Below are 114,109 nucleotides of genomic sequence, written 5' to 3'. Positions count from 1 at the left end.
GCGGACGAGGGCGGCGAACCGCTCACCGAGGAAGAGGTCATCGGCAACCTCAAGGCCATGGTCGCCGCCGGGCACGAGACCACGATCGGGCTCATCCTCAACGCCGTGCGCGCGCTGCTCTCCCACCCCGGCCAGTTGCGCATGGTCCTCGACGGGGAGGTCTCCTGGGAGACGGTCATCGAGGAGACCCTGCGCTGGGACACCCCGACCACCCACCTGCTCATGCGGTTCGCCACCGAGGACATCCAGGTCGGCGACGCCACCATCGCCAAGGGCGAGGGCGTGGTCATCTCCTACCGGGTCATCGGCCGCGACCCCGAGCAGCACGGCCCCGACGCCGAGGAGTTCGACATCACCCGGGCCACCCCCATCCGGCACATGACGTTCGGCCACGGACCGCACATCTGCCCCGGCGCCGCGCTCTCCCGCGTCGAGGCCGGCATCGCCCTGCCGGCCCTCTTCGCCCGCTTCCCCCGGCTGCGCCTCGCCATCGCGGACGACGAACTGCGCAAGCTCCCCGTGATGACGCAGAACGACATGGAGTCCTTCCCCGTCCTGCTCGGCAACTGACGGAGAACGGGGGAGATCCAGCAGCATCCGGCGTGGTCGAAGGGGCGTTCCGGTGAAGATCCGTTTCGGAGTGGGGCTCGGTGACGGAACGCCCCTGTCGGAGTTCGGCCGGATCGTGGACCGCCTCGAAAGCGGCGGCGTCGACTCGCTCTGGCTCTCCGAACAGATCAGCTCCGACGCCGTCGACCCGTTCGTCGGCATGGCGTACGCCCTGTCCCGGACCCGGCGGCTGAAGGTGGGGACCTCGGTCGCGGTGCTGCCCGGCCGGCACCCCGTCCTGGTCGCCAAGCAACTGGCCTCGCTGGCCGCCCTCGCGCCCCGGCGGGCCCTGCCGGTCTTCGGACTGCGGCCCGCGCGGCCGGGGGAGCGCGAGCTGTTCCCCGCGCCCGAGGGGCGGCGCGGGGAGCTGTTCGACGAGTCGATGGCGCTGCTGCGGGCCGCCCTCGACGGCGGCGGTGCCCCGTTCACGGGGGAGCTGCTGAGCGTCGCCTCGCCCCGCGTCGGGCCCGTGCCCGCCCGCATCCCGGACCTCTGGCTCGGCGGCAGCGCCCCGGCCGGGCTGCGCCGGGTCGGGCGGTACGGGGACGGCTGGCTCGGCTCCTTCCTGACCCCTGCGGCGGCCGGGCGCGCCGTCGAGACGATCCGGGCCGCGGCGGCCGAGGCCGGGCGGGCGATCGACGAGGACCACTACGGGATCAGCCTGGTCGTCGCCGAGGACGGCGTCCCGGACGCGCTCGGCGCGGCCCTGCGCCGGGGCGCGCCCGGGGCCGACCCGCGGGAGCTGGTCGCCACCGACTGGCCCCGGCTGCACCGGCTGATCGACGCCCATCTCGCTGCCGGCATCAGCAAGTTCGTGATCCACCACGCCGGGACCGGGCCGCTGGACGCTTTCCTCGACCGCTTCGAGAGGGAACTGCCGCCCCGGCAGAACTGACCTCGGCCGCCCAGCAGAACCGACCTCGGCGGGGGCGGCGGACCGGGGCACGTTCGAGGCGGTCGGGCGGGCGTTTCCGGGCCCGCCCGACCAGGCCACTCCGAGGCGGCCGACCGGGCCGGTCCGAGGCGCCCGGTCAGGCCACTCCCGGGCCGGTCACACCTCGGGGATCTCCAGACCCTGCTCCTCGGCCAACAGCAGCGCCCGCTCGATCAGCGTCTCCACGATCCTCGACTCCGGCACCGTCGCCACGACCTCGCCCTTCACGAAGATCTGGCCCTTGCCGTTGCCCGAGGCCACACCGAGGTCCGCCTCCCGGGCCTCGCCGGGACCGTTCACCACACAGCCCATCACCGCCACGCGGAGCGGGAGCCGGAGTCCGTCCAGCGCGGCGGTCACCTCGTCGGCCAGCTTGTAGACGTCCACCTGGGCCCGCCCGCAGGACGGGCAGGACACGATCTCCAGACCGCGTTCGCGCAGCCCCAGCGCGCCGAGGATCTGGATGCCGACCTTGACCTCCTCGGCGGGCGGGGCGGACAGCGAGACCCGGATCGTGTCGCCGATGCCCTCGCTGAGCAACGCGCCGAACGCGACGGCGGACTTGATGGTGCCCTGGAACGCGGGACCCGCCTCGGTGACGCCCAGGTGGAGCGGATAATCGCTCCGGGCGGCGAGCAGGCGGTAGGCGTTGACCATGACGACCGGGTCGTTGTGCTTGACCGAGATCTTGATGTCCCGGAACCCGTGCTCCTCGAAGAGCGACGCCTCCCACAGCGCCGACTCCACCAGCGCCTCGGGCGTCGCCCGGCCGTACTTCTTCAGCAGCCGGGCGTCCAGCGATCCGGCGTTCACCCCGATCCGGATCGGCGTCCCGGCGTCCTTCGCCGCCCGCGCGATCTCCTTCACCTTGTCGTCGAACTTCCGGATGTTGCCCGGGTTGACGCGGACGGCCGCGCAGCCGGCGTCGATCGCGGCGAACACGTACTTCGGCTGGAAGTGGATGTCCGCGATCACCGGGATCTGCGACTTGCGCGCGATGGTGGCGAGCGCGTCCGCGTCGTCCTGCGAGGGGCAGGCCACCCGCACGATCTGGCAGCCGGCGGCCGTCAGTTCGGCGATCTGCCGGAGCGTGGCCTCCACATCGGCCGTCACGGTCGTCGTCATCGACTGCACGGACACCGGGGCGTCACCCCCCACCTCGACCGCGCCGACCCGGATCTTCCGGGAGGCGCGGCGGGCGGCCAGCGGGCGGGCGGGCGGCGCGGGCATGTTCAGGGCTACGGCGGTCATCGCGTACGGACTCCTTCGGCCGGCACCGGCGCCGCCGCGCCCACGGGGCGCGAGCACGGGCGCAGATGCGCGAGTTCGGTGGTCACGGAGTCGGCCAGGGCCTCGGCGGTCAGCCCCAGCTCCTCCAGGATGTCGGCGCGGGAGGCGTGCTCCAGGAAACGGGCCGGGATGCCGAAGGACCGCAGCGGTACGTCGGCACGGGCCTCGCGCAGCGCCTGGCCCAGGGCCGAACCGAAGCCCCCGGCCAGGCTGTTGTCCTCCACGGTGACGACGAGCCGGTGCCGGGCCGCGAGCGCGACCAGCTCCGGGTCCACCGGCTTGGCCCAGCGTGGATCGACGACCGTGACCCCCGGCGGCTCCACGCCGAGCGCCAGCCGCTCCGCCGCCCCGACCGCCGTCCTCGCCATCGGCCCCACCCCCACCAGCAGCACCTCGGCCGGGCGGGGCCCCACCCTGGCCAGCACATCCGCGACGCCCACCCGCTCCAGCGCCGGCAGGTCCCCGGGCACCGCGCCCTTCGGGAAGCGGACCACGGTCGGCGCGTCGTCCACCGCCACCGCCTCCCGCAGCTCCTCGCGCAGCGTCGCCCCGTCCCGGGGCGCGGCGATCCGCAGCCCCGGCACCACCTGGAGCACCGACAGGTCCCACATGCCGTGGTGACTGGCCCCGTCCTCGCCCGTCACCCCCGCCCGGTCCAGGACCAGGGTCAGCCCCGTACGGTGCAGCGCCGCGTCCATCAACACCTGGTCGAACGCCCGGTTGAGGAAGGTGGCGTACACCGCGACCACCGGGTGCAGCCCGCCCAGGCTCATCCCCGTCGCCGCCGTCACCGCGTGCTGTTCGGCGATCCCCACGTCGTAGACCCGGTCGGGGAACGCCTCCGCGAAGCCGTCCAGGCCCACCGGACCGCGCATCGCGGCGGTGATCGCCACCAGGTCCGCGCGCTCGTGCCCGAGCGCCACCAGCTCCCGGGCGAAGACCCCGGTCCACGACGGCGGCGAGGGCTTCAGCGGCCGGCCCGTCGCGGGGTCGACCACCCCGATGCCGTGGAAGCGGTCGGCCTCGTGCTCCTCGGCCGGTGGATGGCCCGCCCCCTTGCGGGTGAGGCAGTGCACGATCACCGGACGGTCGTACTCCCGGGCCTGCCGCAGCGCCGCCCGCAGCGCCGGGACGCTGTGCCCGTCCACCGGTCCGAGGTACTTCAGGCCCAGATCACCGAAGAGGGCCTGCGGCACGGTGAGGTCCTTGAGCCCCGACTTCACCCCGTGCAGCCCCCGGTAGACCGCCTCGCCGACCACCGGGATCGCCCGCGCGGCCCGCTTGCCGGTCGCCAGCAGCCGTTCGTACTCCGCCGCCGTCCGCAGCCGCCCCAGATGCTCGGCGAGACCGCCGACCGTCGGGGCGTACGAGCGGCCGTTGTCGTTGACGACCACGACGACGTTGCGCCGGCCGCGCGCCGCGATGTTGTTCAGCGCCTCCCAGGCCATCCCGCCGGTCAGCGCGCCGTCCCCGATCACCGCGACCACCTGGCGGTCCTCCTCACCGGCCAGCGCGTACGACTCCGCCAGCCCGTAGGCGTAACTGAGCGACGTCGAGGCGTGCGAGTTCTCGATCACGTCGTGCGGGGACTCGGCGCGCGACGGATAGCCGGACAGGCCGCCCCGGCGGCGCAGGGTGTCCAGCAGCCCGGCCCGGCCGGTCAGCATCTTGTGGACGTAGGCCTGGTGACCGGTGTCGAACAGGATGCGGTCGCGCGGCGAGTCGAACTCGGCGTGCAGCGCGATCGTCAGCTCCACCACCCCGAGGTTGGGACCCAGATGGCCGCCGGTCCGCGACACCTGGCTGATCAGCCGCTCCCTGATCTCCCCGGCCAGACACCGCAGTCGGGACGCGTCCAGGGCACGGAGATCGGACGGATTGCGCAAGGACTCCAGTACGGACATCGACCGCTCCTTCGGTACGAGGCGTCGCCCCATACAAGGCGCTCGTCCGGGATCCGCCCAGTCGGCCGTTCCGTGCAGCGGAACACGGGGCTGCGCCCGAATCGGGGCCGCTCCTACGGTTGATCCGTTCCCGGGGCGACGAGCCCCCGGCCGGTGGACGCACCCGTCCGTCGCGTGGCACGGCGAGAGGCGGAGCGCATGGTGGAGCAAACCGGTCCGGCGACCCTCACCGTGCCCCTCGCGGCCGCGCCCCTGGTCACCGGGGCGCTGCTGCGGGAGGGCCTGACCGTCCGGGAGGGCGCCCCGCACCGTCCCGGCACCGTCGCCCTGGAGTTGCGCGACGGGGGGAGCGAGGCCCGCTTCACCGCCCTGCCGGACGCCGCCGCCCCGTTCGCCGCCGTCCGCGACGCCTGGCGGGCCGCCCTCGGCCCCCGGACCGTCCTCCTCGCCGAACCCCGCTCCTTCTGCGCGGGCGTCGACCGGGCCGTCGAGATCGTGGAGGAGGCCCTGCGCCGCCACCCGCACCCCGTCTACGTACGCAAGCAGATCGTCCACAACACCCATGTGGTGCGCGACCTCGCCGGGCGGGGCGCCGTCTTCGTCGACGAACTCGACGAGGTCCCGGCCGGGGCCACCGTGGTCTTCTCCGCCCACGGTGTGGCCCCCGCCGTCCGCGCCGACGCCGCCCGGCGCGGGCTGCGCGTCCTGGACGCCACCTGCCCCCTGGTCACCAAGGTGCACAGCGAGGTCCGCCGCTACGCCCGCCGGGGCGACCGGGTCTTCCTCATCGGCCACGCCGGCCACGAGGAGAGCGAGGGCACCCTCGGCGAGGCCCCCGACCGCACCACCCTGGTGCAGAGCGTCGAGGACGTCGCCGCCCTCGGTGACGTGGAGCCCGGCACCCGGGTCTCCTACGCCCTCCAGACCACCCTCGCCGTCGACGAGGCAGCCGAGGTCGTCCGCGCGCTCCAGGAGCGGTTCCCCGGCATCCAGGGCCCCGGTTCCGACGACATCTGCTACGCCACCACCAACCGGCAGGCCGCCGTCCGCGCCGTCGCGGATGCCTGTGCCCTGGTCCTCGTCGTCGGCTCCCGCAACTCCTCGAACTCGGTGCGGCTGGTCGAGGTCGCCGAACGGGCCGGCGCTCGCGCCCGGCTCGTCGAGGACGTCGGAGAGGTCCGGCTCACCGATCTGCGGGACGTCACCGCCATCGGTCTCACCGCGGGCGCCTCCGCCGCCCCCGCGCTCGTGGACGAGATCGTCCGGGCGCTGCGCGGGCTCGGCCCCGTCACCACGTCCGTGCGCCGCGTGGCCCAGGAAACAGTCACCTTCTCGCTGCCCAAGGAGCTCTCCCGATGACGGTCACCGCGCCGCAGCCCACCGCCGTCCCCCCGGCCCCCGGCCGCCTCCCCCTCTTCGGCCACGTCCACCGGCTCCTGACCCGGCCCCGCGAGTTCTTCAACTCCCTGCGCGGCAGCGGCGACATCGTCACCATCGGCCTCGGCCCGGCCCGTGCCTACGTCATCAACGACCCCGCCCTCGTGCACCGCATCCTCACCAAGGACGTCCGCAAGCTCGACAAGGGCGTCGCCTACGAGAAGTCCGCGCCCTTCCTCGGCGACGGGCTGCTGAACTCCTCCGAGCCCACCCACATGGCGCACCGCAGACTCGTGCAGCCCGCCTTCCACCACCACCGCATCTCCGAGTACGCCCACCACATGCGCGAGGCCGCCGACGAGGTCGTCTCCCGCTGGCGGGACGGGCAGCGCCTGGAACTCGACCAGGAGATCCACTCGTTCGCCGTCACCGTCGTCTGCCGGGCGCTGTTCTCCTCCGAACTCGGGGACAAGGTCGCGGACGAGGTCGAGGCATCCCTGCCCGTCCTCCTCAAGGGCGTCACCCGCCGCATCGCCTTCCCCGTCGGCTGGCTGGAGAAGCTCCCCACCCCGTCCAACCGCCGTTTCGAGCAGGCCCGCAAGCGGCTGGGCGACACCCTCGGCGGCGTCATCCGCGAATACCAGCGGCGCGGCGGCGACGACGCCGACCTGATGGCGCTGCTGCTCTCCGCCCGGGGCGAGGAGGGCCGGCCCGGACTCAGCGACCAGCAGATCCACGACGAGGCCATGGCCCTGTTCCTCGGTGGCGTCGAGACCGCCCGCGACGTCCTCAGCTGGACCTGCCACCTGCTCTCCGAACACCCCGACGTCCAGCGGAAACTGGCCGAGGAGGTCGACGGCGTCCTCGGCGGCGGCCGGCTCCTCGACCACGAGGCCGTGACGCTCCTGCCGTACACCCGGCAGATCATCACCGAGGCCATGCGGCTCTACCCGCCGGCCTGGCTGCTCACCCGCCGCACCATCACCGACCTCGATCTCGCCGGCCACCGCATCCCGCCCGGCCGTAACGTCCTGTTCTCCCTGTACGCCATCCAGCGCGACCCCTCCGTGTACACCCGCCCCGACGCCTTCGAACCGGAGCGCTGGGCCGGCCGGGCGGGCGGCGACCTGCCCCGCACCTCCTACCTGCCCTTCGGCGCGGGGAACCGGGGCTGCATCGGGGAGCCCTTCGCCTGGGAGGAGATGGTCATCTTCCTCGCCACCGCGGCCCGGCGCTGGACGCTGGAGGCCGCCCCCGGCGAGCGGATACGTCCCGTCCGCTCGCCCATGCTCCAGCCCAAGAGGCTGCCGATGATCGTGCGGGCCCGAGCCGACCGGCCCTGAGGCCCGCCGTCCCCCGACACACGTACCACTGGAGTTGTGTTGTCCGCTTCCGCTTCCGCCCAGACCAACGCCGAGAAGCCGGCCGCCGCCGGTGACGAACGGAAGGGCCGTCACCTCGGCGTCGTCCTGACGCTCCTGGTGACCTGCTACCTCATGATCACCGTGGACAACACGGTGATGACGATCGCGCTCCCCGACATCCGCGGCGATCTCGACTTCTCGCCCACCGGCCTCGCCTGGGTGCAGAGTTCCTACACCCTCACCTTCGGCGGGCTGCTGCTCCTGGGCGGCCGCACCGGGGACGTGCTCGGGCACCGCCGCACCTTCGTGTGGGGCGTGGCGCTGTTCACGCTCTGCTCGCTCGCCGGCGGTCTTGCCACCGAACCCTGGATGCTCCTGACCGCGCGCACCCTCCAGGGCATCGGTGCCGCGTTCGCCTCGCCCGGGGCCATGTCGCTGCTGATCACCAACTTCGAGGAGGGACCGCGCCGCAACCGGGCGCTGGCCGTCTACTCCACCCTCGCCGGACTCGGCATGGCCACCGGCATGATCCTCGGCGGGGTGCTCACCGAGTACGCCTCCTGGCGCTGGGTCCTCTTCGTCAACGTGCCCTTCGGCATCGCCGTCGCCGTGCTCACCCCGCGCTTCGTCGCCGACTCGAAGCGCCACCCGGGCCGCCTGGACCTCCTCGGCGCGATCACCGCGACCGGCGGCATGGCCGCCCTCGTGTACGGGGTGATCCGGGCCTCGTCCGACGGCTGGGGCGATCCGCTCACCCTGGGCTCGTTCGCCGCGGCCGTGGTGCTGCTCGCCGTGTTCCTCACCGTCCAGGTGCGCGTCGAGACCCCCGTGGTGCCGCTCGGCCTGTTCGCCAGCCGCAACCGGGCCGCCGGCTATGTGACGATCTTCCTGACCATGGCCACGCTGTTCAGCGCGCTGTTCTTCCTCTCCCAGTTCCTCCAGGGCCCGCTGGGCTTCTCCCCGGTCAGGGCCGGACTCGCCTTCCTCCCGATGGCGCTGGGCATGTTCGGCATGTCCCGGCTCACCCCGAAGCTGCTGCCGCGCCTCGGCGCCCGGCCGCTCATCGTCTCCGGGATCACCCTGGTCGTGGCCGGTGCGGTCTGGCTGTCGCGGCTGGAGGCGACCACCGCGTACGCCCCGCATCTGGCCGGCCCCATGGTGCTGCTCGGCATCGGCATCGGCGCCTTCCTGATGCCGCTCAACTCCCTGATCCTGTCCGGGGTCGCCCCGCAGCAGGCCGGAGCCGCCGCGGGCGTCATGCAGACCATGCAGCAGGTCGGCGGCTCGCTCGGGCTCGCGGTGCTGGTCACCGTGTACGGCACGACGCTCGCGCACTCCGGTGCCCCCGCGGAGGAGGCCGTCGCCCACAGCATGGCCAACGCCTTCATCGGCGCGACGGTCTTCTCCGCCCTCGCGCTCGTCCTGGTCTCGGTCGCCATCCGGGTCGCCGCCCCCGCCGCCGTCCCGGCCGCACGGGCCGCCGGCACCCCGAAGGACCGGGACTGACCTCCCGAGAACGAGGAAGACTCCGGTGGGCGGGGCGGCGCCCCGCCCACCGGAGACTTCACCAGACGTGCCCGTCGGGCGCGGAGGCCAGGGCCCGGGAAGCGGCGTGGGCGACATGACGCAGCTGTCGGGTCGCCTCCGCCGGGTCCAGCCGGTGCGCGGGGCCGCTCACCGAGACCGCCGCCGCCAGGGTCCGCCCCCGGCCCCACACCGGTGCCGCCAGGCACATCACCTGCGGCCGGAACTCGCCCCGGTCCACGGCGAAGCCCCGGCTGCGCACCACCTCCAGCTCCCGCTGGAGCGCCGCGCCACCGGTCAGGGTCCGGGCCGTGTGCGCGGTGAGCCGGGTCGTCAGCCACTCCTCGCGCAGCACGTCGTCGGCGAAGGCGAGCAGCACCTTGCCCATCGCGGTGCCGTGCGCGGGCAGGATGCTGCCCACCCGGACGGGCAGCGCGGCGCTGCGCACCCCGTGCAGCCGCTCCAGGCAGAGCACGCCCTGGTCGCGCAGCACCCCGAGGTGGACGGCCTCGTCGGTCTGCCGGTAGAGGTCGCAGAGATAGGGCAGCAGCCGGTCGCGCAGCTGGGTGGTCCGCATGCACGGCGTCTCGCGGACCAGGTCGATGATGCGGCGGCCCAGCCCGTACCCGGCCGGGCGGTGCTCCGCCAGGCCGAGTTCGGTGAGCAGGCCGAGGATCCGGTGGACGGTCGTCTTGGGCAGGCCGATGCGCCGGGCGACCTCGGAGACGCCGATCGCGTTGCCGTCCCCGGGCAGGATGTCCAGGATCAGCAGCGACTTCTCCACCGCCCCGGGCGGTGTACGGCGCTCCTCGGCCGCCGCGCCGACGGCGGTGCGGATGGCGGCGCGCGTCTCGTCGGCCGGGCCGGAACCGGGTCCGGGTCCGGCGGGCACCGGCTCCGGCCGGCCCGCCGCCGTCCCCGGCCGGTGCGCGGCGGGCGCGCGGGTGTCGCAGGCGGTGGTCATGCGAAGGTCCCCGTCATGTCGTCCATGCTCCTGGTTCGGCGTCCGTAGGGCGGCGGGACTCAAGCCCCTTCCGAACGGTGCAGGAAGTGAACGGAAAGAGCCAGCACCGCACGTGACTGTTCATCAACCTGCAAGAAGGGGTGCGGTATTCCCGGGCGTCACCGGACCGCACGGGCCCGGGACGGCAGCGGCAGACCGTAGTGCTCGCGCAGCGTCGTGCCCCGGTACTCCGAGCGGAAGATCCCCCGCCGCCGCAGGATCGGCACCACCTCGTCGACCAGCACCGGCAGCCCGTCCGCGAGGACGTCCGGCATCAGGTTGAACCCGTCCACGGCCCCCGACTCGAACCAGGACTGGATGGTGTCGGCCACCTGCTCCGGCGTCCCCACCGAGAGCAGATACCCGGCCCCCAGCCCCCGGCTCAGCAGCTCCCGGACCGTCAGCCCCTCGGCCGCCAGCCGCCGGGCGTGCGGATCGGTGGACCAGTTGGCCCCCGGGGCGGACGGCGGCGCGTTCAGCAGCTCCACCGGGACCGGACGGTCCAGCGACAGCGCCTCGGCCGGAACGCCCAGCAGCCCCGCCAGGCTCCGGATCGCCGCCGTACGGTCCGTCAGCTCCTCCAGCCGGTCGCGGCGCTCCCACGCCTCCCGCTCGGTGGAGCCGACCGTCGTCCGCAACCCCGGCAGGATCCGCAGCGCCGCCGGGTCCCGGCCGTACGCGGCCGCCCTGCGCCGCAGGTCCTCCGCCAGCTCATGGGCGCCGGCCAGGTCCGCGGGCGCGGAGAACACCGCGTCGGCCACCCGCCCCGCCAGGTCCCGCCCCTCCCCGTGGCCGCCCGCCTGGAAGATCACCGGATGGCCCTGGGGCGAGGACGGCAGCGTCAGCGCGCCGCCCACGGTGAAGTGCGCCCCCTTGTGGTCGACCGGCCGGATCCGCCCGGCGTCCGCGAACTCCCCGGTCTTCTTGTCGGCGATCACCGCGTCCGGGTCCCAGCTGTTCCACAGCGCCCGCACGACGTCGATGAACTCGTTGCCCCGGGCGTACCGCTCCTCGCGCGTGGGCTCGGCGGCGCCGAAGTTCCGCGCCGAGTTGGCGTTGTACGTGGTGACCGCGTTCCACGCGACGCGCCCGCCGCTGATCAGATCGACGCCGAGGAAGCGGCGGGCGATGTTGTACGGCTCGTTGTACGTGGTCGAGGCGGTGCCGATCAGCCCGATCCGCTCGGTGGCGCGGGCGATGGCCGTGAGCAGCAGCGTGGGCTCCAGACCGTTGTACGGCGGGCCGACCGCCAGGTCCTGGACGAGCCCGGGGGAGTCGGCGAGGAACACCGCGTCCAGCAGGCCGCGTTCGGCGGTCCGGGCGGCGTCGACGTACGCGTCGATGTCCAGGAACGACAGCGGGTCGGCGGCGTCCCACCGCCAGGCGGCGGGATGCAGACCGAGACCGCCGAGGAGGTTGACGTTGAGGTGCAGTTCGCGGGTCGGGGGCAGCGGGGTCATGGGAGTCCTCGTCTCGTACGGCGGGGGGCGCGGCGCGGGGGCCGGCGGGGGAGGTGGTTCAGCCGAGCCAGGCGCCGGAGAAGCGCGGCCGCGACAGGGCGTCGAACGTCACCCCGTGGACCTTCGGGGACAGTCCGAGCACGGTGGACGATTCGTAGAGCGGCAGCCCGTAGCCCTCGTCCACGATCAGCTTCTGGGCCGTCGCCACCAGCCGGGCGCGGGCGGCCGGATCGGCCTCGGCGGCCTGGGCGTGCAGCGCGGTCAGCAGCGGCCCGGGGCGCAGCCGCACCGCGTCGAGGCCCTCGGCGGTGTAGTAGTTGCGCAGGATGTCGGGGTCGGCCGTGGAGGCGTTGCCGAGGATCAGGTCGTAGTCGCCCGCCTTGAACGTCGCCAGCGCCTTCGCGATCGGCACCGGCTTCAGGGTGAGTCCCACCCCGACGGCCTTGAACTGCTGCTGGACCAGTTCCAGAGCGGTCTGTACGGTGCCGGGCCCGCCGAACCAGACGGTGACCAGGTTCAGCCGCTCCCCGTCGCGGGTGCGGATGCCGTCCGGGCCGGGCTTCCACCCGGCCCCGTCGAGCAGCTTCCGGGCGCCGGCCGGGTCCGTGGCGAGCCGGGCGGAGAGATCGGTGTACGCGGGCGTGGTGGAGGCCAGCACGCTGCTCGCCGGCCGGTAGCCGGAGCTGAGCACCGTGTCCACGATCTCCTTGCGGTCCAGGGCCTTCTGGAGGGCGCGCCGCACCGCCGCGTCCCGGGTTGCGGGGCGGGAGGCGTTGACGTTGAGGCCGTAGACGAGCCCCGGGCTGGGGCGGGTGTTCAGGCCGAAGCCGGAGGACTTCAGGGTCCGCTCGTCCTGCGGCGACACGGCGCCCGTCGCGTCGAACTCCCCGGAGCGCAGCCCGCCCGCGCGCACCCCCTCCTCCGGGACGATCCGGATCACCAGCCCGGAGAGGTACGGCGCCGCCTTCCCGCCGGAGCGCGCCGAGCCCCAGGCGTACCCCTCGCGGGCCCGCTCGCGCACCTGCTGGTTGCGGGTGAACCGGGTGAGCGTGAACGGGCCGGAGCCCACGACGCCCCGGGTGCAGCGCTCGCCCGGTGACCGGCGCAGGCTGGCCGGGGCGACCACGCCCAGGCTGACCGTCGAGGTTGCCTGGAGGAACTTCACATTGGGCGCGGAGAACTCGATCCGCACGGTGTGCGCGTCCACCACCGTCGCCGAGCGGTACCCCGTCAGATACGTCCCGGCCTGCACGGCCCGCGCGCCCAGCGCGCGGAAGCCGTCGAAGTTGGCCTTCACCGCCGCCGCGTCCAGCGGGGTGCCGTCGCTGAAGGTCACCCCGGGGCGCAGCCGGAAGGTGTAGCGGGTGGCGTCCGGGGAGACCTCCCAGGAGGTGGCGAGCCAGGGGAGGATCTTCCCGGTCTTCGGGTCCTGGTCCGTCAGGGAGTCGACCAGGCCGCGGGCCGCGGTCAGTTCGTCGCCGTTGCCCGCCTGCTGCGGGTCGACGCACAGCACGTCCGTGCCGACGACATAGGTCAGGGTGCCCCCGGCCACGGGGGTCCCGGAGCCGGCCGCGGGCGCGGTGTCCGGGTCGGCGGAGCAGCCGGCGAGCAGCAGGGTGGCGGCGACGGCGGCGGCGGTGGCCGGCGCGAACGCGGTACGCATCGGGGTCTCTCTCTTTCAGGGGATCGTGCGGGTGGAGCCGGCCGGCCGGAGGGGCCGGACCGGGCTCAGTGGGTGCGGTGGACGACGAACTCGCCCAGATCCGCGAGCGCGGCGGCGGCCGGGGCGTCGGCCGACGCGCGGTGGATCAGCTGCCGGGCCCGGCACAGATGGCGTTCGGCGGAGTCGGCGGCCAGGGCCCGGCCGCCCGCCTCCTCGATGAGGTCGGCGGCCCCGCGCAGTGCCTCCTCGCCGCCGGAGCCCGGGTCCGCCAGCAGCGCGGCCAGCCGGCGGGCGGCCGGGGTGTCCTGGGCGAGCACGGAGACGATCGGCAGGGTCTTCTTGCCCTGCCGCAGATCGCTGTGGACCGGCTTCCCGGTGACCCCGGGGTCGCCCCAGATCCCGAGCAGATCGTCCACGGCCTGGAAGGCCAGGCCGAGGTGACGGCCCATCAGGGTCAGATCGGATACGGCGCCGGGCGCCGCCCCGCCCAGCAGCGCGCCCAGACCGGTCGCGCAGCCCAGCAGCGACCCCGTCTTGCGGCCCGCCATCGCGCTGTACTCCGCGACGGTGACGGCCCGGGGCCCGGTCCACGGCCGCAGCTCGAAGGAGACGTCCTCGGCCTGGCCGTTGACCAGCTCCACCAGCGCGCCGGACAGCGCCTTCATCGCCGCCGCCCCGCGCTCACCGCCGGCCGCCCGGGAGAGCACGTCCAGCGCCAGCGCCAGCAGCGCGTCGCCGGCGAGGACCGCCGTGCCGACGCCGTACGCCTTCCACACCGCCTCGCGGTGCCGGCGCTGTTCGTCGCCGTCGATGATGTCGTCGTGCACCAGCGAGAAGGTGTGCACCAGTTCGACGGCGAGGGCGCCCGGGACCGCCGACTCCGGGGCGGCGCCGACCGCCTGGGCGGTCAGCAGGGCGAGCGCCGGGCGCAGCCCCTTGCCGCTGCCGCCGCTGCGCGGGGTGCCGTCGGCGTCCCGCCAGCCGAGCGTGAACTCGACGGTGGTGCCGATCTCCGGCGGGAGCCTGCGCACGGTCTCCCGCAGCGCGGGGGCGACCAGCGCCCGGAAGTGCTCCAGGGTCGCCGGGACGTCCGTGGACCCGGGCGCGCCGGGGGCCGTCCGCACGGGCGCCCGGCCGGTCTGCTGTGTCATCGCAAGCTCTCCTGGCGTGAGGGGTCGGTGCCCGGAAGCGGCCTCGACGGCGGCTTCCGGGAGGGCCCGCCCGGTGGTCACCGGGCGCTCGACAGGGTGAGTCCGGCCGGACCGGCGACCCGGCCCCGCCGTTCGGGCAGCATCGGCAGCGGGCCCGTGCCCAGCGAGGCCCGGGGGACGGCGGTGCCGGCCCGGGTGCCGGGAACGGTCCGCAGCCGCCAGCGGGCCGCGATGCCCGCGAGCGTGATCGTGGTCTCGGCGGCACCCAGCGTGTCGCCGATGCACTTGCGACTGCCGCCGCCGAAGGGCAGGTTGAACCCGCGCGGCAGCCCCTCGGCCCGCTCCGGCAGCCAGCGGTCCGGGTCGAAGGTCTCCGGGTCGGCGTAGACCGCGGGGTTGTGTCCCAGGGCGTACGGGCTGTACAGCACGATGGTCCCCGGCTCCAGCCGGCGCCCCGCCAGTTCCGTCGGGCGGGTCGTGGCGCGGGTCAGCAGCCAGGCCGGCGGGTACATGCGCAGCGTCTCGGTGATGACCCGGCCGGTGTACGGCAGCCGGTGCAGATCGTCGAAGCCCGGGACCCGCCCGGCCAGCACGGTGTCCAGCTCCTCGTGCAGCCGCTCCTCGATGTGCGGATGGGTGGCCAGGGTGTGGAACGCCCAGGCCATCGTGTTGCCCGTGGTCTCGGTGCCGCCGATGAGCAGCGTCATGACCTGGTCGTGGATCTCCTCGTCGCTCAGCCCCTCGCCGGTCTCGTCGTCGCGGGTGTGCACGAGGATGGACATCAGGTCGCCGGTGTCCTCGGAGTCGGCGTTCCGGTACGCCTCGACGGTCTCCCGGATCAGTTGGCGCATCCGGACCCGCACCTGCTCGAAGTCCCGGTTGTGGGCGGTCGGCAGCTTCTCCTGGAGCCCGGTCGGGGCGATCATGCGCTTGTAGACGCCGCGCATGATGACCGGCATGCAGTACGCGACCTCGTCGATCGCCCGCCGGTCCGCGGTGGTGGCGAACATGGTGCGCGCGGTGATCTTGAGGGTGAGCCCGTGCATGGTGTCGCTGACGTCCAGCGGCTCACCGGGCTCCCACGACGCCAGCTCCGCCTCCAGCTCCTCGCCCATCAGCCCGATGTAGCCCGGCACCCGGCTCGGGTGGAACGCGGGCTGGAGCAGCCGCCGCTGGCGGCGGTGCGGCGCCCACTCGGAGCTGACCAGTCCGTTGCCGACGAGCAGCCGGGCCTTCTCGAAGAGCGGCCCGCCCTTGTCGTAGGTCCGCGAGTCGGTGAGGACCTGCTGGGCCAGTTCGGGGCTGTGCGCGAGGTACGCCTTCTTCGGGCCGAGCCGGATCTCGACCAGGTCCGCGTCCGTGGGCAGTCCGGCCAGGAACTCCAGGGGCCTGCGCCACAGCGGCAGGGCGTGCCCGAGCACCGGGACCGAGCCGGGGGCGGTGACCACCTTCCAGGGCCCGGTGCGCGCCTCGCCGCGCGAGCCCTGCGGGGCGCGCCGGGCCGGCCCGTCCGGTTCCTCGCCGGGCGCCGGACGCTCGGAGCCGGGCGAGACGATCGCCCGCAGCCGTGCGATGGCGGCCCGCTCCTCGTCGGTGGGGCGCGCGGAGGGCGCGGCCCCGCTCTCCTCCGGCACCTTCGCGTCGGCGTCGGCGTCGGTGTCGGTGTCGGTGTCGGCGTCGGGAGTGGGGGCGGGGGCGTCGGGGCCGGGGGCGTCGGCGGCGGGGGTGCGCGGCCGGTCGCGGAAGCGCGCGATGTCCGCGTCGAGGTCCACCCACCCCGAGGTGGTGCCGTCCCAGACCGACCCGTCCCCGAAGTAGCGGGGCGTCAGGTACTCGAACTCCTGGCTTCCGCCCATGAGATGGTCGAGCCCGCGCAGATAGCGCCGGACGTCCTCGCGCTCGCCCAGCTCCCCGGCGAGAAGGGCGTCGCGCGCCGCGATGTACGCCTTCTCGTGCTCCTCGACCAGACCGACGAGCCGGTCCACCGCCTGCTGGAGGCTCAGCCCCTCGCCCTCGGTGAGCACCCGGACCACCGTCATCTTGTCGTCCTGGGCGTGCTCCTTCCGCCAGGACAGCAGATCGTTGATGATGATCATCTGGCGGCGGCAGTGCAGATGGACCTCGGAGAGGCGCGGGATCAGCTCGGTCATGTCGACCTCGGCGCCGTACTCCGTCATCAGCTCGATGAAGTCGCAGCCGAAGCTGTCCAGCCGGACGGCGAGGCAGGTTTCGTAGTCGGGCACCCGGTCGTTCAGCTTGGCCTGGATCTCGGTCGCGCAGCCCCGCAGGAATGCCTCCAGGCTCGCCGCGAAGCGCCGGGTCTGCCCGGCGCTGAGCCCGGGACTGATCCGCCGCCAGAGGTCCTGGCCGGCCCGGCCGTACGGGAAGGCGGCGTCGGCGGCGACATCGGTGTCGAAGTCCCCCAGGATCCGGGCGAAGACGGCCCGCGCGGCCTCGGCGCTGGCCCCCAGGTCGCCCCGGTCGGAGACGAAGCTGTCGATCACCGTGACGTACTGGTACCAGTCCGCGATGTCGAGCGCCCGCTGGTCCGATGCCTCCGGAACGGTGAGGGGCCCGTAGATGCCGTTGCGCTGGCGCAGGAAGTACAGCAGCTCCGCCTCGCCGGCGAAGGTGTCGCCCAGGAAGCGGCGCACCCAGCCGTTGGAGGCGATCTCCAGCCGGGCGGCCTGGGGGTGGTAGACGTGAGGGAGGAGGCGGGGGAGTTCCGGCAGGAAGAACTCGGTTATCTCCGGATCGGATGACTCCGGCACAGTGAATCCTTTCTTCGGGTGCGTCGGACCGCACCGGTGGAACCACCGCGGGCAGGCGCCGACGGCGCCCGGGCGCGGGCAGGGCGGAACGGGGAACGGGGTGGGGGATCGCCGGACCTCCCCGGCGGCAACAGCGGCACCGGGGCGGCGGGAACGGCGGACGGGCCCCCGGGCGCGGCGCGGCCCGCGGGGGTGGCGCGCGGACGGACGGCGGGGGTGGCGGAGGCGGCCCCGGCATCGGGCCTTCGGGGTGCGGGGCGGTTCAGCGGTGGGCGCGACAGCGGCGACGGCGCGCGACGGCCGCCCGGCACGGGTTCTGACCGGTCGAGGAACGCGTCAGCATGATCCGAACTCCCCCTTCGCGGAACCTTCCGACGCCCCGGATGCTAGGTGCGGTGCTCGGCGGCTGTACACGCACCCGTACCGCTGTGCGGAACGGCCCGAGCGGAGCCCCTGCCCCCGCTTCCGGCGTCCGGGCGCGGCCGGAGCCGCTCCCGGCGATGTGCCCGGCCGTGCGGCGGGCATATCGTGGGCACAGCCGCGCCGCGGTCCGGGGGACGGATGCCGGACGACGGGCGGGACAGTCTCAATCGAAGCGCTTCGATAGTGGTCTGGACATGTTGTGCGGGGCGGGTCTAGTCTCGGATTTCCTCGCATGTCACAGACGGACGGGACGAAGTCGAAGCGCTTCGCCCCTTCTGACCGCAACCGCCGGAGCAGACCCGGTTTTTCCGTGCCGGGCCCGACGACGTCCCTGATGGAGAGCTGAATGGTCACCCTGGCCGAGGTCGCGCGGCACGCCGGAGTCTCCGCGAGCACGGTGAGCTACGTCCTCAGCGGGAAGCGGTCCATCTCCGTCTCCACCCGGGAGCGGGTCGAGTCGAGCATCAGGCAGCTCGGCTACCACCCGAACGCGGGCGCGCGCGCCCTGGCCAGCAGCCGGTCCAACATCATCGCGCTCATGGTGCCGCTGCGCACCGACATGTACGTCCCCGTGATGATGGAGATCGCCATCGCGGTCGCCACCACCGCCCGCATCCACGGCTACGACGTCCTGCTCCTCACCGGCGAGGAGGGCCCGGCCGCCGTGCGCCGCATCGCCGGCAGTTCGCTGGCCGACGCCATGATCCTGATGGACGTCGAACTCCACGACGAACGGCTGCCGCTGCTGCGCGAGACCGACCGCGCCGCCGTCCTCATCGGACTGCCCGCCGAGACCTCCGGACTGACCTGCGTGGACCTGGACTTCGAGGCCACCGGGGCGCTCTGCGTGGACCATCTGGCCGGGCTCGGCCACCGCGAGATCGCCGTCATCGGCGAGGCCGCCGCCGTCTACGAACGGCACACGGGCTTCGCCGAGCGCACCGTCGACGGGATACGGGCCAAGGCGCAGGAGACCGGGGTGCGCGTGCTGCACCGGCCCTGCGAGGGCGGCTACCCGGCGATGGCCCAGACCCTCTCCCGGATCTTCGACGAGCGCCCCGGCACCACCGGCTTCATCGTGCAGAACGAGTCCGCCGTCGAACCCCTGCTCAACCTCCTGCGCCAGCAGGGCCGGGCCGTTCCCGAGGACGTGTCCGTGGTGGCGATCTGCCCCGAACAGGTGGCGTCCCAGGCGTCGGTGCGGCTCACCTCCGTCGCCATCCCCGCGCAGGAGATGGGCCGCCGGTCCGTCGAGCAGGTGGTGGCCAAGCTCTCCGGCCGGGGGACCGACGAAGTCGAGCTGCTCGCACCGGAAATGACGGTCCGTGAGAGCACCGGTCCGGCGCCCGTGTGACGGACGACGACGCGCCCGTACGCCGAAGGAGCCGCCCCCTGGGAGGGGAGCGGCTCCTTCGGCGTACGGGCGGATCAGCCCCGGGGCTGCCGGGGCCCCAGCTCCAGGACGCGGTCCTCGCCCGCCGTGAGCCGCAGAGGGGCGGCCTCGGGGGATCCGGCGCGGACGAGGGCGAGGTGGCCGCCCGTGCGGACGTCGATCCGGGCGTCCCGGGTGGGGTGCAGCACCGCCGTCGCGGTGCCGTCGGACCGCCACCGCAGATCGACCGCCGCCCCGAACCGCGCGCGCACGCCGCACAGTTCACCGGCCGGGCAGTTCGCGGGCGGGGCCGGCAGCAGCACCAGCCGCTCCGGCGTCGACTGCACCAGCGACTCGATGACCGCCGCCGGCAGCGCGTGGGCGGCGTCCGCGTTGTACACGGTGCGCGCGGGATAGTGCGCGCTCATCAGCGAATCGTGGAAGAAATCGCCCGCCAGCACGGCCCGCAGCGCCGCCGAGACCCGCCCGGCGTCCCGCAGCCGGGCCGCGACCAGGGCCTGGTGCAGATGCCCGTGCGCGGAGTCGTTCTCCGAACCGCGCAGCTCCAGCGCCCGGTGGGCGGCGGCCGCCAGCTCCGGGGTGTCGTACGGATTGATCTCGTCCAGCGGCCACACCGGGTACAGGTGGCTGAGGTGGCGGTGGTCGTACGTCTCCGCCAGCCCCGGCCACGCCCATTCGGCGAGCGCGCCGTCCTCGTTGACCCGGTACTCCGGCAGCCGGCCGGCCAGCTCCCGGCGCCGTTCGGAGTCCGGACGGGTGGGGGAGCGCTCGGCCGAGGAGAGCAGCGCGTGCCGGGCCGCCGCGATGTCCATCGTCGCGTTCACCGTCCCCCAGCTCGCGTTGGCCGGACGGTTCTCCGGCGAGTACGAGGGCACGATCGCCACCCGGCCGTCCGGCCCGGTCCGGGTCAGGAAGTCCTCGTAGAACCGCGCCGCCTCGTGCAGCGCGCCCACCAGCCGGGGATCGGTCGCCCCGCAGGTCTGCGCGTACGCGAGCAGCGGCTCCAGCAGCCAGTCGGCGCCCGCCGTCCACAGATGCAGGGGATACGCCCGCTGGTAGTGGCGGGTGTGGCCGGACTCGCCGTCGGTGTGCGAGGGGGCGACGATGCCGCGCGCGCCGAAGATCGCCCGCGCGTTGTCCCGCCAGTCCGCCAACTGCCCGTACACCAGGGCGGCGTGCGCCTCGGACACCTCGGGGAGCGCGCCGGCCGCCGCCGACGCCACCTGGAGGTTGAGATTGGCGTTCGTGGTGAACGCCCCCGACCACGCCGTGTCCCAGTCGCCCGTCCACAGCCCGGTCAGCCGGGGCGGCAGCATCCCCGAGGAGGACAGCAGATGGTAGCGGCCGGCTGCGAACAGCCGTTCCAGCAGAGCCGGGGAGTCCGGCAGGCGCAGCAACGCGCTCCCGGGCAGCGCCCGTTCGTCCGGATCAGCGTCCAGGACGAACCGGGCCCGTTCGAACGCCGGGCGGTGCAGGGCGACATGGCGCTCCCGCAGCTCCTCGTAGCCGCCCCCGGGCATCGTGGCGCACTCCGCCGCCGGGTCCGCCTCGCCCGCGTGCCGGCGCACCCGGGTGAGCAGCAGCAGACTCCGGGCGCCCTCCACCCGGAGCCCCTCGCCCGCCACCGACACCCGGCCGCCGTCCACCCGGAGCACGCTGACCCCGGTGTAGGACAGGGCGCTGTCCGGATAGGCCGCGCGCAGCGTCAGCCTCCCCCCGCCCGGGGTCAGCACCGCGCCCCGGCCGATGCCCAGCCTCGCCGGCGCCCCCGGCAGCGCCGGGTCCAACCACACGTCCACGGCGAGCCCCGGACCCGAGACGTGCTGCACCACGACGTCGTCGGCGCGCGAGACGAACACCCGGCTGCGCCGGCCCTCGCTCACGGCCGTGATCTCGCCGGTCGCGAAGTCGACGCTCCGGCGGTAGCCCGGCGGCACGTCCTCCCCGTCCGCCCGGGGCGCCGCGCCCGGGGCCGGGGTGATCCGGGTCCGGAACGCCGGGTGGAAGGGCTGCACCCACACCAGCGGCCGTCCCTCGCCGAAGCGTTCGGCCGCCGCCGCGTCCCCCGCGAGCAGCGCGCTCTGCACCCGGCCCAGCCGGTCCGCCAGCTCCGGCGGGCGTACGTTCTCGCTGCCGTTCGGCCGCACCAGCCCGTGGTGGGTGACCACGACCCGGTCGTCCGCCGGATCGCCCAGGACCATCGCCCCGTGCCGGCCGTTCCCGGCGAGGAAGGCGTCCTCCCAGCGCGCGGCCGGGCGCGGCTCCCACGTACCGCCGGCGGGCGCGCGGCCCGTCACGGCGCCGCGCTCCGCAGCACCGCCGCGCCGAACCGCCCCAGCTCGACCCGGTCCTCGACGTCCCGGCCCGTCAGCAGGTCCTCGTGCGCGCCCGGCACCTCGACGGTCACGGTCCCGCGCCCGTGGTGGAGCAGGAACAGCAGCTCCCCGCGCCGCACCGCCTCCACCCCGGCGGGCAGCCCCGCCAGCACCGGCCGCGCCCCGGCCTCCGCCACCACCTCCGCCAGCAGCGCCCGCAGCGCGCCCGGCTCCGGCAGCGTCGACACGTACCGGGCCCGGCCCCTGCGCAGCACCGCCGGCAGCCCGGCCAGCTCGCCCGACCGGTAGGCGGAGACCACCTCGGCGTCCTCGGCCGCCGTCAGCTCCTCCGACCAGAGCGTGCCCCGGAAACCGTCGCACTCCACGGTGTCGTCCGCGTCCAGCGGCCACCAGTCGTGCAGCGTACGGATGCCGAACAGGGCCCGCAGCCGGGCGTCCATGCCCCCCGGCCTGATCCGGTCGTCCCCGTCCGCGACCCCGCTGAAGAAGCCGCAGACCACGGTCCCGCCGCCCTCCGCGTACGCCACGAGATTGTCGATCGCCCCGTCGCCGAGCAGATACAGATGGGGCACGGCCACCACCGCGAACCGGCTCAGGTCCGCGTCCGGACGGGCGAACTCGGTGACGACCCCGCTCTCCCACAGCGCCGCGTGCCACCGCTGCACCACCTCGGTGTAGTCCAGCAGCGAGGAGGGCCGGCCCTCCTGCGCCCCGGCCCACCAGGCGTCCCAGTCGTGCAGGATCGCCACGTCCGCGGGCACCTCGCCGCCGGAGACCGCTGGGCCGAGCGCGGCCAGCTCCCGGCCCAGCCGCTTGACCTCACCGAAGGCGCGGCCCTCCTCGCCCGCGTGCCCGACCATCGCGGAGTGGAACTTCTCCGAGCCCTGCCGGGACTGGCGCCACTGGAAGTAGCAGACCGCGTCCGCTCCGCGCGCCACGGACTGGAGCGACCAGAGCCGGTTCAGCCCTTCCGGCTTGGGCCGGTTGACGTCCCGCCAGTTGACCGCGCCCGTCGCCTGCTCCATCAGCATCCAGGGACCGCCGGCCTGGGAACGCGTCATGTCCGCGATCATCGCGTTGTACTGCCCGCCGCGCGGGTCCCGCGGGTCGGGGTAGACGTCGACGGAGACGATGTCCTCCTGCGCCGCCCACGCCCAGGCGTCCTGCCCCGACCACAGCGGCATGAAGTTCGTCGTGACCGGGACGCGCGGGGTGTGCCGCGCGACGATGTCCCGCTCGGCGATGTAGCACTCCATCAGCGCGTCCGACGTGAACCGCTTGAAGTCCAGCACCTGGGTCGGGTTCTTCATGTACTGCGCGGTGCGCGGCGGCAGGATCTCCGTCCAGGAGTCGTAGCGCTGGCTCCAGAACGCCGTGCCCCACGCCTCGTTGAGCTCCTCCACCGTGCCGTACCGGGCGCGCAGCCAGCGCCGGAAGTGCGCCGCCGTCTCGTCGCACCAGCAGTGCGTGCAGTACTCGTTGTTGATGTGCCACACCGTGAGCGCCGGATGGTCCGCGTACCGCGCCGCCAGGTCCTCGGTCAGCGCGGCCGCATACCGCCGGTAGACCGGCGAACTCGCGCAGAACTGCTGGCGCGAGCCGTACCAGACCACCGAGCCGTCCTCCGTGCGCGGCAGCGTCTCCGGGTGCCGCGCCCCCATCCACGGGGGCGGGGACGCGGTCGGGGTGGCGAGGACGACGCCGATGCCGTGGGCGTGCATCAGGTCCATCAGCCGGTCCAGCCAGTCGAACTCCCTGGCACCTGGACGCGGTTCGATCCGCGCCCAGGAGAAGACACCGAGGGTCACGGAGTTGACCCCGGCCTCCTTCATCAGCCGGACGTCGTCCTCCCAGACCTCCTCGGGCCACTGCTCGGGGTTGTAGTCGCCTCCGAAGAGGATGCGGCCACGGGCTGCGTCGCGCAGGGACGGCATGGCGTCTCTCGTTCCTTACTCGGGTTCCGCGTACTGGATGCCGCGGCCGTTGGTGCCCAGGTAGACACGGCCGTGGACACGGGGGTCGCCGGTGATGACCTGGCCGGTCCATCCCCACTGATGGGCGTCGTCGTTGATCCGGACCCAGGTGGCGCCCGCGTCGTCCGAGCGCAGCACCGCCACGCCGTCGTACGTCGCCGGCACCCGCCCGGTCTGGAAGACGGCCGGATAGCCGGCACCCGGCCGGCCCCGTCCGGCGCGCGGGGCGGCCTTGCCGAAGCCCAGCGCGTGCGAGGCCGTGCAGCCGGGCACCGGGGCGAAGCTGCGCCCGCCGTCGGTGGACCGCAGCAGCCCATTGTCCTTCGCCGAGAGCCAGAGGTCGCCCGTGCGCCCGGGAGCCGCCGCCACCGTGAACTGGACGTCCCCGGACGGCAGTCCGTCCGCGCCCCGGGTGAAGGTCAGCCCGCCGTCGGTGGAGCGCAACAGCGCGCCGGTGTCCGTGTCGTAGACGTAGAAGCGCCTCGGGTCGACCGGGTCGGCCACCGGCGTGCCGCCCTTGGGGAAGCTCGCGACCTCCGCCCAGGTGGCCCCGCCGTCCGTGGAGCGGTGGGCGGGGTACTTGGTGCCGTCCCAGTGGACGAAGGACCACAGCAGCGTCCCGCCGTCGGCCGAGACCGCGACGGGACCCGGGGCGGAGGGTGCGATCTCCGGCTGCGCGGCGAACGGGGCCCAGGTGCGCCCGCCGTCGTGGGAGTGGGCCCCGGCGGCGTCCGAACCGGAGGGCCAGCCGGTGCGCACCACGTACGACGGCTTCAGCGCGGCCTGCGCGAGCCCGGTGGCCGTTCCGAACACCGGCTGCGCGGCCATGCCCCGCGAGGGGGAGGAGGTCAGCGACTCGTGGTACATCACGCCGATGTCGCCGAGCCCGCTCAGCAGCCGGGCGCCCCCGGCGGGCGGGGCGATCAGGAACCGCACCGAGGACTCCTCCAGGCCCCGGATCTCCGGCGCCCAGTGCACCAGGTCGCGCGTCCCGTAGACCGTGGCGCCCGTACCGAACACGATGTGGCGCGAGTCGAACGGGTCGACGGCCACGGCCTGGATCCACCAGCCGAACTTGGCGCCCGCGCCGCCCCAGCGCAGATACGGCGTCTCCGCCACGTCGAGGACCGCGGTGTCCTTGAGCGAGGTCCAGCTCGCCCCCGCGTCCGTGGAGCGGAACACCGTGTCGACCTGCCCCCAGCGGTTGTTGGTGGTGACCACGAGGGTGCCGGCCCGGCGGGCGTCCACCGCGACACCGCCGTAGCCGAAGCCGTCGCCGGCCGCCGCGTCGGGCGCCGCCGGGGTGACCTCGCTCCAGACGCCGCTGACCGTGTCCAGCCGGTGCACCGAGCCGTCCGACTGGCCGTTGGGGCCCGGGGCGTCCGCGTACGTGACGTACAGCGCCCGCCCCCGCGCGTCGTACGCGGCCCTGACCGGCACCTTCACCGACGCTCCGCCGGACGGCTGTCCGGGCACCGCCTCCCAGCCGCCGGAGCCGTCCGTGCGGTAGAGCGCGGTGCCGCCGTCGCCCCAGCCCGCGTACACCGTGCGTCCGGCGGCGGCCAGGAACATCACGCCCTGCCCGCTCGCCGAGGGCGTCGCCGGGAAGGCGGCGGCCGGCGAGAAGGTCCTGCCCCGGTCGGTGGAGCGCAGCAGCCCGTCGTGCCGGGTGCCCAGCCACAGCGTGTCGCTGTCCCGGGGGTCCACGAGCAGCCGCTCGCCGGCCCCGCGACCGTCCTCGTTGGCGCCCAGCCGCACGGTCAGATCGGTGCGCTGCCAGGTGGTGCCCCGGTCCTCGGAGCGCAGCACCGCCCCGGGGCTCGCCCAGGACTGGGCGTAGGTCCCGCAGGCCAGGTACAGCCGGTCGGGGTGGGCCGGGTCGACGGCCATGGCCTCGATCCCGAGGAGGTTCCAGTCGTCCCAGCCGATGTGGTCGGTGAGCGCGGTCCAGCGGGCCCGCCGGTCGTCCCAGCGGTAGGCGCCGCCGATGTCGGTGCGGGCGTAGGCCAGCCCCTTCACGGCCGGGTGGAAGAGCAGCCCGGTGACGAACCCGGTGCCGCCGATCGCCGCCGTGCGCCAGCGGTGCGGTGCGACGGCGGGTCCGGGCCCGTCCTTCGGGGCGGCAGACGCGGTCCGGGCGAGCGGCAGGGCGGTGGCCGCGGCGACGGTGGCGGCGCCGATGACGGTTCTGCGGCTGGGCGTGGGCGCGGACGAAGCGCGCATGGCGAAACACCTTCCGGACGGAGGGAGAGAGGAGGAGGGGCGCGCCGGGCCGGGGGAGCGGCCCGGCGGCCACCGTGCGCGGCTCGGGCGGATCAGCCCTTCACGGCGCCGGTGAGCATGCCCTTCTGGAAGTGCTTCTGGACGAAGGGCGACAGCACCGCGACCGGAATCAGGGCGAGGATCATGACGGCCATCTGCACGGAGAGGCTGTTGATCTGCCCGCTGCTGACGGCCGCGCCCATGGCGCCCGGGGGGACCTGGTGCTGCAGTACCAGCTGACGCAGGATCATCTGGAGTGGGTACTTGTCGCTGTCCTGGATGTAGAGCATCGCGTTGAACCACTGGCTCCAGTAGCCGACCGCGTAGAACAGCGAGATCACGGCGATCACCGCGCGCGACAGCGGCATGATGATCTGGAGCAGGATGCGCCACTCACCGGCACCGTCGATACGGGCCGCGTCGATGAGTTCGGGGGCGGTGTCCATGAAGAACCCGCGCAGGACCAGCACGTTGAAGACGCTGATCGCGCTGGGCAGGATCATCGACCAGTAGCTGTTGCTCAGTCCGATTCCGGTCACCAGCAGATACGTGGGGATGAGGCCGGCGCCGAAGAACATCGTCGCCATCAGCGTCATGAGCAGCGGGCGGTGCGCGTAGGAGTCGCGGCGGCTCAGCCCGTAGGCGCACAGGATCGAGACCACCATGCTCACCGCCGTGCCGACGACGGTGAGGCCCACGCTGACGGCCGCGGCCCGGGTCACCACGCCGCCGCTGAGCAGTTCCTTGTAGGCGACGAAGGTGATGCCCTTGGGCCAGACGACCAGACCGCCGGCGTCGTTGATCGCCTCGGTGCTGGAGAGGCTGGTGACGAGCACCACCCAGATCGGCACGATGATGACCGCGCAGATCGCGACGAGGCCGAAGCCCTTGAAGGCGAGGCCGGCCTTGGTGGGTTCCTCCTCCCATACGGGACGGGGTTCGATGCGCAGGGCCCGCTGGAGCGGGGTCTCGGTGCGCGGAGCCGGGGCGGCCGGGTCCTTGCCGAGGTCCAGGAGAGTTGTCATTTCTTGGAGTACACCCCCTGCTCGCCCAGCATGTGGGCGACCTTGTTGGCACCGAGCACCATGGCGACGCTGAACAGTCCCTTGAAGATGCCGGCGGCGGCCGCGTAGCCGAAGTCACCGGTCTTGATGCCCGTCCACCAGATGTAGGTGTCCAGGATTTCCGAGGCGCCCGGACCGACCTGGTCGCGCTGGAGCAGGATCTGCTCGAAGTCCAGGTTGAGCGCGCTGCCCACGCGCAGCACGAGCAGCAGCGCGATCACCGGCCGGAGCGCCGGCAGGGTGACGTGCCACATGCGGCGCCAGCGCCCGGCCCCGTCCACGGCGGCGGCCTCGTACAGATCGGTGTTGACGGCGGCGAGCGCGGCGAGGAAGACGATCACGCCCCAGCCGGCGTCCTTCCACACCGCCTGGGCGCTGACCAGGAACTTGAAGAAGCCCGGATTGGTCATCAGGTCGAAGCCGCCGTGGCCGTGCTCGCGCATCCACTGGGAGACCAGTCCGGCGCCGCCGAACATCTGCTGGAAGACGGTGACGACGAGGACCCAGGAGAAGAAGTGCGGGAGGTAGACGATCGCCTGCACCCAGGCCCGGACCCGCGTGCTCATGATCGTGTTGAGCAGGAGCGCGATGGCGATGGGAATGGGGAAGAAGAGGACGAGCTGGGTGAGGAAGATGACGAGCGTGTTGATCAGGACTTCCCAGAACCGGTAGTCCTCGAAGATCCGGGTGAAGTTCTCGAAGCCGATGAACGGGCTGCCGGTGATGCCCAGGTCGTAGACGTCGTAGTCCTGGAAGGCGACGACGTTCCCGAGCAGCGGGATGTAGTTGAAGATCAGCAGCAGTGCGATCGCGGGCAGCGTCATCAGGACGAGCGTGCGGTCGCGGCGCAGCCGGTGGCGCCAGGTGATGCCGCCCGGCTGCGGTGGGCCGGTCTTCGCCGCCCTCTTCGTCCTCGTGTTCCGGCCGCCGCCGGACGCCCTGGTCCTGGCGCCCCTGCCGTTGTCCTCGCCGTCACCCTCGCCGCTGCCGCCGGCCGGGGCGCTCGCCCCGTCGGAGGCGCGCTCCGGGTCGGCCGTCACCGTGGCCCGTGGCTTCACCCTGTGCTCCCCATGTCGTTCTCTCGGCCCTGGGCCGCCGGGCGTCGGATGCCCGGCGGCCGTTCTGCTGTGGCGCGTACGCCCGGCGCGTGGTGGACGCGTCAGTTGCCGGAGCCGTTCTTGTCGAGAATGTCCTGGTACCAGGCGCGCAGCTTCTCGCCGCCGCTCTTCTTCCAGGTGTTCACGGCGTCGTCGATGTCGCTGACCTTCTTGCGGCCGCGGCGGATGTCCTTCTGGAGGTCGTCGAACGGCGTGTAGAGGGAGGCGTAGCGCTGGGGCTCGACGACCTGCATGCCGAAGAAGAGGGGCTTCTTGACGTACGGGGCCTGGCGGGCCATCCAGCCGGCGTAGTCCTTGGCCAGCTGCGGCTGGTCCGGGTAGGCGATCGCGGTGGGCGGCGAGGCGACGAAGAGCAGCGTGGAGGGCTGGGCCTCCTCCACACCCTGCGGGGTGTAGGTGGGTGCTCCGTCCTTGATCGTGTAGTGGGTGCCCTTGACGCCGTAGTTGGTGAGCATGAACTCCTCGGTGCCGAACGGCGCCGCCGCGTAGTCGGCGATCGCGAGGAACTCCTCGATCTTCTCCTTGGGGAGCTTCTTGCTGAGGAAGGTGAAGATGCCCGCCGGGTCCGACTGCCACAGGACCGGCTTGCCGCCGTCGTTGTGGAAGAAGTCGAGGGCCTGCATGTCGAACTTCGGGTTGGACGCGGCCTGTTCGGTGACCATGCCCTTCCAGCCGCCGGTGCCGTCGTTGTACATGACGGTGTGGCCGCTGGTGAAGCGGATCTTGGCATCGGCGTCCTTGCCGGCCTCGGCGTCGGGGTGGACGTAGCCGCCGTCGTGGAGCTTGCGGGCGAAGGCGAGCGCCTCGCGGTACTCCTTCGTCTCGATCTTGTGGACCAGCTTGCCGTTCTCCAGCTGCCAGTAGTGCGGGGCGTCGGGCAGCACGCCGAAGATCATCTGGATGCAGACCCAGAGGTCGTCGAAGGCCCAGACCTTCTTCTTCGGGTCGGTGTACTCCTTGCCGAAGGCCAGCAGGTCGTCGGCGCTGGCGGGCATCGCGCCGGAGCCGGTCAGGTCCTTGCGGTAGAAGAGGGCGTTGCCGAGGATCGGGTTGGGCATGGGCAGGCCGCGCAGCTTGCCGCCGAAGACCGAGTACTGCCAGGCGCCGGTGGGGATGTTGGCCAGGTTCGGGTACTTCTTGACCGCGTCACCGGCCAGGTACGGGGTGAGGTCGGCGAACTTGGCGACGATCGCGTTGCGGATCTGGCCCTGCATGTTCCAGCCGGGGATGGTCATGGCGTCCGGGATGTCCGAGCCGGCGAGGACCGCGCCGATCTTCTCCTGGTACGTGGTGCCGTCCTGCGGGTCGAAGTCGAGGGTGGCGCCGACGGCCTTGTTCACGGCCGTGTAGTACGGGTTGTTCTTCTTCGGGACGGTGCCCCACAGCGGGGTCATGACGCGGAACTTCGATCCCTTGCCCGGAACCGACTTCACCGAGACGGCCAGGGGGTCCGGCAGCTTCGTGAAGCCGGGGCTCGATCCGTTGACGCTCGCGATGTCCGGCTCGACCAGGTTCAGCGGGACGTAGCTCGGGACGACCTTCTTGAGCTCCTTGCCCGTCGTCGTCCCGTCCTTCTTCGCGGAGCCGGAACCGCCGCACGCGGCGAGCAGCGGCACCCCGCCGGCCACGGCGACGGCGGCGACCGCGCCCGTGGCGAGGAAGCTTCTCCGGCTCGGAGCCGCGGAGGAGGGGATGGAATTCGGCGTCATTGCGTCAACCCTTCGAAGCGCACCAGGACGACACGTGGCGGGACGGCCGCCGTTCGGTTCCTGTGTCTGAGGTGGGGCGTTGCTGGCTGGACCGGTCCGACCGGGTCCAGGTGAAGCGGTTCAACAGGGAAGCGGCAAATCCTGCTGCCACCCCCGAAAATCATGGGCGCGAGGCGCCCCATCGAGACTCCGTCGAAGCGCTTCGATGTTGCAGCGAGGTTAAGTGAAGGGTTCCGGTCGCACAAGAGTCCGTTTCGAAGTTCCTGACTCCCGTTTCCGAACCGTTTCTTGAGGTGATCCGAGTCGGTGCCACCACCGGGGAGAGAACGGGGCCTTGACACCTGCGGGGTTGGCCGTTGAGCATCGAAGCGCTTCGAAAGATCTTCCGGCGCCTTCTCGGTGTGCGCATGAGCCAACCGACCCGGAACACCACCCACCTCTCCAAGGGGATCCGCACGTGACGGAACAACCGCAGCCCTTCCGCGATCCGCAGCTGCCCTTCGCCAAGCGCATCGACGATCTGCTTCAGCGGCTCACGCTCGACGAGCGGATCGCGATGCTGCACCAGTTCGCACCGGCGGTCGACCGGCTCGGGCTCGCGCCCTTCCGCACCGGCCAGGAGGCCCTGCACGGAGTGGCCTGGATGGGCCCGGCCACGGTGTTCCCGCAGGCCGTCGGCCTCGGCGCCACCTGGAACGACGAACTGGTCCGCCGCGTCGGCGAGGCGGTCGGCAACGAGGTCCGCGCCAAGCGCGCCGCAGACGACCGCGTCGGCCTCAACGTCTGGGCCCCGACCGTCAATCTGCTCCGCCACCCGCTCTGGGGACGCGGCGAGGAAGGCTACTCCGAGGACGCCCGGCTGACCTCCGCCATCGCGGTCGCGTACACCCGGGGACTGCGCGGCGAGCACCCCGTCTACTGGCGCACCGCCCCCGTCCTCAAGCACTGGCTCGCCCACAACAACGAGACCGGACGCGACATCACCTCGTCCTCCGTCCGCCCCCGGGTGCTGCGCGAGTACGACCTCAAGGCGTTCGAGGACGCCGTGCGCGCGGGTGCCGTCGCCGGGGTCATGCCCGCCTACAACCTGGTCAACGGCCGCCCCAACCACGTCTCGCCGCTGCTCTCCGAGCACCTTCGGGCCTGGACCGGCCGCTCCCTGGTGGTCTGCTCCGACGCCGGAGCCCCCTCCAACCTGGTCGACTCCGAGCACTACTTCGACACCCACGAGGAGGCGACGGCCGCCGCCCTGCGGGCCGGCGTCGACAGCTTCACCGACCACGGCCAGGACCCCACGGTCATGACCGGACGGATCAGGGCCGCCCTGGAACGCGGCCTGCTCGACGAGCACGACATCGACACCGCCGTCCGGCGTCTGCTCGAACTGCGCTTCTCGCTCGGTGAGTTCGACCCCGACCGGGACCCGTACGCGGACACCGCCGACTTCGACACCGAGGAGCACCGGGCGCTCGCCTTGGAGGCCGCCGAACAGGCCGTCGTCCTGCTGAAGAACGACGGCATCCTGCCGCTCGACCCCGGTGCCGGGAGGACCGTCGCGGTGGTGGGGCTCCTCGCCGACGCGTGCAAGCTCGACTGGTACAGCGGCACCCTGATTCACCGCTCCACCCCGCTCGACGGCATCCGCGAGCGCTTCGGCGCCGACCGCGTCGTCTTCGCCGAGGGTGCCGACCTGGTCCGGCTGCGGTGCGCGCGGGGCTGGCTGCGGATCCCCGAGGCCGCCTCCGGTGCGGAGGCCACGCGCGGTGCGGAAGGCGCGCTCGACCCGGCCCTGCTCGCCGGACGCACCGACCTGCCCCCGCTCACCTGCGGCGACACCCCGTCCGACCTGGCCCTCATCGACTGGGGCAACGGCGTCCTGACCTTCCGGGAGCCGGCCGGACGCTATCTCTCGGTCGCCGAGGACGGCTTTGTGCGCGCCTCGGCCGACGAGCCGGGCGGCTGGATCGTCCAGGAGACGTTCCGCCTGGAGGCGGTGGAGGGTCACGACGGCGGTCACCGCCTTCTGCACATCGGTACGGGTGGGTACGTCTCTGTCGCCGCCGACGGCGTAAAGGTTGCCGCCCCGGGCGAAGAGGATTCCCGGGCCGCCGCGACGGTCTTCGAGACCGTGACCGTCGAGCGCGGCGAGGACGCCGTCGCCCGCGCGGCCGCCGCCGCCGACACCGTGGTCGTGGTCGTCGGCAACGACCCCCACATCAACGGCCGCGAGACCGAGGACCGCCCGACCCTGGACCTCCCCGCCCAGCAGGAACGCCTCTGGCGCGCCGCCCACGCCGCCAACCCGCGCACGGTCCTGGCGGTCACCTCGCCCTACCCGTACGCCCTCACCGACGCTGCCGCCACCCTCCCCGCGCTGCTGTGGACCGCGCACGGCGGCCAGGCGGCCGGCACGGCGCTCGCCCGGATCCTGTCCGGCGACGTCTCCCCGGCCGGCCGGCTGCCGCAGACCTGGTACACCTCCGACGCCGAACTGCCCGGTCTGCTGGACTACGACATCATCGGCTCCCGGCAGACCTACCTCTATTACGAGGGCACCCCGCTCTACCCCTTCGGCCACGGCCTCTCGTACAGCGCCTTCACCCACAGCGCCCTGACCGCCGAACGCGACGGCGACCTGCTCCGGGTCGCGTGGACGGTCACCAACACGGGCACCGCCGACGCCGACGAGGTCGCCCAGCTCTACGTCCGCGCCGTCGCCCCGTCCGTGGTCCGGCCCGTGCGCCAGCTCGCCGGACACCGCAGACTCCACCTGGCCGCCGGCGCCTCCGAACGGATCGACCTCACCCTGGCCCTGTCCGACATCGGGCACTGGGACGTCGCCCACGGCCGCTGGACCGTCGAGCCCGGCGCGTACGAGATCCAGGCCGGCGCGTCCAGCGCGGACATCCGGCTCGTCGCCGTCGTCCACATCGACGGCGAACCCATCGCCCCGCGCCCCGTCCTGGACCGGGGACTGGAGGCGGCCGACTACGACGAACAGCTCGGCACCGAGATCGTCGACCGCGCGAGGAAGGACGGCGACGCCGTCACCGCCACCGCCGAGACCAACGAACTCCTCTACCGCCGCTGCGACTTCGGCTCCGGTGCCGCAACGGCCGAGGTGCTCGCGTCCGGCGAGGGCGCCGTCGTGCTCACCGCCGGAACCACCACCGTCACCGTGCCCGTCACGCCCACCGACGGCCCCTACGACTACCGCGCCGCGACCGCGCGCCTGGACGTCTCCGGCACCACCGATCTGCGCGTCGCGCTGCGGGGCCCGGTGCGCCTGGCCCGGATCGCCTTCAGCGGGGCCGGCGCGTGAGCCGCGCCGCCCGCACCCCCGTCCGTCCCCTGCCCCGGCAAGGAGTCCGCACATGAAGTTCACCGATGGCTTCTGGCTCATGCGTGAGGGCGTACGCGCCTCCTACGCGACCGAGATCCGCGAGCTGCGCGCCGACGACGACCGGTTCACCGCCTACGCCGCCGTGAAGCGCGTCGCCGCCCGAGGCGACACCCTGAACACCCCGCTCCTCACGGTCGACTGCTTCTCCCCGGCCGAGGGCGTCATCGGCGTCCGCGTCACCCACCACGCCGGGCGCGTCCACCACGGACCGGACTTCGACCTGCCCGGACGCGACCCGTCCGCCGCCGGCGCCCGCGTCCGGCGGGACGGCGCGGTCACCGAACTGACCAGCGGCCCGCTCACCCTGCGCATGGACGGCGACGGCCCCTGGGGCCTCACCTTCCTCGACGCCGACGGACGCCGGCTGACCGGCGTCGACAGCAAGGGCACCGCCTTCGCCGCCCTGCCCGACGGCAGCCACCACATGATCGCCCAACTCGCTCTGGACGTCGGTGAGAACGTCTACGGACTCGGCGAGCGGTTCACTCCGTACGTCAAGAACGGCCAGACGGTGGACATCTGGCAGGCCGACGGCGGAACCAGCAGCGAACTGGCCTACAAGAACATCCCGTTCTATCTCTCCTCGCGCGGCTACGGCGTCTTCGTCAACCACCCCGGCAAGGTCTCCTTCGAGATCGGCTCGGAATCCGTGGGCCAGGTGCAGTTCAGCGTCGAGGACCAGTCGCTGGAGTACTACCTCGTCGCCGGCCCCACGCCGAAGGAGGTGCTGGCCCGCTACACCGCCCTCACCGGCCGCCCGGCCCTCCCGCCGGCCTGGTCCTTCGGACTGTGGCTCACCACCTCCTTCTGCACCTCCTACGACGAGGAGACCGTCACCTCCTTCGTCGACGGCATGGCCGAACGCGAGATCCCGCTCTCCGTCTTCCACTTCGACTGCTTCTGGATGCGCGAGTACCAGTGGTCGGACTTCCTCTGGGACCCGGACGTCTTCCCGGACCCGGAGGGCATGCTGGCCCGGCTCAAGGAGCGCGGGCTGCGCATCAGCATGTGGATCAACCCGTACATCGCCCAGAAGTCCGCCCTGTTCGCGGAGGGCGCCGAGCACGGCTATCTGGTGCGCCGCCCCAACGGCGACGTCTGGCAGTGGGACCTCTGGCAGCCCGGCATGGCGCTGGTCGACTTCACCAACCCGGCGGCGCGCGCCTGGTACACCGGCAAGCTCCGGGCCCTGCTCGACCAGGGCGTGGACTGCTTCAAGACGGACTTCGGCGAGCGCGTCCCCACGGACGTGGTCTGGCACGACGGCTCCGATCCCGAGCGCATGCACAACTACTACGCGCAGATCTACAACCGCACCGTCTTCGACCTCCTGGAGAAGGAGCGCGGCCACGGCGAGGCCGTCGTCTTCGCCCGCTCGGCGACCGCCGGCGGCCAGCAGTTCCCCGTCCACTGGGGCGGCGACTGCTTCGCCTCCTTCACCGCCATGGCCGAATCCCTGCGCGGCGGGCTCTCGCTGTCGCTCTCCGGCTTCGGCTTCTGGAGCCACGACATCGGCGGCTTCGAGGGCACCCCCGACCCGGCCGTCTTCAAGCGCTGGCTGGCCTTCGGCCTGATGTCCTCGCACAGCCGGCTGCACGGCAACGTCTCCTACCGGGTGCCGTGGGCGTTCGGAGAGGAAGCCGTGGACGTCGCCCGCGCGTTCACCCTCCTCAAGCACCGCCTGATGCCCTACCTCTACCGGGCCGCCGTCACCGCCCACCGCACCGGCGTCCCGGTGATGCGCCCGATGCTGCTGGAGTTCCCCGGCGATCCGACCACCCGGATGCTGGACCGGCAGTACATGCTGGGCCCCGATCTGCTGGTCGCCCCCGTCTTCACGGAGGACGGGCAGGTCGAGTACTACGTCCCCGAGGGCACCTGGACCGTGCTGCTGACCGGCGAGACCGTCACCGGACCGGTCTGGCGCCACGAGACCCACGGCTTCGACAGCCTGCCGCTCCTGGTCCGCCCGGGCGCGGTGCTGCCCTGGGGCGCCGACGACCAGCGCCCCGACGCGGACTGGCTGGACGGCCTCACCCTGCGGGTCTTCGGCGGGGCCCCCGACGGCGAGGCCGTGACCGTCAGCGTGCCGGACTTGACCGGTGCGGAGGCCGCCACCTTCCGGGTGGAGCGGGACGGGGAGACCCTGACCGTCACCGCCGAGGGCACCGACCGCCCGTACCGGGTGGTCGCCGAGACGACCGGCGCCGAGGCGCGGGGGACGGGCACGGTGACGCTGAACGGCGTCTGACCCGGTGGAAACGGTGCGGGGCGGGGAGCCCGTACGGCTCCCCGCCCCGTGGTGCGCGCAGGGCCCCCGGCTCAGCGCGTGGCCGCCGCCAGGGCTCGATCGGCCGCGCCCGGCGTGGGGTGCCAGAGCGTGGTCACGGGCGACCAGACCCGGATGCCCGCGTCCATGCCGACCGACGCGGCGGAGAAGGTGACCCCGTGGTGCGCCGGATCCGCCGCCACGGAGATGCTGCGCACGACGTGCCCCTGGTCGGAGCCCCGCTCCGCCGTCCGCACGGCGGCGTACCCGCGCTCGCCGGGCGACAGGGTGTACGGACCGCTCGTCGCGGGCGGCACCGGTTCGGCCGAACCGTCCAGGCCCTTGAACGTGACGGTCGGGATCCGGTCCACCACGCAAGCGCGGCCGCCCCGGTTGACGACGGCGATCCGTGCCGTGCCGGACTCCGCGCCCGGCGACGCGGTGATCCGCAGGACCTTCTCGGCGCAGGGCGCGGGCGCGGCGGACCGTCCGGCGGTGGCGGCACCCGCCGGGGCGACGGCGCCGGCGGCCGCCAGGGCCAGGGCGGCCCCGGCGGTCAGTGCGGCGGTGAGGGCGGAACTCGGACGCATGGTGCTGCTCCCCTGGGATCGACAGCCGGTGAGCGCGGCCCGGCCGGTGAAGGAAGGCCGACAGGAACAGTCTGAGGGTATGCCCGATTAGTAGCGACAGGTCGGATATGTTCGTTACGCATCCGTGGTGATCCCGGCCCCGGCCCCGCCGGAGAAGGCGCCGGTGGGGCTACCGCGCCCGGACCGTGGCCAGCACCTCGCGGTCCGGCTGGAGGGTCAGCGTCGGGACCGGGTTCACCGGGCCCGGGTCGACGTCCAGGTCGAAGCGGCGGGCCAGCACCGCGAGGATCAGCACCGCCTCCACCATCGCGAACCGGGTGCCCAGGCAGACCCGGGGCCCGCCGCCGAACGGGAACCAGGCGTACTCCGCGATCTCGTCGCCCGCCTCCGCGTCCCACCGCTGCGGCCGGAACGCCTCCGGCTCCGGGAACCACCGCGCGTCCCGCTGCGTGGCCCACTGGCTGCTCCACACCCTGGTCCCCTCCGCCACCGGCAGCCCCCCGATCCGGGCGCCCTCCTTGGCGACCCCGGTGACCAGCCAGATCGTCGGGTAGAGCCGCAGCGTCTCCTTGACCACCGCCTGGGCGTAGGTCAGCCGCGCGTAGTCGTCGAAGCCGGGGTCGCGGTCGCCGAGGACGCGGTCCAGCTCCTCGGTGAGCGCGGCGCGCGCCTGCGGGGTGCGGGAGAGCAGGTACCACGCCCACACCAGCGTCGAGCTGGTCGTCTCGTGGCCGCCGATGTACAGCGTGACGGTCTCGTCGCGTATCTCCCGGTCGCTGAGGCGCGCGCCCGTCTCGTCCACGGCGGTGAGCAGCCGGCTCAGCAGGTCCGGACGCTCGTCGGTGCCGTCGCGGTGGCGGGCGACGACCCGGCCCACCTCGGCGTCGATGACGGCGGCGGCCTTCCTGATCCTGGCCCGCCCCGGCGTCGGCACCCAGTCCGGCAGCAGGGCGCCGATCCCCGCGAACTCCTTGCCGATCTCGGACTGGGCCACGTCCATGGCCCGTCCCATGGCCTCGGCGTCGGCCGGGGTGTCCACACCGAAGATCGTCCGGACGGCGATCTTCTGGGTGAGCGCCGCCATCTCCCGCTTGACGTCCACGCGTTGGCCGTCGGCCCAGGTGTCCGCCAGCTCCACCGCGCTGTCCGCCATGGTCGCCGCGTACGACCTGACCTGCTTGGGGCGCACCGAGGGCTGGACGAGCGAACGCTTGCGCCGCCAGTCGGTACCGCGCGCCACCACGACGCCGTTGCCCATCACCGTACGGAAGGCGATGCCGAGCGCCGGCTGGTCGAAGGTGCGTTCCGTCTCGGTCAGCAGCTCGCCGATGCACTCCGGATCGGCGACGAACAGGCACTCGTTCGGGCCGAAGCGCCACCGGACCAGGTCCCCGTGGGAGCGCAGCCGCTCGAAGAAGGCGAGGGGGTTCTTGCCGAACTGCGGCATGTTCCCGAGGAAGGGCACCCCCCGGGGGCCGGGGACGATGCGGTGGCCGCGCGGGGCGGCGTCGACGGCCGGCCCGGTCTCCGTGGACATGGAAGGTCTCCGCTCTGACGGTCCGGCCGGTGCGAGGGTGCGTCACCGACCTTGTGGCGTACGTGAGTTGCCGAGCCTAGCCCGGACATGACACCCCTGCCGCCCCGCTCCGGACGCATCCGGCCACCGGAACCCCTGGCCGGGCCGTGCCGCCTGAAGGGCGCACCCGTTTGCCTAGACCCTTTAGGTACGCGCATGATGAGGGAGGAGCCACACGACGGCGGCGAGGAGGAGGCGATGGTGCGCGCGGGACTGACTCCGGACCGCCTGGCACGCGCCGGTGCGGAGCTGGCCGACGAGGCCGGTTTCGACGCCGTGACCGTCTCCGCCCTGGCCCGCCGCTTCGACGTCAAGGTCGCGAGCCTCTACTCGCACGTCAAGAGCTCCCACGACCTCAGGACGCGCATCGCCCTGCTCGCGCTGGAGGAAATGGCCGACCGGGGCGCCGCCGCCCTCGCCGGACGCGCGGGCAAGGACGCCCTCGCCGCCTTCGCGGACGTCTACCGCGATTACGCCCGCGAGCACCCCGGCCGCTACGCCGCCGCCCAGTTCCCGCTCGACCCGGAGGCGGCCGCCGCGAGCGCCGGGGCCCGGCACGCCCGGATGACCCGCGCCATCCTGCGCGGCTACGACCTGGCCGAACCCGACGAGACCCACGCGGTCCGGCTCCTCGGCAGCGTCTTCCACGGCTTCGTCACCCTCGAACTGCGCGGCGGCTTCAGCCACAGCGCCCCCGACTCCCAGGAGTCCTGGGAGCGGTCCGTGGACGCGCTGGACGCCCTGCTGAGGAACTGGCCGTCGGTCTGAGGGAAACCCGCTTTCGCGGCGGTCCGGAGGCGGGGGAGGATCCGGGGCATGGACCACGATCCGCTGATGACGCGGGCCCGCCGGCTGTGGGAGTGCCTGGCGGGGGTGCCCGGTGCCTTCTCCCTCTCCGGCGGCCCGGTCGTGGTCACCGCTCCCGGCTCGGCGCTCGCCCCGCCCTCCTGGGTCGGCACGGTCCGCCTGGGGGACGCCGCCCTGATCACGGCCCCCACGGACGCCGCCGCCCGCGCCGTACGCCGCGCGCTCGACGGCCTCCCGCCCGGCGCGCTCACCGACCCGGTCCGGATCGCCGCCCGGCTGCCGGTCGCCGAGGTGCTGGGACCGGCCGCCCTGGCGTATCTGGAGCCCGGGGACTTCCGGCAGCACCCTGGCCCGGACGGAGCCGTCACCACCCTGCCCGCCGGCCACGCCGAACTGCTGGGGCTGCTCGGCGCGGTGAGCGAGGCGGACGCCGAGGAGTGCGGACTCGACGCCCTCACCTCGCCGGCCTTCGTCGTACGCGACGCCGGGGGAGCGATTCCGGCGGCGGCGGGCTACGAGGAGTGGCCGGCGCGGACCGCCCATCTCTGCGTGCTGACCACACCGCGCGCCCGGGGCCGGGGTCTGGCCCGCCAGGTGGCCTCCGCCGCGACGGCGCACGCCCTCGCGGCCGGACTGCTGCCCCAGTGGCGGGCGCGCCCGGAGGCGTCGCGACGGGTGGCCCGAGCCCTCGGATTCCGGGAGCTGGGACGTCAGTTGAGCGTGCTGCTCACCGAGGCTCGGCCCGTCGCTGATACCGGCGACGGAAAGGGGCGGGAGCCGTCGGCCGACAGCTCCCGCCCCTTTCCGCCCGCTCCGCCGTCAGACGCCCGGCGGAACGTGTGACGGGCGGCCCCGGCCGCGCGTCACGGAGTAGCCGAAGACGGCCGCGAGGGAGGCCAGGACGCCGCCGCCGGCCGTCCACAGCCAGCGGCTCGTCCACCAGCCGCCGGCCCAGCCGTCCTCGGGCTCGGCTCGGACGGCGACCGGGGCGGGGGAGGCGACGGAGGCCGCCGTGCCGGTCGTGGAGATACCGGGGACGAGCGGCTGGGAGAGGTGGCCGTCCACGTCGGTGGCGCCGCTCCTGTCGGCGGAGGTGACCTCGAACTCCGTACGCACGGGGAGGCCGAGGTCGGCCGACGGCAGATCGACGACCGTCAGCCGCACGTAGTAGCTGCCGGGCAGCGGGTCGTTCGCCCACGGCTCGGACCAGGCCCGCACCACCCGCAGCACACAGGTCAGTTCGACCGAGGCGGCGTCGGCGGCGGCCTTGCCGGTCTGCTTGCCGTACATGCACGCCTGGCGGCGGCGCAGTCCGTCGTACACGTCGATCTGCCAGGTCGAGGCACCGTGCCGGGTGGCGGCCTCGGGAAGCGTGACCTTCGCCCGGACCGTGGGCCGCTGACCCGCGTCGGCGGGGAAGACCCAGTACAGGTAGTCGCCCGTGGAGGCGCCGGCGGTGGCGGTCTGGTCCTGCTCGACCGCCGTGGCCGTACGGAAGGTGGTTCCGGCCTCGGTGGGGCCGGAACCATCGCCGGAGGCGCTGGGGCTCGGTGACGGATCGTCCGCGACCGCGGCCCCCGCTCCGGTGAGCAGAGCCAGGCCGGTCAGCAGCGCGCCCGCGAGCACGCGTCTCGTACGGAACATCAGTTGGTCCTCCAGACGGCGACGCGCCAGCGCGAGATCCAGCCCGTCAGCAGACCGGCGATCAGACCGGTGAGGGTGAGCAGGCCCAGCAGCCACCAGCCGTGGCCGAGCCCGAACGCGGCGGCGTCCGAACCCTGGTCGGGGGCGTCCACCAGGTCGATGGTCAGCTCGACCGGCAGACCGGGGGTGGTCTTCACCGAGGCGGCGGCGGAGAAGGCGTGGGAGACCTGGAGGCAGACGGTCTCGGCGGCCGGCTTGTCGTTGTCGTCCACCTCGGGCTTCGGGTAGCGCAGCCCGGACGAGATGGCGTCGGTGCGGCCGGTGCCGGACTCGGAGCCCCGGACGATCTCGCGTCCGTGCACGGTCACCGCCCGCAGCAGCATGCCGTAGTCGTTGTTGACCGCGCGGTCGGCGAACACGCTGGCCGAGGCACGCAGTTCCTGACCCGGAAGCACGTCCACCCGGTACCAGCGGTGCTCGGAGAACGTCGCGCGGTCGGTGTAGAGGCCCGGCTTCAGCTCCGGGGCGTCGGTGCAGCTGCCCGCGCCCTCGGTCGCGACCGGGGTGACCACGGGCTCCGCCGCGCGGTCCACCAACTGCTTCACGCGGCTGGAGAGTTCATCGGTGTGCTGGACGGCGGTGTAGGTGCCGCCGGTCGCCTCCGCGATGCAGGTGAGCTGCTGGCGGATCTTGGCGTTGGGCACCAGGCCGAGGGTGTCGATCACCAGATGGATGCCGCGCGCCGCGATGTCGCGGGCGACCTCGCACGGGTCGAGCGGGCCGCAGGTGTCCTCGCCGTCACTGATCAGCACGATCCGGCGGGTGGACTCTCCGCCCTTGAGGTCGTCGGCCGCGCCGAGCAGCGCCGGTCCGATCGGGGTCCATCCGGTGGGCGCCAGCGTGGCGACCGCCGTCTTGGCCTCGGTGCGGTCCAGCGGGCCGACCGGGTAGAGCTGCTTGGTGTCCTTGCAGCCGACCTTGCGGTCCTCGCCCGGGTAGTCGGCGCCGAGCGTGCGGATGCCCAGCTCCACCCCCTCGGGCACCGCGTCCAGCACCTCGTTGAACGCCTGCTTCGCGGCGGTCATCCGGGACTGGCCGTCGATGTCGCGGGTCCGCATCGAACCGCTGACGTCGAGCACCAGCTCGACCTTGGGAGCGGGCGGCGGCAGGGTGTCGTTGGCCGACGCGGGGAGAGCCGTGCCGAGCCCGGCGGTCAGGGTGGCGAGCAGGATGCCCACCCCGACCGTCAGCCTTCTTCTTATGATCATCGCCCGGATAGTAGTGAACATTTGTTCGCTGACCAAAACGGCTGGTGGACCGCCGGGCGCGGCGCACGAAGGATCATGACGCCAGGTCAGTCCCGCTTGCGCAGGACGTAGAGGTCCCAGGAGTCCGGGTCGCCCCGGTACGCGTAGAGCTCGGGGCGCTCCTCGGTGCCCAGGACGTACCACCAGGCGGCCACGTCGTCGCAGCCGGAGAGGGTGAGCGTCGTCTGCTGGGCGCTCGGGCCGTCACCCGGGTCGAACTCCCAGGTGCCGGTCCCGTCGCAGTCGCCCGCCGGAGCTCCGAAACCGTCGTGCTCGTCGAGGCCGGACGCCGTGGCACGGCCGCCGTCCGCGAGCGTGAGCGTTCCGCCGTGCCCGTCGGACCAGGTGCCGGCCAGCGTGGCCGGGGACATCGCCGGCGGCTCGTAGACGGTGGCCAGGCCCGCTCCGTACGCCGTGGCCCAGGCGGCCACCGTCAGGGCGACGGCGGCGGCCCCGCCGCAGGCGGTCCGGAGGAACAGGCGTACCCCCCGCCCCCGCCAGGAGTCCCGCAGGGCGAGCCGGGCCGTCAGGGCCGCCGCCGAGAGCGCGACGGCCACGGCCGCCCAGCAGACGAGGGACGCACCGGGGCCCGCACCGAGGAAGGCGCCCGCACCCGCCACAAGTCCCGCCTCCACGGCGGCCGTTGCCGGAACCCACCACCAGACGTCGGCCCGCCCGGTCGCGGACCGCCCCAGCCACCTCGCCAGGGGAACGGTCGACAGGACCGCGGTGGCCGAGAGCACGAGGCACACGACGCCGGCGAACAGGGCCAGGAAGGGGAGCAGGATGAGCCCCAGCCCGAGATTGCCGGTCACGTTCGGCGCCTCGTCCGACAGTTCGTCGAGGCGCCACGACGCCCCGGCGACCGCCGTGGCGGACAGCAGCACGGCGGCCGACGTCCACAGGGCCGTACTTCTCTGATCCGTGGTCGCCATGGCCGACCTCCCCTCCGGCTGTCATGGCACAGCCATCCGCAGGGGAATGTCTCACGGGCGGCCCAGCCGGTGCGGTGCGGGGCGCCCGAACGGCGGGTCTACGCACCGGCCGGTGCGAGATGCCCGAACGGTGGTTCTACGCCCGGCCGGTGCGGGGCGCCGGAACGGGGGTTACCGCGCCGCCCCTCCCAGCAGCGGACCCGCCGCCCGTTCCAGGACCGAGCCGACCCGCTCCCAGGTGGCGAGGTCCCGCTCCACGGCGGGCAGACGCGTCTCCTCGCCGGTGTCCCAGCCGGAGGCGAGCGCGACCGGGTCCTCGCCGGTCGCCGCCGACGCGGCGAGTGCGGCGGCGCCGAGCGCGACGAGTTCACCGGCGGCGGGCACGATCACCGGGCGGCCGGAGAGCCGCCGTACGGTCTCCACCCAGACGTGCCCCTGCGCGCCGCCGCCGATCAGGCGCAGCGGACGGGCGGCGACCTCGGGGTCCTCCGGGTCCAGTCCGCAGGCCCGCAGCAACGCGTCGAGCGCGCGGAGCACGGTGACGACGGCACCCTCGTAGGCCGCGCCGAGGAGCTGCCGGGCGGTGGTGTCGTGCCGGAGACCGGTCAGGAGCCCGGCGGCGGCGGGCAGATCGGGGGTGCGCTCGCCGTCCAGGTAGGGGAGCAGGACGGCTTCGCCGCCGGGCTCGGCGTCCGCGCGGTCCAGGCCCAGCAGCGCGGCCACCTTGTCCACGGCGAGCGTGCAGTTGAGGGTGCAGGCCAGCGGCAGATAGCTGCCGTCCGCCGCCGCGAAACCGGCCAGCGCGGGGGAGGCGGGCCGGGTCCGGGAGGCGCTGAACACGGTGCCCGAGGTGCCGAGGCTGAGCACCGGGTGGTCCAGGAGCCCGGCGCCGCCCAGCCCGAGGCCGACGGCCGCCCCCATGTTGTCCCCGGTGCCCGCGGCGACCGCGATGCCCGCCGGCAGCCCCAGCGCGGCGGCGGCCTCCTCGGTGAGCCCGCCGGCGCGCGCCGCGCCGCTCGGGGCGACCTCGGGCAGCAGTGCGGCGTCGAGGCCGAGCAGGGCGAGCAGATCGGGGTCGTAGGCGCCGGTGGCCGTGGAGTACCAGCAGGTGCCCGAGGCGTCGCCGGGGTCGGTGACCGCACGGCCGCAGAGCCGTTCGGTGAGGAAGTCGTGGGGGAGGCGGACGGCGGCGGTGGCGGCCGCGGTCTCCGGTTCGTTCTCGCGCAGCCACTGCCACTTGGACGCCGTCATCGAGGCGACCGGCACCGAACCCGTCCGGGCCGTCCATGCTTCGGCGCCGCCCAGCGCCTCGGTCAGCGCGGCGGCCTGCGGGGCGGAGCGGGTGTCGTTCCACAGGAGCGCCGGGCGCAGCGGGGCCCCGTCGGCGCCGAGGACGACCAGCCCGTGCTGCTGGCCCGCGACGGCGATCCCGACGACATCGCCCGCCGCGACACCGGATTCCTTCAGTCCGGCGGCGACCGCCTCGCACAGGGCCCGCCACCACACCTCGGGATCGGTCTCCCGTGCCCCGCCCTCGCCGGTCACGACGTGCGCGGCCCGGCCGACGGCGAGCAGCCGTCCGGTGACGCGGTCGACGAACGCGGCCTTCGTGGACTGCGTGGAGCTGTCCACACCGATGACGACCTCGTGCGACGGCATGGCTGACCTCATTCTCGGTTCGGGGTCCCGGGCCGCGTACACCGCGCCACGGGCATTTGATCGTACGGAAAACAAATTACGTGATCGCATCCGATCGGACCAGGGGGTGCTCCGAATTTCCGGGGCAAGTGGATGGGTTTCGTCACGCGGCCCGGGAATCTCGTTGCAGGGGGGTTACGTCGGCCCGGGGGTCCGTGCATGATTAGTCATGACAGTGAACAAATAGAGGTTCGCCCGCTCGGCCGGCCGCGAACCCCTGGCACCGAAGGCGGCTGGACCATGACGGAACGCTTCACGCCCACCCCCCAGGACAAGTTCTCCTTCGGTCTGTGGACCGTGGGCTGGCAGGGCCGCGACCCGTTCGGCGACGCGACCCGGCCCGCCCTCGACCCCGTCGAGTCCGTCCAGCGGCTCGCGGAACTCGGGGCGTACGGCGTCACGTTCCACGACGACGACCTCATCCCCTTCGGCTCCACCGACACCGAGCGCGAGGGCATCGTCAAGCGGTTCCGCCAGGCGCTGGACGCCGCCGGGCTCGTCGTCCCGATGGCGACGACCAACCTCTTCACCCACCCCGTGTTCAAGGACGGCGCCTTCACCGCCAACGACCGGGACGTCCGCCGCTACGCGCTGCGCAAGACGCTGCGCAACATCGACCTCGCCGTCGAACTCGGCGCCACCACCTATGTCGCCTGGGGCGGGCGGGAGGGCGCCGAGTCCGGCGCGGCCAAGGACGTCCGGACCGCGCTCGACCGGATGAAGGAGGCATTCGACCTGCTGGGCGACTACGTCACCGAGCAGGGCTACGACCTGCGCTTCGCCATCGAGCCCAAGCCCAACGAGCCGCGCGGCGACATCCTCCTGCCCACCATCGGCCACGCCCTCGCCTTCATCGAGCGCCTGGAGCGCCCCGAGATCGTCGGCGTGAACCCGGAGACCGGCCACGAGCAGATGGCGGGCCTCAACTTCCCGCACGGCATCGCGCAGGCCATCTGGGCCGGCAAGCTCTTCCACATCGACCTCAACGGCCAGTCCGGCATCAAGTACGACCAGGACCTCCGCTTCGGCGCCGGCGATCTGCGCCAGGCGTTCTGGCTGGTCGACCTCCTGGAGTCGGCCGGCTACGAGGGCCCGCGCCACTTCGACTTCAAGCCCCCGCGCACCGAGGGCTACGACGGCGTCTGGGCCTCCGCCGCCGGCTGCATGCGCAACTACCTGATCCTCAAGGAGCGCGCCGCCGCCTTCCGCGCCGACCCGGCCGTGCAGGAGGCGCTGCGCGCCTCGCGCCTGGACGAGCTGGCGCAGCCCACCGCCGCCGACGGCGTCGCCGGACTGCTCGCCGACCGCTCGGCCTACGAGCAGTTCGACGTGACGGCCGCCGCCGAGCGCGGCATGGCCTTCGAGGCCCTGGACCAGCTGGCGATGGACCACCTGCTCGGCGTCCGCTGACACCGGGGACCTGGGGAAGGGGGTCGCGGCACGCGCCGCGGCCCCCCTCCGCGTGCGCCCCGGCCTCAGGCCGTGGCCCGCCCCGCGTACGCCGCCGGGTCGGCCAGCACGTCCGTCATCACCAGGGCCGCCGCACCCCGGGCCGCGTCGCCCGCGACGGACGAGGCACGGAGCCGGCCGCCACCCGGCGTCCACAGCCCGGACACCACCCGGCCCGTCAGCTCCTCGTCGGCCGGCGGGGCCAGCCACGGCATCAGGCTCCGGTAGATCCCGCCGAGCACCACCGCGTCCGGGTCCAGCAGATTGACCGCCCCCGACAGCACCCGGCCGAGCATCCGGCCCGCCTCGGCGACCGCCGCCACCGCCCGCGCGTCCCCGGCCCGGGTGCGCCGCTCCAGTTCGATCACGCCCGCCCCGGTGCCGCTCTCCGGGACCCCGGCCGCCCGCAGGAGCGCCGCCTGACCCGCGTACTGCTCCAGACAGCCCCGTGAGCCGCACCGGCACTGCGGACCCGCCGTGTCGACCACCACATGGCCGATCTCCCCGGCGAAGCCGTGCGCGCCGCGCAGCAGCTCGCCGTTGATGACCAGGGCGCCGCCGACACCGATCTCACCGGTCAGATAGAGGAAGGTCCGCACCCGCCCCAGCCCGCCGAACCACAACTCGGCCAGGGCCGCGAGGTTCGCCTCGTTCTCCGAGGTGACCGGCAGCGGCTCATGCCCCGGGCGCTCGGCCGCCAGCGCGGCGGCGAACAGCTCCTCGGCCGGCACCTGGTTCCACCCCAGGTTCGGGGCCTGGCGCACCGAGCCGTCCGAGACCAGGCCGGGCAGGGCCAGGGCCACCCCGACCGGGTGCAGTTCCTGCTCGCGCGCCGACTCCAGGGTGCGCGCGGCGATCCGGGCGGCCCGCGCCAGCACCTCGCCGGGCGGGGCGCCCCGGTTGTCGAGGTGCTCGGTGAGCCGCACCCGGCCGGTGCCGGCCAGATCCACGACGCACACCGAGACGTAGTCGATGTTGATCTCGACCCCGAGCCCGGACGGCCCGGTGCGGGCCGTCTTCAGCGCGGTCCCGGGACGGCCCGCCTGGCCGCTGAAGGTCTTGCCGGACTCCGTGAGGAACCCGCTGTCGATCAGCTGCTCGACCAGCGAGGACACCGCGGCCCGGGTCAGCCCCACCCGCGCGGCCACCCCGGCCCGGGTGGCCTCGCCCCCGTCCTCGTCCCGGACGGCCCGCAGCACGAGGCTGAGATTGCTGCGCCGGACGGTGTCCTTGTCGGCCTTGGGCCCCAGCGGCGTGAGGTTGCTCTTCATATCGGTCCCGAGCCTATGCGATGCCGTACGCCAGTACGGGCGGGATGTCCCGGTCCCGGCCGCGTACGGCGGGGACCGGGACCGGGGCCGCGCTCAGGCGCCCGCCCCATGCTCCTTGAGCATGTCCGCCATGAGCGCGATCTCCGACCGCTGGCCGAGCACCATGCCGGAGGCGAGGTTGCGGATCTCCTCGGTCCGGGCCGAGGAGGCGGCGGCCTGCGCCATCTCCGCCCCGGCCTTGTGGTGCGCGGTCATCAGCTTCAGGTACATCACCTCGGCGGCCCGGCCCTTCGCCCGGCGCAGTGCGTCCAGTTCGGTGCGGGTCGCCATGCCGGGCATGAGCGCGCCGTCGCCGCGCGGGGTGACGGTGTGCCCCATCCACTCCATGGGCGGTCCGGGCGAGCTCTTCGCCCGGCCCCAGGTCTCCAGCCAGCCGAGCATCATGCCGCGCTGGTTGGCCTGGGTGTTGATGATGTCGTACGCCAGCCGGCGCACCGCCTCGTCCGAGGTGCGGTCCCGGACGATGAACGACATCTCGACCGCCTGCTGGTGGTGGACCGACATGTCACGGGCGAAGCCGACGTCCGCCGAGGACTCGGCGGGCGCGGCCGAGGACGAGGCGGCGGCCTTCGGCGCGGACGAGGACGCCGGGCGCGCCACCATCACGACCACCAGGACCAGCGCCAGCAGGAGCACCGCCCCGCCGGCCAGCAGCATCGGCCGCGAGGTGCGGTCGCCGGCGGTCACTGGGACAGCCCGCCCGTGCAGGCGGCGCCCGGCTCGGGGGTCTGCGCGCCCTGGACGTACTTGGTGAAGAACTGCGCGACCCGGGGGTCGGACGCGTTCTTCACGGCCAGCTGCTTGCCCCAGGCGCTGAGCATCAGCGGCGATCCCTGGTCCTCCAGCGGGCTCATCAGCGAGTACGGGGTCGCCGACACCTTCTTCTCCAGCGCCTTCACGTCGTCCGCGGCGGCCTTGCTGGTGTACGTGACCCAGACGGCACCGTGCTCCAGCGAGTGGACGGCGTTCTCCTTCGGTATCTCCTTGCCGTACACGTCGGCGTCGCAGTTCATCCAGACCGGGTTGTGGTCGCCGCCCACCGGCGGGTTCATCGGGTAGTCGACCTTCTTCTCGACGTGGTTCTGGGTGAGCTTGTCCCAGCTCTTCTCGCCCTCGACGGGCGAGGCCTTGGCGGCCGTCTCGGCCTTGTCCTGCTCGTCGGCGGCGTTCATCAGATAGCCGCCCCCGACGACGAGACCGGCCACCACGACGACGGCGGCGGCGATGGTGAGGACGCGGCTGCGGCGCTCACGGGCCCGCTCCTGGCGGCGGGCCTCCTCCAGCTTGGCGCGGCGGGCGGCGGAGGCGGAGTTCTGGTTCTTGGCGGAAGCCATGGGGGTTCCTCGGGATTCGGTGACACGGACGGGACGCGGGCACGCGGCGGCCGCTCCCGTGGGGGAGAAGGACGCCGCGGTCGTCGGGGCGGGCGCGGTCCGGAGGAGGGCATGCGCCGGCCCGGGGCGTCCTAGATCCGTTGCACCTGGAGGGAGAGGTGGTCGACGTCGCCGACGGCGTCGTTCGACGGGCCGCGGATGGCGGCGGCACCGGAGAGCGGCGCCGGGGCGAGCGACACGGCGGCCGTGGGCAGGGCCACGGGGGCGGGCTGGACGGGCAGCACGACCGGGGCCGAGTGCTCGGCCGTCCCGCTGCACGAACTGCCCGGACCCCGCTCGCGCGGGGCGTCGATCACCACGACGTCCACGGCGTCCCCGTGCACCGGGGGAACGGCCCAGACCGACGCCGGGGCGAAGGGCGCGGGCCCCGCGGAGGGGGCGGGATGCCCCAGGTCCAGCGAGCAGCACATCAGCAGGGCGACGAGGGCGAACGCCCAGCCGAGCAGCACGGACGCGCGGGCGCGCCGCCGTCGCTCGGTGCGTTCGCTCAGCCAGGTCACCCGCGCATGATACGTGGTGTGTGAAGTTTCAATCAGGGCGAGGCCGGACCGGTGAACCTGTGGATCGCCGGACGAGGGGTTCACGTTTCGGCCGGGCGGGATACTGTGCCCCGGTGACCACGCACTCGAACGTATCTGCGGGCTGGTATCCGGATCCGCACGGCGCGCCCCAGCTGCTGCGCTACTGGGACGGCTCCCAGTGGACCGAGCACACCAACCCGGCAGGCGGTCAGCCCCAGGCCCAGGCACAAGCCGCGCAGGCCCTGGCCCAGGTGCCGCAGCAGCACCAGCCGCAGCCGGCCGCGCAGCAGTACCAGCAGCAGGCGCCCGCCCAGCAGCACGCGATGCCGCAGCAGGCCGTTCCGCAGCAGCAGGGCGGCGTTTCCGGCGCCCCCGGTGCCGGCTCGCTCTTCAATCAGCAGGTCCTGGTCGTGAACCAGAAGGCCAAGCTGATCGAGGTGACGAACGAGTACAGCGTCTTCGACCAGCAGGGCAACACGATCGGCTCGGTCGTCGAGGTCGGCCAGAGCGCACTGCGCAAGGTGCTCCGCTTCCTGACGAGCGTCGACCAGTTCCTGACGCACCGGCTGGAGATCCGCGACGCCTACGGGCAGCCGCAGCTCCTGCTGACGCGCCCGGCCAAGTTCATCAAGTCCAAGGTCATCGTGCAGCGCCCGGACGGGCAGCCGGTCGGCGAGATCGTCCAGCAGAACGCCATCGGGAAGATCAACTTCGCGATGATGGCCGACGGCCGGCAGGTCGGCGCGATCAAGGCGGAGAACTGGCGGGCCTGGAACTTCGCGATCGTCGATCACAACGACGCCGAGATCGCCCGGATCACCAAGACCTGGGAAGGTCTCGCGAAGACGCTGTTCACCACGGCCGACAACTACGTCCTCCAGATCCACTACCAGCTTCCCGAGCCGCTGCTGAGCCTCGTGGTGGCGACCGCGCTGACCGTCGACACCGCCCTGAAGCAGGACTCCCGCGGCCTCGGCTGAGCCCGCGACCGCACCATCCGTACGCCGCCGCCCGCGTCCCCGCCCATGAGCCGGGGGCGCGGGCGGTCGCGTGTGTGGGGAAGAGCCGCGCTCGCGTGCACGGGAGGCGGTCGGCGGTCGTCCACCGACAGGTATTTCACGGGTGTAATACCTGTTAAGGTGTATGAGTGAGTGATACATCTATCCGGTCCCGGCAGCCCTCCGTCCGCCGCATCCCGCTGGTGGCGCCGCTGCGTCTGGCCCGCCCCTCGGACATGTGGTTCAAGCCCGCGACCAGCGTGGTGGTCGCCACGGCCATTCCCAACCTGGTGCTCTATTCGCTGGACCGCCTCGACCTCGTGATGTACACGATGGCGGGCTCGCTGTGCGCGCTGTACGGCCACAACCTGCCCTACGCGCGCCGCGCCCGGACCGTCGTCGGCGTCGTCCTCGGCATGATCGCCGGGCTGGCCGTCTCCCTGGTCACGGCCTCGCTCACCGGCTCGACCGCTGTGCTGATCGCCGTCGGCGCCCTCCTCGCCGCCGGGCAGAAGCTGCTCTGCGACGCCACCCGGGTCGGCCCGCCCGGACCGGTGATCTTCACCTTCGTCAGCTCCGCCGCGCTCTTCGCCCCGCAGCGGCTCGGCCAGGTCCCCGCCCATCTCGCCCTCACCCTCGCCGCGGGCGCCGTCTCCTGGCTGGTGACCGTCGCCCCCGCCCTCGTCCGCCGGGAAGGGCCCGAGCGCCGCGCCACCGCCCGCGCCCTGAACGCCGCCGCCGCGTACGCCGACGCCCCCGGCCACCGCACCCGCCGCGCCGCCGTCCTCGCCGTGCACGCCGCCTGGCAGACCCTCCTCGCCGCCGGCCGCCCCACCCCGGTCCGCCGCGCTCTGGAACGCCTCGTCGTGCACGCCGAGACCGGCCTCTTCGATGGCGACCGCACCGGGGACCGGGGCGCCGCCGACGCGGCGCGGCTGCGCGACTGGGCCCGGCGCACCCGCGCCCGCGGCCCCGTTCCCACCCCCGAAGCCGCCCCCGGAACCGCCGAGGAACTCTTCGGTCTCGACGCCGAACGCGCCGCCCGCGCCGCGTCCCCGCGCGCCCTGCTCCGCCGCCTCGCCCCCGGCTCCCCCCTCCTGCCCGTCGCCGCCCGCACGCTCGTCGGCTGCGCCCTGGCCGGATACGTCTGCTCGGCCGTCGGCGTCGGCCGCCCCTACTGGGCCATCGTGACCGCCGCCTCCCTCTACCAGGCGAACATCACGCTCTCCTGGAACCGCACCCTCCAGCGCACCCTCGGCAATCTGATCGGGGTCCTGGTCTTCGCCGCGGTGCTCCCGCTCACCCGCCTCGACCCGCTGGTCCTGATCGCCTTCTGCCTCTTCTTCGGCTTCGCCGCCGAGGCGCTGATCACCCGCAACTACTGGCTCGGCTCGATCGCCGTGACCCCGATGGCGCTCCTCGTCCTGGAGTACGCCGGCAGCCACCCGGCCGGTGAACTCATGGGCGACCGGGTCCTGGACACCGTGATCGGGGCCGCCGTCGGCTTCCTCGCCGCGGCCCTGGTCACCAACCGGCGGGCCGCAGGCCGCGTCGAACAGGCCCTGGCCGCCACCGAGCGCGCCCGCGCCCACGCCGTCCGCACCCTCGCCGAGCCCACCGCGGACCCCGCCGCCCTCGACGCCGCCCGCCGCCGGCTCACCGGGTCCCTCGTCGAACTGCGCGAGGCGGACGACACGGCGTCCGGCGAATGGTGGCAGCGCGCCCTGCCCCAGGAGGCGGTGCTCGCCGCCGAGCAGGCCGGACACCGTACGCTCGCGGCTACAGCGAACCGTCGGGGGTCCACGGCCCCGGCCCAGGAGAACGGAGCGATGTGACCGACGACATCGTCGCCTCGGTGGTACGGCAGTGGCGGGCCGTCAATCCGGAACTCGACACCGGACCGATGGAGCTCATCGGCCGCATCAACCGCTGCTCCGCCCTGCTCCAGCAGGCCGAGGACGCGCCCCTGCGCGAGGCCGGGCTGACCCGCGCCGAGTTCGACCTGCTCGGCGCCGTACGGCGCACGGACCGCGCGCTGACCCCCGGGGAGCTGGCCCGGGAGACCTTCTCCTCGGGCGCCGCCGTCACCAAACGGCTGCGGGTCCTCCAGGAGCGTGGACTGCTCGACCGCCGGGGCGACGCCCGCGACCGCAGGGTCGCCCATGTCCACCTCACCGAGGAGGGGCGCGCCCTGGTCGACGGACTGCTGCCCCGCCAGCTCGCTTACGAACGCGCGGTGCTGGCCGGGCTGGACGCCGGAACCCGCGAGCGGCTCAGCGCCCAGCTCAGCGAACTGCTGGTCCAGCTGGAGGGCCGCATCGGGGGCGCCCGCCGCTGAGGCCGTCGCCGCCCCGCCGGGCGGGCCGGAGCCCCGCCGTCAGGGGGCGTCCGGGGCCCCGCGCCGCCCCTCCGCCGCGCACGACCGCCGCAGCTGCTCGGCCAGGCGCGCCAGTTCGCCGTCGCCGCCCCGGTGCGCCGGAGCGCACGCCGTCAGTGCCAGCCGGTCGCGCCAGGTGGCGCCGGTCAGCGGGACCGCGACCTCGTACACCCCGTCGACCGCCTCGCCCCGGCCGAAGGCATGGCCCCGCTCCCGCACCTCCGCGAGCGCGTCGAGCAGCGCCGACCGCGAGGTGAGGGTGCGGGGCGTGACCGCCTCCAGCCGTTCCGCCGGATACAGGGCGCGGATCTGTTCGACGGTCAACCGGGAGAGCAGCAGTTTGCCGCCCGCCGTGGCGTGCGCCGGGCGCGTACCGCCGGGCTCGGGCGCCACCCGTACGGGATGGCCGGACTCCCGGGCGTCGGTGACCACGGTCCGGTCGCCCAGCAGCGCGACGCTCCGCACGGTCTCCCCGGTCCGCCGCACCGCGTCGTCGAGCACCGCGCCGGCCCGTTCCCGTACGGCGGGATCGAAGCCGGCCGGCCGGCCCAGCCGGACCAGCTCCGGTCCCGGCCGGTAGCCCCGGGCCGAGGCGTCGCGGACCACGAAGTCGCGTCCCTCCAGCGTGCTCAGCACCCGGTGCGCGGTGGAGCGGCCGACGGCGAGGAGCCCGGCCGCCTCGGTCACGGTCAGTGCGTCGTGGGTGAGGAACAGACGCATCATCCGCAGCCCGGTGTCGAGCGATTCGATCGTGTAGTCCCGTGCCCGACCCATGGGATATGTGTTCCCCTCTCCGCCCCGGACGTGCCCCGCCACCCCTGCGGTGGACAGGTTTCTGTTCCTTTCGATCCGCTTCGATCACATGTGCGCTCGTCCCGTGGTGCGGGACGGATGTGGTCGGGCGGAGGTTGCGTTGGAGCCGTATCACCGTACCTCCCGGGTGAGTTGACGTTCTGACGTCCTGTCTGGCGGGACACCCGCGGGTGTTTTCTCCTGATTGCCGCCGTCCGTCACTCCCCGCACACGCGTGTTGGCGTTCCGTGCAAAAACTCGTGAGTGTATTACCGCGCGCGGCCTCGCGCAGGGGGTTGGGTGAATGTGCCGAAGCACTGTTTCGATCTGACTAAGCTCACGCGCAGTGAAGTCGAGTTGCCACGAAATTCGCGTGCTTGTTCCCTATGTGCCTGCGCGCACCGATACGGCGCCGTACTCCATGATTTCTTCCCGAATCAACCGCCAGAGGTTCTAGATGGCTCGTGTTGAATCACCGCCGACCGACGGGGGAACACCCGTCGTCCGTGCCCTGTTGCTGCCCGTGGTCACGGTGGCCGGAGCAACCGCCGCCGCCATGGCGCTGGTTGCCGAGGCCGCCCGCATACCGGTCGCCGTGTGCGGTGCCGTCACCGCCGCCGTGGTCCTCGCGCTCAGCTACCGGCTCGCCCGCCGGACGCGGACGATCCGCCGCCAGCGCGCCCACTACGAACAGCGCGTCACCGCGCTGGAGCGGCGCATCGCCACCCACGACGAAGAGACCGTGCGCATCAGCAAGGAGCTGCTGCCGGCCGCGATCCACCGGCTGCGCGTGGGCAACTCGCCGGACGAGGTGCTGCGCGACGTGGTGGACGGCGACCCGGTCTACCGCCATCTCCCGGACGCCCAGCGCTCGCTCGTCTACACGGTGCTGGACATCATCGACAACGAGGAGGCCACCAGGGACTCCGCGCAGCGCGCCTTCGTCAACGTCGCCCGCCGCGTCCAGGCGATCGTCCACCGCCAGGCCAGTGAGCTGCGGGAGATGGAAGAGCACCACGGGCGCAACCCCGACGTCTTCGACGACCTGCTCCGCATCGACCACGGCACCGCGCTGATCGGCCGGCTCGCCGACTCCATCGCCGTCCTCGGCGGTGCCCGGCCCAGCCGCCAATGGCCCAAGCCGGTGCCGCTGTTCAGCGTGTTGCGCGGCGCGATGTCGCGCATCCTGGAGTACCCGCGCGTCGATCTGCACTCGATCGCCAAGGTCGCCATCATCGGCACTGCGGTCGAACCGCTCATCCACGCCTGCGCCGAACTCCTCGACAACGCGACGCGCTACTCGCCCCCGCAGACCCGCGTCCACGTCACCGCGGTCGAGGTCCAGACCGGCATCGCCATCGAGATCGAGGACGGCGGCGTCAGCCTCAGCGAGGAGGCCCGCGCCCGCGCCGAGAACATGCTCGCCCGCGCCCAGGCCGGTTCCAGCATGAACGACCTCGGAGAGTCGCCGCGCCTCGGCATGGCCGTCGTCGGCCGGCTGGCGCGCATGTACGACCTCCAGGTCTCGCTGCGCCAGTCCGCGTACGGCGGGGTCCGCGCGGTGCTCATCGTGCCCCGCTCCATGATCACCACCGGCCCGGCGCCCGGCATCGCCCACGGCATCGGCGCCACCTCGCGCCCCACCAGCGACATCGACCTCGCGGACATCAAACACGTCGTCCCGGCCCGCAGCACCCACCGCAAGCCGCGTCCCGCCGCCACCCGGCCCGCCACCGGACCCATCGCCTCCGACCCCCGCCCGGCCACCCCGGCCGTCGCCATGGAGGACGAGGTCCCGGTCGTCACCGAGTGGACCGCCGGCGGCCTGCCACAGCGCCGCAGCCGCGGTCGCGCACCGCTCGGATCGCACAACCTGCCCGCCCAGGCCACGGACTCCGGTGCCGGCCGCACCAACGGCCACGGACGGAGCAACGGCCAGGACGGAGCCAAGGAGCCGCCGCCCGGCATCTGGCTGGAGGCGTTCACCAAGGCCGCCAACGGAGTGCCCCAGGAGCCCAAGGCGGACGAAGACTCTGACGATGCGTGGGACAAGGGAGACCTGAAGTGATCCAGCAGCGGGGCAACATGGACTGGATGCTCAAGGAGCTCGCCGACGACGTCCCCGACGTCCACCAGATCGTGGTCCTCTCCGCGGACGGGTTGCGCATCGCCCAGCACGGCGGCGACCCGGACGTCGCCGACCGGCTGGCGGCGGCCTGCGCGGGGCTGCAGAGCCTGGCCGCCGCCGTCGCCTCGGAGATCCCGTACAGCGACGGCCGGATGCGGCTCGTCGTCATCGAGGTCACCGGCGGCTTCTTCTATCTGATGGCCGCCGGGACCGGGGCCTACCTCGCGGTGCTCGCCGGGGAGACCGTCGACGCCGGGCTCGTCGGCGCGCGGATGCGCGACATGGTCGTACGGATCGGGGGCCACCTCACGAGTCCGCCCCGGCACGACGGGCAGACCGGATGAACGCTCCCCGACGAGAGCGCCGCACGGCCGACCCGGCACTGAGCGATCCGGAGCGGCTGTACGTCATCACCGGCGATCCCGACGGCAGCGAACGGGCCGCGCTCGACCTGGTCACGATGGTCGTGGCCAAGGCGCAGCCGAGCCCGACGGTCCAGCCCGAACAGGCCGTGATCCTGCGGCTCTGCCAGGCACCGTTATCCGTCGCGGAGATCTCCGCCTACCTCGGTCTGCCCTTCAGCGTGGTGACCTCGCTCCTCACCGAACTCCTCGCCTCGGAACTGATCGAATCGCGCGCGCCGATCGTCCGCGCGACCCTCCCGGACAGGTCCCTCCTCGAAGCGGTGATGCATGGACTTCAGAAACTCTGACACGATCACGGGCCCCCGCAGCGAGGACGTCCTGCCCACCACGGCCACCGCCGCGGTGAAGGTCGTGATCGTCGGAGGGTTCGGGGTCGGCAAGACGACCATGGTCGGCTCGGTCAGCGAGATCCGGCCGCTGACCACCGAGGAGACGATGACCCAGGCCGGGGTCGGCGTCGACGACAACTACGGGGTGGAGAGCAAGACCGCCACCACTGTCGCGATGGACTTCGGCCGGATCAGCATCAGCGAGGAACTGATCCTCTACCTGTTCGGCACCCCCGGACAGGAGCGGTTCTGGTTCCTCTGGAACGGGCTCTTCGAGGGCGCGCTCGGCGCCGTCGTCCTCGTCGACACCCGCCGCCTCGAAGTCAGTTTCGACGTCATCGGACGGCTGGAGGAGCGCGGCGTCCCGTTCGTCGTCGCGATCAACACCTTCCCCGGCGCTCCGACCCACCCCGTGGAGGCGCTGCGCGCCGCACTCGACCTGCCGGACGAGGTTCCGATGGTCGACTGCGACGCCCGGCTGCGCACCTCCAGCCGCGATGTGCTGATGACCCTGATGCGTTATCTGCACAGCCTGGCCGTCCCCCTCGGCTGACCCCAGCCCCGGTGCGCGCACCCCCGCGGCGCACCCGCCATCCGTACCGACCCGGCAGTCTCATCCCTGGAGCGATCGTGACAACCCCCTTCCACTACGAGCCCGGCGAGGCCTCGGGCCCCTTGCCGCCGCCCGGGTGCCCGGCCCACGACCTGGGCGTCGGCCCCGGCGGACTGCGCCGGTTCTACGGCCCGGAGGCCGAGCGCGACCCGCACGGCCTGTACGACAAGCTGCGCGCCGAGCACGGCCCGGTCGCCCCCGTCCTGCTCCACGGGGACGTGCCGGCCTGGCTGGTCCTCGGGCACAGCGAGAACCTGCACGTGACCCGTACGCCCTCGCAGTTCTCCCGCGACTCCCGCCGCTGGCGGGCGCTGCAGGACGGCAGCGTGGCCCCGGACCACCCGCTGGCCCCGATCTTCACCTGGCAGCCGATCTGCGTCTTCGCCGACGGCGCCACCCACGAGCGTCAGCGCGGCGCCGTCACCGACTCCATGAACCGGATCGACACCCGCGGCGTGCGCCGTCACATCAACCGGTACAGCAATCGGCTCGTCAACGACTTCTGCCGGAAGGGCCGCACCGACCTGGTCGCGGACTTCGCCGAGCGGCTGCCCATGATGGTGATGTGCGCGATCCTCGGGATGCCCGAGGAGTACGACGACCGCATGGTGCAGGCCGCCCGCGACATGACCCGGGGCACCGCCACCGCCGTCCAGAGCAACGCCTACGTGCTCGCCGCTCTGAACCGCCTCGTCGAACGCCGCCGGCGCGAACCCGCCGACGACTTCGCCACCTGGCTCGTCGAGCACCCCGCCGCCATGACCGACCAGGAGGTGGCGGAGCATCTGCGGCTCATCCTGATCGCCTCCTACGAGGCCACCGCCAACCTGATCGCCAACGTGCTGCGCATGGTCCTCACCGACCCCCGGTTCCGGGCCCGGCTCAGCGGCGGTCACATGACGGTCCCCGAGGCGGTGGAGCAGACCCTCTGGGACGAACCGCCGTTCACCGCCGTCTTCGGCCGCTGGGCCGTCGGCGACACCGAGCTGGGCGGCCAGCGCATCAAGGCGGGCGACGCCCTGATCGTCGGCATCGCCCCGGCCAACACCGACCCGGTCGTCCGCCCCGATCTCAGCGCCAGCATGGACGGCAACCGCGCCCATCTGGCGTTCAGCGGCGGCCCGCACGAGTGCCCCGGCCAGGACATCGGGCGCGCCATCGCGGACGTGGGCATCGAGGCCCTGCTGATGCGCCTGCCCGATCTCGAACTCGCCGTCGACGAGAGCGAGCTGCGCTGGGTCGGCAACATCATGAGCCGCCATCTCATGGAGCTCCCGGCCGAGTTCGGCGCCCGCGCCCCCCAGGACGACCGGGAGCCGCCCTCCATGGGCAAGCCGGCCCAGTCCGTCCGCCAGGACTGGGAGGTGCAGTCCGCAGTGCGCCACCAGCCGCCCACCCCGGTCCGCGCCACGCCCGCCCCCGACCCGGCGGAGGCCGGTGCGGTCACCGCCCCCGACGGTGCCACCGTCACCACCGACGGGTCCGCCGCCGGCTCGGCCGCCGGGATGATCCCGCAGCAGCGCAGGCCCGGCGGTCCGGCGCGGCTCTGGCGGGTCGTCACCCGCTGGTGGACCGGCTCCTGACCGGTCGCACCGGCCGGGGCCCGGGGAGGCGGGGCGAGAACCCGCCGCCCCGGGCCCCTCGCGTCACCACCCGCCGCACCCGCCCCACGTACCATGCGGAAGCGTGAAGCTCACCATTCTGGGCGGCGGCGGATTCCGGGTTCCCCTGGTGTACGGAGCGCTGCTCGCCGACCACGCCGAGGGCCGGGTCACGGCCGTCACCCTCTACGACACGGACGCGGGGCGGCTGGCCGCCGTGGCCCGGGTCCTCGCCGAACAGGCCGAGGGCGTCGCGGACGCGCCCGCCCTCGTCGCCACCACCGATCTCGACGAGGCGCTGCGCGGCGCCGACTTCGTCTTCTCCGCGATCAGGGTCGGCGGGCTCGCGGGGCGGGCGGCCGACGAGCGGGTCGCGCTGGACCTGGGCGTGCTGGGGCAGGAGACGGTCGGCGCGGGCGGGATCGCCTACGGGCTGCGCACCGTGCCCGTCGCCGTCGCACTGGCCCGCCGGATCGCCCTGCTCGCCCCCGGGGCCTGGACCATCAACTTCACCAACCCGGCGGGCCTGGTCACCGAGGCGATGTCCCGTCATCTGGGCGACCGGGTCATCGGGATCTGCGATTCGCCGGTGGGTCTCGGCCGGCGCATCGCCCTCGCGCTGGGCGCCGACCCTGCCCGCGCCCGGATCGACTACATCGGCCTCAACCATCTGGGCTGGGTGCGCGGGCTGTACGTCGACGGGCACGATCTGCTGCCCCGGCTGCTGGCCGACCCGGAACTGCTCGGCGGCTTCGAGGAGGGGCGGCTCTTCGGCGCCGACTGGCTGCGCTCCCTGGGCGCGATTCCCAACGAGTACCTGCACTACTACTACTTCAACCGCGAGGCGGTCCGCGCCTACCAGGAGGCGGAGCGCACCCGGGGCGCCTTCCTGCGCGACCAGCAGGAGGGGTTCTACGCCCTGATGAAGGACCCGGCCACCCCCGCCCTGGCCACCTGGGACCGCACCCGCGCCGAGCGCGACGCCACGTACATGGCGGAGAACCGGGACGCGGCCGGTGCCGGGGAGCGCGACGACAGCGGGATGGACTCCGGAGGCTATGAGCAGGTCGCGCTCGCCCTGATGCGGGCCGTCGCCCGGGACGAGCGGACCTCGCTGATCCTCAACGTCCGCAACCGCACCACCCTCGCCGCCCTCGACGCGGACGCGGTGATCGAGGCACCCTGCCTGGTCGACGCCAACGGTGCCCACCCGCTGGCCGCCGACCCGCTCCCGTACCACGCCGTCGGGCTGGTCACGGCGGTGAAGGCGGTGGAGCGGGCGGTGCTCGACGCGGTGGACGGCGGTTCCCGGGCCGACGCGGTCAAGGCGTTCGCGCTGCACCCGCTGGTCGACTCGGTCTCCGTCGCCCGCCGGCTGCTGGACGGCTACACCGAGGCGCACCCAGGGCTCGCGTACCTGCGCGCGCGGTAGCGGCCCCGTCAGGGCGTCGGGACCACCCGGCGCCCGCCCGGCGGCGTCCAGGACGGAGCCACCCCGGTCACCTGGCAGACCATCAGGTACAGCGGGATGGGCGGGGTGTAGGGCGTCCGGCTGTCGGGCTGGTGGATGAGCCGGGGCCGCACCGCGGGCACGCAGGCGCCCCGGGCGTACGCGGTCTGCGCGGGCCAGTCCAGGTCCTGGTCGGAGCCGGCCGGGACGATCCACCACCACTGGTCGGCGTCGGCGAAGACGCAGCCGGTGCGCGGCAGATGGGACAGCAGCCGGAATCCGTAGCGCGCGGGCACCCCGACCGCGTCGCAGCCCAGACTGGCCGAGAGGGTGTCCGGAACCGGCAGCCGGACCCGGCCGGGTCCCGACGGGCGGGCGGCCTCCCGGGCGCGCCGGGAGCCGAACAGATGGGACATGGCGTTCTTCAGCATGAGTGCTCCGAGCCGTGCGGCAGTTCCGCCCAGACGATGCGGCCCGAGCCGTCCCGGGCGTCGCGGGACCCCCAGGCGCTGCACATCGCGTCCACGAGCAGCAGACCGCGTCCGTGCTCGTCGTCGCCGCCCGCGTGCAGCCGCGGGCCTCCGGGCTGGTGTCCTTGGTCCTGTACGGCGATGCGCAGCCCCCGGTGCAGGCGGTGCAGCTCGCACACGACGCGGTCGCTCGCGGTGTGCACCACCGCGTTGGTGACCAGCTCGGACACGATGAGGACCGCGGCCTCGTACGTGTCGCCGCCCAGCCGCCAGGCGTCCAGCCGGGCGCGCGTCAGACGGCGGGCACCGGCGACCGACTCGGGGTGCGCGGGCAGCGCGAAGCAGTACCGGAGCGCTTCGGTCCCGGGGCTGAGGTCCATGAGCCGGGGGATGAGCGCACTGCCAGGTGCCACGACCGATCCTCACAGTGGGGGCTGTGTCACGCTTCGCGATCTTCCTGGGAAGGGCGGGGCATGACGAGTGAACTGGTTCACTCCCCAACTCTCCCCCTGTCGTGAACACTTGGCAAGGGGCACTCTGAAATTTCCAGAGTGACTGTGTTCTTGATGGCGGGCGCATGGCACACTGCTGCCAAACAGCGCATGGGGAGGTCTGAAGTGAGCGAACCGCGGTCCGCCCCGACCGTGGGCCAGGTCGTTCTCGGAAAGCGCCTGCAGGAACTGCGGGGCCGCGCCGGCCTGAGCCGCGACGAGGCCGCCAAGGTGCTGCGCGTCGCCCCCGCGACGGTCCGCAGGATGGAGACCGCCGAGGTCGCGCTCCGGATCCCCTACGTCCAGGCGCTGCTGAGGGCCTACGGAATCTCCGAGGAGGAGACCGACGCCTTCGTCGACCTCGCCGAGGAGGCCAACAAACCCGGCTGGTGGCAGCGCTACCACGATGTCCTGCCCGACTGGTTCAGCATGTACGTCAGCCTGGAGGGCGCCGCCAGCCTCCTGCGCATGTACGAGCCGCACTTCGTCCCCGGACTGCTCCAGACCGAGGACTACGCGCGTTCGGTCATGCGCACCGGGGCGGTCGGCCAGACCAGGCCCGAGGACATCGAACGCCATGTGGCGCTGCGCATGCAGCGGCAGTCCCTGCTCACGCGCCCGGACGCCCCGAGGCTCTGGGTGGTGATGGACGAGACGGTGCTGCGCCGCCCGGTCGGCAGCCCGCAGGCCATGCGCGCCCAGGCCGACAAGCTGCTCGAAGCCACCGAGCTGCCCCATGTGACGCTCCAGATCGCGGAGTTCTCCACGGGGCACCACCCCGGCACGTACGGCCCGTTCGTGCTGTTCCGGTTCGCCGTCCCGGAACTGCCGGACATGGTCTACAGCGAGTACCTGACCGGGGCGGTCTACTTCGACGCCCGCCCCGAGGTGGCCTCGTACCTGGAGGTCATGGACCGCATGGCGGCCCAGGCCGCCACTGCACAACGCACGAAGGAAATCCTCCGGGACTTCCGCAAGGAGCTGTGAATGACGCCCATATACAACGGCATGCCGGCCGCCGACCTCGGCGACGAGGGCTGGTACAAGCCGTGGAGCGGTGGCAACGGCGGCAACTGCGTCGAGGCGATGAAGCTCTCCGACGGCCGGATCGCGATGCGCCAGTCCGCCGACCCCGACGGCCCCGCCCTCATCTACTCCCACCGCGAGATCGCCGCCTTCATCCAGGGAGCCAAGGCCGGACAGGCCGACTTCCTGCTGACCTGACGGGCGGTGCGCGCACGGTTCGCGCGACCTCCACCCCGCCGTACGCCGACCACCGATCCAAGGAGCGCGCCATGACCGGGCACGAGCCCCCCGTCGAGATCGACACCAGCAAGCCGCATCCCGCGCGGATGTACGACTGGTTCCTCGGCGGCAAGGACAACTACCCGGTCGACGAGCAGATGGCCCGCCAGCTCCTCGCCCTGGACTCCCGGGGCCGCGACATGGCCCGGGTCAACCGGGCGTTCATGCACCGGGCCACCCGCTGGCTCGCCGAGGACGGCATCCGCCAGTTCCTCGACATCGGCACCGGCATACCGACCGAACCCAACCTCCACCAGATCGCCCAGCGCACCGCGCCGGACGCCCGGGTCGTCTACTGCGACAACGACCCGATCGTCCTCGCCCACGCGGCGGCCCTGCTGCGCTCCACCCCCGAGGGAGCCACGGAGTACATCCAGGCCGACGCGCGCGAGCCCGGCACGATCCTGGAGGCGGCCGGCCGGGTCCTCGACTTCGACCGGCCGATCGCCCTGTCGATGCTGGCCCTGCTGCACTTCATCGACGACGAGGACGGCGCCGCCGAACTGGTCGGCCGGCTGGTCGACCAGCTCGCCCCCGGCAGCTACCTCGTCCTGTCGCAGACCACCGGGGACTTCGACCCGGAGGGCGCGGCCCGGGCGGTCGAGCTGTACAAGGCGCGCGGGATGGCGCTGCGCCCGCGCAGCCGGGCCGAGTTCTCCGCGTTCTTCGACGGTCTCGACCTGGTCGAGCCCGGGGTCTCGCTCTCCGCCGACTGGCATCCCGAGCTGGGCGAGGTCATCGAGGTGCCGGGCGACGAGCCGATCCCCGGGTACGCGGGCGTGGCCCGCAAGCGCTGACCGGCCCGGCGGCGGGGGAGCGGCCGGGCCCGGGGGAGAATGGACCCATGTCCCGACGCACCGCACGCCCCCGCAGGCCCGCCGCCCCTCCCGCCCCCCGGATCACGGCCGGCTCACCGTGCCCCTGCGGGCTGCCGTCGTCGTACGCGGAGTGCTGCGGGCGGTTCCACGCGGGCGAGCCGGCGCCCACCTGCGAGGCGCTGATGCGCTCGCGCTACTGCGCCTTCGTCGTCCGCGACACCGGATATCTCCTGCGCACCTGGCATCCGGACCACCGCCCGGCCGTCCTCGATCTGGACCCGGAGCAGCGCTGGGAGGGGCTGGAGATCCTGGAGACGGCGCAGGGCAGCGCCTTCCACACCACCGGGACCGTCACGTTCCGGGCGCGGTTCACCGTCGGCGGGCAGTCGGACGCGCTGTACGAGAAGAGCCGCTTCGTCCGGTACGAGGGCGCCTGGGTCTACGAGACGGCCGTCTTCGCCGACTGAGACCGGCGCCGGGCGCGCTTCCGGCCGCCCGTCAGACGGGCGCCCCGGCCGGGGTGACCGGGGCCAGCTCCTGGGCCAGGTCCTCCGCCAGCAGTCGCTTGGCGATCACATCGACGGCGGCCCGCAGCCGGTCGTGGTCGGGGCGGTCGACGTCGTCGTCGCCGAGTTGGCTGTTGAGCCAGGACGCCCAGGCGTCCGTGATCGTGGCGGCCTCCCGGCGGCCCGCCGCGGTGTGGGTGAACAGATGGCCGTCCCCGGTGAGATAGCCCTCCTCGATCATCCGGTCGAAGACCGGGACCAGCACCTCCGGCGGGATCCGGTGCCGGGTGGCGATCAGCCGCAGTCCCGCGTGGCCGACCATCCGGGTGAACAGCTCCACCTGCATGACGGCCCAGGCTCCCGCCATGTCGAGCCGGGTGTCGGAGGAGGCGACGATCCGGCGCGCGGTGTCCGGGTCCACCCGGCGCAGGACCTTAGCCACGGAGAACTCCAGCAGCCGGGCGGAGTCGCCCGTGCTCGGGGAGGCGAAGCCCTCGCCCATGTCGGTCGAACCGGCCCGGACCGTGTCCCGCAGCTGCACCTGCTTGAGGAAGAGCGCCACCACGAAGCCGATCAGCGCGACCGGCACGGTCCACAGGAAGACGGTGTGCAGGGTGTCCGCGTAGGCCTGGGCCAGCGGCGCGGACTGGGCGTCGGGCAGGGCGTGCAGCCCCTCCGGGCTCTGCGACGCCTTCGCCAGGACCGCCGGATCACCGCCCGCCCGCGCCGCTTCCGCGATGCCGTCCCTGAGGTGCGGGCCGAGCGCGTTGGCGTAGATCGTGCCGAACACGGCAGTGCCGAAGGAGCTGCCGAGCGTACGGAAGAAGGTCACGCCCGAGGTCGCGGTGCCCAGGTCCGTGTAGTCGACCGTGTTCTGCACGGCGATCGTCAGCACCTGCATGGACAGGCCGATGCCGAGGCCGAGCACCAGCATGTACAGCGACTCCAGCCAGACCCCGCTCTCCGGGCCCATCCGGGAGAGCAGGAACAGGCCGAGCGCCATGACCAGGGAGCCGACGATGGGGAAGATCCGGTAGCGGCCGGTCTTGCTGACCACGTTGCCGCTGAAGATGGAGGCGGCCAGCAGACCCACGACCATCGGCAGTGTCCGGACGCCCGAGAGCGTCGCCGAGTCGCCGTCCACGTACTGGAGGTACGTCGGCAGGAAGATCATCGCGCCGAGCATCGCGAAGCCCACGATGAAGCTGAGGATCGAGCACACCGTGAAGACCGGATTGCGGAAGAGCCGCATCGGCAGCATCGGTTCCTTCGCCCGGAACTCCACCAGGCAGAAGGCGGCCAGGGCGGCCAGGCCGAGGACGAACAGGCCGATGATGACGCCGGAGCCCCAGGCGTACTCGTTGCCTCCCCAGCTCGTGGCCAGGATCAGGGCGCTCGCCCCGACCGTGACCATGGCGATGCCCAGGTAGTCGATGACCGGACGGCCCGCCGCCTTCACGGCCGGGATCGTGCGGGCGGCGGCGATGACCACCAGGATCGCGATCGGCACATTGACGTAGAACGCCCAGCGCCAGCTCAGATGGTCGGTGAACAGCCCGCCGAGGAGCGGTCCGACGACCGTCGAGACGCCGAAGACCGCGCCGATCGCGCCCTGGTACTTGCCCCGGTCGCGCAGCGGGATCACATCCGCGATCAGCGCCATCGAGGTGACCATGAGCCCGCCGGCGCCGATGCCCTGGAGACCGCGCCAGACGATCAGCAGCGTCATGTTGGTCGCGAGACCGCAGAGGAACGAACCGGTGATGAAGATGATCGCGGAGAGCTGGAAGACCACCTTCCGGCCGAACATGTCGCCGAACTTGCCGACCAGGACCGTCGCGACCGTCTCCGCCAGCAGATACGCGGTCACCACCCACGACATATGGGCGGCGCCGCCCAGGTCCGAGACGATCGTCGGCAGCGCGGTGCCCACGATCGTCTGGTCCAGGGCGGCCAGCAGGATGCCCAGCACGATCGTGGCGAAGACGATGTTGCGACGGCGCGGATCGAGCACGGGCGGCGCGGCGGCGCTCCGCGCGGCGGGGGCGGTCTCGCTGGCAGTGGTCACCCTTGCACCTTCACACCGCCCCCTGTCACCCGCATGCGGGAGGCGACCGGACGTGTCAGCCCAGCAGCTCCCGCAGCGAGGCCGTCATCCGGGCCGCGAAAGCCTCCCGCGTCCGGGGGTCCACCCGGTCCAGCGAGAGATACGGATTGAGGTCCTCCAGCTCCACCAGGAGCAGCTCGCCGGAGGCCGTGCGGCAGGCGTCGACCCGCTGGATGCCGTGGTCGAGGGTGTTCCACTCGATGAACGCGCGGGCGAAGTCCAGGTCGGCGGGGCTCGCCTCGTACGGCTCCAGCACCCACCGCCGGTCCGGGTGCGGCGCGTTCAGCGCGTACTGGAAGTCGCGGTCGACGAAGTAGAAGGACACCTCGTAGCGGAAGTCGATCCGGGGCTGGACCAGCAGCGTGCCGTCCGTGCCGGGCTCCAGTACGGGGGTGTCCGTGAAGCGCAGCCCGACGGAGTCCGCGCCCAGCTTCGGCTTGACCACATAGCCCGCGGCCTCCGGCAGCAGCCCCAGGTCCGCCGCCCGGTCCACGGTCGGTATCACCGGGTACCCGGCCCGGCCCAGATCCACCAGGTACTGCTTGCCCGCCATGTCGCCCCGCCCGGTCAGCGGGTTGTAGACCCGGGTGCCGCGCTCCAGGGCGCGCGCCCGGAAGGCGTCGTACGCCTCCTGGTAGTGCAGCACCGGACCGCTGTTGCGGACGACGACGCCGTCGAAGCCGTCCATCAGGGCCGCCGCGTCGCGCGGATGGCACAGCGCGAGGTCGACGTCCTCGCGCAGCCGTGCGGTGAGCGCGATGTCCTCGTCGCAGTAGCGGCGCCCGCGCGCCTCGTAGGCGAGGTCGGTGACGAACAGGACGGACGGGCGCGGACCGGCGGGCATGGCTCTCCAGGGGTTCGGCGGCGGGGGCGGTCGAGGTCCCGGCATTCTCCCGTCCGCCCCCGCCGCCGCCCCTGGCGGGGTGGTCATTCGATCCGGGCGCAGACGTCGTCCACCGATCCGTGGTGCATGCGCAGGGTGCGGTAGCCGTCGGCGGCGATGTCCAGCGTGTACACGCCGTCCACCCGGTACTCCCCGCGCGGCAGGTTGCCCTGGTGCGCGCCGACGCCGAGGAGGACGGGCCCGACGGCGTGCCAGCGCTGCGAGCCGTCGGTGCGGTGGTCGACGATCGCGCTGCCCCCGGCGTCGACGTCGGTGTACGCGCCGGTACGGGTGTTGGTGACGCGGATGAGCAGGGCCCCCTTGTAGGCGATCTCGGAAGGGGACCCGTCGGGGTGGGTGGCGAGCACCTTCTGGACGACCTCGTCCACGAGCGGTTCGCCGTGGACGGGGGCGTCGCAGCGGGTGCCGGCCGGGACGTCGAAGGGGGCCGTGGGCGCGGGCTCCCACCCGGCCGGGGCCGGAGCGGCCGAGGCCGGCGCGGCGGTGAGGAGCGAGGCGGCGAGCGCCAAGGCGGTCAGGAAGGTGGTCCGGTGCATGCGGTCTCCCGGTGGCGGGGGCACCCGGACGGGCCGTGCGGCCGGTGGCCCCCGTGGACCGGCCGTCCGCTCACCGCACGAGCATGCACCCCTGCGGCGCGCGCCGTCCGGGAGACGCGCGAGGACGGCGTCCGTACGGGTGCGCCGCCCGGGTCAGCGGATGTGGCGTCCCGAGATCGCCCGCGCGATGACCAGCCGCTGGATCTCGCTGGTCCCCTCGAAGATCGTGTAGATCTTCGCGTCGCGGTACATCCGCTCCACCGGGTGCTCCCTGCTGTATCCCGCGCCGCCCAGGATCTGGACGGCCTTCTCCGTCGCGGCCACCGCGAGTTCGCCCGCGCGGAGCTTGGACATGGAGCCCTGCCCGGCGTCGAAGGAGCGGTCGTTGCGCGCCATCCAAGCGGCCTGCCAGATCAGCAGCCGCACGGCCTCGATCTCGGTCCGCAGATCGGCCAGGGCGAAGGCGATCGACTGGTTCTCGATGATGGGCCGGCCGAACGCCTCGCGGGTACCGGCGTACTCCAGCGCGTACTCGTACGCGGCGCGGGCGATGCCCAGCGCCTGGGCGCCGACGGTGGGGCGGCTGACCTCGAAGGTCGCCATCGCGGCCTGCCCCTTGGCGGTGCCGCCCTCGCGGGCGCGGGCGAGCCGGGCGTCCAGCTTCTCCTTGCCGCCGAGCAGGCAGTGCCCGGGGACCCGTACGTCGTCGAGGAAGAGGTCCGCCGTGTGCGAGGCGCGCAGCCCCAGCTTCTTGACGGTGCGGCCCGCCTGGAGGCCCGGGGTGCCGGGCGGCACGATGAACGCGGCCTGGCCGCGCGCGCCGAGCGCGGGGTCGACCGAGGCGACGACGACATGGACCTCGGCGATCCCGCCGTTGGTGATCCACGCCTTCTGGCCGGAGAGCACCCACTCGTCCTTCGCGGCGTCGTAGCGGGCCCGGGTGGCCATGGCGGAGACGTCGGAGCCGGCCTGCGGTTCGGAGACACAGAAGGCGGCGACCTTGGGGTCGTCCTCGTCGCCGTAGCACTGCGGCACCCACTCGGCGAGCTGGTCGGGGGTCCCGGAGGCGAAGATCCCGGCGACGGCGAGCGAGGTGCCGAACAGGGCCATGCCGATGCCGGCGTCGCCCCAGAACAGCTCCTCGTTGGCTATCTGGAGGGAGAGCCCCGAGGGGTCGCCGTACATGTCGGCCAGCGACTCGAAGCCGTAGAGCCCGATCCGGGCGGCCTCCTGGATGACCGGCCAGGGCGTCTCCTCGCGGGCGTCCCACTCGGCGGCGGCCGGGCGCACCACCTCGGCGGCGAAGCCGTGCACCCAGTCGCGCAGGTCCTGCTGCTCCTCGGTGAGGGCGAGGGAGAAGTAGCTCATGGGTCAGGCCTTCGGGATGTCGAAGTAGCGGGTGAGGCCCGAGGCCAGGCCGACGTCACCGGCCACCTTCAGCTTGCGCATCATGAACATGGTGATGGGGTTGCCGTTGCCCGAGACCAGCTTCAGGAACTCGGTGTCCGCCATGACCAGCGTCGTCCGCGGCTCGGCGTCCGAGCGGCCCTCGCTGACGGTGCAGCGGCCGTCCGCGATCGCGGTCTCGTAGACCACGTCGCTGTCACCGGTGATCTTCCAGCGGACGAGGGCGGTGAGCGGGCCGGCCGCCTCGGGGCGGAACTGCTGCCCCATCCGGGCGAAGACCTCGCCGAGCACCCGGGCGCGCAGGTCGCCGTGCATGACCTCGCCGAGCTGCTTGGCGGACAGTCCCTTGACGATCCGCGCGAACTCCGGCGGGGAGACGGCCGCGAAGTCGAGGGCGGCCAGTTCGTCGGTGAGGTTGCCGCTGCTGTTGTCGGCCACGCCAGTTCCTTACTCTGAAGTAAACTTACTTTTGAGTAAGGTAAGGGCAGGGCGTCACCTCCGCAAGGCGGCGGACGCCGTGGGGCGCGGGGAGTGCGCGGGGCCGGGCGGACTACCAGGCGCTGCCCGGACGCACCGTCAGCCTCGGGTCGTGCGCGGCCAGCACCTTGTTGGCGCGGGCGAGCGCGGCCAGGGCCTGCTCGCGGTCGGCCTGGTCCTCGATGCCCAGCAGCGGCCCGCGGAACCGGCGGATCTCACGCGCCGCGCACTCCGCCTCGAACTCCGCCTCCAGGATCCGGGCCGGGACGCAGGAGCCGATCAGTGCGGCGACGCTGTCCGGGATGGGGACGGGGACGAGCAGATGGGAGGCGGTCATGGGGGTTCCCTCTCGAATGGTGGCCAGGAGGTCGGACGGTGCGTCCGCCGGGTGGGCGGACGACCCCTCCATGTGTACGGGACGCGGTTCCGGGTTTCTCGTCGAGAACGTCTCCGTGTGGCAACCGTTTGGGAGTGACCGGGTATTTCCCTTTACTCGAAGGTAAGTTGACGGGAGGCGGGGGTCATGATCCGGCCGGGCATGTCTCGTGCGTCCGCTACGAAGGAGTCGACTCCCGGCCGCGGGCCCTCAGCTGAAGGGCGCGCAGGACCGCCTCGGTGGAGAACCTGCTCTCGGGGTCGATCAGTTGCTCGCCGAAGATGGACTCCAGATTGCGCATGCGGTACCGGACCGTCTGGGGGTGGACGTCGAGGAGTTCCCCCATGTGGGCGGCCGTTCCACGGGTGTCGAGCCAGATCCGCAGCGTCTCGACCAGCCGCTCGCGCCGGTTGGTGCTGATGCCCGCGAGGGGGGCCAGTTCCCGCTGCGCCAGCTGGTCGAGGAGGACCGGGTCGGAGAGCAGCCACAGGGTGATGAGGTGGTCCTCGCAGAAGATGAACGGGGCATCGTCGATCACCCCGGTGTCCACGAGTTCCAGGACCCTGCGCGCCCAGCGGATCGAGTCGGCGGCCAGCGCGGTGGGGACGGTCAGTCCGACCGCGACATGGGTGCCGAGCAGGGTCTGCTCCAGCATGCTCCTCCGGGCGTCGTCGAGGGGACCCGGGATGAGTAAATGCGGCTGCGGATCGCTGAGGTCGACCAGGATGTCCCGGTCGGCGCTGACCCTGTCGAGCCCGGCCGGGGCGCGCGCCGCGACCAGGGTGACCTCCTCCGGGAGCGCCCATCCCGTCTGCTCGCACAGCTCGGCGATGGCGGAGCGGGGGACCGGGCGCCCGGCCAGGATCAGATGCAGCAGCCGCCTGCGCATCGTCTCGGCCTGCTCGCCCGTCTGGGCCTGGACTTCGAGATACCCCTCGCGCGAGAGGGATTCGAGTTCGTCGATGTACGCGAAGAGCGCGTCCGCGAAGCTGAGCATCAGCGTCGGCGAGAAGTTGTAACTCCGGCCCACCTTCTTCGCCCGCCGCAGCGCGACCCGCGCGCCGAGCCGGTACGCGCCCTGGAGCGTCTCCATCGTGCGGCCCTCGTACGCCTCGAACCGGCCGAAGCGGCGGCACATGTCGTCGCGCAGGGACGTCGAGGAGGCCGGTTCCGCGATCAGGTCGACGAAGGAGGCGAGGCTCTGCTCCACACCGACCCGGATCGCCTGCCCGTTCGGGCCGCTGAGGAGCCGGGCGTACTCGGGATAGGCCCGGGTGACCTCGACGCCTATCTCCTTGATGAGACTGGGCAGTTCGGGCCGCATGATGGCGGCGAACTCCTGGGGGAGCGGCCCCAGCGGGTCCCCCGTGTCCAATGGCGAAATGACTCTCGGCATGACGTGTCCCCTCGCTCTCCGGTGCCCGGTGGGGGTGAGGCAGTGGGGGAAAGCGCTCCCACGAACCGACAGGTGCGTACCAAGTCCGCGATGAAGATAGTCCAAGTCGATGGCCGTGCCCACCACTTGGACAAGATCGCCGTGCAGGGGGCACACAACTCGGGCGCGTCGTGGTGCTCCTGTGCAGGTAGGGCGGGAGTGCTCACTTCCGGACAATATTTTCGGCCGTTCGCTCCAGCCGCGCACGAGTCGTCCTTGAGCGGGTCTCCGCTGGGTCGGGCCGGTGCGGGAGCGCCGGCGTCGATCGGGGAATGCGAATGCGTCGGTCCGGAAAGCGCCGCGCCCGGCGCGACCGGAGTCCGGGGGCGCCGAGACGCCGTTGACCAGCCAGGAGCCGCGCTTGACCGGGATTTTGCGCATCAAGTGACAAGGGTGCCCGGGCGAGTTAGTCAGCCCCGTACGAGAAAAGAAGTCGTTGCGAGCAATTTCGGCTGGCGGGATTGTGCTCAAAGTTTCCCGCAAGTAACGTCACGGCCTGTCACAGATTGTATGTGGCCGAGAGTGTACGTCTCTCCTCGGAGTAGTGGTTCGTCGTCGTGCTTTGTGCCTCTTGGGCAGCTCTGGAGCACGCCCCGCAAGCAGTGCCACCCGCATTGTCGAATCGGAGGAACTAACTGTGCGTAATACCCTCAAGAAGATGGCCGTGGTGTCCGGAGTCGCTTCCGCGGCCCTCGCGCTCGGCGTCAGCCAGGCCATGGCCTTCCCGGCCACGACGTGGACCGTCACGGGCACCTCCTACACGGCCGCCTCGACCAACACGATCCTGACGGTGAACGGCATCCCGCTCACCTGCCCGACCGCGGCCGCGAGCGGCAGCGCCGCCAGCACCACGGGCAACCCCGCCACGGTGGCGCGGATCAGCGCGGCCTCCTTCGGGACCACCGCCAAGCCCTGCACCAGCCCGCTCGGCCCGGTGACCCCGGTCGCCAACACCTCGCCGGCCTGGGAGATCGTCGCCCAGGACTACAACGCGACCACGGGCGTCACCACCGGCTACATCAAGGGCATCAAGGCCAGCCTCACCGTCCTGACCTGCAGCTTCACCGTCGGTGGTGAGGTCGACGGGAAGTTCACCAACGGCACGCACGTGCTCTCGGTCGGCGGCTCCACCCACCAGCTGAACGTGCTGACGGCCAGTGCCGGCTGCACCGGCATCGTGGCCGTCGGCGACCACCCGACGTTCACCGGTGACTATGCCGTCAGCGGAATCACGAGCATTGTCGGAAGCTGACGGGCCGACGGGTAACCGCGAGCCCAGCAGACCGCACGGCGGGACGCCCGCCGTGCGGTCTGCGGCCACGACGGAAGGGAATCACGAGGGATGACGATGCGCGGCGCGACGGGGCGGAGCCGGGGACAGCTGACAGCACGGGGCGGGGCCGTACTGGCCGCGGTCCTCATGGCCGGAATGATTCCGGGTGCTCAGGCGTCCGCCGGAGAACGTGACGTCCAGGTCGAGTTGGGCTACGACTGCGACTTCCCCTCGGGTTCCGAACCGGTCGAGGTCACGGTCTCGGCGACCGTCCCGGACCGGGGGGACGTCGACCAGCCGGTCCAGGTCAGGAACGTGACGACGGAACTGACCCTCCCCGAGGGCGCGGTGCCCGACCTTCCCGACGCCGGGGCGGGCGGCCTCGACGTGACGACCGAACTGACCGTGGACGTGGCGCAGGGCGAACAGTCCGCGGTGACCCTGTGGGCCGGAAGCACCGGGAAACCGGTGACCGTCCCCGCATCGGGCGGGCTCACGCTCACCACCTCCGGCGAGGTGCCCACCGTGACCGCCGGGGCCTCCGGCGCTCTCACCTTCGCCGCCGCGAAGCTGACGGCGCGGATCGCGCCGCCCGCCTCGCAACCCGTCTCCCCCTCGGAGCCGGATTCGGAGCCGGCGGACGGTGCCGCCGCTCCCGGCACCGTCGAGCTGACCTGCACCCTGAAGGAGGGACAGGACCCGGCCCTCGCCTCGGTGCGCATCGGCGGGAACGTGACGTGGCCCTCGCCGGCGGCCTCCGCCACCCGGGAGCGTCAGGGCACCGCCAAGGACCGGAAGGACACCGCCAGGAACGACGACGGGGCGACGCCGGAACCGGGCAGCGCGCCGGCCGTCTCCCAGACCCTGGGAGGCAAGGGCCCGACGTGTATCGGTGACGAGAACGACGGGATGGCCCTGAACGCCTACGTCACCGGCTACGCCGACGTCGCCAAGCTCAAGAGCGCCACGCTGTTCCCGCTCGCCTGCGCGAAGATCGCCCAGGGCCCGAACACCATCAGGTTCGTGGACGGGCGCGTGCATCTGTTCCAGGACTCGACCGTCGTGCTGGACTACAAGGGCGAGCCGAAGCTCCCGCCCGCCACCGGAACGTTTCTGACCTTCGGGTTCATGCCGACGACCGCGTCCCTGGAAATGACCCAGATCCCCCCGGGCACCACGGCCGACGGGAAACCGGACTACAACATCCACTCCGACCTGATGATCGTCGGCCCCGGCAACAGCGAGGGCGTGACGACCATCGACATGGACCTCCGGCTGCGCCTGTACAACGTGAAGGTCAACGGCGTTCCGCTGGACGTCGGCCCCAACTGCCGTACCACCAAGCCCTTCAAGCTGCCGCTGCGCGGGGAGATGCTCCTCAAGGACGGCGTGCAGACGGGCTACACCCTGGTCACCGGTGGCGAGCTCAACGGAGAGGTCACCCTTCCGCCCTTCTCCGGCTGCGGTGTCGACGAGGACCTCGACCGCCTCTTCACCGCTTCCATCTCCGGAGTCCCCGGGGCCGTGAAGCAGGTGCAGGGTGCGCCCTGCGCCGCCGCGCAGCACGACCCGGCCGTGTGCACCTCGGACGGCCAGCCCGTCCAGGTTCCCGAGCCGCCGCGCTGAGCCGGCACCGCCGGCCGCCCGAACCAGAACACCCCATTCGTTCGGCCCACCATGAATTGAGGGAGTAATGAGAGCTGTTCCGAAGAGATGGCGCACGGGCATGTTCGCCGCTGCCGCCGCCGCGGTGATCGCGATCCCGCTCACCCCGCTGTCCGCGTCGGCCGCGACGGCGAGCCTCAACGGGGACTGGGCGCCCTTCTCCCGCTGTCCCGTCGACGACCCCGCCATGCTGGCGGCGGACGGCCAGGACATCGTCGCCTCCTGCGTGTCCTCGTACTCGCCCGGTGGGGAGTTCAAGCTCGGCACGACCGAGGCCGCCATCGGCGCCAACGACCTGCAGTTCGGTGTCCTTCAGGACACCGCGGCCGGTACGTTCAAGGTCGTCCCGCCCAAGGAGGGTGCGCTGATCAGCGCACCCACCGAGATCCCCGGCGGGCTGCTCGGACTGATGTGCCCCAGTGACATCCCCGTCGTCAGCGCGGTCTGCGGGCAGATCACCAACGTCTCGCTGAACCGGGTGACGGCGACGGTGGAGTCCATCGGCACGCCCTCGGAGTTCGACCTGACGGCCGGTCTGGGCGTCGGCCGTCCGATCGTCAAGCTGCCGGTCCGCGTCCACCTGAAGAACTCGCTCCTGGGCGACAACTGCTACATCGGCAGCGCCTCGGAGCCGATCCTGCTGCGACCGCAGAACGCCACACAGCCCTCGCTCGCCATCCAGCGCTTCGACGGCAACGGCACCAGCAACCCCGCGGGCGGCGCCATGCTGCGGTTCGCCCTCACCGGAAACAGCCAGGCGGACACCACCTTCGCGGTGCCGAAGGCCAGCGGCTGCGGTCTGGGCGGCGTGCTCAGCTGGGCCGTCAACCTGAAGGAAGGACTGCCGTCCCTGTCGGGCGACAACCACATCACGCTCAACAACGCCTCGACGTACAGCGGAGCACTCACCGCTCCGGGTCTGGTCGTGCCGGACGCGGGGAAGGTGCTCTCGCAGTACTGGCACTCCGCCGTGAAGTAGCACCGGCCGGCGGCGGCTCCGCCGGGGCGTTCTTGTCATTCCCTGCGTGCCGCCGTCGCGTCCGCCGTAGCCCGTTCCTGCCGGGAGATCTCCTGGTAGGAACGGGCTTTCGTGTTCTCCGGGACCCCGAGAAGGCGGTCGGGCAAGCCCCCCGGATGGCTCATATTCGTATAGGTTTCAGGAGCGGAATGCTCACTCGCGAACAATAATTCCGCTTCCGCGGGCGGTCGTTCAAAAAGTTCCTGAACCACTATTGCGAAGGCAGGTTACCGAGCCGTAGCGTCCCGGGTGAGCAGCGCGGACGGGTGTTCGTACTGCTCGTCCGACGCCCACGGAGTCCAGGTCGCGCCCCTCAGCCGGGACTCCGGACCGGGAACGCCACAGCCCCCGAACCCGCTCTCCTGGGGGCGGCTCTCCCGCTCCCGGGGTCCCACGGCTCCGACCCCCAGCGAGTCGGGGGACCCCGATGCGCACACCGGAGACCTTGCGCAGTTTCGTACAAAGCCCGGGAACGGTTTTGTCATTCGGTGACAAGTGATCCACATCGAGTACCTGGTTCGTCGATCTCCGCTGTTCAACGGCTTGTCCTGGCGGTTTCGGCGGACATACCGTGCGCCTCCTGGTGCATGAGTGACGAGCCGCCATTGGATTTCTCAGAGCCGGAGCACCGACAGATGACTTCGTTTACGGATACGTCGAAGGAGGGTCGATGGGAATCGAAGTAGTGGTCGAGGGCCTGACGAAATCCTTCGGCAAACAGAACATCTGGCAGGACGTCAGCCTCACCCTGCCCGCCGGCGAAGTGAGCGTGATGCTCGGGCCCTCGGGCACCGGGAAGACCGTCTTCCTCAAATCCATCATCGGCCTGCTCAAGCCCGAACAGGGCCGTGTGCTCGTCAACGGCGTCGACATGGTGAACGGCGCCGAGCGGGACATCATGGAGGCGCGCAAACTCTTCGGGCTGATGTTTCAGGACGGCGCCCTTTTCGGGTCGATGTCGCTTTTCGACAACATCGCGTTCCCGCTCCGGGAGCACACCCGCAAGAAGGAGTCCGAGATCCGCCGCATCGTCATGGAGCGGATCGACGTCGTGGGTCTGCTCGGTGCGGAGAACAAGCTGCCGGGCGAGATATCCGGCGGTATGCGCAAGCGCGCCGGCCTCGCCCGCGCCCTGGTGCTGGACCCGCAGATCATCCTCTGCGACGAACCGGACTCCGGCCTCGACCCGGTCCGCACCGCGTACATCTCCCAGCTCCTGGTCGACCTGAACGCGCAGATCGACGCGACGATGCTCATCGTCACCCACAACCTGGACATCGCCTCCACGGTCCCGGACAACATGGGCATGCTGTTCCGCCGCAACCTGGTGACCTTCGGTCCGCGCGAGGTGCTGCTGACCAGCGACCTGCCCGTCGTCTCGCAGTTCCTCGCCGGACGCTGCGAGGGGCCCATCGGGATGTCCGAGGAGAAGGACGCGGCCACCCTCGCCGCCGAGGAGCGCAACGGATACGGCCAGGGCATCAGCTCGGCCAACGCCCCGCGCACCGTCGTCCCCCAGCTGGAGCCCTCGCCCGGACTGCCGGTGCGCCAGGGCGCCCTGCGCCGCCGGGAGCGGGTCATGGCGATGCTGGGCCAGCTGCCGGAGGCGGCCCGTACCGCCATCCTCAACAGCTACAGCCCGGCCGCCGGCGGTGGGCGCCCATGACGGCCCCGATGCCGCTCCTGCCCCCGGGGCAGCCGGCCGACGAGCCGCCGGCGCCGGAGGAGAAGGCCCCCGCGGCCCCGCGCCCCAGCAGGGCCCTGGCCCCGCTGCGCCAGACCGGGCAGCTGTTCGCGCTCGCCGGGACCGTCTGCCGCGACATCTTCCGACGGCCCTTCCAGGTGCGGGAGTTCATCGAGCAGTTCTGGTTCGTCGCCAGCGTCACCATCCTGCCCGCCGCCCTCGTCTCCATCCCCTTCGGCGCGGTCATCGCCCTCCAGGTCGGCTCGCTCACCCAGCAGCTCGGCGCACAGTCCTTCACCGGCGGCGCCAGCGTCCTGGCCGTCATCCAGCAGGCCAGCCCGATCATCGTGGCCCTGCTGGTCTCCGGCGCGGCCGGCTCCGCGATCTGCGCCGACCTCGGCTCCCGCAAGATCCGCGAGGAGCTGGACGCGATGGAGGTCATGGGCGTCTCGCCCGTCCAGCGCCTGGTCGTCCCGCGCGTCCTGGCCACCATGCTCGTCGCCGTGCTGCTCAACGGACTCGTCTCCGTCGTCGGCACCCTCGGCGGCTACTTCTTCAACGTGATCATGCAGCACGGCACGCCGGGCGCGTACCTCTCCAGCTTCTCCGCCCTCGCGCAACTGCCCGACCTCTACGTCAGCGAGGTCAAGGCACTGATCTTCGGCTTCATCGCCGGGATCGTCGCCGCCTACCGCGGGCTCAACCCGCGCGGCGGCCCGAAGGGCGTCGGCGACGCGGTCAACCAGTCCGTCGTCATCACCTTCATGCTGCTGTTCTTCGTGAACATGGTCCTCACGGCGATCTACCTCCAGATCGTCCCCGCGAAGGGGAGCTGACCCATGTCGATGCTCGGATGGCTGGACCGCTCAGGCGACCAGCTCACCTTCTACGTACGGGCCCTGCTCTGGATCCCGCGCACCCTGCGCCGCTACCTCAAGGAGGTGCAGCGGCTGCTGGCCGAGGTCGCCTTCGGCAGCGGCGGTCTCGGCGTCGTCGGCGGCACCATCGGCGTCATGATCGCGATGACGCTGGCCACCGGCACCGTCGTCGGCCTCCAGGGGTACGCCGCGCTCAACCAGATCGGCACCGCCGCCTTCACCGGCTTCATCTCCGCGTACTTCAACACCCGCGAGATCGCCCCGCTCGTCGCCGGTCTCGCGCTCTCCGCGACCGTCGGCGCCGGCTTCACCGCCCAGCTCGGCGCCATGCGGATCAACGAGGAGGTCGACGGCCTGGAGTCCATGGGCGTGCGCTCCATGCCCTATCTCGTCACCACGCGCATCATCGCCGGGGTCGTCGCCATCATCCCGCTGTACGCGATCGGGCTGCTCTCCTCGTACGTCGCCTCCCGCTACGTCACCGTCCTGTTCAACGGCCAGTCCGCGGGCACGTACGACCACTACTTCAATCTCTTCCTCTCCCCGCAGGACGTCCTGCTGTCGGTGCTCAAGGTGCTGATCTTCTCCGTGATGGTGATCCTCGCGCACTGCTACTACGGCTACCACGCCAGCGGCGGGCCCGCCGGGGTGGGCGTGGCCGTGGGCCGCTCGGTGCGCAACGCCATCGTGCTGATCAGCGTCACCGACTTCTTCCTCTCCCTCGCCATCTGGGGCGCCACGACGACCGTGAAGGTGGCCGGCTGATGAGTAACCGGACCACGCGCACCGCCGGCCGCAGAACCGCCGGGGTCGCCTTCTTCCTCGTTCCCGCCCTGCTGATCTGGGTCTCCGTCGCGGTGTACGACAAGGAGTTCACCGACGACGCGACCGTCACCGTCCGCACCTCCAGCGTCGGCAACGAGATGCACGACAACGCCGACGTGAAGCTGCGCGGCGTCGTCGTCGGCCAGGTCCGCCGCATCGAGGCCGACGGCGACGGCGCCCGCCTCACCCTGGCCATCCAGCCCGGCAAGCTCGACCGCATCCCCGCCGACGTCACCGCGCAGATGCTGCCCACCACGCTCTTCGGCGAACGGTTCGTGGCGCTCGTCCCGCCCGCCGTGCCCTCCACGAAGACGCTGCGGGCCGGGGACGAGATCCCGCAGGACCGTTCCAGCAACGCCCTGGAGCTGGAGCAGGTCCTCGACAACGTGCTCCCGCTGCTGACCGCCGTCAAGCCGGAGAAGCTCTCCGCCACCCTCAACGCCGTCTCCGAGGCGCTGAAGGGCCGCGGCGACAAGCTCGGTGACACGCTCGTCACCCTCGACGCCCACCTCAAGAAGTTCAACCCCCAGCTCCCCACGCTCAACGAGGACATCAAGCAGCTCGTCAAGGTGAGCACGCTCTACGCGGACGCCGCCCCCGACGTCCTGGACGCCCTCACCGACTTCACCACTACGAGCGGCACCCTCGCCGAGCAGGAGGCCCAGCTGGCCGGCGTCTACGGCTCCACCACCGCCTCCGCCCGGGACCTCACCGCGTTCCTGCGGAAGAACGAGGACAACCTCATCCGGCTCGCCGCCTCCGGCAGGCCCACCCTGGAGACCCTGGCGAAGTACTCCTCCGAATTCCCCTGCACCCTGCGCACCGTCGTCGGCTTCGTCCCGGCCATGGACAAGGCGCTCGGCAAGGGAACGAACGAGCCGGGCCTGCACGTCACGCTGAAGGCCGTGCCCTCCAAGGGGAAGTACGTGGCCGGACGGGACACCCCCGTCTACAACGCCACCGGCGGACCGCGCTGCTACTCCGTCCCCTACGTCGGTGACACCGTCCCCACCGCCGACGCCCGGACCGCCGCGGACCGGCCCGCCTCCGCCACGGACACCGAGGCGGCCCCGGAGGAAGTACCCGCCGCGAACCCCTCGCTCGGCATGCCCAACTCCCCGCAGGAGAGCCGGCTCGTCAACGAGCTCGTCGCTCCCTCCCTGAACGTCCGGCCGCAGGCCCTGCCCGAGTGGAGCAGCGTGCTCATCGGACCGGCCTTCCGCGGCGTGGAGGTGAATCTCAAGTGAAGCGCCGCTCCCTCGCGGGACCGCTCGCGAAATCCCTCGTGTTCGTCGTGGTCACGGTGCTGGCCACCACGGTGCTCGGCCTGTCCATCGCCAACACCGGGGTCGGTGACACCCGTTCCTACCGGGCCCGGTTCACCGACGCCACCGGTCTGATCGCCGGCGACAGCGTCCGCATCGCCGGGGTCAAGGTCGGCCAGGTGAAGTCCATCAGGATCGCGGACCGGCGCCTGGCCGAGGTGACCTTCACGGTCCGAAAGGGCCGCACCCTGCCCGCCTCGGTCACCGCGTCGATCAAATATCTCAACATGGTCGGCCAGCGCTACATCGACCTCGGCCAGGGCGCGGGACCCGTCGGTGAGACCTTCGCCGCGGGCGCCACCATCCCGCTCTCCCGCACCACCCCGGCCCTGGACCTCACCCAGCTCTTCAACGGCTTCCAGCCGCTCTTCGAAGGGCTCTCCCCGCCCGACGTCAACGAGCTGGCCGGCTCCATCGTCCAGGTGCTCCAGGGCGAGGGCGGCACCGTCGACAGCATCCTCCAGCACGTCGGCTCGCTGACCGGCACAGTCGCCGCCAAGGACAAGGTGATCGGTGAGGTGATCACCAACCTCAACACGGTCCTGAAGACCGTCAACGACCGCGAGGCGGGCTTCGACGACCTCGTCGACACGCTCCAGGAACTCGTCACGGGCTTCGCCGGCGACCGCAAACCGCTCGGTGAGGCCGTCACCGCGATGGGCGCCCTCACCACCGTCACCGCCGACCTCTTCCAGGACGGACGCGCCCCGCTGAAGAAGGACATCAAGGAGCTCGGCCGCCTCTCGAAGAACCTGGCCGACAACCAGCCCCAGATCGAGAACTTCCTGACCAGGACCCCGGAGAAGATGGCGGCGATCACCCGCCTCACCTCGTACGGCTCCTGGCTCAACCTCTACCTCTGCGAGGCCAGGGTCAGCGGTGTGACGACCAGCGACGGCAGCACCCCGCCCACCGGCATCGAGATCACCGATCCGGCGAGGTGCACCTCATGACGATCAAACCGCTGCGCCACCGCAACCCCGTCGCCGTCGGCGTCGTCGGACTGCTCGTGCTCGCCCTCCTCGGCTACGGCGCCTACCGCGCCGACTCGCTGCCCTTCATCGGCGGCGGCACCACCTACACCGCCGACTTCACCGAGTCCGCCGGACTCGACGAGGGCGACGAGGTGCGGATCGCCGGAGTGAAGGTCGGCAAGGTCACCGGGGTCTCCCTGGACGGCGCCAAGGTGAAGGTCACCTTCGAGGTGAAGGACGCCTGGATCGGCAACGCCAGCACCGTCGGCATCGCCATCAAGACGCTCCTGGGCGACAAGTACCTCGCCGTCGACCCGCTCGGCGAGTCCGCGCAGGACCCGGACGAGCGCATCACGGCGAGCCGCACCACCTCCCCGTACGACGTCACCCAGGCCTTCAACGGACTGGGCGAGACCATCGGGGAGATCGACACCGAACAGCTCGCCAAGAGCTTCGAGACGATCTCCGCCACCTTCAAGGACTCCCCGCCCGACGTGAAGAGCGCCGCCGAGGGCCTGTCCGCCCTGTCGAAGACCGTCTCCGAACGCGACGCGCAGCTCGCCACCCTGCTCAAGGGCAGCAAGCAGCTCACCAAGACCCTCGACAGCAAGAAGAGCGGCTTCGAGACCCTGCTCAAGGACGGCAACCTCCTCCTCGGGGAGATCCAGGCCCGCCGCGACTCCATCCACCTGCTGCTCACCGGCACCCGCGATCTGGGCACCCAGCTCACCGGGCTCGTCGCGGACAACAACAAGCAGCTCAAGCCCACGCTCAAGGCGCTCGGCCGGGTCACCGCCGTCCTGAACAAGAACCGCAAGAGCCTCGACAAGGTGCTCTCGCTGGCCGGAACGTACAACCGGCTGGTCGGCAACACCCTCGGCAACGGCCGCTGGTTCGACAACTACGTCTGCGGGGTCGTCCCGAAGGACTACCTGCCCGCGAACACCCCGCCCTCCACCGGCTGCATGCCTCCCAAGCAGGAAGGCGGGAGCTGAGATGAGACTCACCCGCGTCATCGGGATCGGCGCCGGCCTCGCCGTCGTGGCCGTCGCGGCCACCACCGGGGTCATGGCCCTGGACGAGGAGGGCACCACCACCGTCACGGCGTACTTCGACCGGGCCACGGGCATCTACGCCGGATCCGACCTGCGGATCCTCGGCGTCAAGGTCGGCTCCGTCGAGTCGGTCAAGCCCCGGGGCAAGGAGGTCAAGGTCGTCCTCCGCCTCGACAAGGGCGTCCAGGTCCCCCGGGACGCCCACGCCGTCGTCGTCGCCCCGAGCCTCGTCGCCGACCGGTACGTCCAGCTCACCCCCGTCTACACCGGGGGAGCGGCCCTCGCCGACGGGGCCGAACTGCCCGCCGCGAACAACGCCACCCCCATCGAGGTGGACCAGCTCTACGAGTCCATCACCGAACTCTCCACCGCGCTCGGCCCCGACGGAGCGAACGCGCAGGGGGCCTTCGCCGGACTCCTGGACACCGGGGCCAAGAACCTCAAGGGCAACGGCAAGGACATCGGCGACTCCATCGAGCAGTTCGGCAAGGCCACCAAGACGCTCGACAAGAGCAGCGGCAACCTCTTCGACACGCTCGCCTACCTCCAGTCCTTCACCACCATGCTCAAGGACAACGACGGCAACGTGCGCGCCGCCGAGGACCAGCTGAACACCGTCACCGGCTTCCTCGCCGACGACAAGCAGAACCTCGGCGCCGCCCTCAAGGAACTCGGCACCGCGCTCGCCCAGGTCAAGACCTTCATCAAGGACAACCGGGGCGAACTCAAGAAGAACGTGGACGCCCTCGTGCCGATCACCCAGACCCTCGTCGACCAGCGCGCCTCGCTGGCCGAGTCCATGGACGTCCTGCCGCTCGCCGCGGGCAACGTCCTCAACGCCTACGACCCGGCCAACCGCACCCTCAACGGCAGGACCAACCTCAACGAGCTGAGCATGGGCCGGTTCCCCGACCTCCAGGGGCTCGAACCCGTGGACGCGGCACGCCAGGAGGACCTGCCCGTCCTGCCGCTGCCCGCCGTCGGCACGGTCTACGGCACACCGAAGGACGCCGCGGCGAAGAGCGGCGACGACACGAAGGGGGCCACCCGATGAACCGGACCCCGCGCCGGCCCCGGGCCCTGCCGGGCCTCACCCTGGTCACCCTCGGCCTGAGCTGCACCCTGCTCCTCACCGGCTGCGGCGCGCCCGGCTTCACCGGCATCGAGGACATCCCGCTGCCCGGCGGCGCCGACCTCGGCGACCATCCGTACGAGATCACGGCCGACTTCGCGGACGTGCTCAGCCTCGCACCGCAGTCCTCGGTGAAGGTCAACGACGTCGCCGTCGGCCGCGTCACCAAGATATCCCTGGTCCCGGACACCTGGCAGGCCCGGGTCACCATGAAGGTCAACGGGAACATCAAGCTCCCGGCCAACGCCTACGCCCACCTGGAGCAGTCCAGCCTCCTCGGCGAGAAGTACGTCCAGCTCTCGCCCCCCGCCAAGGGCACCGCCGTCGGCACCCTGGCCTCCGGCGACCGGATCCCGCTCGCCCGCACCAACCGCAACCCCGAGGTGGAGGAGGTGTTCGGCGCCCTGTCCATGCTCCTCAACGGCGGCGGCGTCCAGCAGCTCAAGACCATCACCACCGAGCTGAACAAGGCCCTGACCGGGCGGGAACCCCAGATCAAGGCCATGCTCCACAAGGTCGACACGCTCGTCACCAACCTCGACGACCACCGCGGCGACATCACCGCCGCCCTCGACGGCGTCAACCGGCTCGCCACCACGCTCGCCACCCGCAAACAGGACGTCGGCACGGTCCTCACCAAACTCAGCCCCGGGATGAAGGTCCTGGAGAAGCAGCGCGGCTCCCTGATGACCATGCTCCGCTCCCTCGACACCCTCTCCGACGTGGCCGTCACCACCATCAACAAGTCCAAGGCGGACACCATCGCCGACCTGAAGGCCCTCGCCCCCACCCTGCGGGCCCTGGCCGACTCCGGCAAGGACCTGCCCGACTCCCTCCAGGTGCTGCTCACCTACCCGTTCACGGACGAGGTGCTGCGCGGCGTGAAGGGCGACTACCTCAACGTGTACCTGGACCTCACCGCCGTACCGGGCACCCAGATCATCCCCGCCTACGAGCCGGACCCGGCCACCCCGGCCGGGGCGAGGACCGCGGCGGCCGGCGCCGCCCTGCCGCTTCCCCTGCCCGCCACCACGGCTCCCACCACGTCCTCGGCCCCGGACGGGAGCACCCGATGATCACCCTCGCCATCCGGCTGAAGAACATCGCCTTCCTGATCATCGCCGTGCTGGTGCTCGGCTTCCTCGGCATCCGCTACGCCGACCTCGGCCACTACGTCGGGATGCGCGACTACTACACCGTCACGCTGCAACTCCCGCGCACCGGCGGCCTGTACACGCACTCCAACGTCACCTACCGGGGGGTCTCCGTCGGCCGGGTCGGCCCCATCGAACTCACCGACGACGGAGTCGAGGCCGAACTGCGCATCGACAAGTCCGCCCCGGACATCCCCGACGACCTCGAAGCCGTCGTCGCCAGCCTGTCCGCCGTCGGCGAGCAGTACGTCGACCTGCGGCCGGCCCGCAGCGAGGGCCCCTTCCTCGCCAACGGATCGGTCATCGACCAGGCCGAGACCACCGTCCCCGCCCCGGTGACCAACGTCCTCACCAGCGTCAACGACCTCGCCTCCTCCGTCGACCTGGAATCCCTGCGCACCGTCGTCGACGAGTTCGGCACCGCCTTCACCGGCCGGGGCGACGACCTCCAGGTCCTCCTGGACACCGGAAGCGACTTCGTCCGGGCGGCCGACGACGCTCTCCCCGTCACCACCAAGCTCATGGAGGACGGCGAGAAGGTGCTGCGCACCCAGGCCGAACAGGGCCAGGCGCTCAAGGGCTTCGCCTCCGGCGCCAAGGAACTCGCCGAGCAGCTCAAGGGCTCCGACACCGATCTGCGCAAGCTCATCTCCGTCACCCCCGACGCCACCGGCCAGATCAGCGGACTGCTGCGCGATCTGGACCCGGCCTTCGGCGTCGTCGTCGCCAACCTCCTCACCACCTCGGACGTCGCCGTCACCCGGCAGCGCGGACTGGAGGAACTGCTCGTGAAGCTCCCCGCCGTCGTGGCGGCCGGCGCCGGCGCCGTCGACGAGGACGGAGCCCGGTTCGGGATGTCGATCACCTTCTTCGAACCGCTGCCCTGCACCTCCGGCTACGGCGGTACGACCTACCGCAACGGACTGGACACCTCACCGGCCCCCGCCGTCAACACCAAGGCCCGCTGCGCCTCCTCGCCCGGCACCGGCATCAACGTCCGGGGCAGCGCCAACGCCCCCAAGGGCGGACCGCTGCCCGCACCGGCCAGGCCCGGCACCCTGCCGCTGCCCGGCGACACCGACCGGCTGCCCGGCGCGCTCGGGGTGACGGCGGACTCCGGTGCCCCGGTCGACGGCATGGCCGCACTGCTGGGCCTCGGCACGGGGAGCGGCGCATGAGGGCCGGCGGACGCGCGCTCGGCGGCTGGGCGGTGCTCCTCGTCGCGGCCCTGGTCTGCGGCCTCGGCGGCTGGTCGTACGCCCGCGCCCGGGGCGACGACGATCTGGCGTACGCCAAGAGCCGGGACGCCGCGCTGGCCGACGGCAGGACGGGGCTGGCCCGCCTCAACAGCCTGGACGGCAAGGACGCGGCGAGTGTCGACGCCGGTCTCGCGTCCTGGCTGGACTCCTCCACCGGGCCCTTCCACGACCAGCTCGCGCGCACCCGCGCCAAGGACGCCGCCGAGCTGAAGAAGTCCGGCACCACGGCCCGGGGCAAGGTCACCGACGCGGCGCTCACCGAGGTCGACGCCCGCACCGGCACGGCCCTGATGATCGCCACCGTCGACATCGAGGTCACCCCGCGCGGCGGAAAGCCCGCCACCGAACGCAAACGCTTCGAGGCCACCCTGGCCCGGACCGGCGACGGCTGGAAGATCAAGGCGCTCACGGCACTCGGCATAGGGAGCGGCGCATGAGCCACAGGAGCGGCACCACGACGGACCTGGCGAAGGCATCGCCAAAGGAGTCCGCCGATGCCCCGGAAGCCGTCGACACGGAGCCGGATCCGACCGCCGGCGAGGTCCAGGAGGCCCCCGACGTCGCCGACGTCGCCGACGCCTCCGATGCCGTCGACGTGGCCGGCGACAACGAGGGCGGGGCTCGCCCCCGGCGCCGCTGGACGCGTCCCGTCGGCGCGCTGCTGGCCGTCGTCCTGCTCGCGGCCGGCGCCGTCCTCCACGTCGCGGGACGGCAACTGCGCGACACCCCCGCCACGGACAACCTCGCCCTGACCGACAGCGCGGCCACCACCCAGGTCGCCGGCGAGGTCACCAACGCCCTCGGCAAGGTCTTCTCCTACGGCCCCGGCGAGACCGCCGCCACCAAGGCGTCCGCCCAGCGCTATCTGGCCGGCAAGGCGCTCCAGCAGTACGCGGCGCTCTTCGGGCAGGTCGAGAAGCAGTCCGCCGACCAGAAGCTCACCCTCACCACCCATGTCGTGCGCGCCGGAGTCACCCGGCTCACCCGCGACAGCGCCCATCTGCTGGTCTTCCTCGACCAGGTCTACGAGCGCGAGGGCAAGGCCGCCTCCAGCGCGGCGGCCCAGCTCTCCGTGACCGCCCGGCTCAGGGAAGGGCACTGGACGATCGTCGAGATCGACCCCCGATGACGGGACGGGCGCGGGCACGTCAGCACACACGCACAGTACGGAACGGCCGGCAGGAAGAGGCAGTGATGGCACGGGCACGGATGACGAGGAACCCGCTGACGGCGACGGCGATCGTGCTGACGCTGGCGGCGGCCTGCGCCGCGGGGTGGGGCGGAGTGTCCTGGTACCAGGCGGAGCACGACGACTCGGCGGCGTACGCGCGCGCCCGCGACGAGGCGCTGGCCGCCGGCGAGCAGGCCGTGCAGAACATGAACACGCTCGACCACGCGCAGGTCGCCAAGGGGCTCGACGTCTGGGAGGACTCCACCACCGGGGACCTGCACCAGCAACTCGTGGACGGACGCGACGGGTTCGTGAAGCAGATCCAGGAGGCGAAGACGGTCAGCACCGCCAAGGTGCTCTCCGGGGCGGTCACCGAACTCGACGAACGGGCCGGCCGGGCCGGCGTCATGGTGGCCCTGCGCGTCACCGTGACCGCCCCCAAGGGGAAGCCCGCGGTGAAGGAGAGCCGGATGCTGGGGCAGCTCACCCGCACCCCCGACGGGTGGAAGCTCAGCGCCCTCGGCCAGGCGCCCGTCGGCAACACCGCCGGCTAGCGGCCGCCGGCACCCCCGCCCCGCCATCCCGCACCGAGAGGACCCCGGACATGTCGACGACCCGTCACCTCGTCAACCGGCAGCGCCGCCTGGCCACCGTCGCCGCCGAACGCGCCACCGCGCCCACCGCCCCGCACCGCCCCGGCGAGCCCGGCACCGAGACCGGGGCCGTAGACGAGACCTCCGCCGACGCGCCGGTGGATCCGGAATCGGCCGACGGCGACGACGAACCCGGGAAGCCCGCTGACCCCGACGGGAAGGAGCCCGGGGCGCAGGGGGCCGGAGAGAAGGAAGCCGGGGAGAAGGAGACCCGGGAGGAGAGAACCGGACCCGCCCGGCTCGCCCGGCTGCGCATCCGGCTGCCCGCCGTGCTCTGCGCCGCCACCGTGCTCCTCGGGGCCTTCGCCGCCTGGGCGTTCACCGAGTCCGGCAGTCTGCGGGACGATCCGAGCCGGCAGAACACCGCCCTCACCGACATCAGCCGCACGAGCGAGGTGAAGGGCCAGATCACCGAGGCCGTCGGCGCGGTGTTCTCGTACGACTACGCCTCACCGGCCAAGTCCGAGGCGGCGGTGAAGAAGTACCTGACGGGCAGGGCGGTCGGGCAGCACACGGACATGCTCGCCGCCGTCCGGGCCCAGGCGCCCAAGCAGAAGCTGGTCCTCACCACGACCGTCACCGAGAGCGGAGTGGAACTCCTCGACGGCGACCGCGCCCGGCTCCTCGTCTTCGCGGACCAGCGCAACACCCGTACGGGCACGTCGGAGGAGACCACGTACGCGGCGGCCATGTTTGCCGTGGACGCCGTTCGCCGGGGAGGCACCTGGCGGATATCGGCCATCGATACGTTCACCCGGTGACCCGGGGGAGAGGAGAGCACGCATGAGGTTCAACGGCACCATGCGCCGCGGACTCGGCGGCACCGCGGCCGCCGTCGCCGCGATGGCGGCGCTCACCGCGTCCCAGGCACCGGGCACCGCCGCCCACGACACCGCACCCCGGCAGAACACCGAGACGGACGAGGTCCGGTGGTCCGAGGTCGCCAACGACGACTCGTACCACACCGAACTCCCGCCCCTGAAGAGCCCCGAGCCGCCGAAACCGGGGGCGAAGCAGAGCAGGGCCGCCGTCCAGTCCTGGGCCCAGGCGGGCATCCCGTCCACGGTGCTCGCCGCGTACCGGGACGCGGAGAGCCGGCTGCGGCGCGAGGACCCCGGCTGCCGGCTGCCCTGGCAGCTGCTGGCCGCCATCGGCAAGGTCGAGTCGGGACACGCCGCGGGCGGCCGGGTCGACGCCCGGGGGACCACCCTCACCCCGATCCTCGGCCCGGTGCTCAACGGCGTGGGCTTCGCCCGGATCCCGGACACCGACGGCGGCGCGTACGACGGGGACAAGACGTACGACCGGGCGGTCGGCCCCATGCAGTTCATCCCCTCGACATGGGCGCACTGGGCGAGGGACGGCAACGGCGACGGGATCAGCGACCCCGGCAACGTCTACGACGCGTCGCTCGCCGCGGGGGCCTATCTCTGCGCGGGCGGCCGGGATCTCGCGGTCTCCGCCGACCTCGACCGGGCGATCCTGAGCTACAACCACTCGGACACCTATCTGCGGACCGTGCTGTCCTGGCTGGCGTTCTACCGCAGCGGTGTCCACGTGGTGCCCGACGGCAAGGGCGTCGTCCCGAAGAGCCCGGGGGCCGGGGGCCCCACCGAGCCCGAGCACGCCGTGGGCGGCCCCGGCACGGAGCCGGCCCGGAACGGCGGTGGCGGCGGCGGTGGCGGCATCCAGGTCGGTCCGCAGCCCGGCCATTCCGCGCGCCCGACCACCCCCGGCACCGTCGACCCGGGCACCGGCCCGCAGCCCGGCACCGAATCCCCGGAGCCGGGCAACCCCACCGGCCCCGGAACGCCCGACCCCACGGACCCGGGCACCCCGGACCCCACCGACCCGGGAACCCCCGACCCCACCGATCCGGGCACCACCCCCGACCCGGGCACCACCCCCGATCCCGGGACGACCCCGCCCGACCCGGGGGAGACCGGCTGCCCGTCGCCCGATCCGACGGACACCACCGCGCCGAGCCCCGACCCGTCGGCCGACCCCACCGAATCCCCGGAGCCGTGCCCCTCGCAGACGCCCGCCTCCGAAGCGTCCTAACCCGACAGCACCGCGGCCAGGTCGTACCGCACCACCTCTTCGAGTTGCGCGTAGGTGCAGCTCGAAGGGGTGCGGTCCGGCCGCCAGCGGCGGAACCGGGCCGTGTGCCGGAAGCGGTCTCCCTCCATGTGGTCGTACGCCACCTCGCAGACCCGCTCGGGGCGCACCGCCACCCACGTCATGTCCTTCTTCCCGGACCAGCGGCTCGGGGCGCCCGGCATCCGGGAGTGCTCATGCGCCTCGGCGTCGGCCCACGCGCCCCAGGGATGGCCGGCCGGGTCGGTCACCAGCGGCTCCAGTTCGGCGACCAGCTCCGCGCGCCGCTTCATCGGGAAGGCGGCGCAGACGCCCACGTGCTGGAGCGCGCCCGCGTCGTCGTACAGACCGAGCAGCAGCGAGCCCACGACCGGCCCGCTCTTGTGGAAGCGGTAGCCCGCCACGACGACATCGGCGGTCCGCTCGTGCTTGATCTTGTACATCGCCCGGGTGTCCGGCCGGTACGGAAGATCCAGCGGCTTGGCCACCACACCGTCGAGTCCCGCCCCCTCGTACCGGTCGAACCACTCCCGGGCCGTCTCCGGATCGGTGGTCGCCGGGGCCAGGTGCACCGGAGGGGCGGACGGCGCGAGGGCGGACTCCAGCACCGTGCGCCGCTCCGACTGGCGCATCGTCAGCAGCGAGTCGTCGCCGAGCGCCAGCAGATCGAAGACGACCAGACTGGCCGGGGTCCGCTCGGCCAGCAGTCGCACCCGGGAGTCGGCGGGATGGATGCGCTCGCTCAGGCGGTCGAAGTCCAGCCGCCCCTCGTGCGCGACGACGATCTCGCCGTCCACGACGCACCGGGGCGGGAGGTTGTCGCGGACCGCGGTGACCAGCTCGGGGAAGTACCGGGTCAGCGGTTTGCCGGTCCGGCTGCCGATCACGACCTCGTCGCCGTCCCGGTGCACGATCGCCCGGAAGCCGTCCCACTTCGCCTCGTACTGCATGCCCGGCGGGATCGTCGCCACGGACTTGGCGAGCATCGGCTTCAGGGGCGGCATCACCGGCAGGTCCATGCCCCGATTGTGGACCCGTACGCCACCTGAGTCCTCCGATATGCGGCATATGTGTGCCCGGCCTAGCGTGGCCGACATGGCAGCAGCGGGCAGAGCGGTGGAACTGGACGCGGCCGGACGGGCGGTCCGGCTGTCCAACCCGGACAAGGTCTACTTTCCGGCGAAGGGGTACACGAAGCGGGACGTGGCAGAGTACTTCCTCGCCGTCGGGCCCGGGATCCTGCGGGCCCTGCGCAACCGGCCCACCACCCTCCAGCGCTTCGTGGACGGGGTCGAGGGCGAGTTCTTCTACCAGAAACGCGCCCCGAAGAACCTGCCCGACTGGATCCCCACCGCCGAGATCGCCTTCCCCAGCGGGCGCACCGCCCACGAGATCTGCCCGACCGAGGAGGCCGCCGTCCTCTGGGCGGCCAATCTGGGCACGCTCACCTTCCACCCCTGGCCGGTCCGGGCCGACGACACCGACCACCCGGACGAACTGCGCATCGACCTCGATCCGCAGCCCGGGACCGACTACGCCGACGCCGTCGCGGCCGCCCACGAACTGCGCTCCGTCCTGGAGGACCACGGACTGCGCGGCTGGCCCAAGACCTCCGGCGGACGCGGCATCCACGTCTTCGTGCCCATCGAGGCGCGCTGGACCTTCACGGAGGTCCGCCGCGCGACCATCGCGGCCGGGCGCGCCCTGGAACGCCGGATGCCCGACCGGGTGACCACCGCCTGGTGGAAGGAGGAGCGCGGCGAGCGGATCTTCGTGGACTTCAACCAGACCGCCCGGGACCGCACGATCGCCTCCGCCTATTCCGTGCGCCCCCGCCCGCACGCCCCGGTCTCGGCCCCGTTGAGCTGGGACGAGATCGACGACGTGGAACCCCGCGACTTCGACATCCGCACCATGCCGGCGCGGTACGCGGAACGGGGGGATGTGCACGCGGACATGGAGGGGGAGGCGTTCCGGCTGGACGGGCTGCTGGAGTTGGCCGGTCGCGACGAGAAGGACCGGGGGCTGGGCGACATGCCCTATCCGCCGGAGTACCCCAAGATGCCGGGCGAGCCGAAGCGGGTGCAGCCCAGCCGGGCCCGCCACGACGGGGACGACGACCAGGCCGAGGGCGCCGGCGCATGAGCGGTAGCGAGCCGGTGGCCGAGCACCCCCCGGAGGCCCACGGCCCCCACGGCGCGCACGGCCGCACGCCCGACGTCCGCCAGAGGTGGGCCTCCTTCAAGGCGTCCCCGTACTTCCCGGCGACGGTCCTGCTGTTCATCCTCGCCGCCGCCGCCGGGCTGTTCGCCGGCTCCTACACGTACGCGATGGCCAATCCGACCCCCCACCGGATCCCCACCGCCGTGGTCACCGACCCGGAGACCGACCGGGGGCGGCAGTTCGTCGCCGGGATGGACAAGGCGCTCGACGCCTCGCTGGTCATCCATGTCTTCGCGACGCCCGCGGCGGCGCGGGAGGCGCTGGAGAACCAGGAGGTCTTCGCGATCGTGCGCTCCGGCCCGGCCGGGGTCTCCCTCCAGGTGGCCGGGGCCTCCGGCGCGGCCGTCGCCCAACTGCTCGCCGAATCGGCGGTCAAGGTCGGGGACACGCTCGGCCTTCCGGTCGCGGTGACGGACGTCAAGCCGCTCCAGAAGGGCGACCCGCGCGGGCTCGCGCTCTTCTACATCTCGCTCGCCGCCGTGATCGTCGGCTTCGTGGGCTCGATCCAGCTCAGCGTGCACGCCCGCGGTCTCCTGCCGGGGGAACGGATCGCGTTCGCGATCGCCTACTCGCTGCTCGGCGCCTTCGCGATCGCGGCGGTGGTCGACTGGCTGCTGGGCGCCGTCGATCTGCCCTTCGCCGAGTCCTGGGCGATCCTCGCCTTCACGATGTTCACCTCCGGCATGGTCTTCACCATGTTCAACACCCTGCTGGGCCGCTGGGCGATGCTCCCGACCTGGGGCGTCATGGTGCTGCTGGGCAACCCCTCCTCGGGCGGGGCGGTCTCCTGGCCGCTGCTGCCCTCGCTGCTCGGGCACATCGGCCGCTGGCTGCCCCCGGGTGCCTCCGTCAACGCCCAGCACACCGCCGTCTACTACCAGGGCCATCAGCGGCTCTTCCCGTACCTGGTGCTCGCGGGCTGGTGCCTGGTCTCGTGCACGGTCTTCTGGGTGTGGCGCCATCGCCACCCCGGGGGCCGCGACCGGCAACCCGCTCATGCGGCCCCGGCCGACTGATCCCCGGCGACCGTTTCGCGACTCGCCCATGCCCGTTCCGGACGGAAACGGACAGATTCCTTACGGTGGGTGAGCAATGTGCCCCGGGCTGTTCACGGCCCGTCGCGGAACCCCGGGCGTGCCCGCCCGGCAGTGGGGAGTTCGACATGGACCGTAGAAGCTTCAGCCGGCGGATGCTCATGGGCGGCGGCGCGGCCGCGGCGGCCGGGGTGACCTCGCTGGCCCTCCCCCGGACGGAAGCGGTCGCCCGGCCGCACCCGCCCCGGCGGGCGGGCGCCGGGGGAGCGGTCCGCCGGATGCGGATGTACGTGGAGCAGCTTGCGGACGGCCGGATGGGCTACGGCCTGGAGAAGGGGAAGGCCACCGTGCCGGGCCCGCTCATCGAGATCGTGGAGGGCGACACCCTGCACATCGAGTTCGTGAACACCCTGGACGTCCCCGCCGGACTGCACGCGCACGGCGTCGACTACGACACCGCGAGCGACGGCACCCGGATGAATCTGAGCACCGTCCCACCGGGCGCCACCCGCACCTACACCTGGCGCACCCACACCCCCGGCCGTCACCGCGACGGCACCTGGCGGTCCGGCAGCGCCGGCTACTGGCACTACCACGACCACGCCGTCGGTTCGGAGCACGGCACCGGCGGCATCCGCAAGGGGCTCTACGGGCCCCTCGTCGTCCGCCGCCGCGGCGACGTCCTGCCCGACCGGACCATCGCCATCGTCTTCAACGACATGTCGATCAACAACACCCCGGCCGGCCGCACCCCCGACTTCGACGTCACCCTCGGCGAACGCCTCGAAGTCGTCATGATCACGCACGGCGACTTCTACCACACCTTCCATCTGCACGGTCACCGCTGGGCCGACAACCGCACGGGCCTGCTCACCGGCCCCGACGATCCCAGCCGGATCGTCGACACGAAGATCGTCGGGCCGGCGGACTCCTTCGGCTTCCAGGTGATCGCGGGCGAACACGTGGGCCCCGGCGCCTGGATGTACCACTGCCATGTGCAGAGCCACGCCGACCGGGGCATGGGCGGCATGCTCCACGTGAAGAACCCGGACGGGTCGATGCCCGCCCACGAGGCGCAGACCGCCCCCGCGCCGCCGTCCGCCGAACCGTCCGCCTCGCCCGCGGGACACCGGCACTGAGCCCCCGGGGTCAGCCCGGTCCCAGACGCCGCTGCTCCTCCTCCACGATGCGGCGGGCCAGCGAACCGTCCGAGACGTCCACGGCGTCCGGCGTCGTCTCGGCGACATCGCTCCGCCGCGCGTAGGCGTCGAACAGCCGCTCCTTGCGGGCCAGGATGTCCAGCATCCGCTGGTCGACGCTGTCCGCCGCGAGCAGCCGGTGCACCTGGACCGTCCGTATCTGGCCCATCCGGTGCACCCGCGCCACCGCCTGGTGCTCCGTGGTCGGGGTGAGCTGCGGCTCGCACAGGATCACCACCGACGCGGCCTGCATGTTCAGCCCGACCCCGCCCGCCTGGATCTGGCTCAGCAGCACCGCGTGCCCGCGCGCGTCCGCGAAACCGTCGATCAGCCGCTGCCGCCGCCCCGCCTCCACACTGCCGTTCAACGGCCCGAACACCCCGTCGCCCAGGGCCCCGCGCACGGTGTCCAGCACCTCCCGGAAGTACGAGAACACCACGACCTTCGCCCCGTTCTCCGCGGCCTCCGCGACCAGCTCGCGCAGCCGCTGGAGCTTGGCGGAGCTCTCCGGGCGGGCGTAGGCCGCCCGCCGCATCGCCATGAAGTGCCCGGCAGCCACCGCCTCGCGGTAGGCCGCCCGGTCCGCCTCGCTGAACTCCTCCCACTCGTCCACCTGGACCAGCGCCGGGAGTTCGGTGAGCACGTCCTGCTGGTTGCGGCGCAGATAGGCGGGGGCGACGGCGCGGCGGAACGCCTGGGAGCCGGCCGCGCCGTGCGTCGTGGTGACCGCCGGGGCCAGCTCGGGGCGCAACTGGCGGACCAGGCTGCGGAACTCCTCCACCCGGTTCTCCATCGGCGTCCCGGTCAGGAACAGCACGTGCTCGGTCCGCCGCGACCAGGCGGCCACCGCCCGGGACCGCCGGGTCTCCGGATTCTTCACGTAGTGCGCCTCGTCGACCACGAGCATCCCGGGGCGCATCCCGGCCGCATCCAGGGAGTGCAGCCCGTCGAAGGTGGTCAGCGCCACCCCGCCGGACGCCCGCCACTGGGCGAACGCCGCCGCGCGCTCCGGACCGTGCACCGGCAGGACCTCCAGCGTGGACCGGGCCCGGACCTCCCGCGCCCAGGAGATCAGCACGCTCGCCGGGCACACCACGAGGAAGTGCGTCTCCCCCCGCGCGGCCAGGTGCGCGAGGGCCGCGATGGCCTGCACGGTCTTGCCGAGCCCCATCTCGTCGCCGAGGATCACCCGCTTCTGCGCCAGCGCGAAACGGGCGCCGAACGACTGGTAGCCGCGCAGCGACACCCGCAGCCGGGCGTCGTCCAGCCGCAGCCCCCGCACCCGGTCCGCCATGCCCGACGGCAGGAAGCCCTCGGCCGCGTCCCGGTCCGGCCCGGTGCCCGACAGCTCCGCCAGCAGGCTGTAGTACTCCGCGGACCGCAGCTCGAAGTCCACCCACGCGGCGACCGCCGACTCCGGGTCCCGCAGCAGATCGACGGAGACCTGACCGAACAGCAGCGGCAGCCCCCGCTCCCGCGCGTCCGCCACCGCGTCCTGCACCGAGGCCACGGCCTCCAGCGCGTCCGCCCGCACCCGCCGCCGGGCGAACGCCAGCCGCAGCCGTCCCCGCGCCGGAGCGGCGGCGGCCAGCGCCGGTTCCAGCCGCCCGGCGAGCCGGCGCGCCCCGTCCACCGCCCGACGCGCGTCGGGCCCCGCGGCCACCAGCCGGTACACGGCGGTGACCAGGGCCGTCGTGGCGTCGTCGGGGGCGTCCACGTCTATCCGCAGGACGACGGTGTCCCGGACCGCGTGCGCGAGACGGGCCGCTGCGGCCAGCGTCTGGTCGGCGGTCTGCGCGCCGACCCCGGGGATCTGGCGGAGCTCGTAGCGACTGGCCGCGTACACCTGGCCGACCGTCGTGAAACCCGCCTGCTCGACCGCCCCGATCCGCAGCCGGCCCTCGGTGACGTCCTTCAGCCGGGAGACCGGGATGGCGGCCAGATCGTGCCGCACCAGCGCGTCCAGCAGCGGATCCAGGGCCGTCCGCACGGCCGCGACCGCCCGCTCGTGGTCCGCCAGCACCGCACGGGCCGCCGCGAGGAGTCCGTCGGCCCGCGTCAGCAGCTCCCGGGCCGCCCGCCCGGTCGGTGCCCCGCTCTCCGTGGACCCGCCCTCAGCCATGTACGTCCTTACCGTCCCCGCACCTCGTGCCGCCGCTGTGCCAGGCGACCGCCCGGAGCGCCCATATCGTCCCATGCGGCGGGGCGCGGGACGGCGGACCCCCGGTCAGCCTGCGGGCGGCCGGCGCTCGCCCGGGGGCAGCAGCAGCACCTCCAGGGCGCGGGCGCACGACCGGGCCCTGGCCAGGAACCAGTCCCGGCGCGCCTCGGTGATCACCGACGGCGTGGCCCGTACGGCCAGGGCGAAGCGGGCGTATCCGGCGCCGTCCAGCACCGGTACCGCCAGGGTCCGCACCCCGTACGCGGACTCGCCGTCGTTGACCGCGTGGGCCGCCGCCCGGACCCGGGCCAACTCGGCTTCCAGCGCGGCCGGTTCGACGATCGTCCGGTCGGTGAACGCGGGCAGCGGCGGCAGCGAGGCGGGTCCGCCCTCGCCCGGCCGCGCCCACGCCAGCAGGACCTTGCCCAGCGCGGTCGAATGCAGCGGCCGGCGCAGCCCGACCTTCGGCGTCACCGAACCGCCCGCGACGATCACCGCGTGCGCCCCGCTGCGCAGCGCCAGATCGGCGGTGGCCCCGGTGCGCTCGGCCAGATCGGCCAGTTCCGGGGCGGCCAGATGCAGACCCCGCTGGTGGTACGAGAGCCGGCCCAGCTCGGTCACGGCCGGACCGAGCCGGTACCGGGAGGTCCGGGCGTCCTGCTCCAGGAACCCGGCGCCTAGCAGGGTGCGCGCCAGCCGGTGCGCGGTCGACGCCGAGAGCGAGAGCCGGCGCGCCAGGTCCGAGGCGCTCAGATCGGGCCCGTTGTCGTGGAAGCAGTGCAGTACGTCCAGGGCGCGCCGGACCGCCTGCGCCCCGGCGGGCGCGCGCTCTGCCGCCGTCTCGGTCATGACATCACTCTCCGCTCGCGTTCCCGGGGTGGGAAGGTCTCGACCGTGCCATATGGCGGCAGCCGCACCGGAGGAAAAACCCCCTGGTGAAACACTGTGTTCACGCCCGGTCCCACATCATGGGAAGCGAGTTGTGGGCGTGCGCGCCGCCGTGGCAGGGTTCAGCCCGTCACCACCGACGAGCAGAAGGGAGCAGTGCCATGGCCGGCCGCCGATCCGCGTCACCCGCCCGCACCGCCCCGGTCCCGCTCGCCCTCACGCTGCGCCGTCACATCGACCTGGCCCGCGTGTCCAGCGCCGCCTGTCGCTGACCCTCTTCCCGCACCGACCCGGGCCGCCCGGCGCCCGCCGCGTCCCGCGCGCCGCCGTACCGCCCGCACCTCCACCTCCGCACCGGAGCGCCCTGCCGCGCCCACCCGGAGGTGACGGCCCGCCGCGCCCGTACGCCGCGCCCCGGCGCCCGCCGTCGCCGCGCCCGCCTCCGTCTCCGCCCCGCCGATCCCCCGGGAGGACCCATGCCGTCCGCCGCCCTGCCCGACACCCTCTGGTTCACCCGCTGTCCCGTACCCACCGCCACCGGCATCGCGGCCGACCGGCGGTGGCTCACCGAGGAGTTCGCCGCCGACGGCATCTCCGTACGCTCCCTCCAGGACGCCTCCCCGGACGCCGACCGCGCCGCGCACTACACCCACGCGCTGCCCGGCCTCTTCCGCGAGGGCGGCAACGTGCCCGCGCTGTGGGCCCGTTCACGCGGGGAGCGCACCCGGCTGATCGGGCTCACCTGGATCGAGGAACGGCAGACCGTCCTGGTCGCGCCCGGTTCCGGCATCCGGGGTGCCGAGGCGCTGCGCGGACGGCGGCTCGCCGTGCCCCGCCACGACCTGGCCATCGACTTCTGGCGTGCCATGGCGCTGCGCGGGTTCGAGGGCGCGCTCGCGTCGGCCGGACTGACCTGGCAGGACGCCGTACGCGTCGACGTGCCCGCCGACGGCCGCCCCGGCCAGTGGGCGGCCGAACTGGACGCGCTGCGGCGCGGTGACGTCGACGCCGTGTACGTGAAGGGCGCGCTGGCCGTCGAGGCTGCCCGCCGGGCCGGGGCCGAGGTGGCCGTGGAACTCGACGCGCTGCCCGAGCGCCTCCACCGCGTCAACAACGGCACCCCGCGCCCCATCACCGTCCACCAGCGGCTCCTGGACGAACACCCCGGACTCGTCGACCGCTTCCTCGCCGTGCTGCTGAAGGCCGCCGACTGGGCCGCGCACCAGCCCGACGAGGTCGCCCGGATCCTCGGTGCCGAGACCGGCGCCGGTGCCGACGGAGTCGCCGGCGCCTACCGCCCCGGCACCCATCTGACCCTCCACCCCGATCTCTCCGCCGAACGCCTCGCCCTGCTCACCGCCCAGGAGGCGGGGCTGCGTGCCCACGGCTTCCTGCCCGAACCCGTCGACGTCGCCGCCTGGGCCGACCCCGGACCCCTGCACCGCGCGACCGCGCTCGCCCGCGCCGCCACTGCCCCACGAGACCAGAGGACCCCCTGACCATGCATCTCGCCCGCTCCCCGCGTACGGCCGCCGCCGCGGCCCTCCTCACGGTCTCCGCGCTCCTCGCCCTCACCGCCTGCGGCACATCCGAGGCGGACAGCGCCCAGGACGGACCGGGCGGCCGGACCACCGTGACCGTCCGCATCCCCGACCCCGGCAACTCCGGGGTGCTCGCCCTCGGCAAGAAGGACGGCAGCCTCGACAAGGCCCTGGCCGAGGTCGGCGCCAAGGTGAAGTGGACCGGCAGCGCGGGTCCGTTCGCCCCCGCCGCCCAGGCGATGAACGCCGATCAGCTGGACATCGCCACCGGCTCCATCACCTCCGGCATCACCTCGCTCGCCCAGCGCCCCGGATTCAAGTTCTTCACCGCCGTCGACCCGGACGCCGCGGGCGAGGGCATCCTGGTGCGCGACGGCTCCGGCATCCGCTCGATCGCGGACCTGGCCGGGAAGAAGGTCGCCGTCAACCAGGGCGGCACCGGGGAGTACCTGCTGCTCAAGGCCCTGGCCAAGGCCGGGATCCCGGCCGACGAGGTCACCCGGGTCTATCTGCGCCCGGACCAGACGGCGGCCGTGTTCAACGCGGGCAAGGTCGACGCCTGGGCCGTCTGGGCCACCTACGCCGTCGCCGAGATCGGCAGCGGCAAGGCCCACTTCGTCGCCGACGGCGCGGCGATCGGCTCCGACAACTACAGCCTCAACGCCGTCCGCACGGACTTCGCCGAGCAGCACCCCGAGGTCGTCAAGGCGCTCTACCGGTACCTCCACGACGCCAGCGCCGAGGAGAAGCGGAACCCCGCCGCCTACCTCAACGTCTTCACGGACGTCGGCCCCACCGCCGTCACCGGCCGGGCCAAGGAGGTCCAGGCGGAGTTCACCGCCAAGGGCGGCACCGTCGACCCCATCGGCCCCGAGGACATCACCCGCTTCAAGGCCGTCGCCCGCTTCTACGCCGAACAGAAGGTCACCCGCACCGAGGTCGACGTCGCCGCGCACCTGCTGGACGTGGAGACCCTGGGATGAGCGGCCTCGCCACCGGACCCACGACCGGAACCGGGGCGCCGCCGGTCGACGGGAAGCGCACGGAGCCGGACGCCCTCGCCGGGCTCGTGCGGCCCCGCCCCCGCACCGGCCGGCCGCGCGGACGGGCCTACGCCCTCACCGTCCGCGCGCTCGGCCCCGTCGCCCTGCTGGCCCTGTGGTGGGCGGCCTCCGCCACCGGCCTGCTCACCCCCGACGTCCTCGCCTCGCCCGGCGAGGTCCTGCGCGCGGTACGGGAGCTGTGGGGCAACGGGCAACTGCCCGACGCCCTCACCACCTCGCTCACCCGCTCCGGACTCGGCCTGCTGCTCGGACTCGCCGCCGGACTGACCCTCGGCATCACCACCGGCTTCACCCGCCTCGGCGACGAACTCCTCGACTCCTCGATCCAGACCCTGCGCACCATCCCGTTCCTCTCCCTGGTCCCGCTGTTCATGGTCTGGTTCGGCATCAACGAGACGGCCAAGATCCTCCTCATCGCCGTGGCCACCACCTTCCCGATGTACGTCTCCACCGCGAGCGGCGTACGCAGCACGGACCCCAAGCTCGTGGAGGCCATGCGCAGCTTCGGGATGGGGCGCCTCGCCCTCGTCCGTGAGGTCGTCCTGCCCGGAGCCCTGCCGTCGCTCCTCGCCGGACTGCGGCTGTCGATGACGCTCAGCGTCATCGCGCTGATCGCCGCCGAGGAGATCAACGCCACCGCCGGCATCGGCTATCTGATGTCCCAGGCCCAGAGCTACGCCCGCACCGACATCCTCGCCGTCTGCATCCTCGTCTACGGACTCCTCGGGCTCACCGCCGACATCGTCGTGCGGCTCCTGGAACGCCTGCTGATGCCGTGGCGCACCCAGAAGGGAGCCGTCCGATGAGCGCCCCCGCCCCGTCCGCCCGCCCCGCCGTCCACGTGCGGGGCCTGCGCCGGGCCTTCGAGGGCCGGGCCGTCCTCGACGGCCTCCGGCTCGACATCGACCGGGGCGAGTTCGTCGCCCTGCTCGGTGCGAGCGGCAGCGGGAAGACGACGCTGCTGCGCATCCTCGGCGCACTCGACTCCGCCGACGGGGGAGAGGTGCTGGTCCCCGAGGCCCGCACCATCGTCTTCCAGGAACCGCGCCTCGTCCCGTCCAAGCGGGTCCTCGCCAACGTCACCGTCGCGCTGCCCCGCGACCGGGCGGCCGACGGGCTGCGCGCCTTGGCCGAGGTCGGCCTCGAACGCCACGCGGCGGCCTGGCCGGCCACCCTCTCCGGGGGCGAGGCCCAGCGCGTCGCCCTCGCCCGCGCCCTGGTCAGGGAGCCCGAACTCCTGCTGCTCGACGAGCCGTTCGCCGCACTCGACGCGCTGACCCGGCTCAAGATGCAGGACCTCGTCGGGGAGCTGTGCCGCCGCCACCGGCCCGCCGTGCTGCTGGTCACCCACGACGTGGACGAGGCCGTCCGGCTCGCCGACCGCGTCGCCGTCCTGCGCGACGGCCGGCTGGTCACCGACGAACCCGTCACCGTCGAGCGCCCCCGCGACCCCGGCGACCCCGCCTTCGCGGCCCTGCGCCGCCGGCTCCTCGCCGACCTCGGCGTCGAGACCGCACCACCGGCCCCGCCGCCCGCCGGACCGTCCACCGCACAGCCCGCCCCGCCGTCCCCCGAACGAACCGAAGCCGGAGTGATCTGAATGACCCTCACCATCGGTGTCCACAGCAGCAACCCGTCCCTCTACTACCTCTACCACCTCTCCCGCCTCGGCTTCGCCCAGGAGGAACTGGCCCCGCTCGGCGAGAGCGTCGTCTTCCACCCGTACACCAACGGCGTCCGCACCGGAGAGCTGCTGTCCCGGGGCGTCATCGACTTCGGCGGCACCGGATCCACCCCGCCGATCACCGCCCAGGCCGCCGGACACGACATCGTCTACACCGCCGTCTCCGCCCCGCGCCCCGAGCACGGAGCGCTCCTGGTGCCCGAGGACTCCCCCCTGACCACGGCCGCCGACCTCAAGGGCACCACCGTGCACCTGGCGATCGGTTCCTGGCAGACCCATCTCGTCGCCAAGGCCCTGGACGACGCGGGACTCTCGTACGCCGACGACATCACCGCCGTCCGCTCCGGCCCCGACAGCGAGCGGCTGCTGCGCACCGGCGAGATCGCCGCCTGGGTCGCCCAGGGCGCCGAACTGGCCGCCGCCCGCCGCACCGGCGGGCTGCGCACCCTGATCCGCACCGGCGACGTCATCAGCGACCGCTCGGTCTTCTTCACCCGTCGCGAGCTGGCCGAATCCCGCCCCGAGGCCGTCGAGGCGCTGACCCGGGCGCTGGAGCGCGCCGACGCCTGGGCCGCCGCCCATCCCCGGCAGGCGGCCGAGATCGCCGCCGCGGACCTCGGCGGCTCGGCCGACGACTGGGAGACCGCGCTCACCTCCCTGCCCTGGGCGATCGAACCCGTCGGCGACGCCTTCCTCGCCGAGCAGCAGGAGGCCGCCGACATCTTCCACCGCACCGGATTCATCGACCGCCCGGTCACCGTCGCGCACGCCCGCGCACGGGCCGCCACCGACAAGGCGGTATGACGACATGGCGACCGAAGTCCTCTGGTACGTCATCCCGCGCGAGGGCGCCTATCCCTGGGAACCCGAAGGCAGACGCCCGGTCGACCTGGGCTATCTGACCCAGCTCGCCGGCACCGTCGAACGGCTCGGCTACAGCGGGGCGCTCCTGGCCACCGACCTCTACGACGTCTGGCCGCTCGGCAGCGCCCTCGCCGCCTCCACCAGCACCCGGTTCAAGCCGCTGCTCGCCGTCCACCCGGGGCTGATCGCGCCGACCCTGCTGGCCAAGATGGCCCTCAGCTTCGACACGCTCTTCGGCGGCCGGCTCCGCTTCAACGTGGTGAACGGCTCCACGCAGGCCCTGCGGGAGTACGGGCTCCACGTGGAGCACGACGAGCGGTACGAGCTGAGCGCCGAGTACTGGTCGATCGTGAAGCGGCTCACGGCCGGCGAGGTCTTCGACCACAAGGGCCGCTTCTACGACCTGAAGAACGCCGGGGCGTCCTTCAGGGAGCTGAAACCCGTCCAGGACGGCCATGTCCCGCTCTGGTTCGGCGGCTCCTCGGACCCCGGCATCGAGATGGCGGCCGAACACGTCGACGTCTTCCTCACCTGGGGCGAGCCGCCCCATCTGCTGAAGGAGAAGCTGGCGAAGGTGCGGGCCAGGGCCGCCGCGTACGGCCGGACACTGCGCATCGGGCTCCGGCTGCACCTGATCGTCCGCGACACCGAGGACGCCGCCTGGGCCGCCGCCGACCGGCTCCTCGACGTCACGAGCGAGGCGACGTACGCCCGGCAGCTCGGCGACCGGGCGGGCGAGGACGGGGTCGGCTGGCAGCGCCAGTTCCGCCAGCACGGCGGACGGGTCCCCGCCCGCGCCCGCGAACTGGAGGTCCACCCGAACATGTGGCCGGGCATGAGCCTGTTCCGGCCGGGCCCCGGCACCGCCGTGGTCGGTTCGACGGCCCAGGTCGTGGAGCGGCTGAAGGAGTTCGAGGACCTGGGCGTGGACACCTTCATCCTCTCCGGAAACCCCCTGCTGGAGGAGGCGTACCGGGTCGCGGAGACGGTGCTGCCGGCCCTCGGCGTCACCCGCTGAACCGCGCGGGCCGGACGCGCGCGGGCTCCGCCCCGTGCGCCTCCGGCCCGCGCGACGCTCCACCGGGGACCGCGCCATGGATCGTTGATCAGTCGTTTATCGCGGCACGGCACTGTGTGGCGCATGCTGATCAACACCGCGGCCGACCCCGCTCGCGCCTGGCAGGAGACGGCGCTGTGCGCGCAGACGGGGCCCGAGTTCTTCTTCCCCGCTCCCGGCAGCTCCACCCGTGAGGCCAAGCAGCTCTGCAACGCCTGCGAAGGACGCCAGGCATGTCTGGAGTACGCACTCGCCAACGACGAACGCTTCGGCGTCTGGGGCGGTCTCTCCGAGAAGGAGCGCGACCAGCTGCGCAGAGTCGGCAACGCCTGACTTGCCCGGCTCCGGTTGCACGGGCCGGGTGTGAACGGCGCCCGCCCGTGCGAGACTTCGGCCTTCCGCACATCGTCCCGCGGGCCCCCGGCCGCACCGGGGGCCCGCCACGACCGCGAGGAGAAGCCGAGTTGAGCGAGTACGACTACATCGTCGTCGGAGCCGGTTCGGCCGGCTGCGTGCTGGCGGCGCGGCTGTCCGAGGACCCCACCGTCCGGGTCGCGCTCATCGAGTCCGGCGGACCCGACCGCAGCACCGGGATCCGCATCCCGGCCGCGTTCCCGAAGCTCTTCAAGACGGCCTACGACTGGGACTTCACCACCCGGAAGCAGCCCGCCCTCGGCGGCCGGGAGCTGTTCTGGCCGCGCGGCCACACCCTCGGCGGCTCGTCCTCGATCAACGCCATGATGTGGGTACGCGGCCACCGCGACGACTACGACGCCTGGGCCGAGGCCGCCGGGGACGCATGGGGACACGACGCGTTCGTCCCGTACTTCCGGCGGGCCGAACGCTGGACCGGACCCACCGGACACGGCACTGGGGGCCCGCTCTTCGGGGAGCAACGGCCGCATCACCCTGGACCCCGACCCCGACCCCGACGCCGGGGCCGGTGGCCCCGGCATCCGGATCGACCCCGGCTATCTGACCGATCCGGCCGATCTGCCCCGGCTGATCGCCGGGGTGCGCCGCGCCGAGACCCTGTTCGCGTCCGGGGCGCTGGCCCCGCACACCTCGGGGCCGATGGCCCCCTACCCCGGACCGGTCGACGACGACCGCCTCGCGGAGTCGATCCGCGCGGACGCCCAGACGCTGTACCACCCCGTGGGCACCTGCCGGATGGGCGAGGACCCCGGGGCGGTCACCGATCCCCGGCTGCGGGTGCGCGGAGTGGACGGGCTGCGGGTCGTGGACGCCTCGGTGATGCCGCGCATCACCCGCGGCCACACCCACGCCCCGACCGTCGCCCTCGCCGAGAAGGCCGCCGAACTCGTCCGGCAGGACGCGCGGGGGTAGGTCCCCTCGTCCGGAGCGGGCCGGGTCAGGGAGCGGGGACGCGGAACGTCTCGCCGTACACCTTCCAGGTCAGCGGCGTCTCCAGGGACAGGTTCCCGTCGTCCAGGAACGCGCGCTGGGCGGTGTCGATGCGCGAGGTGTCCTGCTGGTGCTTCTTCGACTTCATCACGGCACGGGCCGCGTCGAGGAACGCGTCCAGGTACGCCGACTCGTCGCCGCCCTCCTCGACCGTGTCCGCCTCGGCGAGGGCGGCTTCGCGGATGCCGTAGAACTCGTCGGGTCCGGTGCCCGGCCCATGGAGGACCATCGCGTCGAAGTAGACGTACTGGCCCAGGGTGCCGAGCCCGTCGAGCTTCGCCAGCCGGACCGCGGGGACGAAGTAGTCGTGCTCCCGCACCTGGTCCTGAGCGGCGCGGAACTCCGGATCCTCGGCCGACTTCTTCCAGGCGGCCGTGAACCCGGGGTCGAGGCCCTCGTGCGAGGGCGTGCCGTCGACCTTGCGCAGCGCCGGGAGGAACGGTGCCAGCGGGCTGTCCGGGTGGTCCTTCGTGAAGGACTCGACGAACGCCAGCATGTCGTGGGTGCCCGAGCAGAAGCCGACGATCCCGGCGTTGTAGCCGGTCCCGTCGCCGATGTCCTCGATCGTGGCGTACTGGCTGCGCCAGTCCAGCGTCGACCCCTCCGCGCTCGCGAACAGCTTCCAGGCGATCTCGCGCATGGCCGGCGAGGCAAGCCCCGCGGGCATCTTCGCGACCCGCGCGTCCATCTCCGCGCGCTCCTCGTCGTCCGCCGCGGCGTACGGATCGGCCGGCTCGGCGGACGCGGGGGCCGACGCCGCCGCGGTGGGGGAGTCCTCCGGCAGCCCGGACTCGCCGCCGCTGTTGAAGAGGATCGAGGCGGCTATCGCTATCGGTATCCCGAAGAGCACCACGCGGGTCACAGGTTTCACCGCCACAGGGTACGGTCCGTAAAGCGATGGGGAGCGCCCGCCCCCGCACGGCACAATCGCCCCCATGACCGAAGCCCTGCTGCACGCGCTCGATCCGCTGCCCCACCCCGCGCGCATGCGCGAACTCGCGGCCCGCGCGCGTGCGCTGGCCGCATCGGGAGAGCTGCGCGCCGTGCTGGAGGCGCTGGACGGGGGCGGCCCCCACGAGCGGGGCACGGCCGTCGTCGCCGCCGCCGTCGGCGGCGACACGGAGTGGATCGGCGCCCGCGTCGGCGACCCGGACCCCTTCGTCCAGGGCCACGCGCTGAGGGTCGCCCGCAGCCTCGGCGTCCCGGACGAGGCGTACGAACGGGCCCTGGACGATCTGCCCGCCGCCGCGCGACGCCGCCTGCTCCGGGCCGTCGTCCGGGACGGGCGCGCCGCGCTCGCCGCCCGGCTGATCGACCGGGTGCGCGCGGACTGGGGGGACGAGGCGGCCGCCCTGCTGCTGCCGGGCTGCCCGGCCGCGACGGCCGCCGCCCTGCTGCCGGACCTGCTGCACGCGGTGGCGGGCTGGAACGCCCTCGTCCGCAGCCACCCCGACACGGTGCTCGATGTCGTCGAGGCGCAGGTCGCCGCCCTGCCCGAAGCGCGGCGCGCCCCGCGCTGGCAGCGCGATGCGCACGCCGTCGCCGCCTGCGCACGCGTCCGGCCCGACCGCGTCCTCGGCCTCCTCGAACGGCTCGGCCCCGACGGCCTGCCCCGCCCCCTGCTCCACGTCGCCGGCCCCCTCGCCGCCGCCGACCCCGCCCGCACCCTGCGCCTGCTGCTGCGCCCCGGCACCCGGCCGCTGCTGACGGGCGGCGCGCCCGCCCTCGGCCGCGGCACCCTGGTCCGGCTGGCCCGCACCGCGCCCGAGGGGCTCGTCGTGGAACTGGGCCGGGCGCTGGCCCAGGACTCCGGCGCGCTGGCCCGGCTGCTCGCGGCCCTGCCGCCCGGCCGCCGCACCTCCCTGTACGCCTCGGTGACCGAGGGGCAGGGGCCGGGCCGGCCCACCGTCGACCCCGTCGTGCTGGACGCGCTGCCCCGCGGCGGCGTCGCGGACGAGGCCCGCCGCGCGGCCGGCCGGGCGGAGCGGCGGGGCGAGCCCTGGTCCGCGGTGCTGCTCGCCCGCTCCTACCTGCCCGTCGCCGAGGTGTGGGACGACCTCCTCGCCGCCACCCGCCGGCCGGCGGCGGCCGACCGGTCCCTCGCCTGGCCGCTGCTGGTCCGCAACGCCGCGCGCACCGGGGAGCCCGGCCCCGTCGCGGTCCTCCTGGACGACATGGCCCGGCTGCGCAACGAACAGGACCCCGTGCGCTCGGCCGCGCTCCGCGCGCTGAGCACGGTGCCCGCGCCGCTCTTCACGGAGAACACGGCCCCCGCCCTGGACCGGATCGCCACCGACGCGGTCGAGGCCCGCGACTCCTCGTACACGACCCGGCAGGCGCTCACCACCCTCGCCCTGCGGCTGCTGCGCGAGCACACCGTCACCGGCCGGGCCGCCCTCGTCAGTTGGGCGCTGCGGACCCTGGTGCGGATCTCCGGGAACACCGGGGGCGCCGACCTCGGACGCCTCGACCGCACCCTGCGCCGGGGCCAGGAGCAGGCGGTGTTCGACGCGCTGCGGCCCTGGCTGGAGGCGGGCGCGGAGAAGAGCGACTACGGGCTGGTGTTCGCCCTGACCCGGGCGCTCGGCCGGCGCGCGGCCGGGCTGCCCGAACTCCAGGACCTGCTGTGGCAGGCCGTCCGCTTCGGCGGAACCGGCACCGCACGGACCGCCGTCGCCCTCTGGCTGGAGCCGGCCGCGACCCGCTCCGAGCGGGTGGAGCGGCTGCTCGCCCTCGACGCCTCGGCCGGCACCGTGCCCGAGGCGCTGCGCGTGCTGACCCGCGTCCGCACCGACCTGCTCGACCCCTACCTCGCCACCCCGCCGCCGCACGGCCGCTTCCTCACCCCCGGCACCGCCTGGACCGTCCGCCCGGGACCCGAGGCGCGCCGCTGGGTGCCGCGCCAGCACCGCGCCGCCGCCCGCGCGCTGCGCCGCGCCGCCCGCGACGAGAAGCTGCCGCTGTACGACCGCGCCGCCGCGATCGACGCCCTCGCTTCCCTACCCGCGCTCGGCACCGACGCCGTACGGGAGTGGACCGCGTCGGACGACGTGGTGCTGGCCGAGGCCGCGCTGACCGCCCTCGGCCGCACCGACCGGGCCACCGACGTACTCCCGGAACTGCTGGCGCTGAGCGGGGACGACCGCGCCCGGGTCGCCGTCTTCGCCGCCGGGCGGGCCTCCCGGAACGTGCGCCCCTCCGTGCTGGCGCCGCTGCTGCGGGAGCGGCTCGCCCCCGGCACCGGCAAGGTGACCGCGCGCAAGGAGGCCGTGCGGCTCGCCGTGGCCCGGCTGCCCCGGGGGACCGCCGCCGATCTGGTCGGCGAGGCGTACGCGGCACCCGGGCAGCACGTGGACGTGCGCGCCGCGTGCGTGGCGGCGGCCGTGGACCTGCTGGGCGACGCACGGATGTGGCGGATGCTCGCCGAGGCCGCGTCCGGGCCCGCCGTGCTGCGCGCCGCCGTCCTGAACGTGTGGCCGTTCTGCCTTCCCGCGGCGCACCGGCCCGGGTACGCGCGCCTGGTCCGCGAGGTGTGCGCGACGGACGACGAGGAACTCGCCGCCTCCGCCCACGGGGTCGCCGCCCACTGGATCCCCTGGGAACCGGCGCTCGGCGCGGTCCTGGCGGACGCCGTCACGGATCTGGGACGCCGCTCCTGGCAGGCGGCGGCCGGCGCGCTCGCCAGGGCCGCGTCCACCGACTCCGGGGAGGCCGCGCCGGCGCTCCTGGGGGCGCTGGCGACGCTGGCGGACGCGGTGGCCGTGGAGGACGCGGACAGCGAGCGCGACCGGCCCGCCCGGCAGCGCGTCGTCCACCTGGTGAACCGCCTCGTGCTGGGCGCGCGGACCCCTCTCGGCGCCCCGGACCGCACCGTCCTGACCGACGCCGGTGAGCTGCTGGCCCGCCACCGCGACTACGCACCGCAGGCCGCGGCCCTGCTGGTGGAGGCGGTGGACCCGGAGTGCGGCCCCGAGGAGCTGTACCCGGCGCTCGACCGGCTGGCCGTGCTGCACACGGGCCGGGGCGCCCTCGCGGCGCGCACCGCCGCGCGCTTCGGCGCGAGAGCCCGGGTGCCGGGGGGCGGGGAGGGGCCGGCGGGTCTGCTCCGGGTGGCGGGCCGCCTCGCCGAGGACGGGCGGCTCGCGCACGGGCTGCTGGCGGTGAGCCTGGTCGCGGTGGGCGGCCGGCACACCGGCTGGACCGGACCGTGGCGCACCCAGCTGCGGCTGCTGCGGCGCCACCAGGAGGCCGAGGTGCGCGACGCCGCGTTCGCGGAGGTCACCGCGGAGGAGTGAGCCGGGGGCCGCGCCCGGCCGGACGCGGCACTCCCCGGACCGAGGCGGCCCTCCGGGCGGTGCTCAGCCCTGGGCGCGGGCCGCCATCCGCGCCTTGCGCGCGGCCAGCTTCTCGTCGAACTTGGACGCCTCGCCGTCCAGCCCGTTCATGTACAGGCCCAGCTCCTCCTGGGCCTGCAGGCCCTCCGGGCCGAGGCCGTCGATGTCGAGCACCTTCAGATAGCGCAGCACCGGCTGGATCACGTCGTCGTGGTGGATCCGCAGGTTGTAGATCTCGCCGATGGCCATCTGGGCGGCGGCCCGCTCGAAGCCGGGCATGCCGTGTCCGGGCATCCGGAAGTTCACCACGACATCGCGCACGGACTGCATGGTCAGGTCCGGGGCGAGCTCGAAGGCCGCGCCGAGGAGGTTGCGGTAGAACACCATGTGGAGGTTCTCGTCGGTGGCGATGCGGGCCAGCATCCGGTCGCAGACCGGATCGCCCGACTGGTGTCCGGTGTTGCGGTGCGAGACCCGGGTGGCCAGCTCCTGGAAGGCGACGTACGCCACGGAGTGGAGCATCGAGTGGCGGTTGTCGGACTCGAAGCCCTCCGCCATGTGCGCCATCCGGAACTGCTCCAGCTTGTCCGGGTCCACGGCGCGGGAGGTGAGCAGGTAGTCCCGCATGACGATGCCGTGGCGGCCCTCCTCGGCGGTCCAGCGGTGCACCCAGGTGCCCCAGGCGCCGTCACGGCCGAAGAGCGAGGCGATCTCGTGGTGGTAGCTGGGGAGGTTGTCCTCGGTCAGCAGGTTCACCACGAGGGCGATCCGGCCGATGTCCGTCACCTTGGACTGGTCCGTGCGCCAGGCATCGCCGTCCTCGAAGACGCCGGGGAAGTTGCGTCCGTCGGAGAACGGCACGTACTCGTGCGGCATCCAGTCCTTGGCGACCTTGAGATGGCGGTTGAGCTCCTTCTCCACCACTTCTTCCAGCGCGTACAGCAGATGGGCGTCGGTCCACGCCGGTGAACTGCCGAGGGAGGCAGAGGTGATCGTCACGGGGAGCTCCTGGGGACGGGAGAAGTACCTACGGCTTCGTAGGTTACGAAACCGTAGGTTAAAGCCGCGGTAAGGCTCTGGCCAAGCCCGTCCGGGCGACCATCCCTCACGCGGTGTCATACCCCCAGGTCGGTCGTGTACGGGGAGTGTGCGGCGGCCGGGCCGGCCCCCGGTGGCGGGAGGCTCCGAACTGTCGGCGTACTCGGAGCGCGGGCGCACGGGGGGCGCGGTCGGGTGGGCCGGATTCAGAGCAGATGGTCCGCCGCTCCGGACTTCACGGCGGAGATCAGCGCCCGCAGCGCCTCCACCGAGTCGCTGACGTAGGCGGCGGTGTCGGTGGTCGAGCCGATGTAGGCCCGGCCCTGGTCGTCGAGGCCGAACCGGAAGCAGTTCGCCCCCTCGCTGCAGAAGGGGTCGTCCCAGCAGATGTCGTTCATGCTCTCTCTCCTCACAGGTCCTGCGCTATGCGCCGGATGAAGTCGCGCGACTCCTCCACGGGCAGTGCGAGTGCCCGCAGACGTTCCAACAGCCCCCGGTAGCGCCTCAGTTGCATGTCGGCGTCCAGCAGGATCGAGCCGTGCGACGAATCGAGCTGCACGGTATCGAGCTGGGGGACGGCCGCGCCGACATAGGTGAACGACTGACCGGCCCCGGGGAAACCCCCCGCCGCGAACGGGATCGCCCGGACCGTGATCCGGTCCCGCTCGGACTGCTGGAGGATGTGCTCCAACTGGGCCCGGCTCACCTTCGGCCCGCCGAACTGCATGCGCAGCGCGGCCTCGTGGATCAGCGTCTCGTACAGCGGAGGCCGGTCCCGCTCCAGCACCTCCTGGCGGCGCAGCCGCAGCGACAGCCGGGCCATCAGATCGGGTGTGGGCAGTGGGGGGACGGCGGTGTCGAAGACCGCGCGCGCATGCTCCTCGGTCTGGAGCAGGCCGGGGATGTGCGTGGTGGTCGCGGTCGTCAACTCCACCGCGTGGTATTCGAGTTCGGCGATGTCGAGCAGGCTCGGCAGCAGCAGCCCGCGGTGCTCCTCCCACCAGCCCCTGGCCCGCTCGGTCGCCATCTCGGCGAGCAGGTCGACGAGCCCGGCGTCCGGGCAGCCGTAGTTGAAGGCCAGGGTGCGGACCCGTTCGGCGCTGATCCCGAAGCGGCCCGACTCGATGTTGGGGATGCGGGTGCGGTCCACGCCGAGCAGCGCCGCGGCCTGCTGTGCCGTCATCCCCGACTGCTCGCGCAACTTGCGTAGTTCGTACCCGAGTCGTTGCTGTCGTGCGGTAGGTGTACTTCGGGGTGGCACGGTGGGGTTCCTTCCGGTGGGAGAGTGGCGAAATGCCGGAACCACACAAGTAGTAGCACTGTGCTCCGCTCGTGCGCTACGGTCGGTAGCGCCAGTCTCACACGGGGCGACCGCGCCTTCGTGTGATCGTCACCACACGCATGAGAAAAGTGAGTCCCTTTGATGAAAGGCGCCTTGCGTTGCCTTCCGGCCCCCGCGCCGAAAGGTCCCGTCCCACCGGAGACGGACAATCTGAGTTATTCCTTCGCCCTGCCCGGCGGCGCCTTCTGCGCCGGTCTCGCCCGACGCTCCGTGAGCGAACTGCTCACCCGGCACGGCCTGGACGAGCTGTGCGAGACGGCGGTGCTCGCCGCCTCCGAACTGGTCGCGGCAGCCTACCGGTTCACACCCGACCGCGAGATGCTGCTGCGCGTCCACTGGCAGTTCGACGCGCTGCGGATCATCCTCTACGACCAGCACCCCGCGCACGAGTCGCCGGAGAAGTCCGAGGAGTGCCGCGAACACCGCAGCGCCAGCATGTGGCTGCTGGCCGCCGCGGTGGACGCGCACGGAGGGGACTGGGGGCTGACGCCCGCGCTGACGGCGTCCGGCGGCACCAAGGCATGGGCCTTACTCCACCGCTGACCCCGCGCACGCCCTGAACCCCGTCCCCGTACCGCCGCTCTCAGATTCCCGGGCGCACCTCCTCGGCCGACGTGGTCCGCAGCCCGTCGTCGAGCAGCAGCCAGCGTGTGATCCCCAGCGATTCGAGGAAGGGCACATCGTGGCTCGCCACGATCAGAGCTCCCTCGAACGCGTCGAGTGCCGCCGTCAGCCGGCGCACGCTCGCCAGGTCCAGATTGTTCGTCGGCTCGTCCAGCATCAGCAGCTGAGGCGCCGGCTCCGCCAGCAGCAGCGCGGCCAGGGCGGCACGGAACCGCTCACCGCCCGACAGCGTCCCGGCGGCCTTGTCCGCTCGTGCCCCCTTGAACAGGAAATGGGCCAGACGCGCCCTGATCCGGTTGTTCGTGGCCTCCGGGGCGAACCGCGCCACGTTCTCCACCACGCTCAGCGTGTCGTCCAGGACATCCAGCCGCTGCGGCAGGAACCGCGCCGGCACGTGCACACACGCCTCGCCGGACACCGGCGCCAGCTCACCGGCCAGGGTCCGCAGCAGCGTCGTCTTGCCCGCCCCGTTGCGCCCCACCAGAGCGATCCGCTCGGGGCCGCGCACCTCGAACCCGCCGGGGACCCGCGCCCCGTACGGCAGGGCGAGATCCGTCGTCCGCAGCACCTCGCGGCCCGGGTGGACCCGGGTGTGCGGCAGGTCGACCCTGATCTCCTCGTCCTCGCGCACCGCCTCGACGGCTTCGTCCAGACGCTGCCTGGCCTCGGCCAGCCGCTCGGCGTGCAGGATGCGGTGCTTGCCCGCGGACTCCTGGGCGGAGCGCCGGCGCGCCCCCATCACGACCTTCGGTTCGCGCTTGTTCTCCTGCATCTTCTGCCCGTAGCGCTTGCGACGGGCCAGTCTGACGCCCGCCTCGGCGAGTTCGCGCCGCTGCCGGTGGACATCGGCCTCCGCGACCCGCACCATGCGCTCGGCCGCCTCCTGCTCCACGGCCAGCGCCTCCTGGTACGCCGAGAGGTTCCCGCCGTACCAGGTGACGGAGGAGTCCCGCAGATCGGCGATCTGGTCGACCCGCTCCAGCAGTTCGCGGTCGTGACTGACGACGAGGAGCACCCCGTGCCAGGCGTCCACGGCCGCGTGGAGCCGTGCGCGGGCGTGCAGATCGAGGTTGTTCGTCGGCTCGTCCAGCAGCAGGACGTCCGGCCGGGCCAGCAGCAGCGCCGCCAGCCGCAGCAGCACGCACTCGCCGCCGGACATCTCCCCGATCGTGCGGTCCAGCCCGAGACGGCCGAGACCGACCTGGTCGAGCATGGCGTGCGCCCGCTCCTCCACGTCCCAGTCGTCGCCGACGGCGGCGAACGCCGCCTCGTCGCCCTCACCGGCCTCGATGGCGTGCAGCGCCGCCCGGGTCCCGGCGATGCCCAGGGCGGCGTCGACGCGCAGCGCGGTGTCCAGGACCAGGTTCTGCGGCAGATAGCCGATCTCGCCGGCCGTCGTGACCCGGCCGTCCAGCGGGGTCAGCTCCCCGGTGAGCAGCCGCAGCAGTGTGGACTTGCCCGAGCCGTTGAGCCCGATCAGTCCGGTGCGGCCGGGGCCGACGGTGAGGTCGAGGCCGTCGAACACCTGGGTGCCGTCCGGCCAGGAGAAGGAGAGGGAGGTACAGCTGATATGGGTGAGTGGGGTGGACACGAGGAATCTCCCGGTTGCGTGGAAGGGGCGTGGGCAACGGGGCGAGACACCGGCCACGGGCCTTCCACGGAAGGGTTGTTCCTACGGTGGAGAGAGAAGCCCAGGTCGCGGAGGACGGCTCGAAGAGCTGAGGTCACACTCGGGCACGCGGACATGAGGACATGGCACGGCGTGCGACACGGTGTCTCGGGACCTCAGACGAACAACGTCCTGCTCCGATCGGTGACGACAGGGACGCCTACGACGGTACGGGCGCGCCCGGGGAGGGGCAACCGGTTTATCCGGCCCGCCTCCCGTGGGCCCGCAACGCCTCCCGGTCAGCGCGATCCGCCGAGCAACCGCGCCAGATCCCGGTCCATTTCGAGGAAGCGGTGCTCGTCCCCGGACGGGACCAGCTCCTGCGCGCGCCGCAGGAACCGGCGCACCTCGTCCGTCCGTACGTGAACCATCGCGATGCCCTCCACGGCGTGGAACTCCAGCACCGTGCGGTCGTAGCCGAAGGGCCGCACCCGTACGTCGCCGAGGCCGGCCGGGGTGTCCATCCCCGCCGCCAGCAACTCCCGGGAGAACTCCCAGAGCACCGCCGTGCCCTCCAGCGTCGCCGGCGCGGGGAACGCCATGCGCACGGCGAACGGATCCGCCGGGTCGTAGCTCAGCACGGCGGGAAGCGTCTCCATCCTCGGGGCGGATGCGACCATGCGGGCCTGGACGGACTGCTCGATAACGGTGGACACGACCTGCTCCCTCTCGCGACCGGACGGACGGTTCCCGGCACTGATACAGACGACCGAACACACCCTTGCGTGCACCGGGGCGCGGCGTGAGCTGCGTCACCGCGCATGACACACCGCTGATTGCTCGGGTGCCCCGATCCGCGCCCCGCACCCTGGACGGCGCGCGGCCCGTGGGTTAGCTTCCAGCGCCATGAGGTCCAAGGGGAAGACGCGACGACTGATGTCTCTGGGAATGTGCGGGGCGGCACTCGCCGCCGTTCTGTCCGCACCCGCCGCCCACGCGGCACCCGGGACACCGCACCGAACCGGCCACGCGCCGGGCTGGACGGCCACCGACACCGGGACCGACGCCCGCTTCCGCGGCCTCGCGGCCGTCGACCGGCGCACGGCCTGGCTGGCCGGCTCCGGGGGAGCGGTGCTGCGCACCACCGACGGCGGCCGGCACTGGGCCGATGTCTCGCCGCCCGGAGCGGCCGACGAGGCACTGGAGTTCCGCGACATCGAGGCATTCGACGCCCGGCGCGCCGTGGCCCTGGCCATCGGCGAGGGCGAGGCGTCCCGGGTGCTGCGCACCGAGGACGGCGGACGGACCTGGAAGGAGTCCTTCCGGAACACCGACGCACGGGCCTTCTACGACTGCCTGACCTTCTTCGACAGCCGCCACGGCCTCGCGATGAGCGATCCCGTGGACGGCAGGTTCCGCATCCTGGCCACCGACGACGGCGGCCGGCGCTGGCGGGTCCTGCCCTCCTCCGGCATGCCCGAGGCGCAGCCGGGCGAGGCCGGATTCGCCGCCTCGGGACAGTGCCTGGTCTCCTCCGGACCCAAGGACGTCTGGCTGGCGACCGGCGGCGCGGCGACCGCCCGGATCCTGCACTCGGGCGACCGGGGCCGGACCTGGACCGCGACCGCCGCGCCGATCCCGGCCGGTGACCCGGCCCGGGGCGTCTTCGGCCTGGCCTTCCGCGACCGCGCCCACGGCATCGCGGTCGGCGGCGACTACCGCGCCGACCAGCCCTCGCCGCGCGCCTCGGCCGTCACCTCCGACGCCGGCCGCCACTGGAACGCCGCCCGGACCCCGTCCCCCGCCTACCGTTCCGGCGTCGCCTGGCTCCCGCACAGCCGCTCGGCCGCGCTCGCCGTCGGACCGACCGGCACGGACCTCACCACGGACGGCGGACGCACCTGGCGCACGGTCGACTCGGGCTCGTACGACACCGTCGACTGCACCGCCGACGGAGGCTGCTGGGCCGCCGGCGAACACGGCCGCGCCGCACGGGCGTTCGCCGGGTGAGGGGCAGTCAGGCCCGCTGACGGTACGGCGCCAGCGCGTCCGAGGTCTTCGT

At 72.9% G+C, this 114,109-nt stretch carries 99 protein-coding genes and 1 pseudogene (2 of these 100 only partly in view); 57 read left to right on the top strand and 43 right to left on the bottom strand.

Annotation, left to right across the window (positions count from 1 at the left end):
* Both ACWCXC_RS18910 and ACWCXC_RS18905 read left to right on the top strand, forming a co-directional pair.
* On the top strand, positions 1-570 hold the 3' portion of the coding sequence (locus tag ACWCXC_RS18910) for a cytochrome P450 family protein (protein ID WP_450684232.1). 684 nt of this gene lie to the left of the window's left edge; only the last 570 of its 1,254 coding nucleotides appear in the window; its start codon lies off the left edge, out of view; the stop codon is at positions 568-570.
* A 52-nt stretch (positions 571-622) separates the two neighbouring features.
* Positions 623-1,504: a TIGR03854 family LLM class F420-dependent oxidoreductase gene (locus ACWCXC_RS18905; RefSeq protein WP_450889955.1), complete on the top strand. Its 882-nt coding sequence runs from the start codon at positions 623-625 to the stop codon at positions 1,502-1,504.
* 156 nt (positions 1,505-1,660) lie between these two features.
* On the opposite strand, the gene ispG is transcribed toward ACWCXC_RS18905, so the two are convergent.
* Positions 1,661-2,794 (bottom strand): flavodoxin-dependent (E)-4-hydroxy-3-methylbut-2-enyl-diphosphate synthase, encoded by a 1,134-nt coding sequence (ispG, locus tag ACWCXC_RS18900; RefSeq protein WP_450684230.1) that lies wholly within the window; start codon positions 2,792-2,794, stop codon positions 1,661-1,663.
* A complete protein-coding gene (gene dxs, locus ACWCXC_RS18895) occupies positions 2,791-4,737 on the bottom strand; it encodes a 1-deoxy-D-xylulose-5-phosphate synthase (protein ID WP_450889952.1) in 1,947 nt (648 codons plus the stop codon). Before dxs ends, ispG begins: the two co-directional genes overlap by 4 nt.
* 198 nt (positions 4,738-4,935) lie before the next feature.
* Here dxs and ispH point away from each other — a divergent pair, with 198 nt between their 5' ends.
* Genes ispH through ACWCXC_RS18880 form a run of 3 tightly spaced genes read left to right on the top strand, consistent with a single transcriptional unit; the run spans position 4,936 to position 8,984 of the window.
* Positions 4,936-6,096, top strand: a complete 1,161-nt coding sequence (gene ispH, locus ACWCXC_RS18890; RefSeq protein WP_450889950.1) for a 4-hydroxy-3-methylbut-2-enyl diphosphate reductase — start codon at positions 4,936-4,938, stop codon at positions 6,094-6,096.
* Entirely contained in the window at positions 6,093-7,457 is a 1,365-nt protein-coding gene (locus ACWCXC_RS18885) for a cytochrome P450 (protein WP_450684227.1), read from the top strand. Before ispH ends, ACWCXC_RS18885 begins: the two co-directional genes overlap by 4 nt.
* A gap of 36 nt (positions 7,458-7,493) precedes the next feature.
* Positions 7,494-8,984 carry an MFS transporter gene (locus ACWCXC_RS18880; protein WP_450889947.1) on the top strand — a complete coding sequence of 497 codons (1,491 nt, stop codon included), beginning with the start codon at positions 7,494-7,496 and terminating at the stop codon, positions 8,982-8,984.
* A 58-nt stretch (positions 8,985-9,042) separates the two neighbouring features.
* Here ACWCXC_RS18880 and ACWCXC_RS18875 read toward each other — a convergent pair whose 3' ends face one another.
* The 5 genes from ACWCXC_RS18875 to ACWCXC_RS18855 form a co-directional block, all read right to left on the bottom strand.
* A complete protein-coding gene (locus ACWCXC_RS18875; protein ID WP_450684225.1) occupies positions 9,043-9,966 on the bottom strand; it encodes an IclR family transcriptional regulator in 924 nt (307 codons plus the stop codon).
* A gap of 158 nt (positions 9,967-10,124) precedes the next feature.
* The gene (locus ACWCXC_RS18870) at positions 10,125-11,465 is read right to left on the bottom strand and encodes an NtaA/DmoA family FMN-dependent monooxygenase (RefSeq protein ID WP_450889945.1); all 1,341 of its coding nucleotides are present in this window, start codon (positions 11,463-11,465) and stop codon (positions 10,125-10,127) included.
* 58 nt (positions 11,466-11,523) lie between these two features.
* On the bottom strand, positions 11,524-13,128 hold the full coding sequence (locus ACWCXC_RS18865; RefSeq protein ID WP_450889943.1) for an ABC transporter substrate-binding protein: 1,605 nt from the start codon (positions 13,126-13,128) through the stop codon (positions 11,524-11,526).
* A gap of 65 nt (positions 13,129-13,193) precedes the next feature.
* Positions 13,194-14,279, bottom strand: a complete 1,086-nt coding sequence (locus tag ACWCXC_RS18860; RefSeq protein ID WP_450684222.1) for a polyprenyl synthetase family protein — start codon at positions 14,277-14,279, stop codon at positions 13,194-13,196.
* A 77-nt stretch (positions 14,280-14,356) separates the two neighbouring features.
* A complete protein-coding gene (locus ACWCXC_RS18855; RefSeq protein ID WP_450889940.1) occupies positions 14,357-17,050 on the bottom strand; it encodes a cytochrome P450 in 2,694 nt (897 codons plus the stop codon).
* A gap of 769 nt (positions 17,051-17,819) precedes the next feature.
* Between ACWCXC_RS18855 and ACWCXC_RS18850 the strand changes: the two genes are divergently transcribed.
* Entirely contained in the window at positions 17,820-18,827 is a 1,008-nt protein-coding gene (locus tag ACWCXC_RS18850; RefSeq protein ID WP_450889938.1) for a LacI family DNA-binding transcriptional regulator, read from the top strand.
* Between the two features lie 74 nt (positions 18,828-18,901).
* On the opposite strand, the gene ACWCXC_RS18845 is transcribed toward ACWCXC_RS18850, so the two are convergent.
* The 6 genes from ACWCXC_RS18845 to ACWCXC_RS18820 form a co-directional block, all read right to left on the bottom strand.
* Positions 18,902-21,163, bottom strand: coding sequence for a glycosyl hydrolase family 95 catalytic domain-containing protein (locus ACWCXC_RS18845; protein WP_450889936.1), 2,262 nt, complete (start codon positions 21,161-21,163; stop codon positions 18,902-18,904).
* On the bottom strand, positions 21,160-23,136 hold the full coding sequence (locus ACWCXC_RS18840; protein WP_450889934.1) for a beta-galactosidase: 1,977 nt from the start codon (positions 23,134-23,136) through the stop codon (positions 21,160-21,162). The genes ACWCXC_RS18845 and ACWCXC_RS18840 overlap by 4 nt, the downstream gene beginning before the upstream one ends.
* Positions 23,137-23,151: 15 nt before the next feature.
* Entirely contained in the window at positions 23,152-25,398 is a 2,247-nt protein-coding gene (locus ACWCXC_RS18835) for a 1,4-beta-glucanase (RefSeq protein ID WP_450889932.1), read from the bottom strand.
* Positions 25,399-25,490: 92 nt separating this feature from the next.
* Entirely contained in the window at positions 25,491-26,462 is a 972-nt protein-coding gene (locus ACWCXC_RS18830; protein WP_450684216.1) for a carbohydrate ABC transporter permease, read from the bottom strand.
* Complete coding sequence (locus ACWCXC_RS18825) at positions 26,459-27,559, bottom strand: ABC transporter permease (protein ID WP_450684215.1); 1,101 nt, start codon at positions 27,557-27,559, stop codon at positions 26,459-26,461. Before ACWCXC_RS18825 ends, ACWCXC_RS18830 begins: the two co-directional genes overlap by 4 nt.
* Positions 27,560-27,660: 101 nt before the next feature.
* The gene (locus ACWCXC_RS18820; protein WP_450684214.1) at positions 27,661-29,328 is read right to left on the bottom strand and encodes a Tat pathway signal sequence domain protein; all 1,668 of its coding nucleotides are present in this window, start codon (positions 29,326-29,328) and stop codon (positions 27,661-27,663) included.
* Positions 29,329-29,785: 457 nt separating this feature from the next.
* On the opposite strand from ACWCXC_RS18820, the gene ACWCXC_RS18815 reads away from it, so the two are divergent.
* Entirely contained in the window at positions 29,786-32,650 is a 2,865-nt protein-coding gene (locus tag ACWCXC_RS18815; RefSeq protein WP_450889929.1) for a glycoside hydrolase family 3 C-terminal domain-containing protein, read from the top strand.
* 52 nt (positions 32,651-32,702) lie between these two features.
* Positions 32,703-34,982, top strand: coding sequence for an alpha-xylosidase (yicI, locus tag ACWCXC_RS18810; RefSeq protein WP_450889927.1), 2,280 nt, complete (start codon positions 32,703-32,705; stop codon positions 34,980-34,982).
* A gap of 71 nt (positions 34,983-35,053) precedes the next feature.
* Here yicI and ACWCXC_RS18805 read toward each other — a convergent pair whose 3' ends face one another.
* Positions 35,054-35,590, bottom strand: coding sequence for a DUF4232 domain-containing protein (locus tag ACWCXC_RS18805; protein WP_450889925.1), 537 nt, complete (start codon positions 35,588-35,590; stop codon positions 35,054-35,056).
* Positions 35,591-35,759: 169 nt separating this feature from the next.
* Positions 35,760-37,127, bottom strand: coding sequence for a cytochrome P450 (locus tag ACWCXC_RS18800; protein WP_450681324.1), 1,368 nt, complete (start codon positions 37,125-37,127; stop codon positions 35,760-35,762).
* Between the two features lie 237 nt (positions 37,128-37,364).
* Here ACWCXC_RS18800 and ACWCXC_RS18795 point away from each other — a divergent pair, with 237 nt between their 5' ends.
* Positions 37,365-37,934: a TetR/AcrR family transcriptional regulator gene (locus tag ACWCXC_RS18795; RefSeq protein ID WP_450681335.1), complete on the top strand. Its 570-nt coding sequence runs from the start codon at positions 37,365-37,367 to the stop codon at positions 37,932-37,934.
* Between the two features lie 48 nt (positions 37,935-37,982).
* Complete coding sequence (locus ACWCXC_RS18790) at positions 37,983-38,816, top strand: GNAT family N-acetyltransferase (protein WP_450681323.1); 834 nt, start codon at positions 37,983-37,985, stop codon at positions 38,814-38,816.
* Here ACWCXC_RS18790 and ACWCXC_RS18785 read toward each other — a convergent pair.
* The 4 genes from ACWCXC_RS18785 to xylB form a co-directional block, all read right to left on the bottom strand.
* Entirely contained in the window at positions 38,793-39,617 is an 825-nt protein-coding gene (locus ACWCXC_RS18785; RefSeq protein ID WP_450681322.1) for a hypothetical protein, read from the bottom strand. The two genes, ACWCXC_RS18790 and ACWCXC_RS18785, sit on opposite strands and share 24 nt — an antisense overlap.
* A complete protein-coding gene (locus ACWCXC_RS18780; protein WP_450681321.1) occupies positions 39,617-40,885 on the bottom strand; it encodes a VWA domain-containing protein in 1,269 nt (422 codons plus the stop codon). The genes ACWCXC_RS18785 and ACWCXC_RS18780 overlap by 1 nt, the downstream gene beginning before the upstream one ends.
* A gap of 86 nt (positions 40,886-40,971) precedes the next feature.
* Entirely contained in the window at positions 40,972-41,859 is an 888-nt protein-coding gene (locus ACWCXC_RS18775) for a hypothetical protein (protein ID WP_450889922.1), read from the bottom strand.
* Positions 41,860-42,030: 171 nt separating this feature from the next.
* Positions 42,031-43,518: a xylulokinase gene (xylB, locus tag ACWCXC_RS18770; RefSeq protein ID WP_450889920.1), complete on the bottom strand. Its 1,488-nt coding sequence runs from the start codon at positions 43,516-43,518 to the stop codon at positions 42,031-42,033.
* A gap of 279 nt (positions 43,519-43,797) precedes the next feature.
* Here xylB and xylA point away from each other — a divergent pair, with 279 nt between their 5' ends.
* On the top strand, positions 43,798-44,967 hold the full coding sequence (gene xylA / locus ACWCXC_RS18765) for a xylose isomerase (protein ID WP_450889918.1): 1,170 nt from the start codon (positions 43,798-43,800) through the stop codon (positions 44,965-44,967).
* A 65-nt stretch (positions 44,968-45,032) separates the two neighbouring features.
* Here xylA and ACWCXC_RS18760 read toward each other — a convergent pair whose 3' ends face one another.
* From ACWCXC_RS18760 to ACWCXC_RS18745, 4 genes are all read right to left on the bottom strand, one after another.
* Positions 45,033-46,277, bottom strand: a complete 1,245-nt coding sequence (locus ACWCXC_RS18760) for an ROK family protein (RefSeq protein WP_450681318.1) — start codon at positions 46,275-46,277, stop codon at positions 45,033-45,035.
* 93 nt (positions 46,278-46,370) lie between these two features.
* Positions 46,371-46,994: a DUF305 domain-containing protein gene (locus tag ACWCXC_RS18755; protein WP_450889991.1), complete on the bottom strand. Its 624-nt coding sequence runs from the start codon at positions 46,992-46,994 to the stop codon at positions 46,371-46,373.
* A 26-nt stretch (positions 46,995-47,020) separates the two neighbouring features.
* The gene (locus ACWCXC_RS18750) at positions 47,021-47,671 is read right to left on the bottom strand and encodes a DUF3105 domain-containing protein (RefSeq protein ID WP_450681317.1); all 651 of its coding nucleotides are present in this window, start codon (positions 47,669-47,671) and stop codon (positions 47,021-47,023) included.
* 131 nt (positions 47,672-47,802) lie between these two features.
* The gene (locus ACWCXC_RS18745; RefSeq protein WP_450889916.1) at positions 47,803-48,231 is read right to left on the bottom strand and encodes a hypothetical protein; all 429 of its coding nucleotides are present in this window, start codon (positions 48,229-48,231) and stop codon (positions 47,803-47,805) included.
* 113 nt (positions 48,232-48,344) lie between these two features.
* On the opposite strand from ACWCXC_RS18745, the gene ACWCXC_RS18740 reads away from it, so the two are divergent.
* The 3 genes from ACWCXC_RS18740 to ACWCXC_RS18730 all read left to right on the top strand — a co-directional run bounded on the left by ACWCXC_RS18740 (position 48,345) and on the right by ACWCXC_RS18730 (position 51,588).
* A complete protein-coding gene (locus ACWCXC_RS18740; RefSeq protein ID WP_450889914.1) occupies positions 48,345-49,232 on the top strand; it encodes a phospholipid scramblase-related protein in 888 nt (295 codons plus the stop codon).
* Between the two features lie 167 nt (positions 49,233-49,399).
* A complete protein-coding gene (locus ACWCXC_RS18735; protein WP_450889912.1) occupies positions 49,400-51,085 on the top strand; it encodes an FUSC family protein in 1,686 nt (561 codons plus the stop codon).
* Complete coding sequence (locus ACWCXC_RS18730) at positions 51,082-51,588, top strand: MarR family winged helix-turn-helix transcriptional regulator (protein ID WP_450681313.1); 507 nt, start codon at positions 51,082-51,084, stop codon at positions 51,586-51,588. The genes ACWCXC_RS18735 and ACWCXC_RS18730 overlap by 4 nt, the downstream gene beginning before the upstream one ends.
* A 39-nt stretch (positions 51,589-51,627) precedes the next feature.
* Here the strand turns inward: ACWCXC_RS18730 and ACWCXC_RS18725 are convergent, their stop codons facing one another.
* Complete coding sequence (locus tag ACWCXC_RS18725; RefSeq protein ID WP_450889910.1) at positions 51,628-52,401, bottom strand: IclR family transcriptional regulator; 774 nt, start codon at positions 52,399-52,401, stop codon at positions 51,628-51,630.
* 475 nt (positions 52,402-52,876) lie between these two features.
* On the opposite strand from ACWCXC_RS18725, the gene ACWCXC_RS18720 reads away from it, so the two are divergent.
* The 6 genes from ACWCXC_RS18720 (at position 52,877) to ACWCXC_RS18695 (ending at position 58,947) form a co-directional block, all read left to right on the top strand.
* Positions 52,877-54,487, top strand: a complete 1,611-nt coding sequence (locus ACWCXC_RS18720; RefSeq protein WP_450681311.1) for a sensor histidine kinase — start codon at positions 52,877-52,879, stop codon at positions 54,485-54,487.
* On the top strand, positions 54,484-54,891 hold the full coding sequence (locus ACWCXC_RS18715; protein ID WP_450681310.1) for a roadblock/LC7 domain-containing protein: 408 nt from the start codon (positions 54,484-54,486) through the stop codon (positions 54,889-54,891). The genes ACWCXC_RS18720 and ACWCXC_RS18715 overlap by 4 nt, the downstream gene beginning before the upstream one ends.
* The gene (locus tag ACWCXC_RS18710; protein ID WP_450681309.1) at positions 54,888-55,259 is read left to right on the top strand and encodes a DUF742 domain-containing protein; all 372 of its coding nucleotides are present in this window, start codon (positions 54,888-54,890) and stop codon (positions 55,257-55,259) included. Before ACWCXC_RS18715 ends, ACWCXC_RS18710 begins: the two co-directional genes overlap by 4 nt.
* Positions 55,240-55,854: a GTP-binding protein gene (locus ACWCXC_RS18705; protein ID WP_450681308.1), complete on the top strand. Its 615-nt coding sequence runs from the start codon at positions 55,240-55,242 to the stop codon at positions 55,852-55,854. Before ACWCXC_RS18710 ends, ACWCXC_RS18705 begins: the two co-directional genes overlap by 20 nt.
* 77 nt (positions 55,855-55,931) lie before the next feature.
* Entirely contained in the window at positions 55,932-57,497 is a 1,566-nt protein-coding gene (locus ACWCXC_RS18700) for a cytochrome P450 (protein ID WP_450889907.1), read from the top strand.
* Positions 57,498-57,600: 103 nt separating this feature from the next.
* The gene (locus ACWCXC_RS18695) at positions 57,601-58,947 is read left to right on the top strand and encodes a 6-phospho-beta-glucosidase (RefSeq protein ID WP_450681306.1); all 1,347 of its coding nucleotides are present in this window, start codon (positions 57,601-57,603) and stop codon (positions 58,945-58,947) included.
* An 8-nt stretch (positions 58,948-58,955) separates the two neighbouring features.
* On the opposite strand, the gene ACWCXC_RS18690 is transcribed toward ACWCXC_RS18695, so the two are convergent.
* A complete protein-coding gene (locus ACWCXC_RS18690) occupies positions 58,956-59,396 on the bottom strand; it encodes a hypothetical protein (RefSeq protein WP_450681305.1) in 441 nt (146 codons plus the stop codon).
* The gene (locus tag ACWCXC_RS18685; RefSeq protein WP_450681304.1) at positions 59,390-59,848 is read right to left on the bottom strand and encodes an ATP-binding protein; all 459 of its coding nucleotides are present in this window, start codon (positions 59,846-59,848) and stop codon (positions 59,390-59,392) included. The genes ACWCXC_RS18690 and ACWCXC_RS18685 overlap by 7 nt, the downstream gene beginning before the upstream one ends.
* A 204-nt stretch (positions 59,849-60,052) precedes the next feature.
* Between ACWCXC_RS18685 and ACWCXC_RS18680 the strand changes: the two genes are divergently transcribed.
* The 4 genes from ACWCXC_RS18680 to ACWCXC_RS18665 all read left to right on the top strand — a co-directional run bounded on the left by ACWCXC_RS18680 (position 60,053) and on the right by ACWCXC_RS18665 (position 62,516).
* Positions 60,053-60,913: a helix-turn-helix domain-containing protein gene (locus ACWCXC_RS18680; RefSeq protein WP_450681303.1), complete on the top strand. Its 861-nt coding sequence runs from the start codon at positions 60,053-60,055 to the stop codon at positions 60,911-60,913.
* The gene (locus ACWCXC_RS18675) at positions 60,914-61,150 is read left to right on the top strand and encodes a DUF397 domain-containing protein (protein ID WP_383638467.1); all 237 of its coding nucleotides are present in this window, start codon (positions 60,914-60,916) and stop codon (positions 61,148-61,150) included.
* 71 nt (positions 61,151-61,221) lie between these two features.
* Complete coding sequence (locus tag ACWCXC_RS18670; RefSeq protein WP_450681302.1) at positions 61,222-62,028, top strand: SAM-dependent methyltransferase; 807 nt, start codon at positions 61,222-61,224, stop codon at positions 62,026-62,028.
* A gap of 47 nt (positions 62,029-62,075) precedes the next feature.
* Complete coding sequence (locus tag ACWCXC_RS18665; RefSeq protein ID WP_450681301.1) at positions 62,076-62,516, top strand: YchJ family protein; 441 nt, start codon at positions 62,076-62,078, stop codon at positions 62,514-62,516.
* Positions 62,517-62,547: 31 nt separating this feature from the next.
* Here ACWCXC_RS18665 and ACWCXC_RS18660 read toward each other — a convergent pair whose 3' ends face one another.
* From ACWCXC_RS18660 to ACWCXC_RS18630, 7 genes are all read right to left on the bottom strand, one after another.
* On the bottom strand, positions 62,548-64,623 hold the full coding sequence (locus tag ACWCXC_RS18660) for an MDR family MFS transporter (RefSeq protein ID WP_450889903.1): 2,076 nt from the start codon (positions 64,621-64,623) through the stop codon (positions 62,548-62,550).
* A gap of 55 nt (positions 64,624-64,678) precedes the next feature.
* On the bottom strand, positions 64,679-65,506 hold the full coding sequence (locus ACWCXC_RS18655; protein WP_450889901.1) for a hypothetical protein: 828 nt from the start codon (positions 65,504-65,506) through the stop codon (positions 64,679-64,681).
* A gap of 83 nt (positions 65,507-65,589) precedes the next feature.
* Entirely contained in the window at positions 65,590-66,102 is a 513-nt protein-coding gene (locus ACWCXC_RS18650; RefSeq protein WP_450681298.1) for a hypothetical protein, read from the bottom strand.
* Positions 66,103-66,255: 153 nt separating this feature from the next.
* Complete coding sequence (locus ACWCXC_RS18645) at positions 66,256-67,470, bottom strand: acyl-CoA dehydrogenase family protein (protein ID WP_450681297.1); 1,215 nt, start codon at positions 67,468-67,470, stop codon at positions 66,256-66,258.
* A 3-nt stretch (positions 67,471-67,473) separates the two neighbouring features.
* Complete coding sequence (locus ACWCXC_RS18640; RefSeq protein WP_450889899.1) at positions 67,474-67,947, bottom strand: SCP2 sterol-binding domain-containing protein; 474 nt, start codon at positions 67,945-67,947, stop codon at positions 67,474-67,476.
* A 112-nt stretch (positions 67,948-68,059) separates the two neighbouring features.
* Positions 68,060-68,323 carry a hypothetical protein gene (locus ACWCXC_RS18635; protein WP_450681295.1) on the bottom strand — a complete coding sequence of 88 codons (264 nt, stop codon included), beginning with the start codon at positions 68,321-68,323 and terminating at the stop codon, positions 68,060-68,062.
* A 217-nt stretch (positions 68,324-68,540) separates the two neighbouring features.
* A complete protein-coding gene (locus ACWCXC_RS18630) occupies positions 68,541-69,758 on the bottom strand; it encodes a PucR family transcriptional regulator (protein WP_450889897.1) in 1,218 nt (405 codons plus the stop codon).
* 676 nt (positions 69,759-70,434) lie between these two features.
* On the opposite strand from ACWCXC_RS18630, the gene ACWCXC_RS18625 reads away from it, so the two are divergent.
* From ACWCXC_RS18625 to ACWCXC_RS18545, 17 genes are all read left to right on the top strand, one after another.
* Positions 70,435-71,049 (top strand): hypothetical protein, encoded by a 615-nt coding sequence (locus ACWCXC_RS18625; RefSeq protein ID WP_450681293.1) that lies wholly within the window; start codon positions 70,435-70,437, stop codon positions 71,047-71,049.
* A gap of 90 nt (positions 71,050-71,139) precedes the next feature.
* Positions 71,140-72,696, top strand: a complete 1,557-nt coding sequence (locus ACWCXC_RS18620; RefSeq protein ID WP_450889895.1) for a DUF6801 domain-containing protein — start codon at positions 71,140-71,142, stop codon at positions 72,694-72,696.
* A gap of 67 nt (positions 72,697-72,763) precedes the next feature.
* Complete coding sequence (locus tag ACWCXC_RS18615) at positions 72,764-73,714, top strand: hypothetical protein (protein WP_450889893.1); 951 nt, start codon at positions 72,764-72,766, stop codon at positions 73,712-73,714.
* Positions 73,715-74,423: 709 nt separating this feature from the next.
* Positions 74,424-75,419, top strand: a complete 996-nt coding sequence (locus ACWCXC_RS18610; RefSeq protein WP_450681290.1) for an ABC transporter ATP-binding protein — start codon at positions 74,424-74,426, stop codon at positions 75,417-75,419.
* Complete coding sequence (locus ACWCXC_RS18605; RefSeq protein WP_450681289.1) at positions 75,416-76,273, top strand: MlaE family ABC transporter permease; 858 nt, start codon at positions 75,416-75,418, stop codon at positions 76,271-76,273. The genes ACWCXC_RS18610 and ACWCXC_RS18605 overlap by 4 nt, the downstream gene beginning before the upstream one ends.
* 3 nt (positions 76,274-76,276) lie before the next feature.
* Positions 76,277-77,080 carry an MlaE family ABC transporter permease gene (locus tag ACWCXC_RS18600; RefSeq protein WP_383638418.1) on the top strand — a complete coding sequence of 268 codons (804 nt, stop codon included), beginning with the start codon at positions 76,277-76,279 and terminating at the stop codon, positions 77,078-77,080.
* Positions 77,080-78,387, top strand: a complete 1,308-nt coding sequence (locus tag ACWCXC_RS18595) for an MCE family protein (protein ID WP_450681288.1) — start codon at positions 77,080-77,082, stop codon at positions 78,385-78,387. Before ACWCXC_RS18600 ends, ACWCXC_RS18595 begins: the two co-directional genes overlap by 1 nt.
* Complete coding sequence (locus tag ACWCXC_RS18590) at positions 78,384-79,418, top strand: MCE family protein (RefSeq protein WP_450889890.1); 1,035 nt, start codon at positions 78,384-78,386, stop codon at positions 79,416-79,418. The genes ACWCXC_RS18595 and ACWCXC_RS18590 overlap by 4 nt, the downstream gene beginning before the upstream one ends.
* On the top strand, positions 79,415-80,434 hold the full coding sequence (locus ACWCXC_RS18585) for an MCE family protein (RefSeq protein WP_450681286.1): 1,020 nt from the start codon (positions 79,415-79,417) through the stop codon (positions 80,432-80,434). Before ACWCXC_RS18590 ends, ACWCXC_RS18585 begins: the two co-directional genes overlap by 4 nt.
* 1 nt (position 80,435) lies before the next feature.
* Positions 80,436-81,548: an MCE family protein gene (locus ACWCXC_RS18580; protein ID WP_450681285.1), complete on the top strand. Its 1,113-nt coding sequence runs from the start codon at positions 80,436-80,438 to the stop codon at positions 81,546-81,548.
* Positions 81,545-82,702, top strand: a complete 1,158-nt coding sequence (locus tag ACWCXC_RS18575; protein ID WP_450889887.1) for an MCE family protein — start codon at positions 81,545-81,547, stop codon at positions 82,700-82,702. The genes ACWCXC_RS18580 and ACWCXC_RS18575 overlap by 4 nt, the downstream gene beginning before the upstream one ends.
* Positions 82,699-83,958, top strand: a complete 1,260-nt coding sequence (locus ACWCXC_RS18570) for an MCE family protein (protein ID WP_450681283.1) — start codon at positions 82,699-82,701, stop codon at positions 83,956-83,958. The genes ACWCXC_RS18575 and ACWCXC_RS18570 overlap by 4 nt, the downstream gene beginning before the upstream one ends.
* Positions 83,955-84,476, top strand: a complete 522-nt coding sequence (locus ACWCXC_RS18565; RefSeq protein ID WP_450681282.1) for a hypothetical protein — start codon at positions 83,955-83,957, stop codon at positions 84,474-84,476. Before ACWCXC_RS18570 ends, ACWCXC_RS18565 begins: the two co-directional genes overlap by 4 nt.
* Positions 84,473-85,168, top strand: a complete 696-nt coding sequence (locus tag ACWCXC_RS18560) for a hypothetical protein (protein ID WP_450889885.1) — start codon at positions 84,473-84,475, stop codon at positions 85,166-85,168. The genes ACWCXC_RS18565 and ACWCXC_RS18560 overlap by 4 nt, the downstream gene beginning before the upstream one ends.
* Positions 85,169-85,233: 65 nt before the next feature.
* Positions 85,234-85,764 (top strand): nuclear transport factor 2 family protein, encoded by a 531-nt coding sequence (locus ACWCXC_RS18555; RefSeq protein ID WP_450681280.1) that lies wholly within the window; start codon positions 85,234-85,236, stop codon positions 85,762-85,764.
* Between the two features lie 50 nt (positions 85,765-85,814).
* A complete protein-coding gene (locus ACWCXC_RS18550) occupies positions 85,815-86,624 on the top strand; it encodes a hypothetical protein (protein WP_450889883.1) in 810 nt (269 codons plus the stop codon).
* Positions 86,625-86,646: 22 nt separating this feature from the next.
* Positions 86,647-87,924 carry a hypothetical protein gene (locus tag ACWCXC_RS18545; RefSeq protein WP_450889881.1) on the top strand — a complete coding sequence of 426 codons (1,278 nt, stop codon included), beginning with the start codon at positions 86,647-86,649 and terminating at the stop codon, positions 87,922-87,924.
* Here the strand turns inward: ACWCXC_RS18545 and ACWCXC_RS18540 are convergent.
* On the bottom strand, positions 87,921-88,979 hold the full coding sequence (locus ACWCXC_RS18540; RefSeq protein WP_450889879.1) for an ATP-dependent DNA ligase: 1,059 nt from the start codon (positions 88,977-88,979) through the stop codon (positions 87,921-87,923). The two genes, ACWCXC_RS18545 and ACWCXC_RS18540, sit on opposite strands and share 4 nt — an antisense overlap.
* Before the next feature lie 97 nt (positions 88,980-89,076).
* Between ACWCXC_RS18540 and ligD the strand changes: the two genes are divergently transcribed.
* The 3 genes from ligD to ACWCXC_RS18525 all read left to right on the top strand — a co-directional run bounded on the left by ligD (position 89,077) and on the right by ACWCXC_RS18525 (position 92,356).
* Complete coding sequence (ligD, locus tag ACWCXC_RS18535) at positions 89,077-90,105, top strand: non-homologous end-joining DNA ligase (RefSeq protein ID WP_450681333.1); 1,029 nt, start codon at positions 89,077-89,079, stop codon at positions 90,103-90,105.
* On the top strand, positions 90,102-91,199 hold the full coding sequence (locus ACWCXC_RS18530; RefSeq protein WP_450681276.1) for an ABC transporter permease: 1,098 nt from the start codon (positions 90,102-90,104) through the stop codon (positions 91,197-91,199). Before ligD ends, ACWCXC_RS18530 begins: the two co-directional genes overlap by 4 nt.
* A 146-nt stretch (positions 91,200-91,345) precedes the next feature.
* Positions 91,346-92,356 (top strand): multicopper oxidase domain-containing protein, encoded by a 1,011-nt coding sequence (locus tag ACWCXC_RS18525; RefSeq protein WP_450889876.1) that lies wholly within the window; start codon positions 91,346-91,348, stop codon positions 92,354-92,356.
* 10 nt (positions 92,357-92,366) lie between these two features.
* Here ACWCXC_RS18525 and ACWCXC_RS18520 read toward each other — a convergent pair whose 3' ends face one another.
* The gene (locus tag ACWCXC_RS18520) at positions 92,367-94,538 is read right to left on the bottom strand and encodes a DEAD/DEAH box helicase (RefSeq protein ID WP_450889874.1); all 2,172 of its coding nucleotides are present in this window, start codon (positions 94,536-94,538) and stop codon (positions 92,367-92,369) included.
* A 105-nt stretch (positions 94,539-94,643) separates the two neighbouring features.
* Entirely contained in the window at positions 94,644-95,426 is a 783-nt protein-coding gene (locus tag ACWCXC_RS18515; RefSeq protein ID WP_450681273.1) for an IclR family transcriptional regulator, read from the bottom strand.
* A gap of 200 nt (positions 95,427-95,626) precedes the next feature.
* Here ACWCXC_RS18515 and ACWCXC_RS18510 point away from each other — a divergent pair, with 200 nt between their 5' ends.
* The 10 genes and pseudogenes from ACWCXC_RS18510 (at position 95,627) to ACWCXC_RS18465 (ending at position 103,022) form a co-directional block, all read left to right on the top strand.
* Positions 95,627-95,737, top strand: a complete 111-nt coding sequence (locus ACWCXC_RS18510; protein WP_450681272.1) for a putative leader peptide — start codon at positions 95,627-95,629, stop codon at positions 95,735-95,737.
* Between the two features lie 204 nt (positions 95,738-95,941).
* Positions 95,942-96,964 carry an ABC transporter substrate-binding protein gene (locus ACWCXC_RS18505; RefSeq protein ID WP_450889871.1) on the top strand — a complete coding sequence of 341 codons (1,023 nt, stop codon included), beginning with the start codon at positions 95,942-95,944 and terminating at the stop codon, positions 96,962-96,964.
* Between the two features lie 2 nt (positions 96,965-96,966).
* Positions 96,967-97,989 (top strand): NrtA/SsuA/CpmA family ABC transporter substrate-binding protein, encoded by a 1,023-nt coding sequence (locus ACWCXC_RS18500; RefSeq protein ID WP_450889869.1) that lies wholly within the window; start codon positions 96,967-96,969, stop codon positions 97,987-97,989.
* A complete protein-coding gene (locus tag ACWCXC_RS18495; protein ID WP_450681269.1) occupies positions 97,986-98,876 on the top strand; it encodes an ABC transporter permease in 891 nt (296 codons plus the stop codon). Before ACWCXC_RS18500 ends, ACWCXC_RS18495 begins: the two co-directional genes overlap by 4 nt.
* Complete coding sequence (locus ACWCXC_RS18490; RefSeq protein WP_450889866.1) at positions 98,873-99,670, top strand: ABC transporter ATP-binding protein; 798 nt, start codon at positions 98,873-98,875, stop codon at positions 99,668-99,670. Before ACWCXC_RS18495 ends, ACWCXC_RS18490 begins: the two co-directional genes overlap by 4 nt.
* A complete protein-coding gene (locus tag ACWCXC_RS18485; RefSeq protein WP_450681267.1) occupies positions 99,671-100,558 on the top strand; it encodes an ABC transporter substrate-binding protein in 888 nt (295 codons plus the stop codon). It begins immediately after the preceding gene.
* Between the two features lie 4 nt (positions 100,559-100,562).
* Entirely contained in the window at positions 100,563-101,636 is a 1,074-nt protein-coding gene (locus tag ACWCXC_RS18480) for an LLM class flavin-dependent oxidoreductase (RefSeq protein ID WP_450889864.1), read from the top strand.
* Between the two features lie 123 nt (positions 101,637-101,759).
* On the top strand, positions 101,760-102,008 hold the full coding sequence (locus tag ACWCXC_RS18475; protein WP_450681265.1) for a WhiB family transcriptional regulator: 249 nt from the start codon (positions 101,760-101,762) through the stop codon (positions 102,006-102,008).
* A pseudogene (locus ACWCXC_RS18470) lies at positions 101,909-102,460 on the top strand (GMC family oxidoreductase N-terminal domain-containing protein); the annotation flags it as partial. The gene ACWCXC_RS18475 and the pseudogene ACWCXC_RS18470, both read left to right, overlap by 100 nt.
* 85 nt (positions 102,461-102,545) lie before the next feature.
* The gene (locus ACWCXC_RS18465; protein ID WP_450889989.1) at positions 102,546-103,022 is read left to right on the top strand and encodes a GMC oxidoreductase; all 477 of its coding nucleotides are present in this window, start codon (positions 102,546-102,548) and stop codon (positions 103,020-103,022) included.
* 25 nt (positions 103,023-103,047) lie between these two features.
* On the opposite strand, the gene ACWCXC_RS18460 is transcribed toward ACWCXC_RS18465, so the two are convergent.
* Positions 103,048-103,962, bottom strand: coding sequence for a chitosanase (locus ACWCXC_RS18460; protein ID WP_450681331.1), 915 nt, complete (start codon positions 103,960-103,962; stop codon positions 103,048-103,050).
* 73 nt (positions 103,963-104,035) lie between these two features.
* Here ACWCXC_RS18460 and ACWCXC_RS18455 point away from each other — a divergent pair, with 73 nt between their 5' ends.
* Positions 104,036-107,395 carry a hypothetical protein gene (locus ACWCXC_RS18455; RefSeq protein ID WP_450889862.1) on the top strand — a complete coding sequence of 1,120 codons (3,360 nt, stop codon included), beginning with the start codon at positions 104,036-104,038 and terminating at the stop codon, positions 107,393-107,395.
* A 63-nt stretch (positions 107,396-107,458) separates the two neighbouring features.
* On the opposite strand, the gene ACWCXC_RS18450 is transcribed toward ACWCXC_RS18455, so the two are convergent.
* The 3 genes from ACWCXC_RS18450 to ACWCXC_RS18440 form a co-directional block, all read right to left on the bottom strand.
* The gene (locus ACWCXC_RS18450; protein WP_450889860.1) at positions 107,459-108,433 is read right to left on the bottom strand and encodes an acyl-ACP desaturase; all 975 of its coding nucleotides are present in this window, start codon (positions 108,431-108,433) and stop codon (positions 107,459-107,461) included.
* Positions 108,434-108,678: 245 nt separating this feature from the next.
* A complete protein-coding gene (locus ACWCXC_RS18445) occupies positions 108,679-108,870 on the bottom strand; it encodes a hypothetical protein (protein ID WP_450681262.1) in 192 nt (63 codons plus the stop codon).
* Between the two features lie 11 nt (positions 108,871-108,881).
* Positions 108,882-109,733 carry a helix-turn-helix domain-containing protein gene (locus ACWCXC_RS18440; RefSeq protein ID WP_450889858.1) on the bottom strand — a complete coding sequence of 284 codons (852 nt, stop codon included), beginning with the start codon at positions 109,731-109,733 and terminating at the stop codon, positions 108,882-108,884.
* A 291-nt stretch (positions 109,734-110,024) separates the two neighbouring features.
* On the opposite strand from ACWCXC_RS18440, the gene ACWCXC_RS18435 reads away from it, so the two are divergent.
* Entirely contained in the window at positions 110,025-110,357 is a 333-nt protein-coding gene (locus ACWCXC_RS18435) for an ATP-binding protein (protein WP_450681260.1), read from the top strand.
* A gap of 40 nt (positions 110,358-110,397) precedes the next feature.
* On the opposite strand, the gene ACWCXC_RS18430 is transcribed toward ACWCXC_RS18435, so the two are convergent.
* Positions 110,398-112,029 carry an ABC-F family ATP-binding cassette domain-containing protein gene (locus ACWCXC_RS18430; protein ID WP_450889856.1) on the bottom strand — a complete coding sequence of 544 codons (1,632 nt, stop codon included), beginning with the start codon at positions 112,027-112,029 and terminating at the stop codon, positions 110,398-110,400.
* A 317-nt stretch (positions 112,030-112,346) separates the two neighbouring features.
* Complete coding sequence (locus tag ACWCXC_RS18425) at positions 112,347-112,763, bottom strand: SsgA family sporulation/cell division regulator (protein ID WP_450681258.1); 417 nt, start codon at positions 112,761-112,763, stop codon at positions 112,347-112,349.
* 220 nt (positions 112,764-112,983) lie between these two features.
* On the opposite strand from ACWCXC_RS18425, the gene ACWCXC_RS18420 reads away from it, so the two are divergent.
* Positions 112,984-114,057 (top strand): WD40/YVTN/BNR-like repeat-containing protein, encoded by a 1,074-nt coding sequence (locus ACWCXC_RS18420; protein ID WP_450681257.1) that lies wholly within the window; start codon positions 112,984-112,986, stop codon positions 114,055-114,057.
* Between the two features lie 7 nt (positions 114,058-114,064).
* Here the strand turns inward: ACWCXC_RS18420 and ACWCXC_RS18415 are convergent, their stop codons facing one another.
* A protein-coding gene (locus tag ACWCXC_RS18415; RefSeq protein ID WP_450889854.1) for a YciI family protein crosses the window boundary here: on the bottom strand, positions 114,065-114,109 show its final stretch. 249 nt of this gene lie beyond the right edge of the window; 45 of the gene's 294 nt are visible here — the last part of the coding sequence; its start codon lies beyond the right edge, outside the window — the gene reads right to left on this strand; the stop codon is at positions 114,065-114,067.

This window comes from Streptomyces sp. NPDC001515, assembly GCF_053597115.1.
Note: the sequence above shows the minus strand (reverse complement) of the source record. Positions and strands in the feature narration are given on the sequence as shown.

What these genes read in the sequence shown, in the direction of transcription:
- ispG (WP_450684230.1), bottom strand. Translation starts at nt 2,794, where the DNA reads ATGACCGCCGTAGCCCTGAACATGCCCGCGCCGCCCGCCCGCCCGCTG.
- dxs (WP_450889952.1), bottom strand. Translation starts at nt 4,737, where the DNA reads ATGTCCGTACTGGAGTCCTTGCGCAATCCGTCCGATCTCCGTGCCCTG.
- ispH (WP_450889950.1), top strand. Translation starts at nt 4,936, where the DNA reads ATGGTGGAGCAAACCGGTCCGGCGACCCTCACCGTGCCCCTCGCGGCC.
- ACWCXC_RS18885 (WP_450684227.1), top strand. Translation starts at nt 6,093, where the DNA reads ATGACGGTCACCGCGCCGCAGCCCACCGCCGTCCCCCCGGCCCCCGGC.
- ACWCXC_RS18875 (WP_450684225.1), bottom strand. Translation starts at nt 9,966, where the DNA reads ATGACCACCGCCTGCGACACCCGCGCGCCCGCCGCGCACCGGCCGGGG.
- ACWCXC_RS18870 (WP_450889945.1), bottom strand. Translation starts at nt 11,465, where the DNA reads ATGACCCCGCTGCCCCCGACCCGCGAACTGCACCTCAACGTCAACCTC.
- ACWCXC_RS18865 (WP_450889943.1), bottom strand. Translation starts at nt 13,128, where the DNA reads ATGCGTACCGCGTTCGCGCCGGCCACCGCCGCCGCCGTCGCCGCCACC.
- ACWCXC_RS18860 (WP_450684222.1), bottom strand. Translation starts at nt 14,279, where the DNA reads ATGACACAGCAGACCGGCCGGGCGCCCGTGCGGACGGCCCCCGGCGCG.
- ACWCXC_RS18850 (WP_450889938.1), top strand. Translation starts at nt 17,820, where the DNA reads ATGGTCACCCTGGCCGAGGTCGCGCGGCACGCCGGAGTCTCCGCGAGC.
- ACWCXC_RS18840 (WP_450889934.1), bottom strand. Translation starts at nt 23,136, where the DNA reads ATGCCGTCCCTGCGCGACGCAGCCCGTGGCCGCATCCTCTTCGGAGGC.
- ACWCXC_RS18835 (WP_450889932.1), bottom strand. Translation starts at nt 25,398, where the DNA reads ATGCGCGCTTCGTCCGCGCCCACGCCCAGCCGCAGAACCGTCATCGGC.
- ACWCXC_RS18830 (WP_450684216.1), bottom strand. Translation starts at nt 26,462, where the DNA reads ATGACAACTCTCCTGGACCTCGGCAAGGACCCGGCCGCCCCGGCTCCG.
- ACWCXC_RS18820 (WP_450684214.1), bottom strand. Translation starts at nt 29,328, where the DNA reads ATGACGCCGAATTCCATCCCCTCCTCCGCGGCTCCGAGCCGGAGAAGC.
- yicI (WP_450889927.1), top strand. Translation starts at nt 32,703, where the DNA reads ATGAAGTTCACCGATGGCTTCTGGCTCATGCGTGAGGGCGTACGCGCC.
- ACWCXC_RS18805 (WP_450889925.1), bottom strand. Translation starts at nt 35,590, where the DNA reads ATGCGTCCGAGTTCCGCCCTCACCGCCGCACTGACCGCCGGGGCCGCC.
- ACWCXC_RS18800 (WP_450681324.1), bottom strand. Translation starts at nt 37,127, where the DNA reads ATGTCCACGGAGACCGGGCCGGCCGTCGACGCCGCCCCGCGCGGCCAC.
- ACWCXC_RS18795 (WP_450681335.1), top strand. Translation starts at nt 37,365, where the DNA reads ATGGTGCGCGCGGGACTGACTCCGGACCGCCTGGCACGCGCCGGTGCG.
- ACWCXC_RS18790 (WP_450681323.1), top strand. Translation starts at nt 37,983, where the DNA reads ATGGACCACGATCCGCTGATGACGCGGGCCCGCCGGCTGTGGGAGTGC.
- ACWCXC_RS18785 (WP_450681322.1), bottom strand. Translation starts at nt 39,617, where the DNA reads ATGTTCCGTACGAGACGCGTGCTCGCGGGCGCGCTGCTGACCGGCCTG.
- ACWCXC_RS18780 (WP_450681321.1), bottom strand. Translation starts at nt 40,885, where the DNA reads ATGATCATAAGAAGAAGGCTGACGGTCGGGGTGGGCATCCTGCTCGCC.
- ACWCXC_RS18775 (WP_450889922.1), bottom strand. Translation starts at nt 41,859, where the DNA reads ATGGCGACCACGGATCAGAGAAGTACGGCCCTGTGGACGTCGGCCGCC.
- xylB (WP_450889920.1), bottom strand. Translation starts at nt 43,518, where the DNA reads ATGCCGTCGCACGAGGTCGTCATCGGTGTGGACAGCTCCACGCAGTCC.
- xylA (WP_450889918.1), top strand. Translation starts at nt 43,798, where the DNA reads ATGACGGAACGCTTCACGCCCACCCCCCAGGACAAGTTCTCCTTCGGT.
- ACWCXC_RS18760 (WP_450681318.1), bottom strand. Translation starts at nt 46,277, where the DNA reads ATGAAGAGCAACCTCACGCCGCTGGGGCCCAAGGCCGACAAGGACACC.
- ACWCXC_RS18755 (WP_450889991.1), bottom strand. Translation starts at nt 46,994, where the DNA reads ATGCTGCTGGCCGGCGGGGCGGTGCTCCTGCTGGCGCTGGTCCTGGTG.
- ACWCXC_RS18750 (WP_450681317.1), bottom strand. Translation starts at nt 47,671, where the DNA reads ATGGCTTCCGCCAAGAACCAGAACTCCGCCTCCGCCGCCCGCCGCGCC.
- ACWCXC_RS18725 (WP_450889910.1), bottom strand. Translation starts at nt 52,401, where the DNA reads ATGGGTCGGGCACGGGACTACACGATCGAATCGCTCGACACCGGGCTG.
- ACWCXC_RS18720 (WP_450681311.1), top strand. Translation starts at nt 52,877, where the DNA reads ATGGCTCGTGTTGAATCACCGCCGACCGACGGGGGAACACCCGTCGTC.
- ACWCXC_RS18710 (WP_450681309.1), top strand. Translation starts at nt 54,888, where the DNA reads ATGAACGCTCCCCGACGAGAGCGCCGCACGGCCGACCCGGCACTGAGC.
- ACWCXC_RS18705 (WP_450681308.1), top strand. Translation starts at nt 55,240, where the DNA reads ATGGACTTCAGAAACTCTGACACGATCACGGGCCCCCGCAGCGAGGAC.
- ACWCXC_RS18690 (WP_450681305.1), bottom strand. Translation starts at nt 59,396, where the DNA reads ATGCTGAAGAACGCCATGTCCCATCTGTTCGGCTCCCGGCGCGCCCGG.
- ACWCXC_RS18675 (WP_383638467.1), top strand. Translation starts at nt 60,914, where the DNA reads ATGACGCCCATATACAACGGCATGCCGGCCGCCGACCTCGGCGACGAG.
- ACWCXC_RS18670 (WP_450681302.1), top strand. Translation starts at nt 61,222, where the DNA reads ATGACCGGGCACGAGCCCCCCGTCGAGATCGACACCAGCAAGCCGCAT.
- ACWCXC_RS18665 (WP_450681301.1), top strand. Translation starts at nt 62,076, where the DNA reads ATGTCCCGACGCACCGCACGCCCCCGCAGGCCCGCCGCCCCTCCCGCC.
- ACWCXC_RS18655 (WP_450889901.1), bottom strand. Translation starts at nt 65,506, where the DNA reads ATGCCCGCCGGTCCGCGCCCGTCCGTCCTGTTCGTCACCGACCTCGCC.
- ACWCXC_RS18650 (WP_450681298.1), bottom strand. Translation starts at nt 66,102, where the DNA reads ATGCACCGGACCACCTTCCTGACCGCCTTGGCGCTCGCCGCCTCGCTC.
- ACWCXC_RS18645 (WP_450681297.1), bottom strand. Translation starts at nt 67,470, where the DNA reads ATGAGCTACTTCTCCCTCGCCCTCACCGAGGAGCAGCAGGACCTGCGC.
- ACWCXC_RS18635 (WP_450681295.1), bottom strand. Translation starts at nt 68,323, where the DNA reads ATGACCGCCTCCCATCTGCTCGTCCCCGTCCCCATCCCGGACAGCGTC.
- ACWCXC_RS18630 (WP_450889897.1), bottom strand. Translation starts at nt 69,758, where the DNA reads ATGCCGAGAGTCATTTCGCCATTGGACACGGGGGACCCGCTGGGGCCG.
- ACWCXC_RS18620 (WP_450889895.1), top strand. Translation starts at nt 71,140, where the DNA reads ATGACGATGCGCGGCGCGACGGGGCGGAGCCGGGGACAGCTGACAGCA.
- ACWCXC_RS18615 (WP_450889893.1), top strand. Translation starts at nt 72,764, where the DNA reads ATGAGAGCTGTTCCGAAGAGATGGCGCACGGGCATGTTCGCCGCTGCC.
- ACWCXC_RS18610 (WP_450681290.1), top strand. Translation starts at nt 74,424, where the DNA reads ATGGGAATCGAAGTAGTGGTCGAGGGCCTGACGAAATCCTTCGGCAAA.
- ACWCXC_RS18605 (WP_450681289.1), top strand. Translation starts at nt 75,416, where the DNA reads ATGACGGCCCCGATGCCGCTCCTGCCCCCGGGGCAGCCGGCCGACGAG.
- ACWCXC_RS18600 (WP_383638418.1), top strand. Translation starts at nt 76,277, where the DNA reads ATGTCGATGCTCGGATGGCTGGACCGCTCAGGCGACCAGCTCACCTTC.
- ACWCXC_RS18595 (WP_450681288.1), top strand. Translation starts at nt 77,080, where the DNA reads ATGAGTAACCGGACCACGCGCACCGCCGGCCGCAGAACCGCCGGGGTC.
- ACWCXC_RS18585 (WP_450681286.1), top strand. Translation starts at nt 79,415, where the DNA reads ATGACGATCAAACCGCTGCGCCACCGCAACCCCGTCGCCGTCGGCGTC.
- ACWCXC_RS18580 (WP_450681285.1), top strand. Translation starts at nt 80,436, where the DNA reads ATGAGACTCACCCGCGTCATCGGGATCGGCGCCGGCCTCGCCGTCGTG.
- ACWCXC_RS18575 (WP_450889887.1), top strand. Translation starts at nt 81,545, where the DNA reads ATGAACCGGACCCCGCGCCGGCCCCGGGCCCTGCCGGGCCTCACCCTG.
- ACWCXC_RS18570 (WP_450681283.1), top strand. Translation starts at nt 82,699, where the DNA reads ATGATCACCCTCGCCATCCGGCTGAAGAACATCGCCTTCCTGATCATC.
- ACWCXC_RS18565 (WP_450681282.1), top strand. Translation starts at nt 83,955, where the DNA reads ATGAGGGCCGGCGGACGCGCGCTCGGCGGCTGGGCGGTGCTCCTCGTC.
- ACWCXC_RS18560 (WP_450889885.1), top strand. Translation starts at nt 84,473, where the DNA reads ATGAGCCACAGGAGCGGCACCACGACGGACCTGGCGAAGGCATCGCCA.
- ACWCXC_RS18555 (WP_450681280.1), top strand. Translation starts at nt 85,234, where the DNA reads ATGGCACGGGCACGGATGACGAGGAACCCGCTGACGGCGACGGCGATC.
- ACWCXC_RS18550 (WP_450889883.1), top strand. Translation starts at nt 85,815, where the DNA reads ATGTCGACGACCCGTCACCTCGTCAACCGGCAGCGCCGCCTGGCCACC.
- ACWCXC_RS18545 (WP_450889881.1), top strand. Translation starts at nt 86,647, where the DNA reads ATGAGGTTCAACGGCACCATGCGCCGCGGACTCGGCGGCACCGCGGCC.
- ACWCXC_RS18540 (WP_450889879.1), bottom strand. Translation starts at nt 88,979, where the DNA reads ATGGACCTGCCGGTGATGCCGCCCCTGAAGCCGATGCTCGCCAAGTCC.
- ACWCXC_RS18530 (WP_450681276.1), top strand. Translation starts at nt 90,102, where the DNA reads ATGAGCGGTAGCGAGCCGGTGGCCGAGCACCCCCCGGAGGCCCACGGC.
- ACWCXC_RS18525 (WP_450889876.1), top strand. Translation starts at nt 91,346, where the DNA reads ATGGACCGTAGAAGCTTCAGCCGGCGGATGCTCATGGGCGGCGGCGCG.
- ACWCXC_RS18520 (WP_450889874.1), bottom strand. Translation starts at nt 94,538, where the DNA reads ATGGCTGAGGGCGGGTCCACGGAGAGCGGGGCACCGACCGGGCGGGCG.
- ACWCXC_RS18515 (WP_450681273.1), bottom strand. Translation starts at nt 95,426, where the DNA reads ATGACCGAGACGGCGGCAGAGCGCGCGCCCGCCGGGGCGCAGGCGGTC.
- ACWCXC_RS18510 (WP_450681272.1), top strand. Translation starts at nt 95,627, where the DNA reads ATGGCCGGCCGCCGATCCGCGTCACCCGCCCGCACCGCCCCGGTCCCG.
- ACWCXC_RS18505 (WP_450889871.1), top strand. Translation starts at nt 95,942, where the DNA reads ATGCCGTCCGCCGCCCTGCCCGACACCCTCTGGTTCACCCGCTGTCCC.
- ACWCXC_RS18500 (WP_450889869.1), top strand. Translation starts at nt 96,967, where the DNA reads ATGCATCTCGCCCGCTCCCCGCGTACGGCCGCCGCCGCGGCCCTCCTC.
- ACWCXC_RS18495 (WP_450681269.1), top strand. Translation starts at nt 97,986, where the DNA reads ATGAGCGGCCTCGCCACCGGACCCACGACCGGAACCGGGGCGCCGCCG.
- ACWCXC_RS18490 (WP_450889866.1), top strand. Translation starts at nt 98,873, where the DNA reads ATGAGCGCCCCCGCCCCGTCCGCCCGCCCCGCCGTCCACGTGCGGGGC.
- ACWCXC_RS18485 (WP_450681267.1), top strand. Translation starts at nt 99,671, where the DNA reads ATGACCCTCACCATCGGTGTCCACAGCAGCAACCCGTCCCTCTACTAC.
- ACWCXC_RS18480 (WP_450889864.1), top strand. Translation starts at nt 100,563, where the DNA reads ATGGCGACCGAAGTCCTCTGGTACGTCATCCCGCGCGAGGGCGCCTAT.
- ACWCXC_RS18475 (WP_450681265.1), top strand. Translation starts at nt 101,760, where the DNA reads ATGCTGATCAACACCGCGGCCGACCCCGCTCGCGCCTGGCAGGAGACG.
- ACWCXC_RS18455 (WP_450889862.1), top strand. Translation starts at nt 104,036, where the DNA reads ATGACCGAAGCCCTGCTGCACGCGCTCGATCCGCTGCCCCACCCCGCG.
- ACWCXC_RS18445 (WP_450681262.1), bottom strand. Translation starts at nt 108,870, where the DNA reads ATGAACGACATCTGCTGGGACGACCCCTTCTGCAGCGAGGGGGCGAAC.
- ACWCXC_RS18420 (WP_450681257.1), top strand. Translation starts at nt 112,984, where the DNA reads ATGTCTCTGGGAATGTGCGGGGCGGCACTCGCCGCCGTTCTGTCCGCA.